The organism is Fictibacillus halophilus (assembly GCF_042680145.1).
GTDB classification, from domain to species: domain Bacteria; phylum Bacillota; class Bacilli; order Bacillales; family Fictibacillaceae; genus Fictibacillus; species Fictibacillus halophilus_A.
This window is the reverse complement of sequence record NZ_JBHTNQ010000001.1, coordinates 972378-1086151: the sequence shown is the minus strand read 5'-3', so window position 1 is coordinate 1086151 and position 113774 is coordinate 972378. Positions and strand designations below refer to the sequence as shown.

Genomic DNA, 113774 nt, shown 5'->3' with positions numbered 1-113774 from the left:
TTATGTGCGAACCATGCAAAGAGCGAATCACTAGAAAAACTGCCCAGCGGGAAGCTACAGGTAATTTTACTTTATACAGAAGTCCAGATACGAACAATGACTGGTAACCGTTTATCGGATTGGACTTTATATGGTACAATTGCCGGCGCCTTGCTGGCTTGTTTTTTTTATGCAATAGAACAAGGATTTGAGATTAACCTTTATACTTTTTTGGTTAATATTGACTTTTTGCCTTTACCTGATTACATCATTTATTCTTTCCTGATTCAGTTCGTATCGCATTTAGTGATATCGGTGATTTTGGTCGCAGTTATTGATATTTTGTCTGCAAGATTTAATCAACCAATCTTTATTTCTTTAATCATAAATACAATTATGTCCTTTACCTTTTTTCCTCTTTATCAAATCGCTGTTTCAAAGCCTTTCCATCCTCCTTATATCTTGCCATTTACACTTTGGTTTACCGGACACCTTTTATTTGCTGTCCTAATCGGATACTTTGTTTCAGTTCTGCATAAAAAAAGGAGCGCTGACTAATCAGCACTCCTCGTTAAACCTTGGTTCATTTTGAATTCCTTCGTATAAAGCATCCACTGCATCAACAAAAAATCGCTCTGTTTGTTCAACGCCGCCCGCTTCGAATAAGACGATGTAAAACGGTCCTTGAATGGAAACAGATTGTATTTTTACTTGGTGATCTTCTCTTAATATCTCACTAAAAAATTCAAAAGTATCCTCGGCAGCCAAATCATCGGGACGTTCTTCATGCACTTTTTTTATGCTTAGCCAATTGGAAAGAGCATCGACGAGTTTCATGCTGACCCCCCTGTTTTAGCCGTTTTCTTTTTTGCTTTGATATAATCTTACTTTGTAAATAATCAGGATAAGTGCTGCCACTATCAATCCTTCAGCTACGGGAAGTCCAATTCCAAAGAATGCTAAAGGCATACAGCCGATAATTAAAAACAGATAAATCAATGCTGATTTTAAAGGCGGCAGTTTTTTTGCGAATCCTAACTTAAAAACAATTATGCTAAGCACTGTAATGATTAAATACAACAGCAAGAAAGCTCTGACAGGGTCATTTTCAATACCCAACAGCAAAGCCATTGAGGACGAATCTTCACCTGTCGCTTTCATAATTTCTTGTTCTTTCACGATTCCCACTCCCGCTTCTTAAAAGTTAAGTTTAGCCTTGAGCAAGTTTCTTTTTCTTCTCTACTCTTTCACGTTCGTTCTTATCTAAAATCTTTTTACGAAGACGAATGCTCTCTGGAGTAACTTCGCAATACTCATCATCGTTCAAGTATTCTAATGCTTCTTCAAGCGACATAACACGAGGTTTTTTCATTGTTACAGTCTGGTCTTTGTTAGCTGAACGCATGTTTGTCATCTGCTTCACTTTTACAATGTTTACAGTAATATCGTTCTCGCGAGTATGTTCCCCAACGATCATTCCCATGTAAACTTCTGTACCTGGCTCAATAAAAATCGTACCGCGGTCTTCAACACCCATGATTCCGTATTGTGACGCTTTACCGTTTTCCATAGAAACCAGTACACCTTGACGACGTCCGCCAACGTTTCCAGCAACCATCGGCTGATAGCTGTCAAACGTATGGTTCAAGATTCCATATCCGCGAGTCTGTGTTAAGAACTCTGTTGTATAACCGATCAATCCGCGAGCTGGTACCATGAATTCAAGACGTACTTGGCCTGAACCATTGTTAACCATGTTTTTCATTTCACCTTTACGGTCACCTAATGATTCCATGATTGCACCTGTGTATTCTTCAGGAATATCAATTTGAACATGTTCTACAGGCTCACATTTCACACCATCAATTTCACGAACGATTACTTCAGGTTTTGAAACTTGAAGTTCAAATCCTTCACGACGTAAGTTTTCAATTAAGATTGAAAGGTGAAGCTCACCACGTCCAGAAACTGTCCAAACATCTGGAGAATCAGTATTTTCAACACGCAAGCTCACGTCTGTTTCTAATTCAGACATCAAACGCTCTTCAATTTTACGGCTCGTTACATATTTACCTTCACGACCAGCAAATGGTGAGTTATTTACTAGGAATGTCATTTTTAAAGTTGGTTCATCAATACGAAGAACAGGAAGTGCTTCTTCTTGGCCTTCTGGACATACTGTTTCACCAACGTTGATCTCTTCCATTCCGGATACTGCAATAAGATCTCCGGCTTTTGCTTCTTGAATTTCAATTCGCTTCAAACCAAGGAAACCAAACAATTTAGTAACACGGAACTTTTTCACTGATCCATCAAGCTTCATTAAAGATACTGCTTGTCCAACTTTAATTGTACCGCGGAACACACGACCAATACCAATACGGCCAAGATAGTCGTTGTAATCAAGCATTGTAACTTGGAACTGAAGCGCCTCAGCACTGTTATCTTCTGGTGCAGGAATTGTTTCAATGATCGTATCAAGCAATGCTGTCATGTTTTCATCTTGCTTGCTTGGATCCATACTTGCTGTCCCTTTAAGTGCAGATGCATAAACTACAGGGAATTCTAATTGATCTTCTTCAGCACCCAGTTCAATAAATAGATCGATTACTTCGTCTACTACTTCTTCTGGACGTGCAAAATCACGGTCAATTTTGTTAACAACTACGATTGGTGTTAATTTTTGCTCTAATGCTTTTTTCAGTACGAAACGAGTTTGAGGCATACATCCCTCATATGCATCGACAACAAGTAGTACACCATCAACCATTTTCATGATACGTTCAACTTCACCACCGAAGTCGGCATGTCCTGGTGTATCCATAATGTTAATGCGCTTCTCGTTATAGTTAATTGCTGTGTTCTTAGCTAAGATCGTAATCCCGCGCTCACGTTCCAAGTCGTTGGAATCCATTGCACGTTCATTAACCTGTTCATTATCACGGAATGTACCTGATTGATGAAGCAGTTTGTCAACTAGTGTTGTTTTTCCGTGGTCAACGTGGGCGATAATCGCTATATTGCGTAAATCATCTCTTCTATTCAAAATTATTCTCTCCTTATATCCTATCTCTTTTTCTGATCTTTTTTTGTTCAACTTGACTATTATATCACAAATTTATTTAAAGGCTTTTTCTTTTTATGTAAATTCGTTACACTTATTATGCAGCATCGACTGATTTATTTACATTTGGAGGTCATCATGAACGGAGTTTTCTTTATTATTGCCTTTCTAACAGCTCTTGCTATATGCGGAGTGGGTGTGGCTATCGGCGAAAAAAGTTTACTTATTTTTATCATATCCATCATTTCCGTTTTCATTTTGATGGGATTTGGATTTTCATTAAAGAAAAAACAAAGAGAGCGTTCATAAAGAAGGCTCTCTTTCTTTTTGGGTGTTTTGTAACCTTTGCTGATGTATGAAGTGGTTGATTTCCACTCCAGGAGCTCGCTTTCCGCGGGGCGTGCGGTGAGCCTCCTCGGCGCTACTTGCGCCTGCGGGGTCTCACCTGTCCCGCTGTTCCCGCAGGAGTCTCGCTCCTTCAGTTACAAGCAACAGGGCAAGGAAGGCTTTATCCATTAGCAACAATCTTTTGGAAAACAGCATTACTGTATTAAATGTTTTAATATCTCCTCATGCAAGCCAGGCTTAGCTGCTAAGATGCTGTTTTGTTCGAGCAGCTGAATCGGTTTACCATCAGTATTTGTTGCAATCCCTCCTACTTCATTCAGAAGAATTAGACCAGCTGCAAAATCCCATGGAGACAATCTCATTGTCATATAAGCATCCAGTTTGCCGGATACCACATAAGCTAGTTCAATTGCAGCAGAACCGTACGAACGTGTTCCTCTGGATTTTCTTACGATTTCCTGTACGTTCTCGTGATTAATTCTTTTGTTTGGACCAACCCAAGTAGCATTCACTCCAACAACCGCTTCAGAAAGTGTTACCTTATCTAACTTAGAAAGTTTTAAATCATTTAAATAAGCACCTTCTCCATCTTTAGCAAAATAGAGATTTTTGCTTCCAACATCATATATCAAACCCATTTTTCCCGATCCGTTTTCATAGATGCCGATAGAGATAGCAAAATTTGATTGCTGATGAATAAAATTTGTAGTTCCGTCGATAGGGTCAATGATCCAAATAATACCCGACTTATCTTGGATATCATCCCCATACCCTTCTTCACCTAGGACCCTGTGTTCTGGGAATGTTTTTTGTATTTTATCAATAAAAAACTTTTCGATATTCTTATCCATATTTGTGACGAGGTCAGCAATATGTGATTTATATGTAATCGTCAATGTATTTTCAAACGATTCTTGTAACAGCTCTGCGGCTTCAATCGTCCAAGCTTTAGCTAACTGTTCAATCTTTCTCCACTTTTCTTTTTCCATCGTCTCACCCCTTGCCTTTCCTATAGTATATGCCAATTCCGACTTGTTCACAAAAAAACGAACCATCCGTTCATGATGGATTCGTTTTTGCTACCCGCTATTTCTTTGAATCATGCCTCAAGTCTCACGAGCTCCAGCCTTAATCTTTCGAGCTTACGTTTAGAATCATTGATTTGTTTCTGATCTTTTGATTTTAAGGCATCAAACAAGGTAGCTAATTCATAGTCAATCTCAAGTTTTAAAACTGGAATTCTTCTTTCTGCATCCGTTCTTTTTAAGGTATTCATTACTTGTTTCATATCGCTGGCACATCCTTTCTTTTTTCGTTTTCATGTTTTATATATTTTATGAAGGACTGAGGTATAGTGAAACGGCACTTTGCGGAATCTAATGCAAACATTTTTTTATAAAACAGCTTCTGTGATAAACTTTTTTTGTATCGTTTTATAATCAGGAGGAAACATTCATGACATTCACTGGATTTAAAGAGCAGGATTTTAATGTTTTTAAGACAGATGGTCTTGAGCAGCGTATGGATCAAATCATTACCCATATACGACCTAAACTCGAGGTGCTTGGCGCTAAGTATGCTGATGAACTTACAGGTTTAACAGGGGAGGAAATGTTCTATCATGTAGCTAAACACGCAAGACGCACTGTAAATCCGCCAAAAGATACATGGGTAGCTTTTGCTCCAAATAAAAGAGGGTACAAAATGCTGCCACATTTTCAGATTGGATTATTTGAAACACATGTTTTTATCTGGTTTGCTCTTATATATGAGTCACCGATAAAGGATTCGTATGGCAAAACCTTTCTAAAGAAACTTAGTAAGGTAAAAAAGGAGATTCCCGATTCCTTTGTTTGGTCTGACGATCATACAAAGCCAGATAGCTATAAGCATAGCGAAGTAAAAAAGGAAAGATTAAAGGAAATGGCTGAACGTCTAATTTCTGTTAAAAAAGCCGAATTGCTTTGCGGTGTTCATATCTCAAAAGATGAAGCTGTTAATATGTCGGAAGACGAATGGTACACACGAATCTCCGAGACATTTCAAACCCTTTTACCTCTATACAACTTGAAGAAGTAACTGTAATAAAAAAAAGTGGCAGGAAGCAGAAGTTCAGCTGCTTCTTACCACTAGTATATTGCCTTACTGCATAAATGTATGGGTATGTATCTCTATTGTAAGAAAAGTGTTAGAAAAGGCTGTTCCATTTTTGATGGACAGCTTTTGCTTCTTCTTTTATTTGCTGGAACAATTCACTAACAGATATAACCTCATTGATCCTCCCAGCTCCTTGACCAGCCCATCCAAATCCTTCGTCACTCTTTCCTTCATAAATAAATTTCTGATTCGCTTCCCCGCTGATAAAATCTTTTAGATGCTCATAAGATCCGTTTTTATTTTCTTCTTCAACAATTTTTAATGCAAAAGGTGTATTGAGTGTCCTGCCTGGCATACCTAACTTTCTTTTGATTACAACCGTATCGTTTTCGGAACTTTCGAGTATCCATTTTTTATAGGCTGGATGAGCATGTACGCATTCTTTCACTGCAATAAACCTTGTCCCCATTTCTATCCCTTCTGCACCAAGAGCACATGCAGCCATCATTCCTTTTCCATCAACGATCCCGCCAGAACCGATAACTGGTATCGATAAGCTCTCTGCTATCTGGGGAATCAAAACAAAGGTACCCGTATCCTCTTTTCCGATATGTCCTCCGCCTTCCTGACCAACAGCCATTACGGCATCAGCTCCAAGCTGTTCAGCTTTTATCGCTTGGCGTTTACTAGAGACCAGCACAAGTGTTTTTATGCTTGTATTTTCTAATCTTTTTAAAACAGGTGCAGGATTTCCGCCTGTTATGCTGATAACTTTTACACCCTCTTCAATAGCTGTTTCCAGTTGTTCCTCATAAGTTCTTCCATGCTGTCCAATTGCAAAATTCACTCCAAACGGCCGTGATGTCATCTGCTTCGTTTTTTTGATTTCGGTTCTCAATGCATCACTATTTGGAAGCGACATAGCTGTAATCTGTCCCAGTCCTCCTGCATTAGAAACGGCTGCAGCAAGATCTGAATATGCTAAATATGCCAGACCCCCTTGAATGATCGGTAAATCAATATTTAACAAAGTTGTTACACGTGTTTTAAACATATGATCTCTCCTCCTGAAAATTAAATCATCTACTTACATCTTCATGCATTTTCTGTTATACTTCTTTTGTTTTATAAATAAAGGCTGTGTTAGCAAACTTTGATGCTTTTGGAGGTAGTTGATTTCCGTTCCAGGATGCTCGCTTTCCCCGGGTCGAGCGGTGAGCCTCCTCTGCGCTTTGCGCAGTTAGGAGTCTCACCTGTCCCGCTGATCCCGCAGGAGTCTCGCACCTTGCACTACAATCAACATATCAATGCAGAAAATAAAAATACCAACAGCAACATTCTTTGAAAAAGAGCCCTAAATAAATGAAAAATTTAAGTTAATTATAGATGAGGTGTAGTATAAATTGTCTCAACATGAAACTCCTTTATTTACAGGCTTGCGTGAACATGCAAACAAAAACCCATTGCAATTCCATATTCCCGGTCATAAAAAGGGCCAAGGTATGGATGAAGAGTTCAAGAATTTTATTGGACCTAATGCTCTTTCAATCGATCTAATAAATATCACACCACTCGATGACCTTCATCACCCAAAAGGCATGATTAAAAAAGCTCAAGATCTTGCAGCACAAGCGTTTGGTGCAGATCATACCTTTTTCTCTGTTCAAGGTACAAGCGGCGCTATAATGACGATGATCATGTCCGTCGTTTCTCCTGGGGATAAAATTCTTGTTCCGAGAAATGTGCATAAATCTATTATGACGGCAATCGTTTTTTCTGGTGCAACCCCTATTTTTATCCACCCGGAAATCGATCCTGAATTAGGGATCTCACATGGGATTACACCTGACAGCGTTGAGAAAGCGTTGAATCAGCACCCTGATACAAAAGCGGTTCTTGTAATTAACCCAACTTATTTTGGTTTTGCTGCAGATTTAAAAGGTATTGTTAATGTTGCTCATCGATTTAATGTACCTGTCCTTGTCGATGAAGCACATGGTGTCCTTATCCATTTTCATGACCATATGCCATTGTCAGCTATGCAGGCTGGTGCCGATATGGCTGCAACAAGTGTTCATAAACTTGGAGGGTCACTTACCGGCAGTTCTATTTTAAATGTTAAAGAAGGACTTGTCTCGCCTGAACGTGTTCAAACCATATTAAGTATGATGACAACAACATCTACTTCCTATATCCTTTTAGCTTCTTTGGATGCTGCACGCAGACGTTTAGCAACTGAAGGGTATACATTAATTGAAAAAACGATTCGCCTCGCAAACCAAACGAGGGAGAAAATAAACGAAATACCAAACCTGTATTGTGTAGGTGAAGAAAAGCTTGGTACTTCGGCGACATTCGATTACGATCCATCTAAACTGCTTATATCTGTAAAAGATCTTGGAATTACAGGTTATGAAGCTGAAACATGGCTTCGAGATAATTACAACATTGAGGTAGAATTATCGGATCTGTATAACATTTTGTGTCTGATTACTACTGCCGATCATGAAAAAGACACTATGATCCTGGTTGAAGCATTAACTAAGCTTTCAAATGAAAAAAGCTCCTCAAAAACGGAAGAGATTAAATCCTTGCCGGTACACGTCCCTGATATTCCGGTTCTTGCCCTCTCTCCGCGTGATGCTTTTTATGCAAATACAGAAAGTGTTCCATTTGAAGAATCAGCAGGAAGAATCATTGCAGAATTTGTTATGGTATATCCGCCAGGGATTCCAATCTTCATCCCTGGAGAAATCATTACAAAAGAAAACCTTGCATATATAAAAGAGAACCTAGAAGCAGGCTTGCCTGTTCAAGGTCCTGAAGATGCCAATTTAAATTATCTTAAAGTTATTCAAGAACAAGTAGCGATTAGATAGTACAAAAAAAAGAAGACCTCAGCAGGTCTTCTTTTATTTGTTTAATTTAGCTTGCTCTTGGCAATGCGGACATGTTTTAGAATACAATGTTGTTACCTTTTCCTCTTCAAAATGTTCAATTGTTGTCTCACACGTTTGGCAAATGATTACTCCCATCCGTTCCATCTCCCTTCGCATTTTGAAAGCGCTTACGTTTATATCTGTATAATATTATGTCACAATTCGTTTGTCAACCCTTTTAGTATAACACATTAAAAAATTGTGCTCATTAATCATATTGTTCGATGACGGGAAGATGAGGAACAGCTTCTTCAAAGAAAAGCGCTAAATCTTCAGCTTCTTTTAAGCTCTTTATATGAAATACCTGTTTAATATACTCAAGGTTTCGCATATCATTCGAGTCAAGCAGCGCTGATCTGCCTGTTTGCATACACACGACCAGCGGTTTTCCGAAAAACATATTTGTGTACACAATACCAAAATCATATCTCACCGTATCTGTTGTAAAACCTACAAACCTAACCTTAACGGACTCACTCTCGTCATACAATTTTTCAAACCATTCCATGCTATCCCTCCTCGTATGATAAAACATTGTTCATCGATCGGGTTGTTCAAACCTGGTATTTAATGACTGGATACTCTGTTAAGTTCAAAATTGATGTAAGAGTAATTCCCTTTTTAAATGGATTTTAAACTTATATTGTCAAAATCTTCTTGAAATATGATAAACTATTCTATGAACAAATATTGTTAAAAATGACTAACTGGAGTGAGTTGGAATGTCCCAAAATGCATACATAAAGCTTGTTCCTGCTTCTGAAAAACAAGTTGTTACGATAGATGAAATTAAAGATATGTTCAATTATTACAAATCAATCACTTCTAAAACAGGGGAACAGCTTTCATGGGGATACTCTGAAGCCGCTTTTCCTTATACGATTGAGGAGAAAGAAGAAGCTAACAACGAATGGTTCTATTTAAAAGGAATTGATCCAAGAAAAAACAGATATATTTTGATTGGAGTCGGTTTTGAAAAAAAAGATGTTGAAACAGACTCTTCAGAAAATCAGCAATGCTATATTCAAGTATCTCTTACAGATATTTCAACTCATGGAGATAAAGGAAAAGCGAATGAATTCTGTAAGTTTTTAGCGACGAAATTAAAAGGTGAACTTCATCTCTTTAACGGCAGGATAATGTATTATTACCCTAAAAAGTAAACTCTTTCTTCAACAAAAAGCTCTGTCAAAAGAAAAACCAAAATCATAAAAACATTATTCTGCCTGCAACATAGATTACAGTAAAAAAAATGGTTAAATTTACTCCAGCCGTTTTATTTGTAATAAACCTCATAGCAATAAGAAAATTAAAATAAGAAAACATAACTAAGAGCACCGTTTCATAAAAAGAATGATCATGATGCGACAGATAAAGAACGAGAGAATATCCGCACCATACCAAAATTTGAATGATAACACACAAAAATACGTTCATAACATCCTCCATGTACACCTTTATACTAAATGTTATGAAGAGATTCGTATTATATGAGGAAATCAAAAAACCCCTTGTAGGCCGCTTCCGCGGTATACAAGGGGTTTTAAATCTTTATTTTACGATGTGAACAGGAAGTCCGATAGCAACTTCTGCTGCTTCCATTGAAATTTCTCCGAAAGTTGGATGCGCATGAATTGTCATAGCAATATCTTCTGCAGTCATTCCTGCTTCAATAGCTAATCCAAGTTCTGCGATCATATCAGATGCGTTTCCGCCAGCAATTTGAGCTCCTAAAACAAGTCCATCTTCTTTACGAGTGATAAGCTTCATGAAGCCATCAGTTTCGTTCATAGATAAAGCTCGTCCATTAGCTGCAAATGGGAATTTAGAAGCTTTCACTTCATATCCTGCTTCTTTTGCTGACTTTTCATCATAGCCTACAGAAGCTAGTTCTGGGTCTGTGAATACTACAGCAGGAATCGCCAAGTAATCAATTTCTGCCGCATGTCCGCTGATTACTTCAGCTGCTACTTTACCTTCATAAGAAGCTTTATGAGCAAGAGCAGGACCTTCTACAACATCACCGATTGCGTAGATGCCGTTAACGCTTGTTTGAGCTTTTTTGTTGATTTTGATAAGACCGCGTTCAGTCATTTCAACACCAACTTGCTCAAGACCAAGTTCTTCAGTGTTTGGACGGCGTCCAACTGTTACAAGTACATAATCTGCTTCAAATGTTTTTGACTCACCTTTGATCTCAGCAGTCACTGTAACACCGTCTTTTGTTTCTTCTACGCCTTTAGCCATTGCTTCAGTAAATACTTCCACATTGCCTTTTTTCTTTAAGCGCTTAGAAACTACTTGACTCATTTGCTTTTCGAAACCTGGAAGGATTTGTTTTCCACCTTCGAGGATTGTTACTTCAGTACCAAAGTTTGCATAAGCCGTACCAAGCTCCATTCCGATATATCCGCCGCCGATAACAACAAGCTTCTTAGGAACCTCTTTAAGAGCCAGTGCACCAGAGGAAGAAATTACACGGTCGCTCCATTTGAATCCTGGAATTTCAATCGGACGGGAACCTGTTGCAATAATTGCGTTTTTAAACGTATATGTCTGAGAGTTCTTCTCGTCCATGATACGTACTGTGTTTTCATTTACGAAATAAGCTTCACCACGGATGATTTCAACTTTATTTCCTTTTAAAAGCCCTTCAACACCGCCAGTAAGCTTCTTAACGATGCCAGCTTTCCATTCTTGAACTTTGCTGAAATCAACTGTTACGTTTTCAGCTTTAATCCCCATGTCTTCAGAGTGCTTCGCATGTTCAACACGGTGACCTGCATTAATAAGAGCTTTAGATGGAATACAGCCAACGTTTAAGCAAACTCCTCCTATTTCCGCCTTTTCCGCAATAGCCACTTTTTGTCCTAATTGTGCAGCGCGAATTGCTGCTACATATCCCCCAGGACCTGAACCAATGACAAGTGTGTCTAACTCAATTGGAAAATCTCCTACTACCATCGAATTACGCCTCCATTACTAATAGTTGTGGATCGTTCAACAAACGCTTAATGTGATTCAATGCATTTTGTGCAGTTGCACCATCGATCAGACGGTGGTCAAAGCTTAGAGAAAGTGCTAATACTGGAGCTACTACAACCTCTCCATCTTTAACAACTGCTTTTTCAGCGATACGGCCGATACCAAGGATAGCTACTTCAGGGTGATTGATTACAGGAGTGAACCATTGTCCACCAGCAGATCCGATGTTTGTAATCGTGCAAGATCCGCCCTTCATTTCTTCACCAGAAAGTTTTCCATCACGCGCTTTTGTAGCCAATTCGTTGATTTCAGAAGAGATCTTGAAGATAGACTTGCGATCTGCTTCTTTTACAACTGGAACCATCAATCCGTTATCTGTATCTGCAGCGATTCCGATATTGTAATAGTGCTTGTACACGATTTCTTCGTTTGCATCATCGATTGATGCGTTAAGCACTGGGAACTCACGAAGTGCAGATGTTAATGCTTTCACCACATATGGAAGATAAGTAAGCTTTATACCTTTATCCATCGCTACCTGTTTAAACTTCTTACGGTGTGCAACAAGATCAGTAACGTCCACTTCATCCATTAGTGTAACATGCGGAGCTGTATGTTTGGAGTTAACCATCGCTTTAGAGATCGCTTTTCTGATACCTTTGATCTTTTCGCGAGTTTCCATTTCTCCAGATGGAATAGCTTTTGGAGCTTCTTTCTTAGCTGCATCAGCTTTTGGTGCTTCTTTGTCAGCAGCAGGTGCTTCAACTGCAGCTTCACCACCGCCGCTTACAAACTTATCGATATCTTCTTTAAGTACACGTCCATTATCTCCAGAGCCTTGTACTTTACGGATATCAACTTCCTTCTCACGAGCATATTTACGAACAGAAGGCATAGCGATTACACGTTTTGTATCATCAGCAGGCTCTTCTTTAGAAGTGTCTTCAGTCTTATCTGTTTTAGCTTCAGGTTTGTCATTTTCTTTTGCCTGATCAGCTGTAACTTCTTTTTCTTCTTCAGCTTTCGGCTGCTCTGGTGCTTCATCGCTTCCGCCATGTGCATCCGCAGGAATCTCACCTTCTGCCTCGATCGTTACAAGGACATCACCTACAACAGATACAGTACCTTCATCTACTTTTAGCTCTAGAACTTTACCGTCTACAGGAGAGGGAATTTCTACAACGGCTTTATCATTTTGGACTTCGAGCAGGATGTCGTCTTCTTTAATAGTGTCCCCTGCTTTAACAAACCACTTTACAATTTCACCTTCGTGAATTCCTTCACCAATATCGGGAAGCTTAAATTCATATGCCACGATTAACGCCTCCAATTTTCAATCTAGTTTACTCGTTTATGTGAAAAGGCTGAAAGAAGCAGTCATTAATGAACTACCCTTTCAGCTGACATTCAATTATATTTTAGAAATTGTAGACTTTCTTTGCTTTATCTACAATATCACGATGATCTGGAATCCAAACATCCTCTGCAGATGCATAAGGAAATACTGTATCCGGTGCAGTTACACGCAGTACTGGAGCTTCCAGGTTTAAAATAGCGCGATCATTAATTTCAGCTACAACAAACGCTCCGATACCTGCTTGTTTCTGAGCTTCTTGAACAACAATTGCACGCCCTGTTTTTTCAACTGATGCAATAATTGTGTCAATATCAAGCGGGCTGATCGTACGAAGGTCGATAACTTCAGCAGAAATGCCATCTTTCTCAAGCTCATCTGCAGCTTTTAATGAAGCGTGAACCATTGCACCATAAGTAATGATAGAAACGTCTTTACCTTCACGTTTCACATCCGCTTTACCTAGTTCAATCGTGTACTCTTCTTCAGGAACTTCGCCACGGAATGAACGATATAACTTCATATGCTCTAAGTAAACAACAGGATCGTTGTCACGGATTGCAGAAATTAATAATCCCTTTGCATCGTATGGTGTTGAAGGAATAACCACTTTAATCCCTGGAGTTTGATACATTAATCCTTCCAAGCTGTCTGCGTGAAGTTCTGGTGTTTTAACCCCTCCACCAAATGGAGAACGGATTGTTACAGGAGAGTTATATACTCCTCCAGAACGATAGCGCATACGAGCCATTTGAGCGGCAATTGAATCAAATACTTCAAATACGAAGCCAAAGAATTGAATCTCCATAACTGGACGGAAACCTGTAAGCCCAAGACCTATTGCAAGTCCCCCAATTCCAGACTCGGCAAGCGGAGTATCAAAAACACGATCTTCTCCAAATTCTTTTTGAAGACCTTCAGTCGCACGGAATACACCGCCGTTTTGACCTACGTCTTCACCGAAAACAAGTACGTTTTCATTGTTTTTTAATTCATTGCGCATTGCGTCTGTAATTGCTTGAATCATAGTCATTTGAGCCATATTATTTCGACTCCTTTGCTGTATATTGTTCTAATTGCTCGCGAAGGTTATACGGAAGCTCTTCGAACATAAAGTTGATAAGGTCAGTAACCTTTTGTTTAGGCGCACCATCAGCTTTTTTAATAGAAGCTTTAATATCTTCCTTCGCTTCTTCTACTACTTTATTTTCTTGCTCTTCAGACCAAAGGTTCTTCTTTTCTAAGAACTTACGGAAACGAACTAACGGATCTTTCTTTTCCCATTCGCTGTCTAAATCTTTTGTACGGTAGCGTGTAGGGTCGTCTCCCGCCATCGTATGAGGTCCGTAACGGTAAGTAAGAGTCTCGATTAGTGTAGGACCTTCACCTGCAATCGCACGCTCACGAGCTTGTTGTGTCGCTGCGTAAACAGCAAGTACATCCATTCCATCTACTTGGATGCCTTCAATTCCAGCTGCTACTGCTTTTTGTGCAATTGTTTTTGCGGCAGATTGCTTTTCTACTGGAACTGAAATAGCAAATCGGTTGTTTTGAACAACAAAGATTGCGTTAGCAGCATAGGCACCGGCAAAGTTTAATCCTTCATAAAAGTCACCTTGTGATGCTCCGCCATCACCTGTGTAAGTGATACAAACGTTTTTCTTGCCTTGTTTCTTTAAACCAAATCCAACACCGGCAGCTTGAATAATTTGAGCACCAATGATAATTTGCGGCATTAATACGTTTACACCTTCAGGAATTTGTCCGCCTTGGAAGTGTCCACGGGACCATAAAAATGCTTGATATAACGGAAAACCATGAAATACGATTTGAGGAATATCACGGTATCCTGGAAGAATCCAGTCTTCTTTATCTAATGCAAAGTGACTCCCTAGCATTGAAGCCTCTTGTCCAGCAACTGGAGCATAGAAACCAAGACGTCCTTGTCTGTTTAAAGAGATTGCACGCTGATCCCAAATTCGCGTATAAACCATACGGCGCATTAATTCTTGGAGCTGTTCATCAGACAACTTAGGCATTGCTGATTCGTTAACTACTTCTCCATCTTCAGAAAGAATCTGAAACGTTTCAAATTGATCTTGAACAGCATCAATTGTTTTCGTCATGAAAAGTCACCTCTTCCTTTCTTTTACCCTGTCAATTTACCCTTATCTTAAAAACACACACATACATAACAGGTTGCCCAAAGTGCCACATTTTTAAGACAGGATTATATTTTTAAAAGGCCATTAGGCGTACCTTTGTGTCCCCATTCAAGTTTTCCCTTGTATTAAGGAGCTAAACCATCATATGGCATCCTAACTGTATTACTTAAATATGTATTTATAGTAACACAACAACCCTTTTCACGTAAATTAGTTTACACCACCTGTTAAACGCCGTCAATCTATAGAATCATTATAGTTTCACGTATACTTGAAGCTCTGGCTGCCTATTCCTGTAATCGCTGTAAAACTTAACTGTTTCACCAATAATAACAATCTGTATCAGTCGTAAGTTGAAACGAACGATATACTGCAAAATAAACAATATATATACCGAAAAAAATAACCTTATAAATTAATTTCTGTTCTTTTTCTATAAAATTTCTCTATGTTATGATAAGAGGAAATTACTAATAAATGAATATAGGCACGGAGGTTTTGCTTGTGTTAACAATGAAAGATATTGTGAGGGAAGGAAATCCGGTTCTAAGACAGAAGGCTGCAGAGGTATCCTCACCCTTCTCAGAGGAAGATATTCAAACAGCTAATAAGCTCTTGGAGTTTGTAAAGAACAGCCAGGATCCCGAGGTTGCGGGAAAATATAATTTAAGACCTGGCATTGGTCTGGCTGCTCCTCAAATCGGAGTTTCAAAACGAATATTCGCTATGCATGTGACGGATGAACAGGGACAACTATACAGTTATGCACTATTAAACCCTAAAATAATAAGCCACTCGGTGCAAATGACATATTTAGATGGAGGCGAAGGTTGTCTGTCCGTTGACAGAGATGTGCCAGGTTTAGTACCTCGTTATGCAAAAGTAACTGTAAAAGGCTTTACACCCGATGGTTCTCTAGTTGAGTTGAAATTAAAAGGTCTCCCAGGTATTTGTTTTCAACATGAACTAGATCACCTTGATGGTATTATGTTTTATGATCGAATCAATGAAAAACAGCCATTTGAGCCTCCTTCAAATTCAGCAACTTTCAGGTAATATTTAAGCCTGTTTTCGTAAACAGTGTTGTATGTAAGTTGTTGATTTCCGCTCCAGGATGCTCGCTTTCCACGAGGCGGGTGGTGAGCCTCCTTGCGCTTTGCGCCTTTAGGAGACTCACCTGTCCCAATGATCCCGTAGGAGTCTCGCACCTGCGCTCCAATCAACATGTCAATGAAGATAAGTAACTAAATGATCTAAAAGAGAGCCAAATAAAAAAGCTGAGTTCTGCACCTTAAAAGGCAGAATTCAGCTTTTTCGTTTTTATTAAGCAACTTCATGATCGTCGTCGACTGTTAATGATTCTTTTTTATCAAACTTACTTGTAAAGAACAGCACTGTTACGATTACAGTTACTAGACCAGCTATAAGGTCGGAAACATTCATCGACAATCCTAACCCAATCGGTGCATTGCAAATATAAGTTGTTGTGACGACAGACATGAAGATCGCAGGAATTGTAGCAATCCAATGTTTTCTTCTAGGACGCTTCAGATACACCGCCCCTACCCATAATGCCAGCATTACTGTAAACTGGTTGACCCAGGAGAAGTAACGTCACAATAAAGTGAAATAAAGTGAAATCAATTTTTGTTAATAAAAATGAAATCATATTTTTGAATTCATTTTCATTATTTCACACAAAGAAAAAAACACTCCGTTTTAAACTGAGTGTTTACGCTATGCGATTCTGCTTGTTATTAATTGATGTATTACGCTTTTTTCTTCCTGTCAGGTAAACACCGAAAAAGATTAAAAATAATCCAAAATAGGCAATCGGTGGGATCTTCTCATTTAAGAGAACACTCCCCCATACTACTGCTGAAACAGGAACTAGATAAGTAACGAGAGTAGCAAATTCGGCTGATCCTGCTGATATCATAAAATAGTACAAGAGATATGCTAAACCTGAACCAAATACCCCGAGACCTATTAAAGATAAGATAACATTCCCTTCTAAAGCATTACCAGGCAGATGCCACCCTCCAGTAAAGCTCATGATTATCCCGCTTAAAATCGACCCTGTCAATAGTGTAGTTGAAGCTGTAATCCAGACTGTCGTTTCTTGAAGATGTTTTTTAGCATATTGTGAACTGTACCCATAACAGCAAGTAGCACTGAGCATGAGGACGATTCCTAAAAGGAGCTGTTCTTGAGTTAAGCCTGGTGCATCCGCATCCATTAAGAAAATAATTCCTATAAAGCCGACCATGACTCCAATCCATTGTTTCCACTGCATTTTAACAGAAAAAAACAAAACCCCCATCATCGCTGTCCATATTGGAGTTGTTGCGTTTAATATCGCAGTATAGCCGCTGTCTAAAAAAGTTTCACTCCAAGCGATCAGACCCCATGGAAGACCAGCATTTAACAATCCTACAATTATTAATGATTTATAAGGCAGTTCTCTCCATTTGACTTTTTGTTTACTAATAAGAAAAAGCGGGATAATCGTAATGATGCCAAGCACACATCTTATGAATACAATCTGCCATGGATCAAACACATCCAGGAGTACTTTAATAAATAGAAAAGACATTCCCCAGATCAAACTTAAAATAAAAAGTGCTGAATAAAGTTTCATGTAATCCTCCTGCGGATAAAAATAAATGCTGTATTCGTAAACATAGTTGCCATAAGAAGATGTTGATTTCCGCTCCAGGTGCTCGCTTTCCGCGGGGCGTGCGGTGAGCCCCCTAGGCTAATTAAGCCTGCCGTGGTCTCACCTGTCCCGCTGATCCCGCAGGAGTCTCGCACCTTCCTCTCCAATCAACTAGTCGAAGAAACATACAAAAGCAACAATCTTTTAGAAATGACCCGAAATAAATGACACAATTTCCCTCTCTGATTTTCTTCATTTTACACATACTAAGTAATAAAAAATGGAACGGAGGGCAATAAATGAAAAAGAGATTACGTTTATTAAAAAAATTTAAAAAATGGGTAAGACAGCAAAATAATAACGGAAAACTCATCCATAACTAATAAACAATTTTAATGTCATTATAAGGGTAAAAGTCTCATCCCGAACAGTAATTATTTTTCACTTTTCAGCGTTAAAAACGAAGAGTAATGAAAAACACATGAAAAACATGTCACTTTCCTTTATAATAGAACGAAGATACTCAAATACTATAGACCGGTAAGGAGACATGAAACATGATTTTCAAAGTATTTTTTCAAACAAGCTTAACTGAAGTACCGATCCGTGAACATACACAAACGGTTTACGTAGAAGCAAAAACTATAAATGATGTTCGTAAAAAACTAGCTGACCGCAAGTACAATATTGAATACATACAAGAAATTAACGGTAAATTTCTTGAGTATGAAAAAGATACGAACTCATTGGAATTGGAGAATGTGTAACATATGAAATTTGTAAAAAATCATCAAGCCGCCGTTTTCGCCCTCGGTGGTTTAGGGGAAATCGGCAAAAATACGTATGCCGTTCAATTTCAGGATGAAATTATCCTTATCGATGCAGGAATTAAATTTCCTGAAGATGAATTGCTGGGAATTGATTACGTAATCCCTGATTACACCTATCTTGTAAAAAATGAGGAAAAAATCAAAGGGCTCTTCATCACTCACGGACATGAAGATCATATTGGCGGTATTCCCTATTTATTAAGACAAGTCAATATACCCATCTATGGCGGTAAACTTGCACTTGCTCTTATTAAAAACAAATTAGAAGAACATGGTCTGCTCCGCAGTGCACAGCTGCATGAAATCACAGAAGATGATGTTATTAAGTTCAGAAAAACTTCTGTCAGCTTTTTCAGAACAACTCACAGTATACCTGACGCTTACGGAATCGTAGTCAAGACACCTCCAGGAAATATCGTGCATACGGGTGACTTCAAATTCGATTTTACACCAGTAGGCGAACCTGCGAACATTACGAAAATGGCTGAGATCGGTAAAGAAGGCGTCCTTTGCTTGCTTTCCGACAGCACCAATAGTGAAGTTCCTGGTTTTACATTATCTGAAAGACGTGTTGGTGAGAGCATCCAAGATATCTTCAGAAAAATGGAAGGACGAGTTATTTTCGCTACGTTCGCTTCCAATATTCATAGATTGCAGCAAGTTGTAGAAGCTTCAGTAGCCAACAACCGTAAAATCGCTGTATTTGGACGAAGCATGGACTCAGCGATTACAGTTGGACAAGAACTTGGGTTTATAAAAGCACCTAAGAACACATTCGTTGAAGCAAACCAGATCAACCGCCTTCCTGACAATCAGGTAACGATTCTTTGTACAGGAAGCCAGGGAGAACCAATGGCGGCACTTTCAAGAATCGCTAACGGAACTCATCGCCAGATTCAAATCATTCCTGGAGATACAGTTGTTTTCTCTTCTTCACCTATTCCTGGGAACGCTCTTAGTGTAAGTAAGACAATCAATCAATTATATCGCGCCGGTGCTGAAGTTATTCATGGCTCACTTAATGATATTCATACTTCAGGCCATGGCGGTCAGCAAGAACAAAAATTGATGCTTCGTTTAATGAAGCCTAAATATTTCCTCCCGATCCATGGTGAGTACAGAATGCTAAAAATGCATACTAAACTTGCTGCTGATTGTGACGTACCGCCGCAAAATTCATTTATTATGGATAACGGTGAAGTATTGGCTCTTTCTCAAAACGATGCTATGATTGCAGGAAAAATCCCATCTGGCTCCGTATATGTAGACGGAAGCGGTATCGGCGATATTGGAAACATCGTACTCCGCGACCGTAAGATTCTTTCGGAAGAAGGTCTTGTAGTTGTCGTTGTAAGTATGGATATGAAGGAATTCACGATAGAAGCAGGTCCAGACATCATATCTCGCGGATTTGTATATATGCGTGAATCCGGTGATCTTATCCATGATGCTCAAAGCTTGTTAAGCAAGCATCTACAGAACATTATGAGCGAAAAACGCACGACTCAATGGTCTGAAATCAAGAATGAAATTACAGACACATTATCCCCATTCTTATATGAAAAAACAAAAAGACGACCTATGATCTTGCCGATCATTATGGAAATCTAATAGACAAACAAAAACCGTTACCCCTTTTATAGGGAAACGGTTTTTTTATTCTTCATTTGCCATTTGTTTCTCTAACCGGTTGATATCCTTATCTCCGCCAATCACAATTAAAACATCGCCCTGCCTGATCGACTGGTCAGCTTGCGGGGAGACATAGATATCTTTACCCCTTTTCACAGCCACGACGTTACATCCAAACCTTGCACGTATATCAAGTTGGATTAAGGTTTTCCCATCCATCTTCTGTGTTGCTACTAGCTCCACGATACTATGTTCATCTGATAACTCCAAGTAATCCAATACATTGTTAGAAACAATCTGGTGAGCAATACGGACACCCATGTCTCTCTCTGGATGAATGATCTTATCTGCTCCAATTTTTCGCAGTACTTTTTCGTGGTAATCATTTTGGGCTTTTACAGTGATTTTTTCAACACCCATCTCTTTTAAAATCAGTGTGGTCAATATGCTAGATTGAAGATTATCACCTATCGCAACAACAACATGCTGAAAGTTGCGGATTCCAAGACTTTTTAATACACCTTCATCTGTCGAATCAGCTATTACAGCATGTGTTACGATATTTGAAAATTCGTTTACTCGGTCCTCATCAATATCAATTGCTAAGACTTCCATACCTTGATCTGACAAAGCCTTGCACATACTTCCCCCGAAACGTCCCAGTCCAATAACAGCAAATTGTTTTTTCAATGAATTCACTCCGTTTCCCGTTCTAGCCTTATTTTACCATATAATATTCATTTCAAAACACAGCTTAAAAGCATCATATGTATTTCATTTATAAAGGAAAATTCTATAAACAATTCCTATAACCCTGCTTGAAAAAATTTATCTATAGAAAAATAACCCAAGAGCCTAGTCCTGGGTTATTCTAATAACATTTAATTATTAAACTTCTAGAGTTTTCTGACCTGGCTTCCAGTTTGCCGGGCAAAGTCCGCCAGTTTGAAGTGCTTGAAGTACACGCAATGTTTCTTCAACGTCACGGCCAATGTTGTTGTGGTTAACAACAGAGTACATCAATTCACCTTCAGGAGAAATGATGAATAGACCACGAAGTGCGATTCCTTCTTCTTCAATAAGTACACCATAATCACGAGCTACTGTGTGGTTAGTATCAGCTGCCAATGCATATTTTAACTCTCCAAGACCGTTCATATCACGAGGAGTGTTGATCCATGCCTTGTGTGTGTGAATCGTATCAGTAGAAACACCGATAACTTCAGCATCAAGATCTTCAAACTCATCGAAACGATCGCTTAAAGATGTAATTTCTGTAGGGCATACAAATGTGAAGTCCATTGGATAGAAGTAAAGAACAGTCCACTTGTCGTTCTTCATGTTCTCTTCAAGACTTACTTTTCCAAATTCTTTATTTGGTAATACTGCATCCATTTCAAATCGAGGTGCTTGTTTTGCTACCATACGTTCTGCCATAGGTAAAAATCCCTCCAAAAACTAATTTTTTTACATGGTTCATTATAGTACAAGCCTTATTTTTAGTCAATATTAAATAATAATTAATTTAAACAAGGTTCTTGTCCCCACTTCTTAATTTCTCCTTAATCATAGCAAGTTAAACGTTAAATGTGAAATCATCCGCTCAAATTTATATGCTTACATTCTCAATAACAGCGTTTAAATTGAGGATTGCTTGGGAAACCATACATTAAGGAGGTGCATGTTTAATGCCTTATGATTCATTAAAAGATTTACCTGAAGGAGTCAGGGATAACCTCCCTCACCACGGTCAGGAACTCTACAAAGAAGCATTCAACTCTGCACTTGAAGAATATAAAGAAGAAGAAACAGCACATAAAGTTGCTTGGAGTGCTGTAAAGAACAAATATGAAAAAGACGATGATGGCAAATGGAAAAATAAAGACTCCTGATGTGCTCAGGAGTCTTTATTTTTGTGTTTCATCAATTTCTGAATCCGGTAATTTTTCAATGCCTATTTTCTTAATCTGTCTGCCTTCTAAATCTAAAATCGTGAACCGATAGCTTTCATAATTAAATGAGTGCTCTTTTTCTAAATCGATGGATGTGGTTAAAACCCATCCACCAATTGTATCGATTTCTCTGTTATCAATATCAAGTGCAAACATATCGTTTATTTGTGAAAGCAATACTTTCCCATCTACAACTGTTTTGGTTTTTGAAATTTGCTGTATTTCAGGCTCTTCATCAACATCAAACTCATCTCTGATTTCGCCGACAATTTCTTCTAAAATATCTTCTACCGTAACGATTCCAGCTGTACCGCCGTATTCATCAACTAAAACAGCCATATGCGTTTGATCTTTTTGCATTTTTACAAGTAATTTTTGAATAGGTATCGTTTCATGAACAGTGATGATAGGACGGATATAATCCTTAAGTTCAAACTCTTGATTACTGAAATGTTCATTAAAGAATTCTTTAATATTAACGAGACCGACAATGTGATCTTTGTCTTCTTTCCCTACAGGGTACCTTGTGAATTTTTCTTCGCGCATAATGGCTAAGTTTTCTTCACACGTATTTTCTATAAACAAACAGACCATTTCTGTTCTGGGTATCATAATTTCTTTTGCTATTCGATCATCAAACTCAAAGATCCGGTTCACATACCTATATTCAGACTGATTGATTTCTCCGCCTTGAAGACTCTCAGAAAGGATTAGCCTTAATTCTTCTTCCGTATGTACAACCTCATGCTCACTAGCTGGACTGATTCCAAATATACGAGTCAGCATGTTTGCAGATCCATTCAACAAAAAAATAAACGGATACATAACTTTGTAAAACATGATAATCGGCTTAGCTGTTGCAAGACTCATGGCTTCAGCCTTTTGAATCGCCACCGTCTTTGGTGCGAGCTCTCCTAAAACAACATGAAGAAATGTGATAAGAAAAAATGCAATTGAAAATGATAAAGTGTGAGTTAACCCTTCTGATAAGCCCGCATGCTCGAAAAGAGGTCTCAGAAATATTTCAACCGTTGGCTCCCCTAACCAGCCTAGACCTAATGCAGTAATCGTTATACCGAGCTGACAAGCTGAAAGATATCCATCCAGGTTTCCCAGCACTTTTTGAGCGGCTAATGCCTTACTGTTTCCTTCTGAAGCCAAATGGTCGATTCGCGTTTTGCGAACTTTTACGATTGCAAATTCAGTTACAACGAAAAACGCCGTTAGAATGATGAGTAAAATGATCATGAGTACATTGAAGATTGGCATAAGATCCTCCCCATCTTTATTTACACAAGATTTTATTAAGATTGCTCAACTAATTCCCTTTTCAAACATACGCTAAACAGAAATAAAGGGGCAGCATGGCTGTCCCCGGGAATGCTATGATTGTAATTTGCTTTCAACAGCCTGACATACTTCCTCTGCTGACATACCATGAGCGTTCAAGACAGAGCCTTGAATCACCGCGTTTTGCATGCCCATAACATTCTCATCCTGTCCGGAAATTACACAGCAATCACAGCCATTTGCATCTTGTTCCTGACGAAGTTCCACTACATCATGCCCTGCTGCTCTTAGAGCATCAGAAACATTTGTTAATGATTGTTCAACACCAATTCTAGCCATATTCCCACCTCCTTACTTTTGTTAATGTTTCCAACTCTGAGAGGGAATATGTAATCAACGTATCATGTGATTGCTCCGGGTGCTTGTGTCGACTCGTGGATAAATCACAAAAACTTTTGGATTGAGAGCTAAAACTTTTGGATTGAGGTCTAAAATATGTGGATTGGCAGTTAAAATTTTTGGATTGAGCTAGCTTTTCCGCTCTAATGTTTAACAAAAAAACGGCCGCAGTGGCCGTTTTCCTAATTTCTATTCCCTTTAAAAGTGAAATATTGGATTAAAAGGTCTACCGCATGCTGAATGGCTTCTTCTTGCGGCTTTAATTTTGAATGATGAAGACCAAATGGAGTATCAACCCCAAGCCAGAACATGAAACCAGGAATTTTTTCTAAAAAATATCCATAGTCTTCCCCTGTCATAGCCTCTTTGCATTCAATAACATTCACAGTTCCTTGCTGTTTTGCAAATTCCATGAATTCTCTAGTCAGATCTGGTTCATTATCTACTTGACGATAGTTCGAACCGTAATCGATCACCGTTTCACAGTCAAAACCGTGAGAAATTCCTTCAACGAGTGCTTCAATCCGCTTTTTAACCTTATCCATCGCTTCAGGCGATAAAGTACGAATTGTACCTTCGAGTCTTGCTTTTTCGGCAATGATATTTTGCTTGGTTCCACCGGTGATTTTGCCGATCGTAACAACAGCTGAATCCAGCGGATCAATATTACGCGAAACAATCGACTGCATCTGTGTTACAAGATGGCTAGCTGTGACTACCATGTCATTACTTAAATGCGGGTAAGCAGCATGACCGCCTTTTCCCACTAAATCTATAAAAAGTTCTGACGTATTCGCAAACAGCAATCCTTCTTTTACTGCAATGGTTCCAACCGGATATTCAGGGGCGATATGAAGTGCTGTTATTTGATCCGGCTTATGCTGTTGAAAAAGCTCACTCTCACGCATCGGCAACGCTCCGCCCGGTCCTTCTTCTGCTGGTTGAAAAATAAATAACAGATTATCATCAAGCGGATTTTCTGAAAAATGGGATAAAAGACCAAGGGCGATCGTCATGTGAAGATCGTGACCGCAAGCGTGCATCAGTCCATCGTGCATTGACGCAAATTCATAGCCTGTTTCTTCAGTGATCGGCAGTCCATCCATGTCTGTACGATAAGCAATCGTTTTTTTGGGATTTTCACCTTTTACTTTTACAAAAATACCCGTTTCCCACGTATGCACTTCCAGATTACCCTGTTGAAAAGTGGAGATGAGATCAAGCAGATACCTTTGAGTCTTAAATTCCTGAAAGCCAAGCTCCGGTATACGGTGCAGGTCTTTTCTGATCTCAATTAATGGTTTCATCTTCTCTCATCCCCTAAATTTATTAGTCGTTTAATTGACGTAGTTCTTGTCTGATTTCTGTTTTTGATTTTGTCTTTTCATCAATCTTCTTAAGAACACGTGCTGGTGTTCCACCAACAACTGTGTAAGGCTCTACATCTTCGATAACAATAGCACCTGCAGCAACAACTGCACCTTTTCCAACTGTAACGCCTTCAAGTACAACTGCGTTTGCTCCGATTACTACGTCGTCTTCAACAACAACCGGTTTAGCTGATGGTGGCTCAATTACTCCCGCTAGGACTGTACCTGCACCAATGTGGCAGTTCTTCCCTACAGTTGCACGTCCGCCCAGGACAACGTTCATATCGATCATTGTACCTTCTCCGATTACTGAACCGATGTTAATAGAAGCACCCATCATGATAACTGCGTTGTCTCCAATTTCAACTTGATCACGGATGATCGCACCTGGTTCAATACGCGCCTTAATGTTCTTCATGTCCAATAAAGGAATCGCAGAGTTGCGGCGGTCATTTTCTACTACATAGTCTTCGATGTTGCTTTCGTTTGCCTTAAGAGCAGCTTCGATTTCCTTCCACTCACCAAACAATACTGCTGTATTGCCTGAAGGGAATACTTTAGTTTCGTTACCGAAATCTATATTGTCAAGATTTCCTTTTACATAAACTTTTACAGGTGTAGATTTTGTGCTGTTTTGAATAAATGAAATAATCTCGTTTGCATCCATCATTTTCATAATTGTTATGTCCTCCTTAAAAGTCATTCTGTATTGTATTAAACCACTAAATATCGAAACATTCAAACGTTATTCTTTTGTTAATTTTTGAATCAATTCCATAAACACGTTTACCTGTTTCAGTTCAGAACCCATACCATGGTGTATCAGCCATGTATCTCTTTTAAGAACATTTCCCCTTTTATCTGTAAGGGGTATTTTGAATACCTCATCCTCTGGCCGCAAGCTGATCGATGGCAAAATGGCATAGCCGATTCCGTTCAATGCCATCTGTTTGCAAGTTTCAATTTGGTCCACTACGATCGTCTTTTGCGGAGTTGTCTTAAAATGACTGTGCCACCAATCCTGAATCTCTTGATAATAAGTGGAGTGGCTTTTAAATTGGATAAAGGGCTTTGATGTCTCTGACAACTCTTCAATGGAAGAAATCGCAGTATCAACCAAGTATAGATGATCAGATAAAATATGTTCTTTACTGCCGCGCCATTCGGGATTTCCGCGGACAATCCCTAAGTGAATGCGGTCCTCATATAAATGCTTGATGATCTCAGAACTCCAGCCGGTAATAAGAGAAATATTAACGTGCGGATAAAGATTCACATATTCCTTCAAAACATGAGGCAGCCAATACTGGCCGATGATTGAAGCTACTGCTAATTTAAGTGTGCCATGAACGTGCTCTGAGAGGGATTGCAGTTCTTCTTTAACTGCTTCCTCTTTTTGCAGCACTTCATTTACATATGAAATAATCTTTTCACCCGCTGGAGTAAGCGTCAAGCCTTTTTGCGATCTGATAAATATAATGGTGCCCCAATTGTTTTCAATGGATTGCAGCCGCTGACTTAAGGCAGGCTGAGATACATACAATCTTTCTGATGCTTTTCTCATATTTAGTTCTTCAGCCAGTACGTGTAAAATACGAAATTCGGATAATTGCATAGGGTGCCTTCTTTCAATCAATAAGTTTTACTTATAGACCATTGTACAATTTATGTAATTTATTTTAAGTATACCGTAACATAGGATATATATGTAAACAGAAATGAAAGGATGTGTCGCTATGTATATCCTAATAGTTGTCGGCTTTTTCGCCACTTTTATTGGTACACTTTCTGGCAGCGGCGGAATGATCAACTTTCCTATTATGCTTTTATTAGGAATACCTGTTCATTCTGCTATTGCTGCTAATAAGTTTGCCAATATGTTCAGCTCGTTTTCAAGCTTTTTTGTGCTATTAAGGAAAAATGACGCGAAACTTAAACCTTACTTTTTATCAGGTGCAGTAAGTTTAATAGGCGGAATCAGCGGTGGCTTAATCGCATCAGCGATCTCAAGGGAAAACTTAACGATAATCGCCTTAATATTATTAAGCGGAGCATTATTCTTAACCTTTATTAAAACCAAAAAAGATATTAGCCCTGAAAACGAAGCAAAAAAGCTTCCTGCACGAAAATACCCTTATCTCTTTGGAATCGGAGCGTATGACGGCATGTTTGGTCCTGGACAGGGCACCATGCAGATGCAGCTTTTCTTAAGAAATGGCTTTTCTTACATCCGCACCGTTTCATTTACAAGGTTCAATACTTTCTTAAGCTGTACTGGTGCAGTTGTTACTTACTTTTTGGCGGGTCATTATATGTGGGATGTTGCAATACCTCTTACAATCGGTAGTATTTGCGGTGCACAGGTTGCCGTTAAACTCGCACCTAAGCTAAAAACAAAACAAGTTACAATCCTGATGAGGACTGTAACCGTTATGCTTATTCTTCAATTAATTATTCAATGGGGGTAATTTCAATGAACATTTCGGGTATCCATCATGTGCAGCTATGTATTCCTGCAGACAAAGAATCAGAAGCAAAAAAATTCTATAAAGATGTCCTTGGATTAAAAGAAATTCCTAAACCGGAAGCTCTTAAGAAAAACGGAGGTATGTGGTTCCAAATCGGCAGCCAAGAACTACATATTGGTGTAGAAGATCAAGTGTTCAAAGGAAAACATCATCCGGCCTTTTTAGTGACAGGGCTTAATGAATTAAAAGATCACTTAACAGCTCAAGAAATTACGATTCATAAAGAGTTACCCATTCCGGGCTTTAACCGCTTTTCTATTCGTGATCCTTTTGGCAACCGAATTGAGTTTATTGAACCTGAATAAAACGGTTTATTTATTCTTTCCATCTTCGGGTTCAACATGAACTTGTATACTTTCAACATTATAAGCTTCTTTAATCGTATCCTCTATTTTCTCTGTAATCTCATGGCTTTCCACTACATTCAGAGAAGGATCGACTTTAATCGTTACATCAATGATTGCACGGTTGCCATGCTTTCTCGCCTTTAAATCACCTACGTTTTCAACACCATCGACATCTAAAATCTTGTGCTCCATCTCTTTGCCTTCTTCGTAATCAAATCCGTCTGAAAGGTTATGAGAAGTTTCGGTGAAAATTTCCCACCCTGTTTTAATAATGATTAAGCCTACTAAAACAGCTGCGGCAGGATCAAGCCAAGCCATTCCGATCTGCGCTCCTAAAATACCTACTGCAGCTCCTATACTTACAAATGCGTCAGAACGGTTATCGAGGGCTGCTGCCTTTAATCCCTGGCTATCAGTTTCTCTGGCAACTTTTATATTGTAAAAGTAAACTCCCAGCATAACAGCTGCACCAAATAACGCGATGATAGCTGCTGTTAAAGAGGGCTCTGTTTCAACACCTTTAAACATTTTTTTAATGGAAGAAATCAGTACTTCTATTCCGATAACAACCATAATAAATGATGCTACCATTGAGGCAATCGTTTCTGCACGAAGATGTCCATAGGGATGATCTTCGTCTGCCGGTTTTCTTGAAATTTTTAAACCGATTAAAACTGCGATTGATGCGATAATATCAGTGGCGTTGTTCAATCCGTCAGCAATAAGTGCATCAGAACTATAAACGAATCCTGAGACAAGCTTAACGATTGATAGAAAAATATATGCTCCTAAACTGTAGTAAACACCGCGTTCCACTCTTTTTTGCTGATCAGCTTGCATTCTCTCTTCTCCTTCATATGTAATACCTTTTTAATCATAAAGAATGGTTTCCGGGTGGGTCTAGAGCAATCTTTTTCCCTATAGGAAACAATTAGTGTTCGTAAATCATTTTCCGCGTCATCCCGCCATCGATTGTTATGTTTTCACCGTTGATAAAATTATTCTCAGACTCTGCAAGAAACAAGCAGGCTCGTGAAATATCAGATGCTTTCCCTACTCTTTTTGAAAGGTGCTGATCATGGTCGATTTTTCTTAGCTCAGAATAATCTCCCGTATGGATCCAGCCGGGACTAATTGAATTTACCGTAATATGGTCTTCTGAAAAAGAAGCTGCAAGGGCATGTGTCAGCGCAACTATCCCGCCTTTTGTTGCGGCATAAGCTTCAGAATGCGGCTCTGACATGAACGCACGCGTTGATGCCATGTTAATAATTGAACCTCCGCCTGCTTTTGCCATATATCTTGCGGCTTCTCTAGAAAATAGAAAAACGCTCCTTAAATTGGTCTGTATGATTTCATCCCATTCTTCTACAGATAATTCATATGGAGATTTCCATTTTGAAATACCTGCGTTATTAATGACACAATTGAGACCGCCTAATTTATCATTTGTTTCAGACACAGCTTTTATAATTTCTTCAGGTTTTTTGACATCGCAAGTAATGGAAATACTTTTCGGTTCGATATGCCGGACTTCGGTTAAAGTTTTCTCCAGCTCTTGCTGGTCGAAATCTATCAGAGAAGGAATCCATCCCGTTTTTGCAAAATCGACAGCAATTTGTTTTCCAATTCCTTGAGCTGCTCCAGTAATAAGTACAATCTTTTTAGTAGAATTCATGGCAAACCCTCCGTTCGTTTTTTTCACTACTATTCTTTCCCTATTTTCCTTCAACAGAATCAAAAAAAAAGAAAGCTGCCGACGGTGCCGGCAGCTTCTAAATTACTTCTTTCTCCAGCCGCATGGCGGACGCGGAGGACATGGCACACACGGGGGCGGACATGGGTTAGGCATAATAGGCGGAGTAGTTCCGATCAGGTTCTGCTGAGTTGCCTGGTTAACAACATTCGTGTTTTGAGGGAAATAATGAACATATTTATAGTTTGTCTGATTTACCTGTGTTGTTTGAGTAGGATGAACCATTGGTACATATACGTCCTGCTGGTTGTATTGCATTTGTTGGTTAGTTGGACTAAATTGTGCAGGCAAAACTTGCGGAGGATAATATTGAGATGGCGAAACTGCTGGATAACCGGCACCACCCATTTGAGGCATTTGTGCCATAGCTCCCATTACTGGTCCCATCCCCATGGCACCCATTGTTGGACCCATTGGCCCTATTGGCCCCATTGGTCCCATTCCCATTGCGCCAGCAGCTGCTGCAGGCATTCCCATTCCCTTTTTAGGGAAAATTCGAGGGCGTTTAAACAAAAAGACTTCTCCTTTCAAAAATCTTAAATCACATTTCTCTTTATTTTATGTAGGACGACTTAAAAAGTTCGTCCAATTTATTCATAAACAAAAAAGAGGAAATTGTAGAAATAAATCGAAATTACACAAATGAATTTTTATTCATATTTCATACATTAAAAAACAGAAGAGGAGAGATGAAATGAAGCTGCTGATTTCTTTTTCAAACAAATTGATGCAAAGGTATATGCCAGATCCATTTTTATTAGTCATTTTGCTCACGTTTTTTGTATCTGGACTTGCGCTGCTATTTACAAAGAGCACGCCAATACAGGTCCTTGAATATTGGGGTGGCGGTTTCTGGAGTTTATTAACTTTTTCAATGCAAATGGTCTTAATACTCGTAACCGGACATGTAATGGCAAGCAGCCCTCTTTTTAAAAAATTAATGGGAAGTTTGGCGAAGCTACCAAAATCACCTGGACAGGCAATTGTTCTTGTTACAGTAGTCGCCCTTGTTGCATGTTGGATCAATTGGGGGTTCGGTTTAATTATCGGTGCTTTATTTGCAAAAGAAATTGCTCAGAAAGTAAAGGGTGTTGATTACCGCCTATTAATCGCAAGTGCTTATAGCGGGTTTATTATTTGGAGCGGCGGACTTTCTGGATCGGTTGTATTAACTATCGCAACACCTGGACACTTTACCGAAAAACTGATTGGAGTTGTGCCAACAAGCGAAACTATTTTTTCTACTTTTAATTTTACCATTCTAGCCGGCCTATTTCTGTTAGTACCTATTATTAACCGGCTTATGGTACCATCAAAAGATGCGGCGTTCGTAATCGACCCTGAGCTGCTTAAAGAAGACCATGCACTAGAAGCAGTGAGTGGGGAAAAAGCAGAGTTAACTCCTGCTGACCGTTTAGAAAATAGTCAACTACTCTCTCTATTAATCGGTTTAATGGGCATCTCCTTTTTAATTTACTATTTTGTTAAAAATGGATTTGCATTAAACCTTGATATCGTTAACTTCTTATTCCTCTTTATTGGAATTCTATTACATAAAACACCAATGCAATTTTTGAAAGCGGTTACCGAATCTGTAAAAAATGCTAGCGGTATTATTATTCAATTTCCTTTTTATGCTGGTTTAATGGGTATCGTTACTTCTTCAGGACTGGTTGCCATTTTGGCAAATTCATTTATCTCTATTTCAAATGAACATACATTTCACTTATTCACATTATGGAGTGCAGGACTTGTTAACTTTTTTGTCCCATCCGGCGGTGGCCAATGGGCTGTTCAAGGACCTGTTATGCTTGAAGCAGCTCAAAATCTTGGCGTTTCCATGTCTAGAACAGCAATGGCAGTAGCCTGGGGGGATGCATGGACAAACATGATTCAGCCGTTCTATGCTCTCCCTGCCCTTGCAATAGCTGGCTTGAAAGCAAAAGACATAATGGGATACGGACTGGTCATCATGCTTATTACTGGAGTATTTATTTCAGGTGCTTTCCTGCTTCTATAACAAGTACGTTCATTTACGAGAAAACTCCTTGGTTCCAAGGAGTTTTTTTGATTAATAGTTTTGGAACAAAGAATAGATTTGAACCGATTCTATTCTTTTAAAATATAAAAACCCTCTTGAAAACAATCAAAAGGGTTGAAATGACTATGTATGGTGACCCGAGAGGGGTTCGAACCCACGACCTCCACCCTGTCAAGGTGGCGAAAGTCACAATATTCTTCAATAAGGGTAGCAACTACATTTATAATACATAACCACTTCACATAATATATTTTCATTATTAATTATAATGCGTGTTCCATTTTATGTAAAGTGTAATTGTGTTCAAGTGCTTCACCTAACCCCCATCAATTCATTCATCATTCACCATTCTAGAGAACTGCATTGCAACAAGTATTAAGAATCCTTACGGCTTTTTAAAACACACTGTATAGTCATGGTTACATTTAAGTTGATTCTAAACATGTGAAATAACCTACTAAATTATAAAACTCCATTCTACAAAATATTCCAATTTTCTTATTTTGATTGTAAAATGTAATATATAGGAAAACGAAAGGGGGAATCGTTGTGGATTTTGATAAGATAAAGGAAAATATTCATAAAACAGGTTTTGTCTTAGAATATAAAGTAACTAGATTATTAGAGGAAAACGGATGGAATGTTATAAACAATAGATATTACTTAGATGATGTTCAGCCAATAAATCGTGAAATTGATATGGTTGCATATAAAGTTGCACAAATAGAAGAAATTTATTACTTTACATGTCTGATCGTTAGTTGTAAAAAAAGCGAAAAAGATTTATGGGGCTTCTTAACAAAAGATACTAAGGAAAATGACCCTAACATAAATATTTGTCCAATTTGGAATTGGTCTAATGACACAATTCTAGATTTTATGATAGACCAGCCAGAATTAGAGAAAAAGGTATGGGACTTAACAAGTAGTAATCCTCATTTGAAATTCACTTATGGAATAAACGATCAAGTTTTCGCTTATCAGCAATTAAATAAAGAATCCTATAAACCTCAAAATGACAAAGATATTTATAATTCAATAGTTACCTCCATCAAAGCACTAGAATACGAAAAAAGTGCATTAGATAAGCGTATCAAGCATAAAGCATTGTATAACTTTAACATCCTTTCTATATTTGATGGAGACATGGTTAAAATGCATTTTGATGGCGACAAAGAAACAACTGAGGAAATAGATGAAATAAAGTATCTAAATCGATTAATTTTCAATGATAAAGAAGGATTTTATCGTATTCACTTTCTAAAGTACGATGAATTAAATAACTACATAAAACATTTTAATGAACTAGCAAAATGGAATCTAGATTTCTACAGTAAGTTGATTACTGAATACTATGATACTGTCTTCACGATGGAAAACAACAAGGGGATTGAACTATTAAAAAATGATTTTGAAAGCGAGGTTCTTTGGCATCTTAATTTGAGGTCTGACTATATACTCGAAGATGTAGCATTGAAATACGACACAAAAGAAAAAGTGTTAAAGGTAGGTATAGGTGTAAAAGATGCTGGCACTAATTTTGAACTCTATTCAGAGGTCGCAGATTACTTAAACAATAAACCAGAAGCAAAAGAAGATGTTAAAGGTTGTTTAAAAACCGTTTATAAATATACAGGAGAGTTTGTATTCGAGGATTTCATGATGGTAACTTTACCTTTTTAAAGGATGCAAACGCATCCTTTTTTACTTTTCTTTTCCCTCTCAACTCACTTAATTCCATTTCATTAATAAAAATACAACCCCGCTTTTTCATCTTAAGTGCTAATTACTTTATAGTGCATTTACCATCATTTTTTTTCTACTTCAAATTTTACACTGAAAAAAACACACTCCCCACTAAACGTCTAATCTTATCCCCCATTTATTGGTACAATAACTTTCCAATTATTTTCTTGTCAATCAACACTTTATTCCCCCTTATGCTTCAAACTTCGATAAAAAGGAAATAAATTCCTTGAGATATTAAAAAAGCACTCGGAATGAGCGCTTTTAGAAAAGATTAGAATCAATTCATTAAGAGTGAGGTAATGATTAAACCAATACTATGTCGTAATTTTACTTTCTTCCTTTACTTCATCATAACATGCTAAAATTAGGCTCTTCATCTCTAATAAATCCTCGACAGAGCTTATATATATCCTAGAGTTCCCCATACCTTTTGGGGATTCCTCTACTCTAAAACTTGGACACATTTGCTCCACTATTTGTGTATCCAATCTCGTAATAATGTTTTTATTATCAGTATCAGAGTAGAAGCGAATAAACCACTTTGTAATTACTCTATTCATGATATTAAAATAACTCGAGTTGTCTTTGTATTTTAAATTTTCAACATCTCTTCCACTAACCTGTAGTGTTTCTTTAATGATTGAAAACGCTCTAAGTTCCTCTTCAGTTGTTAAAACGTTAGGTTTTGCTTGTTCTTTATTTCCATCTAGTTCGTTACTTTCATCAACCATAGTTTGATCTGAAACTAAAATATCCTCTTTAGGTTGGTCTGCTTGAACATTTGTAAAGGACAAACCTTCTCCTATAATTTCCAATAAAGTATGATTAATGGCTTTTTTAATAATCGGTCTGAACTTCTCTAAAACTATAGAAGTGACCCTTTGATTATTTAAATCTTTAATAAGGAATCTAACGAAATCATCGGAAGGATTCTTAAAAAGTTCTTTTAATGTTGAATGAATGTTGTTTGTATAGACAAGTTCTTGAGAAAATTTAATATTTTCTTCTACATCAAATTCTTCTTTTGTGAAATGTTCTATCACTTCGATGTCAAGATTTGTCAATGACTCAATGTTAAATTGATAAAAAGGCTCGTCATCCATAATATTATCCCGTTTTAAATCAGTAAAAAGCTTATATTCTGTACCATTTGTCAATATTGAAAATCTAACTTCCGGTGTAGCATTGAAATACCTATAAATTTGCGAGCTGTGTCTATGTAATTTTTCATTAACAGATTTAGCTTCAACAAAAATTATGGGTTTTCTATCTTTCTTAATTGCATAATCCACCTTTTCACCTTTTTTAATCCCAAAATCAGAGACATATTCTGGTTCAACTTCAAGTGGATTAAAAACATCAAAACCTAATTTTTGAATAAACGGTATAATCAATGCTTGCTTTGTTGACTCTTCATTAATAATATGAGATTTTCTTTCAATCAGTTGCAAAGATAGTTTTTCAAGTTCTTGTTTAAACTCCATAACAAATTCCTCCTAATAAAGAATTCTTTTCTATATAAATAAAGTTTCTTCTACGTAGACGTATTTCCTGCTTTTTCCTAACGTCAAACCGCTTAACTCTCCAAAAATTCTAAAAAAAGACCTCTACATAGTGTATGTTGTGGTCATATTACTTTCAGAGGGGGATGGTTTACAGTCTGAAAGGTGGTTCACATCACGCAACCCTCATTAATACATCTACCCCGACAGTCTGGTATTATTTCCGAGCGAACCGATCCACACATGAACTAAATGAAATCAATATTTTATTTTGTTTTTATATTAGGTATTTTCCTGTGTGTTTTTTACCTAAAAGTGTATAGATATATAGGCGGTATTACGACCGCTACAAATAAACTACATCGATATCGAGAGACTTGTACATTGTGCAAGTCTTCTTTGTATTGGAGTAAAGGAGAATCTTTATGAAACAAATTATTAATGTAGTTGATGCGCCATGTGGTTATGGCAAGACATCGTGGGCAATTCAAGCAATGAATGAAGCAAGTACTACATCGCATCATTTTATCTATGTCACTCCATTCTTAAATGAGGTGGAGAGAGTTAAAGAAACAGTAAGTAACAGGATGTTTCACGAACCTCTTGCGACAGGAAGTGGTACAACTAAACTTGAAAGCTTACACCAATTGCTAAGAGAAAAGAAGGATATTTGCACTACACATGCTTTATTTCAATCTGCAAATGCAGAAACTAGAAGATTACTAAAAGATAGCGGATATACATTGATTTTAGATGAAGTATTGAATGTGATAGAACAAGTTGACCTTAAAAGAAATGATTTACAATTGCTTTTGAAAAGCGGGGCAATATCAATTGAAGCAAATAATCTTGGAATTAAGTATATACAGTGGAATGATGAGTTTAAGGATTCCCAGACTAAGTATGACAAAGAAAAAAACATGGCTCTCACAGGAAATTTATTATACTGCTCAGACAGTGTCTTAATCTGGAATCTTCCATGTGATATGTTTAAACTATTCGATCACGTTTATCTTCTGACTTACCTTTTCAGTGGGCAACTACAAAGGTATTACTACGACCTGCACAATATTCAATACAGATACTTATCAGTAACAAAAGAAGAACAAGGTTATCAACTCGTCCCATACGATCAAAGAACACCTCAAGATAAAGTACAACTAAGAGAATTAGTTGACGTATATCAGGGTAATCTCAATGACATTGGCAGCAAGATTAATGCTCTCTCTTCAACTTGGCTAAAAAAACCAGAAAATCAGACTCCTCTAAAGAAAAATGCTTATAATTTCCTAACAAACAAAGTAAAAGCCACTACCTCCAACTCTTTATGGACTACAATTCTTCATAGTAAAAAAAATGTTGCTCCAAGAAATTTCGCAAAGGCATTTATACCAGTAAATGCTCGAGCAACTAACGAGTATAAGGATCGATTTAATTTAGCATATCTAGCAAATAGGTACATGTTAGTAATGGAAAAGAAATTTTTTGAACAATATGGAGTTAATGTTGACCAAGATATATGGGCATTATCAGAACTCATACAATGGGTTTGGAGAAGTCGTATTAGAGATGGTAAGCCAATTAACTTATATTTACCGAGTTCAAGGATGAGAACGTTGTTAAAGTTATATCTGACTAGTGATGTTTTTGAAACACCACCAGTTGGAGCAATTACTAACCAGCATCCTAGTGATTGGAACTTCGCATGATTTTTAGGGGGAGTAGTACCTATTCACCCTGAAAGAACCCTTTATTTATAAGGGTTTTTATTTTTATTCCTTAAAGAAAAAGAAATAAAATTGAGTACATGAAGTGATAAAGAAATTAATTAGCTTTGCTTTGCTATACTGAACGGAGCTTAGCGAAGTGATGGTATAGCAAAGGAGTGAAAATTAGGGAGTGAAGCGAAGCGGAACGAGTCTATTTTCGCAACTAGCACCCGTAGGGTGCATTTCTTGTTCTAGGGCGATCAAAAAGTTACACATTGAGCAGTAACCTATGCTTCACATTTGCTCCGCAAATGCTCCTCATAGGTTACTGCTAATGAATAACTTTTTGACCCGCCATTAAAATAATAAAGATATATAGACTAAATAATGGGAAATTCACCCCCTATTTATTTTTGTATTAACAAAAAATTATTTTGGAGCTTTTCTTTGAATATAAAGTATTGAACACCAGATATGTAACTATTTATTTAAGTATTTAGTCAGAATATTCTGTATAAAATGTAGACAATTCTTACATCATCTATTACCATATGTATTTGTACAATATTTAAAGGTTGGTGCTGATAACTTGAACACTAAAAAATGTTGCAGTGACTGCAAAGAATATAAAGATTTACAAAATTTTTACCCTCACAATAGCAGTAAAGTTGGAAAACGTATTTACTGTAATATTTGCTATAAAAGACGTCATGAAAAATCCTACATCAGAAGAATAGAACGTTTGAAACAATTACCAAACACTTTGAAAAAAAACGAAGAAGAAGAAATAAGGACGTATTTTGATAATTGTTGTGCATTGACAGGCGGAAAAAACAAGGTTGTTTTAGATCACTTTATACCTATAGCTTGGGAGGGGCTTCCTTCGAAATATGGGTTAGGTGGTACAACGTCTTCTAACATGCTTCCACTCGAAAGTAAATTGAATAACAAAAAAAATTCCAATAATCCATTTCATTGGTTTGAAAAAGTGAAGGACAAATATATGTTAAGTGAGGATAATTGGCAAAAGGCAATTGAATATCTTGCGGGTAGAAATGGGTTAACAGTTCTCCAATTTAAAAATAGAGTTAACTGTTGTTACCAGGAACTAATTGTGAAGAGACTAGTTGAAAATCTTGAAAGAAAGTTTGGATGGGAAGAGAGACCAGAACCTATGTTAAATAGATTTTTGAGACACGGAGTAAACATTCAAATTGCTGTCAAAGTTTATGGTAGCAAAGAATTGAATAACATTATTCATTCTGCAAATATCCAGGGGAAAATTCGTGTAACCAAAGAACGTCTCAGGAATAAAGTTGAAAATATGTTAACTAAAGTATAAAAGAATGTTTATAGCATATACTGACGCATCAGTACAAGCCCAACACTCCTATCTTGCTTTTGTGATTGAATTTGAAGATAAGCGTATTATTCAACGTAGGATAGTAATAGGTGAATCATACAATAATGTAGCGGAAGCACTAGCGATAAATGAATTGTTATCTTTTTTGGAATATCACAATATTCATAAGGGTGTCATTTTAATGGATTGTGTTGGAGTAATCAAACATCTAGCTAAAAGAAAAAGTAAACTATCGAAAATCATTGGAAGGAACTTCAAACGTACATTAAGGAAGCTGGGCTTAAGAACTCAAACAATTCCAAGAAGGTATAATTTTGCTCATCGTGTCTGCAAAAGCAGAAGTTTTTTTAGATCACATAATGTATCAGAAATAAACCGTAATGTTTATCAAAATATAATTGATTTTCCGCAATATATGTTAGACTTTTCAGCTTATCTAAGTTATATCAAACTAATTGGAAAGAATCGACCATACCATACTGCTGTTCGAAAATTGAACACACAAATTTGGCTTGGAAGGATGGTTAGTGAGGTAGATGAATCAATAGTTTATGAATATTACAATAGAAGATTGGAAGTTAAGGGTAATATCATAAATAGAATCAATTTAGTATCAGATTATAATAAAAATTGTCATCGAACTATAAGTGAGAAGAAAAAGAAACTAATAATATTGGTTACTGCTCACCCCCTCTATATCATGCTTACTCAAACTTAGAATAGTCCTATTTAGGACTATTCTTTTCGTTTAAATCGAACGTATATTCTTATATATTTGTATTAAAGGAGCGTGGTTTCTTGTGAGATATTCTATAATGTTTACTCGAAAGAGTCCGACTGAAGGTCGTAAAGTGTCTGTGATGGATTTTGTGCTTGGACGCATCATTACCTTTGAGGTAAGCGAAATTTACGGAGATGAAATGGAACAAGACTTAAAGGATTACATTAACACTCAAACTAAAAAGATAAACACTGGATATTGGGATTACACAGGTAAACATAAAATGTAGTGAAATAAAAAAAACCCAACTCATATGAGTTGGGCTTTACCATTTCACTGTATCCATTTCATAGACTTGATTGTTATCCTTATCAAATAAAATTATCTTTTCGACATTGTGTTTTTTATTGGTCTTGTCACTAAAAAACATGTTAAGTGAACCAACAAACTTTTTGGCATTTTCAAATTGAGAATCATCTGTGTATTGAACAGCAAAAATTCGTTCCCTATCAGTAATTTTAGCACCACTAGATGTTACTGAATCATACCATGAGGTTTTTCCAAATTTAGCAAAATTAAAGTACATGAATTCGTCTGCTGCTTTTTTAATTTCATCTGCTTCTTTCATTTGTGCCTGAGTTGGTTGTATCGTAACTGCTTCATCATTTTGTTGAATCACTTCTATAGTGGTTGTCTTGTTTATGTTCAAACCAAAATATACACCAGCGATTATAACTATAAAAACAATTCCTTTGTTTAATCCTTTTTTCAAAATTACTTCATCCCATTCATATAGATAGTATTCGTATTGATCTCAGAAAGCTTCATAAAAAGGACTAGTAAATAGATTGTATTTGTTATTAATCTTCCCACAGTTCATTCATAAGCTTTGTTATTTTGTCTTTACGAGCTTTGGTTTCTTTCTCATCGATGGTTATAGAACTATCATGATGGAAGACAATTACATCACCAACTTTAACTTCTCTAGGCAATTTTGATAAAGGTATGGCAAGTATCTTATTACTACACTCTACTACTGCTAAATCACCTTCAATACGATCTACAATTCCCTTTTTAGGCATCTATCTCACCGTTGATAAAGATAATTGTGTTCCGTTACTCTTGACTGTTATCGTCCCTCTTTGGTCTGTACGATATACAGATGAACCAATTGCTTTTAGTCTGTTTAATGCCCCCGCTGTCGGGTGTCCATAGCTGTTGTTAGCTCCTACACTAATAATTGAATACTTCGGTTTAACTAAACTAAGAAACTCTGCACTAGAGCCGTTTTCAGCGCCGTGATGGCTTACCTTTAATACATCAGCCTTCAACAATTGATTTGAAGCAATCATATCTTTTTCTGAGCCTAACTCTGCATCACCTGTAAACAAGAATGAGTTCTGGTTGTATGTCCAGTGTAGGACGGCACTCCAGTTGTTAAGGTCAGTACCATATTCTTTGTATGGTGCTACAAATTTAGCACTGACACCTTTTACATTAAGTGCTACTCCCGTTTTAGCTGTCTTGATTGTTAACCCTTCGTTCTTTACGGCTAACAAGAAATCTTCATATGCTTGAGTTGTGTGAGAAACTTTCGGTGCGTATACACTTTCCACCTTATATGCTTCCAGAACCTCGTCTAAGCCACCTATATGGTCAGCGTCAGGGTGAGTTGAGATCATTATCTCAATATCATCTACATTTTGAGATTTGAGGTATGCGACAACCTCATCACCTTTACCTTTATTACCAGCATCAATAATAATGTCTTCTCCTTCAGGAGCTTTGATGTAAATTGCATCACCTTGACCAACATCAATAAAATGCACTTTCATTTCCTTTGTCGGGATTACTCCATCGTATGTAATATCAATTCTATTAGTCTTTGAATCCCAAGTAACTTTTGCTCCAAATACTTCACTTACAAATCTTAATGGTACTAGTGTGCGATTATTCTTTGTTTGTGCAGGTACATCAATTGTCTTGGATACATTGTTGATCTTTACAGTTTTAGAGCCGATCTTCAGCCAAACATTGATATCATCTTTAACAGCTGTGATTGTCTGAGTACTTTGATGCCATGTTACCTCAGCACCTAGTTTTTCAAAGATACCTCTTAGTGGAACTAAAGTTCTTCCGTCTTGAATAATTGGCGGCTGATCGTAAACTTGTTTTTCATTGTTGATGTAAACAGTAAGCGGGTTAGCTGATGTTACTGTGTTCACCTTGAAGAAAGATACAACTAAACAAATCATTAAAAGTATTGAAAAACCTTTAAATCTCCTCATATTTCTCCCCCTTTTCTAATTTTTCACTTCATTTTAAATTTACCACAAAAAGGTAATTTTGTTATATAATCTTTTATTTTTTTCATATATCAATATGATTTAACGGATTATATTTCTCGTTTTGTTCTTTCAGATCATTTCCCCACATTGCTGAATATTTTTCAGTGACTGCAATCGATGAATGTCTCATAAGTTTTTGAATTGCAAAAGTACTCATACCAGCATGTATACACTTCTGACAAAAGGTATGTCTAAAGGTGTGACTTGATAAACGTACATCTCTGAAATTCATTATCTTAGATAATCGTTTAAAGACATTCTGTACTGCATTTGGAGTTAGTGGTTTGTTCTCCCTATTCGTAAATACGTATTCATTAATGTTTTCTTTTCCAAAGAAATGTTCACAGTACATTCTATATGCAGACAATTCCTGTATACACTTCTCTGCTATAGGAATTGACTCTTTTCTTCTGTTCTTTCCAAAAACATACATTGTGTGCTGCACAAAATTAATATCTGTCCATTTCATTGAACACAATTCTGATAACCTTAACCCAGTGCCTAGTAGAGTGATAATAACAGTGTGATCTCTATAAGAATGAAATGCGTGTTCTCGATTTCTTAAACGTCTGTAGTAGTTCAACATCTGTTTAATATGATAGTCAGTAAAAACATCAATCCGAATGTCTTCTCTAGCTTTCTGCACCCTCTTGGCGGGGTTTTTTTCAATCACTTCACATTCAACCATGTAATTTAAAAAAGCACGTATTCGCTGTAATTTAGAGTTTGTTGTGGTAGCATTATTTCCCCTCTTTTGGCAATGCAAAAGATATTGTTTGACCGTGTTCACAGTTATGTCTTGAACGTTCAATACTTCTTGTTCAAGACAAAATCCAAAAAACTGACTAAGTATGTCTTTGTAAGCGGTAATAGTCTTAGGTGACAAATTTTTAAATTCTCGATCTTCGTAAAAGTCCTGTACAGCAAATTTGATTAACATATAAAAAAACCACCTCACATTTTTTTCTGTGAAGTGGTCTTAGATGGCAATAACAGGTTTTGCCACGACCATAACATTTTTATGTACTTATAAATGGCTACAAACCCTTGGATTATCTGCGTATGGTGACCCGAGAGGGGTTCGAACCCACGACCTCCACCCTGTCAAGGTGGCGCTCTCCCAGCTGAGCTATCGGATCTCTATTTTTACGGAACAATTAAAAATATACGACAGGGCAACTAGTCTGTCAATAAAAAATTGACTTTATCAGCCTGAAAAACATTTATGAGCCTTCATTCACTTTTATGATCCTTCAAAAAAGTTTATGGTCCTTCAACAGATTTTATGAGCCTTCAAATTTTTTTATGGTCCTTCAAATCCATTTATAGGCTTTTCGACAAACTCCCCGCTTAAAAGTAAACAAAAAAACCTCCGCCAACGCGGAGGCTCCAATATCAACCTATTTTTTCTTCATTTTCATGCTGTGCGATTTCTTCAGCTGTCAGTCGCTCCTGCTTATCGCGAAGTCTGTGTGCAAGCCGGCTTGAGGCGTTGGCTGCAATACTTGCAACCAGGTCATCCAGGAAAGTATGCACTTTTCCGTTTGCTATCTTCGTATCGAGCTTTTGAATGATGCCCATCTTAAATTTATCTAAGTGGCCAAACGTCGTAACAGCGATGCTTCCGTATCCAAATACAGCACCGAGGGCGATCGTTTCATCTACTCCGAACAATCCTTCATCCTGTTCAACGATACTCTGCAAGGGTTCTGATAGCTTTTTTTGCTCAGCCAATATATCAAGTTCTACACCTACTAAAATAGCGTGCTGAATTTCTCTTTTCATTAAGACTGCATCTACGCTCTCGATGCATTCTTCTTTAGTCAGTCCTGGTGAAAATGGAATTTGCATTTCATAAACGATTTCTGCGATCTCAGGAATGGTGACGCCTCTTTCATTCAGCAGCCTTCTTGCTGCCGCTTCGACTTCCCTACTGTGCACTCTATTTTTCAACAGACTTCACCTCATCTTTATGTTCACTGTTAATCGTCATTCGTATTGATTCTTTCATTATAGCATTATATGTTACAATTATACGAGTCGAATGAAAACGCTTTTACTTAATATGATGTCAGCAAAGGAGGTCCGTTTATGGCCATTCTTAAAGGTTCCATTACAGACGATAAAATTCAAAGCAAATATTTAGATGAAACAATAGATTTACTAATCTATCTTCCTTCACGGTATACCCCGCTAGTAAAATATCCAATATTAATAGCACAGGATGGCAGGGATTATTTTCAATTAGGAAAGCTGTCAAAAACAGCAGACCGCTTGATGGAAGAAGACCAAATAGAAGATTGTATTATTATTGGTGTGAACCATAAAGGAATTGAAGACAGAAAAGCAAAATATGATCCAACAGGTGCAAAACATGAGAATTATATTCGATTTATGGCATATGAATTGACAGCTTATCTAAATGAGAAATTTAACACATTACAGCTAGGCGCAGGTATGGGATTAATCGGGGATTCACTTGGCGGATATGTTGCTATGAAACTTAGTCTTTTATATCCGAATACCTTTGGAAAAGTGATTGTGCAATCCCCTTATATTCCAGAAGAACTGCTGCAAACCGTTGAATCTATTGAACAAATGCAAACATTAACGATTTATCATTCCATCGGCGATGAAGAACATAGCTTCACTAATCCTGAAGGAATAACAAGAGATTTCCTTGCACCAAACCGCAGAATGAACAAGCTGCTAGCTAATTTTGCACTGGATTATGAATACTCGGAGTTTCAGGGTAATCATCTTTGGGTAAACTGGCAAAAAGATTTAGTCCCCGCATTAACGTTTCTTTACAATAATCGCTAACTGTGGGAAATAAAAAGAATATTTGGTATACTATTTCAAAAGATGAGGGAGGAAGAATTATGAAATATGGTATTGCAATTTTTCCATCAAAAAATCTACAAGACAAAGTAAATTCCTACCGAAAAAGGTACGATCCACACTATGCCCTTATCGCACCTCACATCACGTTAAAGGAACCATTTGAGGCGACTGAAGAAGAGCTTCAGGATCAGATTTCCTATATTTCTTCTGTAGCTCAGAACATTAATCCATTTTCAATTAAGATTAACAAGGTGGGCTCCTTCCATCCTGTTAATAATGCAATCTACCTAAAAGTAAACGAAGCAGAAGAATTAAATTCACTGCATGATCAGCTGTACTCAGGTCCGCTTGAACACCAGCAGCCTTATAATTTCGTTCCCCATCTAACATTGGGGCAAAAGCTATCTGACGAAGAGCATTCAGATGTCTTGGAGCGTCTTCGTATGATTGACATTGAACACGAAGAACGAATTGATCGCTTCCAGCTTCTATACCAGCTGGAGAATGGATACTGGACAGTATATGAAACGTTTCGTCTTGGAAAGGGTGTCTAAAAGATTTGATTAAAAAGTATACATCTGACGATCAAGGCTACAAAGATGCTTTAGAAGTTAGAAGAGATGTATTTGTACGTGAACAGCAAATTGATGAAAGTGAAGAGATCGATGAGTTCGAAGATTCCGCTACTCATTATGTTCTGTACGATGAAAACAGCAAGCCGGTTGGAGCATCCAGACTCCGCGAAGTAAAGGGTGAAGGTAAAGTTGAACGGGTTTGTGTCCTTTCCTCACATCGAAAAAAAGGATTAGGTGAAGAATTGATGAGAGCTATGGAACAGACTGCAAAAGATCAATCTTTTCCAAGCCTTATATTATATGCACAAATTCAAGCAGAAGACTTTTATAAAAAACTGGGGTATGAAACCACTTCCCCAGAACCATTTTTAGATGCCAACATACCACATGTAGCAATGAAAAAAGTATTGAATTCGTCCCAGTGACGGAATCAATACTTTTTTAGTTTATAAACGTCCTATCTCGTCAAAACTGAACAGTAATACGTAGTTGCGAGGAGATATGGCTGAATGAACTTGCATATTGGGCAGTTAACCTTAGAGTTGACGGTAGGATTTGTTGCTCTTTTTGTTCTGACAAAAATACTTGGAAAAACACAGATATCACAAATCACACCATTTGACTTTATTTCATCAATTTTTTTAGGGGAACTAGTAGGAAACGCAATGTATGATGATGAAACTTCTATTTTCGTCATCCTGTATGCCATTTTAATATGGGGCTCACTAGTATATATCGTAGAGGTTATTTCTCAAAAATTCATGGGAACACGAAAGATACTAGAAGGTGCTCCGACTATCGTTATACGCAAAGGGTTATTAGATAGAGATCAGCTCAAGAAAAGTAAGCTTGATATAAATCAGCTGCAGAACTTAGTCCGGCAAAAAGGATACTTCAGTCTTCGCGAAGTCGAATATGCCATCTTAGAAACAAACGGAACATTAAGCATATTGCCGAAATATCAATACGGATCACCAAATAGACAAGACTTGAATATGCATACAGGGCAACAGCCTGAACTTCCTGTTACTCTAATTCTAGATGGAGAAATAAATACGGATAATCTTTCAACCGCTGGAATATCAAAAAAGAACCTATTAAATCAGATTCATGAGCATGGTTATAAGTCTGTTGAAGAGGTTCTTTATGCAGAATTGTCAGAAGGCAAGCTGTTAATCATGCCGATGACTGACCCGAAAAAATAATAGGTCGTCCTTCTTTTATGGTATAAACCGCTTTCCCTTCTTCAATTAGCTGAATTAAGTATGCTGTTATAGCCGTTCTAAATAAGGAATACATTCCAAAATTTGCAGGTTCAATCTCATGTTTAACAAGCATTTTTGCTACCAAATCTTCCATAGAAAGACCTCGGTCGCCGCTCACGATCAGGAAGTTATTCAGTTGGCTTAATAGTCTTTGGTGGACTTCGATATTCGCTCTAATCGTGTCCTCATATTTATCTGAAAAAGCACCATGTCCCGGGAGCATTCCGTCAACTTTTACATGAAGAAGATAATCTAGTGTTGAAAAATTTAAAGCGGAGTCAACGATAAAAGGAATCTTATGTTTTTCTATAACTTCCCTGCCGAGAAACGCATCAGCGGCATATAAAATACCATTGTATAAAATCCCGAATTGATTATGACTATGACCAGGCAAATGAATGAATTCAACTTCAAACGAACCATCGCTCCAAATTCCTGACTCACAAATTTCATCAATTTGTATGGAGGGAGCTTCTAAAAATTTGTTCCGCATCTCTTTTAATGGTGTATTGCCATGAAACAAGTACATCGGTTCTAGAATAGGATATCTCATAATGGCTTCTTCAAGTAAAGAAGCTATTGTATGAACTTCATAGTTTTTTTGTATATATTGCGCGCCTCCAAAATGGTCAGCATGTGCGTGAGTAATAAACAAATGCGTAATTGGAAGCTTTTTGTCCTGCAGCATTTTAATGGCTTTTTTTGCCGCAGACGCCTCAAGACCTGCGTCGATCAGCATACCTGCCCTTCTATCCTCGCTAACGATGTAACCTATATTGACAGCACTTTTAAAATAAAAGCAACCCTCTTTTATTTCAATAAATTCCAACGGGATCACCTCAGATGTTAAGAGTTTTTTTGTTCGTGTATCTCTTTTTAGTTAAACAAAAAGGCTATTTTCGTAAACTTTGTTGCTATTTGAAATGGTTGATTTCCGCTCCAGGATACTCGCTTTCCGCGGGGCGTGCGGTGAGCCTCCTCATGGCTTTGCGCTTGTGGAGTCTCACCTGTCCCGCTGCTCCTGCAGGAGTCTCGCACCTTGCGCTCCAATCAGCTTGTCAACGAAGGGTCTTCAAAAAACGATTCAAAAAAAAAGAAACCTATTAAATGGTTTCGTTAATTATCAATCCTTTTCCTTCTATTTCACTCAAGACTTGGTGAAATCTCTTTTTTTCTTCTACTGAATAGCTACTTTTTTGACTCGAAGATGTATGAATGGTGTCATTATGAATGGGAGGAACATTTGAAACTACTGGAAGTCCAAGTTCAGCTTTTTCCATCCTGCTGGCATATTGCATCCTTTGTATAGGTATATACGGTAAAATATAGCCCATATACAACATCTCCTTTATTATGTATTTCTTTTTTCTTTTCCCTTTTCCTTCTAAGTTAAGCCTATTAAATAAAGAAAGAGCACCTTTAAGGGGCACTCTTAAAAACATGTGAATTGCTTATTCCCAAGGATCATAATATTCGCCGGAGCTGGAGCTAGAAGAAGATTCATATTTTTTATGGTTAGATCCATGTTTAGATGAAGAAGATTCATGCTTTTTGTGGCTGGATTCATGCTTGTAAGAGCTTGAGCTAGAAGATTCCCAATGATGTTCATCTTCATGGATAATGATTTTACCTGCTTTAATAATTACTTTATCTGCATAAATCTTTTTATACTTCTTATTATTTTTACAGTAAAAACAATCTTCCATGTTTCAACCTCCTCGTATAGTACATCTTATGCATGTCTAACGAGTTGGTTATAGGCTGTCTAACTAAAAATTTATAGCTATATGATTTACTGCTTTAGCTCGATATTTTTGTTTATGGAAATATACAAAAGCTTCAACCGTGATATTTTCATCAATCTTGCTCTTGATTGGTATCTGAAAATCATCCAAAGATAGTCTGTCACCGCTTTTGAACTTGGTTTCACGCAACGGACAAATCCATATTTCCCCTCGTTCCTTTGCTTTTTCAGCCCAATCATTATCCATATACATCCAAATAGACTGCAGCATTTCATCTTGTGTTGGTGATGCAATTAAGGAAATTATTTTCCCTTTTATTGCCGAAGATTCAGCTGGCTGAAAACGAAAACAGACATAAGGATTTTCTAGTGTTTCGGTTCCTGTATTCTCAAGATAAAATGATCCACGCACAAAACCTTTTCTATCTTTTGTAAAAATAACAGAGTAATCAAAGTAACACATACAATTTAATTCGTTTTTATTTCTTGGTACAGTTGTTTCAGCTTCTCGTTCTGTTTCCTCAAACACTGGCTCTGCTGATCGATTAATGTTTATTCTTTTTTCCATGCTTTTTACTCTTTGCTGATACAGGTCTATTTGTTGATCTTTGTCATTTAATTCTTGCTGAATGCTGCTTAATAATTCCTCATAACCCTTCATTCTTTTTTCCAGCTCATGCTCTTCCATACGATTTAACTTTTTAGAGAGATCTTCCACTTGCTTTCGTAAATGATCAATTTCCCTTTCTTTTTCTTCGATCAGCCGAAGGGAATCATTTATATTTTTTTCATTTTCTAATTGCTCCATCGTTTCTTCTGCAAACACCAGCTTCTTCTCAAGTTCGAGTGCTTTTTCTTTGTAATATTCTACTCTTGATATGAGCCGCTCATAGCTTAATTTGTCTTTTGTTCCCATGCATCTTCCCCCTTGCAAAATAGGCTCTTTTCTTATTGTATGTAACCCCTATCCAATCGTTCACTTTTTTTTCTCTAACAAAAAGGACCAACTGGTTTCCAGCGGTCCTTTTTACTCTTCAGATCCTTTGTTTTAACTGTGTTGCAAGCAATTTTCAACAGAGATTTCACCATTATCAACTGTGACTGTTCCTGTTGTAAATACTTTTTTGCCATGTGAGTTAATCAATTCAACCTCGAACATACTGCCATTTGGAGTGTCAACAAGAGCTAAATTAAAATCAAGTTTTTCTCCTTTTTTATCATGGTTATTAACTTTTCCTTTTCCGGAGATTGTTAATTTCTTTCCACCCATGAATTTCTCGCAGCATAATGTGTCTTGATTAAAGTCTGTTGCTGTAAAGCTAAAGTCTCTTTCACCATCAGATGTGTCAGTATCATTAAAGTTCAGCAAGAACTTGCTGTTAACCAGCTGGAAATTCGGACAAATATCAACCAATACAGTTGCACGGCCAGTTTCTGTTGCTCCACCTGACTCGCTTGTTAATCCGCTTGCCTCTCCTTCTGCTTTGCACACACAATCGGGCCTGGGAAATATGTCAGGGCATTGTTCCGGGAACGTTACCGCTGGACACATTTCATTTATAGTTTCTTCTGCTTCTAAATCATTTTCACGAGGTGAGCAGAATTTAGCTAATACCTCTAGTTTTACTTCAGCTTCAACTTGGATGTCGACGCAGAAAGTAATATCTAATGGAAAAGATCTAGGTGCTGGACTGTTCAACAAAACAGTACCAGATGGCACGCGGGCTAAGATTTTTGTAATACGGCAGAATAGGTCTGTTCCGTCTGGAAAGCACAGTACAAAAGATTCAAATACAGAAGCGTTTACCAATAGATCTGTTACTTCTTCTCCGTTTCGGTCTACAACTTTCACCTTAATATCAGTTGTAAACAGGAGTTCAACTAGCTGTGCATCTGCAAACCCACCGTTAAGTGCAACGGTTACATCTCTCTTTTCTCCTACTTGTTCGCATAGAAAATGTTCAGCACATTCATCATGTGTTTCGTTTGAAAGCGGGAATGCTGGTGGTGTTTTAGGTACTTTTGTAATGATTCTTAACGGGCGACGTCTAGGATCATCTAAAGCATCTTCTATTTTTGCAATTTGTTCAGGAGTAAAAGAAACAGTTTTTCTTACGCTTAGTGCATCCGTCACCCAGTCGTAAACTTTCTGTACGCGGATACACTCATCCTGCAAGTGTTTATGATTGTTTCCCATTGTTTCCCTTCCTTTCCTCATCATGATCTGAAGATTCCATACATACTATGGGAATAGAGTGGGTTATGACACAAGTACGACTGCCTATTTTTATAGACAACAGTTCAGGGAGGAAACAATATGAAAACATTGTGGTATAGCAATCATAAAGTATGTGATGTGACACCATTAGAATATGAAGCTATCAGTCTGTTATTACCTTATTGGGGGTTGCGGATTTCTGAAGAAGGTAAAGAAATTTCAGGTGCTCTCTCCACATTTATGTTAGGAATCCATGGCCTATCACAACAAAAAGTAAAAGAGCTTAATCAACTTTTACATCATACCGGAATTACAATTACTACGGATGATCGTGAAAAATGCGATCAGAGGTTTTATGTGGATTTTCACGAAAACCATCCCATGCCTTTAGCATTAAAAACTCCTGATCAAAAACTTTATTATCTCAATCCAGCTACAAATCTACGGTTCAACGTTCAGACCGCCATTCATAAAGGAATAACATTAAAAAGAAAGGATGGCCCACTCTTTCTAGCTGTTCAACCATCATTTGATAAACAAGCCACAGAGTGGATTAGTTATTTAATCATTCAAACATTCTTGAGATCACATTTTGAAGCATTAACTTCTATTTCAGAGTCTACCTATTTAACATGTGTTGAAAAGGTATTGGATAAAATAAATGACCGCTTTGCATCTATTCAACTTTCAGACTATAAATCAAAGGCTGCAAACGCACCAGCAGCTACTCCTGATTTTGATACAGCTTCAACTTCACTCATTGGTAAAGAAACAAAAGAATATGAGGAAAAAATGGTGAATCAACCAAATGCCCAAAAAATGTCAGGACAAAAAATAGCTGTTCCACAAATCAGACCATTTTCTGCATCTGGTTCGTTAATAACAAATGATGTTCCTAAGCCTTATGATCCTAGCTTGTTGAACAACAGAAAATCGAACCCTTTTAATCCTTTTAATTCTGCCATACAAAATAAATCTCGATCGATACATCCATTCAGCCAAAGTCACTCCGACTCACATGAAACATCAGTCATCAGTCCATTTCAGTCAAAAGAGCACACTTCGTCTTTAAATCGAGAATATACTAGCGATGACACCAGGATATTCAAACAGAGGAGAGATGGAAAGTGAATAAGGAAGATGTCCAGCATCTTTTTAATGAAATAAAAGCTAATAAATCTAAAGCTTCTGCAAAAAACAAAACCCTTTTTAGCCAGCAAGTAAAAAAGGGCTGCAGCTCCTGTGGAAAAGTAAAGTGGAAACCAAATAAGAATAATTAAATAAAAAAAGCTGCGATAGCGGCTTTTTTTATTTGAAGTAAAAAAGAATTTAATATAAGTAGCCTTTTTATAAAAGAACAGGATTCCTGCCGTTACCTTTCCGTCAATCTATTCATCTAATGTAATATCGGTAGGACAACCTACCAGGTAAATTAAGGGGGTGTAAGATGTATGTTGAAAAGAAGAGATAAACATCATGATTGTCACTGTAATAAAAAACACGAATGGAATAAACATCATGATTGTCACTGTAATAAAAAACATGAATGGAATAAACATCATGATTGTCACTGTAATAAAAAACATGACTGTAAATCTGAATGGATGGACAAACATGTTGATTGCCACTGCTGTAAAAAGCATGACTCTTGCTGGAAGCCAAAAACACTGTTTAATAAATGTGGGGAAAAACATCACCATTGTGAAAAAGAATGTCATTGTGAATGTATAGAATGTGTTGAAATTTTCTGTATCATTCAAGAAAATCATTGTCCATGGTGCGGAAGGTAATGAAAAGACAAATTCAATAACACTTACAGTGAGAAATCACTTGGTCTAGCCACTAATCAATTTAAAAAGAGCCTTGAGCTCTTTTTATTATGTTTGATTTTATGCAGTCACAAGCTTTATAAAAAAGTAAAAGATTGTACTAAAAAAAGGCGAAAGACATGGATAATTAGCCGCCTCAATTCTCTTGAAATTGCATCTTCTATATAAGGGAGTAAGATTTTATCTGCTTCCCAAATACCTATATAATAGGAGGAAAAAAAATGTCTGTAAACCCATTTCCACGTACCACGTCAACGGAGACTTGTGAAGCTACAAATGTGACACCTACTCCCATTCCAGCAGGAACACCAATTATTAAAGTTCCTGTAGTCTTACAAGAAATTCAAGTTCAGATTCCGATGCATGCTGAGATTGACTTTCCAGCTGGTCAAACCGTACTTGAGGTGAAAACGATTGGTAAAAAGACCTTCGTGACACAATGCAAGTTGCTTAATCGCCCACCTGCTCCAGGAACTGACCCTGCAACTTTTGTTGGTAAGGTTTTTCTCAGTGGCTTTGTACGCAAAAATATTCAATATGCCGCTAATCCAGTAGTTGATGCTCAAGGAGAAATTCTATCCCCTATCAATTCATTGACGGTAGAAGTTCCTTGGAGCTGTGTAGCTAGAGTAGAAGGTTTCCTAAACCTTCCAGTTGGACCTTTTACTGATGAAAGAGCTGATTTCGGTTACTTGATTTCTCAACCACTTCCAAATAATATGAATTTCGCTGCAAAGGATCGCCTAGAAGGTACTGACCTCTCTCAATTCCATCAGCTCAGTACTCAATTTTTCAACGAGATGCCGTTCTGCGAGCTTATCCAGGCTGATATTATTGAAATCGATGAGTCCTTAGACCGTGTACCTTTAACTGGCGGAACTGGAAGCCAAACAATTGTTGGAGAAGGTACGTTTACTCGTCTTTCTGAAAAAATGGTATTAGATTTAACAGTTAAACTTTTGCAAAAGCAACAAGTTCGCGTTGCTTCTTTAGGACCAGTAGTAGATCTATAATCTGCTAATTAGATTTAAATAAAAAAGGGCCTTAGGGCTCTTTTTTTGTTTGTCAGAAAAGGCTTGCTTCTATTTGGCCAGGCAAGGGATATTCGTCCATACAGTTACAGGAAATCAGAATAATATAAAATGCGACTATAAATTAAGGAGGAGAAATATTGAGTGTAAATCCCTTTCCCAGAACAGCATCAATGAATGTTTGTAAAGCCATCATTGATACATTCCCATCTGCCACTCCAGCTGAAGGGACAATAATTATGGTACCTGTCTTGCTGCAAAAATTCACTGTACAAATACCGATGCATGCAAAAATAGAATTTCCAAAAGGGGAAAATGTTCTCGAAATTAAACAGATTAAAAAAAAGGTCTTCATTACCCAGTGTCGTCTCGTTCAACCTAAAGGCAGCACTACATCAGGCAATCTATTTCTGAGTGGGTTTGTACGCAAAAACATTCAATATGCAGCCAATCCAAAAGTTGACTGCGAAAAAGAAATATTGTCTACGATAAAATCATTAACGGTGGAAGTCCCTTTCGATTGTGTTGTACAAATTGAAAGTTTTCGAAGACCGCCGGTAGGGCCCTTTTTAGACACACGGGATGAATTTGGATACTTCACCTCTCAGCCACTTGGAAAAGGTTTCCCTGAAAAAGATCGTTTACTATCTAACGACCTGTCTCAATTCCACCAGCATAGTACAGAATTTTTTAACGAGCTCCCCTTTTGTGAGATCGTCCGTTCTGATATAACTGAGTTTGATGAATCCATCGACCGCAGATGTCATATCGAACACATTCCATTTGAAAAAGAGTGCAGAGTTATTAAATGTATAATATGTCAGAAAAAACCGTGCAGATGGTGTAACAATCACAGAAATGAAGGTAGTAGACCTACATCATTATTCAATACTAATTCCTTTTCTGCTGATATATTTACAAAACCCGCTAAGTGCCCACAATGCAGTCAGGGAAAGCCAAAAAAATGTGAAACTTGCACAAAATGCTTGTGTAAAAAATGCAATTCAACACCGTTAACAAGAGAATGTACATTCACAGAGCTGTCAGAGAAAATGGTGTTAGACTTAACTCTTAAATTGCTCCAAAAACAACAAGTTTTACTTGATTAATAGATGTTCTGTAATTAACCTTAAAAAGCTGCCATTGCAGCTTTTTTATTTATTGATGATGCTTTTTTTGAACTCAATAAAAATAACAAATGTAATATGAGGGATTTTCCTATAAAAAGCATCCTTGTAAAGACAGTAAGATATATTTTCCTTTTATATTTATGGAGTTAGTAAACAGCCCTTTTTTGTACAAGTAGGTATAAATCCATACAAAAGTCCGTCCAGTTAAATATAGTATATTACGCCTGAAATATCAGGAAGGATACAAAAAGGAGGAAACTAAATGAGTTTATTTCATAACAACGGCTGCAGTAGCCCTGACAACACATGTGAAGGTTGTGCATGTGATGTACTAAGAAGGTTATCGCCAGGATCTTTAGTTAACATCATTCTAAAAGGTGGAGATGAGTTTTTAGAAGGAGAACTTACTTTCGCATGCTTCGACTCTAAAACTTGCTGTGTTACATTTATCTTTGACGGTTATCCATTGATCGTTGACTGCCAAAATATCACAGCTATTCAAGTTCTAACTTAATAGACGACAAATCAGGCTTGAAAAGCCTGATTTGTCTATATTTAAATTTGGACGAGCTTACATCTGCCAATACCTGCACAATCACCCGACTTGTCCCATATAATATAGTACCTCTTATTTATCAGAGGTAGGATAGGGGTGATCATTTTGGGTTTTAATAATAAAAGATTTAGCGATTGTTCTTGCCATCAAAAATCTTTCGACCGCTGCGACAGCTGTTTGTGTAAGCAATTCAAACATCTGGCTCCTGGAACGAAAATAAATCCTGGTTTTAAAGGAAGCAATTTTTTTGATGCAAGATTTGCATGTTTTGATAAAAAAAGTTGCTGCACGACCTTTATCGTTGACGGCTTTCCTGTAATAGCCGATTGCCGTAAGATTAATAGTATCCATTTCCGATAGTAAAAAAAGAAATCAGGACAATATGCCTGATTTCTTTTTTTACTGCTATTCTTTTATGATCAATTGTTCAAATTGATCTGTGATCGCAATCTCTTTGCATAGCTTTAGCAGAGTATCATTTCTGACTTTCCAAGTATGGTCACTCGGCTCTCCGCTTCTTAAGTACACATAGTTTTCTTTGGCTGTAGAATAGATTTTAAATCCTTTATGGATGCATGCCTCACAGAATGCAGCATCTTCTGCAATATTTGTGTTTGAAAACTGCACATGGTTAAACACGCTTTTTTTAATAATTAATGTACCGCCCATTAATAAATTATTATTATATTTGCCTTCGTTATCCGCAAGTTTCCCGCCAAATCGATTAGGGTTAAACTCCGTTAGTAATTTTTGCTTTTTAAAGTACATATATATAGTCGTTTTCCCTACAACAGAAGCATTCGTTTCCTCGAATGCCTTCATACTATGTTTTAAGTAATAAGGAGAATAGTAATCATCATCATCAAACTTGGCGACATATGGATACTTTGTTTTCTGTACCCCAAAATTAAGGCATTCTCCAAGAGAAGTAGATTCAGGTAATTGAAATACCGAAATGTTTGGGTATGCTTCAGCTTCTTTTTTCCATTTTTCAATATCCATCTTATCTTTATTTAAGATAATGATTAATTCTTTATCCTCCCAAATTTGCCTGTTAAAGTTTTGCAAGATATTTTCTAAGCAATCCTGTCGTATCGTGCAAGAAATAATTGAAATCATGACTATCTCCTCCATTGTGCCAGCATTCTGCTTAATACAACAAATTCACTTGATCTATTAGGCTGTTATATATAGTCTTTAAAATTCTTAGTGTTCGCAATTACTTTGCTTACATTAACAATAATATCCACCGGGACTTTCCAAGTATGCTGACCTTCGTCATCATTTCGTATATATACAAAATCATCCTTTGTAGAAGAATACACTTTAAATCCGCTGTTAACACAATCCATAGTAAAAACACGGTCAAGGTCTTTTATTTGGTCTGCAAATTTCACTTTTTCATGAACTCTTTTTTTAAAAACTAAAGTTCCCCCCTGCAAATATTGCTTTGCAAAACTCTTTTGATCATTAACAAATTGGTTTTCATTATTCGGATTAAAAACAGCTAGAATTTGTCTGTTTTTTAAATAAATATATACTGAAGTTTTTCCTATAACATCTACATCTAGCTTTCTAAGATTCTCAACTGATTTTTCTAAATAAGATGAACTGTAATAATCATCATCTTCAAAATTTGCAACAAGATCAAACCTTGCCTTTTCAACAGCAAAGTTAATACAAGCTCCTAAACTAGTACCCTGAGACAATTGATAAACTGATATATTTTTATATTCTAATGCTTTTTCTTTCCATTTTTTAATGTCCATTCCATCATGATTTAAAATAATAATTAATTCCTTAGATTCAAAGGTTTGATTATGGTAATTTTGAAAAATATTATCCATACAATGATCTCTGAAGGTGCAGGTAATTACTGAAACCATAAATGGCTCCTTTCTTACTCGTTATTCACATTTCACTTTTTTTGTGTATCCATTCGGATGGGCTGAAAACCATTTCCATGCAGTTTCAATCATCTGTTCAAGTTCGTATTTCGCTTCCCAGTTTAATTCATTCTTAATTTGCAAAGAACTTGCGATTAATGTTGGAGGATCTCCCTCTCTCCTTTTTACGTATTCTACTTTTGCTTTTTTGTTTGTAACGTTCTCACACACTTGTATAATTTCTTTAACTGAATATCCTTTCTCATTTCCAACATTATAAATTTTTTGCGTACTATTATTTTTAATCATATACTGGAGTGCTCTGACATGAGCATTTGCCAGGTCTGTTACGTGTATATAATCCCTGATGCAAGTCCCGTCCCTTGTTTCATAATCGTTTCCGAACACTTGGATCTTTTCCTTTTTCCCGGCAAGATGCTCTAGAATACTTGGAATTAAATGTGTTTCTGGATCGTGATCTTCACCAAGTTCGCCAAAAATATCAGCACCTGCCACATTAAAATAACGCAATATTACGTAGTTCAATTTATATGCACTATGAAAGTCTCTAATCATTTGTTCGCACATTAACTTTGACCATCCATACGGATTTATAGGGCTTGTTTCTAGATTTTCATCAATTAAGGTATTAGTTTTTCCATATACTGCGCATGAAGATGAAAAGACAATGTTTTTTACTTGATGCTTGTTCATTACTTTTAATAAATTTAGTGTTCCTTGAACATTGTTTTCATAATATATGGCTGGATTTTTTACTGATTCACCTACATAACAATGTGCTGCAAAATGGATGACAGCAGATAAAGGGAATTGTGAAAAAACAGAATCTAAATCCCGTTCATTCCGAATATCACCTTTAAAAAATTTTGCCTTTACTTGAACCGCTTCTTTATGACCTTCAATCAAATTATCTAAAACGACAACTTCATAACCTCTGTTGATTAACTCTTTAACTACATGACTCCCGATATATCCAGCTCCACCAGTGACTAATATCATACATAAATCACACCCCACATTTTATGATCAACCCTATCAACTAAATTCTCTATACACCTATCTTTAGGTTTATTGATGACCTTCAGGAATTATGAATTAAAACAAAAAACCTTCCACATTAAAAATAGGGAAGGAATCAAACAGACCAAACTTATAAAATTCTTTAATGATAAAAATGTTATGGTTTACTAGGTTTAATTTCGGTTTCGAATAGATGTAAAGCTCTAGCTGCAACTTGGTCCATATTAAAGTATTTGTATTCTGCCAACCTGCCTGCAAAAATCACTTGATTTTTTAATTGCTGTGTTTCTTGTAGGTATAATGCATATTTTTCATTATTCTCTTTTCTGGGTATTGGATAATAAGGATCATTCCTCCCCGCTTTATACGCTTTTGGATATTCGATTGAAATAGTAGTGCCTTTTGCATATTGCCCTGTTAGCTTTTTATATTCAGTTATACGGGTATAATCGAATTCATTAGGATAGTTGACCTGTCCTGCTTCCTGAAAATCGTCTTTTTCATGATATTGAAAGTCAAATGTTAAGCTTCTGTAAGGCAAAGCACCATACTTGTAATCAAAAAAGGAATCAATTGGTCCCGTGTATACCATCCGATTATAATCAATTTCCTTCGACACTTCTTTATAATCAGTATTTAATAATACCTTAATTCCTTTATGTTTTAGGATCCTTTTAAACATGTTTGTGTAGCCGTGTTTAGGTAGTGCTTGATACTTATCCTTAAAATATCGATCATCTCTGCTAAAAGAAAAAGGAACACGGCCTGTAACCGAGGCATCAAGCTCTTCCGGCTTTAGATCCCATTGCTTAACCGTGTAGCCTAGAAACACATTTCGATAAATGTAGTTACCTAATGAACTAATTTCATGATTTTCATGTTCTACCATTTTCAGTACTGGAATTTTATCACCAAAGCTATATTTTTTATACAATAGTTCTTCTATTCTATCTGAGAAACTTATAGGAAATAAGGCTTGAATAGAGTTTAAGTTGAATGGGACCGGTACTTTTTTTCCTTCAATTACAGCAAGCACCTTATGATAATAAGGAGTCCATTCTGTAAATTTTGAAAGGTATTCCCATACTTTTTTAGAATTCGTATGAAATAGATGCGGGCCATATTTATGAACTAATATTCCATTCTCATCAAAGTAATCGTACGCATTTCCTCCAATATGATCCCGGCTTTCCACAATTAACACACTCTCTCCAAGCTGTGAAGCTATACGCTCCGCTATGATACATCCTGTAAATCCTGCACCTACTATTAACCAATCAAACTTCACTTATCCTCACCCGCTTTTTCTCAACGTTAATTCGATGGCAAAAAAGGATGTGACAACAAGTCACACCCTTTTTTCCTTCGGCTGCAGTTGTGCGATTTGTCTCCATCCACAATAGGTCTTGAAAATAGGTTCATACTTATCTCCCCATTTTTTTAATGTATAATGCACGAGCCATTCAAACACTTCATTATAAAGAGCAATTTTTTTTGTAGCATTATTCGGATGCTGCCGATAATTGTAAAGCATTTCATTCATCCAATGTATTTCAAAATGTTCGATCAGCAAATAATCTATTCTTCTATCCTCCATGTGCCTGCCTTCCCAAGGGTCATCAGTTGGCCATCCACCTACGCATTTTAATGCAGATGTACGATAAAATCTAGGAAAGGGAACGTCATTTGATAACATAAATTCATATGGATTTTTATAGGAACGGCCCCCTATACGCGGTACCTCAAGCAGTATGTTTCCATCTCTATCCTCATATACATCGGTCTTATTTCCCCAAATTAAGGCAACCCTTTCAGAAACCAAATCAATTTCTTTTCTCATTTTTTCTATTGTATTCGGAAATAGCCAGTCATCTGCATCTAATTTTAAAATATACGGTGTATTAATAATGGATAATCCTCTGTTTTGTGTTTTGGACTGGCCTAAATTGGTATGATTTTTTAAGAGAGTCACACGAGAATCTTTTAAAAATTCCTCAATGGTTAATAGACTATTATCAGTTGAATGATCATCTACCAAGACAATTTGCCATTCTTTATAAGTCTGATAAAAAACACTCTCTATTGCTTTTCTAAGAAACGGACCTGAATTATAGGAAGGAATTAATACAGTAACATCAGGTTTATTCACATTTTTCTCCTTTCCATTTCAGATTTCATTCTCCCCTTCGTTACTTGGTCATCAGACCTCCGTTGAAGGCTATAGTCATATAATCTATTAGTTCTATATGTTTATCCGCTCATTTTTGTTTTGTAAGTCACAATGCCAACATGAGTTCATACTATATATATATACTTTTAAAAAGTGATTAATTCGTATTATGGTGGTGGAAGTTTTTTGAAAGGAATAATCTTAGCAGCAGGAAGAGGAAGCAGGTTACAGCCATTTTCATTTACGCAGCCAAAAACAATGCTCCCTATCGCAAATAAGCCCGTTTTGGAATATTGTATTGAAAACTTAAAAATGGCTAATATAAATGAAATTGGAATCGTTATTAATTCATTACAGCACGAAATTATAAATTATATCAATTCTAGATTTGATCAATCGGTTAAGATTACGTTTATCTTTCAGCATGAAGCAAAAGGAATTGCTCATGCAGTAAAGCAGGCAGAAGAATATATAAATAATGAGCCGTTTTTACTTTTATTAGGTGATAACTTAATTAAAGAACCCCTTATTTCCCTTAGAAATCATTTAGAAAATCCAGAAATCAGCAGCTCTATCATGTTAGCAAATGTTGATTCCCCAAAGGATTTTGGAATTGCGGAAATCAGAAATCAAGAAATAATCAAATTAGAAGAAAAACCCTCATTTCCAAAGTCAAACCTGGCAGTGATTGGAGCATATGCTTTTCGTCCCTCTATCTTTAAAGCAATTAGCCAAATAACCCCTTCCGCACGGGGAGAACTTGAAATTACTGATGCTATACAATGGTTAATTGATAATGGACAAACAATCTCATATACCATTACCACCAAGCCTTATACTGATGTTGGAACAACTGAAAGATGGCTTCTTGCCAACCATTGGGTTTTAAGCGAGATAACTGCTACGCTAGAAATGGAAAATATAAATGAAGTAAAAATACAAGATTCCATTATTATACCACCGGTTCTTATTGGGCCAGGCTGTACTGTAACCAATTCAACAGTCGGTCCATTTGTAACCATTGGTACAGGTTCTTCTATAGAAAATTGTAAAATACAAAACAGTATTCTTCTCGAAGAGGCAGTCATTAAAGATTGTTCTTGCACCTTTACAGATGCCATATTCGGAAGAGAAACATATATTAAAGGATTAAAAGGCAATTTAGCAAATTGTATTTTTGGAGACAAGACAAAAATCATATTAACCTAAATACGATTTAAAACTATAATTCAGACCTTGGAAGAATTGTAACTTATTACACTCAAGTTTTTTTCAATGGAAAACTTCGTTTACTAAATGCAAGAAAGAAATACGCTAATACCTTTAACAGGTGGTTGGCGTATTTCTATGTTTTGTCCTTCTTGTTCTCACTCTAAAGATGACAACTGATTTTTAGGATGTACTCTTCGAAAAGATGCTGGATTAACATCTTTATATTGAGAATACAATTCAGGATAATTTGATATATATTCCCTTTTTACAAATATGAACATATTTTGTGCATACCACCATCCAACTGTTTCACTTTCCCAAACTTTATCGCGTATACAGTCTACAACCAAGTAATCATGTTCTTTAAACTTATGAATCCAATAATCTGGCCATTGCTCGTTCACATGGTGATCGCCTCCCTGATCCGGAATGGCTGCAGAAAACAATACAACAGGGCTGTGGTTTACGAGTGATTGCACAAAAGTATTTGCAGACTTCTCCGAAATGTGTTCTGCTACCTCAAGGGTTACAACAAGATCAAACTGCCTTCCGAGATCAAGAGGGTTCTCGAGATTGTATGGAAAGAACTTTCTTCTCGAAATTTCCAGCTGTCTTCTGTCCACATATTCTCCGTCAACACCAAAAATATCTCTTACTCTATGTTTTTTCCTAAATACCTTTAACCATGTTCCTGTACCGCATCCTACATCTAAAACCGATCTTGGCTGTATTATTTCCATTATGATCGGAATAACGTCTATTGCAGAAGATAATGAATCTGCATGCTTGCTTTCAAAGAACTCTTTTGAATAAATGTACATCTATTTGTCTCCACCTTAAAAAACTTTACTTTCTTATTAAACTATTCCTAGAGCTAAGAAGGTGTTTGGGTTATTGCTAGATTAATTGTTCATTCGCACTACCTTTACCTATTTATGTAACAATTTTCAGATTGAGTCATAACTTAAAATATATGTTCTTAAAAGAAATAAGGTGTGAAATATGATATTTTGTACATCCGTCTGTTTAAATCATTTAGCAAAAGCGAAAATTTTGGCAAGGTCACTAAAAAAACATATGCCTCAAAGTAAATTGGTTATTTGTTTGCTGGAAAGAAGTGTCCCTGTTCATCTGCTGGAAGATGAGGATTTTGACGAAGTTGTTCTGGCAAAAGATATGGGTTTTGCGAATTTTGAATCGATGATTTTTAAATACACGCAATATGAAGCGGCATGCGCTTGTAAAGGACAACTCATGAAGTATGTCTATAACAAATACAATAAAGAACAGTTTTTCAGTTACATCGATTCTGATACACAGGTATTCTCCAGATTTGATGAGGTATTTTCGGCATTAAAGACACATTCCATCGTTTTCACGCCACATTATAATGAACCTCCGAGGGATACACACACAATTTGGGGTGAAAATGCTGAGATTTTGATACTAAGAGTCGGAATTATTAACGGTGGATTTATTGGGATGAAGCGTTCAGTGCAATCAGAGAAATTTTTGGACTGGTGGACGGCAAGGCTTGAACGCTATGCTTATAATGATGCGGAACTTGGATTATTCACTGATCAGAGGTGGCTTACTGCAGCGATGATTTTGTTCGATAGCATTTATGTTTTAAAGCACGATGGATTTAATGTAGCTTTTTGGAACACTAACCAGCGATCGATTACGATGAAAAAGGAAGTGTACCTGTCTAACGGGGTGCCTTTCCGTTTCTTCCACTTTTCAAATATACATTATCTCCGAGAAAGACTCCCTGAGGATAGCCATGCGTTATCTAAGGTTGTTCATCAATACCTTGCTCAATTAGAAGAGTTCGAGACCATTTATCCTACCCATTTTGAATGGAGTTATAGTTGCTTTGAAGACGGCCGATTGATAGAAGATTATGTTCGAGAGTTTTACAAGTACAATCCCAACTTAGAAAACCTTACTCCAAATCCCTACTCCCTTTCCGCAAGAGCCATTAGACAGTTAAATAAGAAAAAGAAGAAAAAGGTGCGATACCATTGATATTTTGTACATCTGTCTGCACGAATCACCTTGCGTTGGCAAAGGTTCTGGCGCAGTCTATCAAAAAGCACATGCCGAAATCTAAAATCATAGTGTGTCTAATCGAAAAAGATTTTCCTGACTGGCAAGGTGATTATAGCATATTTGATGAAATCGTCTTAGCAAAGGACATGGGGTTTGCCAACTATGAGCAGATCATCTTTAAGTACAGCCAATATGAAACGGCAGGTGCATCCAAAGGGCAGCTGTTTCAATATGTTTTTAAAAATTATCCTATAGAGAACCATGTTGTGTACCTGGATGCCGATACGCAGGTTTTTGGTCCTTTCACAGAAGTGGAGGAAGCTCTTCGGTCGCACTCAATCGTTTTAACACCCCATCTTTTAGATCCCACTCACGATCACTCCTATTTATTTGGGGAGTTTGCGCTGCTGAATTCCGGTATATACAATACAGGTTTTATTGCTCTGAAACGCTCTAGAGAGTCTCAGGATTTGTTGGATTGGCTGTGCACCCGTCTTGAACATCATTGTTTCCACGACCCTGTCAGAGGATTATTCAATGAACAAAAATGGTTCGATCTTGTCCCTGTATTTTTTGATCATGTATTGACGTTGAAGCATCCGGGCTACAATGTTGCTTATTGGAATGTGTTTGAAAGAAACTTCACGAGATCAAGCAGCTGTTATATGGTAAACGGTACCTCTTTCCGGTTATTCCACTTTTCCGGATTGGATTATATAAAGGATACATTGTATTTACTTAACAACGAAACGACAGTTCATGGTATGCGCATTATTGATGAATATAAGAGGTTAATTAACGAGAATGGCCATCAGGAATTAGTAAACAAAAATTGGAGTTATCACTGCTTCGATAATGGACAATGGATAACAGATAAGATACGCACCATATATAGAAATAACCCATTAGCACAATCAGAACTTGTCAATCCATTCAGCGAAAACCGTCGTATCTTTAAAAACTATCAAAAATAGAAAAAAGGTTTTCTCATTTCATTTCGATTTGAGGAAGCCTTTTTTGTATTGGTTATTTCGGTGTAAGGGCAGTTAATTCCACCCAGCCCGTTTTATTCAATTTAAATTGGGGCTCAAACTTATCTCCCCATTTTCTTAACGCGTAATGGATGTTCCACTTAATCATTTCGTTTAACAGATCTTTTTTATTTACGGTGACATTATTGATATGTTTCCGGTAGTTATAGAGCATTTGGTCAATCCAATGAATTTTATAATGCTCGATTAAAAGGACGTCCATTCGGCGGTCTTCGAGATAACGCCCTTCATATGGGTCATCCGTCGGCCAGCCTCCAACCTTTTTAAGAGCGGCTGTCCTGTAAAATCGGGGATAGGGAATAAAGTTTGCGAGCAAAAATTCATAAGGGTCATCATAGGAACTTCCCTTTATATCGAGTAATTTATACAAAACCTCTCCAAGATCATCTTCCATTACGATCGTTTTCTTTCCGCAGATCAGTCCGATATCTTCTGAAACTTTGTTAGCTTCGTTTATGAGAATTTCAAGTGTATCCGGAAAAAACCAGTCGTCACTGTCTAGCATTATCGTAAACTCAGTTTTAATGTGAGCTAAGCCTGCGTTTTGAGTTTTGGACTGACCTAGATTTTGTTTATTTCTTATAAGGGTTAGCCGGGAGTCGGAAAGATAGTCTTGTATCGTTGATAAACTGTCGTCAGTCGAAGCGTCGTCTACGATTACCATCTTCCAGTCCTGATATGACTGGTTAAACACACTCTCTACAGCGTTTCGTAAATACTTGCCAGGGTTATATGAAGGCATTAACACCGTTACCTTTTCTTCCACTTTTTCTCTATCCCTCCCTTTCAATCCGATTTAACTTTTTAACAATTCTCCAGCCGCCTCTTATCGTCTTAAAAACGGGTTCGTATTCGTTTCCCCAACGCTTAAGAGCATCTCGAACAATCCACTCTACAGTCTCTTTGTATACATCTTTTTGATGTGTAGAATTGCTTCCATGTATTCTATAGTAAAGAATCGTCTCAGGTATATAATAAAAACGGAATTCTTCTATCAGTCTGAGAAACATACGAAGATCCTCTGCATGCCTGCCTTCATATGGGTCGTCGACTGCCCATCCGCCCATCTTTTTTACAGAAGATGTCCGGTAAAATTTCGGCCAGGGAATATAGTTTGCCAGCAAGAGTTCATATTTGTCCTGATGAATATTACTCCATTTATTTGAGACAAATCTGTATCGTTTTCTGCTTCTCATTTCTGTTACCTCAATAACGTTGCCGATAATCAATGCAACATCTTCCGGTACACTTTCTGCTGTATCCATTAATAATTCAACCGTATTTTCCGGAAGCCAGTCATCGCTGTCTAATTGCAGAAAAAATTCTGTCGTTATGTTTTGAAGTCCAATATTTTGAGCTATAGATTGGCCTCCATTTTTTTCATTCTTAATCAGTGTAATCCTCGGGTCTTCCAATAGGTCTGCAGCGTGAGACAAGCTGTCATCCATTGATGAATCATCAACTACAATAATTTTCCAATATGGATAGGTTTGTTTAAATACACTCTCAATTGCTTCTCTTAAATATTTTCCTGAATTATAAGAAGGTATTAAAATCGTCACTTCTTTCCTCAACTATTAAACACCTCCTGCATTTTTCAAAATAATCCTTACTAATTTATATGCTGAAAATCAAATTTAGATTGTACAAATGCTTATATCTGCACAAAAAAAGAGCAAGTCAAAATTTGCTCTTTTTCAGTATTACTTATTTACTTTTCCGGTTAAAATGATCTGGTAATGGTCATCTTTTATCCCTAAAATGGCTTCTGGAATCTCATGGACGGCCAAACCATCGAGAAATGCTTTCGCCACCCCAACATTCCCAAACACTTCTATTTCGATTTTTTCTTCATCAACCAGTTCGTTCAGCATCATCTTTAATGAAGTATCCGTAAATCTCCAATAGTCTCCATGAAAATCAGTTCGGCAGCTCTGGCTTAAACCGGTTGTGGTTAACAACAGTGTCCCGCCTGGCTTTAAAGCTTTTAATGTGTTTTTCAGCGCAGCTTTAATATCATAGATCACATGAATGACCTGTGTCAGAATAATGCAATCAAAAATATCTTCCGGGATATTCTCACCTGTTGCGAGGTTACCTACAATGGTTGCATCTGGAGAGGGAATCAAGTTCAACACATCACTGTTTGTGACAGCTGATCCATACGTCCTCGTATAGTAATTATCTCCTACTTCTAATACATGGCCTTTTATCTCTGAGCGGTTATTTTCTAAAAATTTTTCAATGTAATACCTGTCTATTGGTTTTCCCCGGTCAAAACCAAAATTTCTACTTTTGGGCCTTATCGAATGGTTATTCAATATAAGCTCCTCCTTTTGACATCCAGACTGTTAAAAAAGCTGCGCTCGCAAAATATAATATTTCTCCGCATACTGACAGCCGTTTTCCATCCCGCGTTTTTCAGCCCATCTCTTCACATTCTCTGGTGAGATCAGATGCTTTGGATCCCGAATTTGAGAAACATGCATCTTCATCGCTTCAACCTTCACATCTACTTTTTCACCAAGATCCAAGAAAAGTTCACCGACATTGTTAATCTGTGGATACTGCCAGACAATTAATGGATACTCAAACATGGCAATCAGCTTGTAATGATGACCCGGCTGCGGCCGTAAGCTAGCCATGCAGGCGTTAAAAAGCGCTTTATGATCTTGATGAAAACTTGGATATGGAATAAAAACCATCGAAGGCTTAAAACTCATTAATATCTCATCGATTTTAGATACTATTTCTTTTTGAGGAATGGTATCCATGATCGCTTCTTTATCTTCATACATGACTTCAAAATCACTGCAGCCCAAATATGCTAAGGCATTTGCCAATTCTTTTTTTCTAATATCGGATGTCACTTTTATGCCTGAATGCCGGAATATCGTCTCTCCCAACGCCGCAATGACCACTTTCACATTATTTCCTAAACTGCAGGCCCTCTCAATTAAACCTCCACAACCCAACACTTCATCATCGGAGTGCGGCGCGATGATTAATATTCGTTCATTTCCAGTGTTAAGCATCGTACACCCCCGGAACCTAATTACGTTACGTTAGTTTTAATCTATTCAGTAATTAAGGGAATGTATAGGCGCAAAACTAAGGTGTTAAACCATTATCCTGAACAGCTGTTCATTATAGGTCAATCCCTGCTGCTCTAACTGTTCATAAATTCCTGATAATTTATAGCTGTCTAGAAAAATAACAGCGTCTATCTTACCTGAAGAATATAGATTATCAATTTTAGAACACAAGGTTCTTTTATTTTTATAATAATAATCATAGATTGAGAGACCGCTTTCCTTGCATGCAATGTTTATAAAACCCTTACACGTCTTCCTGTCGCCGATCAGTGCAAAATTAGGCTTTCGATTTAATGTAAGAGCTAATTTTTTTTCGATACCTTTACTTGAAATCAACCACACTTCATCCACTGTGTCCTGCCGGTTTACTCGGCTAAGTGAATCGAAATAAATACGATATTGATACAGCACTTTAGGCAGTTTATGAATCGGTGAAATTTCCATCATACGCATCCAAAGGTCATAATCATATGCAATTTTATACTCAGGATTATAACCGCCCAATTTTTCAAAGACTGCTTTAGAAAACATAGAGGAACCGTGACATATATAATTGGCAAAAAAACGATTCTCAAATAAATAGTCACTGGCGGCACAATGTCCTTCAGCTTCCCATGCTAAAATGTCTTGTGAGATTTCCTCTTTTCCATGGATACATTTTATAAATGTCCCAACCGATCCTATTTCAGGTTGGTCTAATACATACTTTACCTGTTCTTCAATACGATTTGGCATACTTAGATCATCAGCATCATGAATTGCGATCCAGCTGCCGTTAGTATATTTTACTCCCAAATTTAAACAATAGGCGGCACCCTGGTTTTTTTCCTGATGTATAATTTTCACCCTTGTATCTTTAATGGACTCAAGAATTCCGTATGATCGGTCTGTAGAACCATCATTCACAATAATGAGCTCCAGATTTTTATACGTCTGGTTTAAGATACTTTTTATAGCTTCTTCTACATAGCATTCAGCATTGTAAACAGCCATTACAACAGAAACTAACATTCATACTCCCCTTTTTGATTATTATATTTTCAAAGACTGATAGCGCCACAAATTAAAAAATCGCTATTTACATATCGTAAACAGCGACTTGTTTAGTAAAAACCATTCATTTTATTCCTCTGCCACTTCCAGGCATCTCGGCACATTTCATCAAAATCTTTTTCCGCTTCCCATCCAAGCTCTCTCTTCGCTTTTGCCGGATCTGCATAGCTGACAGCAATGTCTCCTGGCCGGCGATTCACCATCTTATACGGGATCTTTTTTCCTGATGCTTTTTCAAAGGCTGCAATCACTTCCTGTACACTGTACCCTTTTCCTGTCCCAAGGTTATAGGCTTCTATCCCACTGCTGCCGATTACTTTATCGAGCGCCTTCAAGTGCCCTTTTGCCAGGTCTGTAATATGGATATAATCCCTGATGCCAGTACCGTCTTTTGTAGGATAATCATTGCCAAAGATGCTAACTTCCTTTAATTTCCCAATAGCAACCTGTGTGATATAAGGTATTAAGTTGGTCGGTATTCCATTCGGATCCTCACCAATCAGACCGCTTTCATGAGCTCCAGCCGGATTGAAATAACGCAGCAGGGCAATGCTCCACGCATTGTCTGAGACATAAAGATCCCGCAAAATCTCTTCAACCATCAGCTTTGTCCGGCCATACGGATTGGTTACGCCAAGTGGAGTGTCTTCTGAAATTGGCATTTGCTCTGCCGTACCATAGACTGTTGCAGATGAACTGGCAACCAATTTTTTTACACCGAAATTCTTCATCACTTCACAAAGCACGATCGCACCAATCACATTATTTCGATAATAAACGAGCGGCTTTTCCACCGACTCCCCTACTGCCTTTAATCCGGCAAAATGGACGACAGCATCAATCTTCTGCTCAGTAAAAATTTTTTCTAATTTCTTTTTTTCTAAAAGATCGACTTGCTCAAAAATAAAATCCTTGCCTGTGATTTCCTTTACCCGGTTTACGGAATCTATCTTACTATTAGACAGTTTATCTAACACTACAATGTCATAATCGTTATTTAAAAGCTCTACACAGGTATGGCTGCCAATATAACCGGCTCCTCCCGTAACCAAAATAGCCATTCTGATGCCTCCTGGTGTATATGTCCTTTCTTAATATAAAAAAATTATTTATAGTATCCAGCCCAAATTTTGAACAAGTTGTAATTCAACTCGAATCCTTTTTCCTCCAGTTTATTGAACAAATGTATTAATCTAATATTTTCTAAAAAAATTACTCCATCTGCATTTCGATCTTTATGGATTTGCATAATGTCTTTTTCATTAACATCTTCATAAAAATAGCTTGTTACTTCTATTTTATTTATTAAACTGATCTTTTTAAAATCTTCGCATGCCTCGGTTAAGCCAAAAACGATAAATCTTGGCTCTCTCCCGAACTTTTCTTGTAAGCTTTTTTTTATATATTTAGAAGCGACTAGCCAATCTTCATTAATCGTCTGATTATTGTTCCGGCTTATTGAATCAGCATGGATACGATATTGATAAAGCACATTTGGTATCTTAAAAATGAAAGTTCTTTCAAGCATCCTTAACCATAAATCATAGTCATAACAAATTTTATATTGAGGGTCATAGCCGCCTATTTGATGAAAGAGAGATTTAGAAAATATTACAGAGCCATGACAAAAAGGATTTAAATAATATCGGTAAGCGTAAATATGCTCTTTAGAAGAAAGGTAGTTTCTAGTTGATTCTATGTGAAGGCTTCTTTTAGGCACATCAGTATCACCTGAAATACATTCAATGAAAGAACCTACAGCATTGACATCCTGGTGTTCTTTGATAAACCGTACCTGCTCCTCTAGCTTATTCGGCAGACTGATGTCATCTGCATCCTGAATTGCAATCCACTCTCCCCGTGCTGCACCTATCCCAACATTTAATGCATGTGCAGCCCCACAGTTGTCTTCCAGATGAATAATATTTATTCTTCGGTCATCCAATGAACTCAAAATATTCTTTGTTCCATCTATCGATCCATCATTAACAATAATTAATTCAAAATGTTTATAAGTTTGAAGAAGCACACTGTTAATAGATTCCTTCAAATAACATTCACCATTAAATACAGGCATTACTACAGATACCAGCATACATTTCTCCTCTTCTTTTAAGGATCTGACATATTATTTCATATGCTGAAAACCTTGAAATGGTAACATCCTCTTAGGCAACTGCCGTTTCCTGTTTGCAAGCACTCCCATATATTGTTATGTACATCGTTAATTAAGGAGGTGCTTTATTGAAAATATTAATAATTGGAACAGGCTATGTCGGCACAACTACAGCTTTAACCTTGTGTGAACTTGGACACCAAGTTATAGGATACGATGTAGACCCAGTAAAGATCGCTTCCTTGCAAAATAAAAACTTACACTTTTATGAACCAGGATTGAAAGAGTTATTAGTTAAACATTTACATTCAGGAAATATTCAATTTACTGAAAACATAAAACACGCTGTTCAACAAAGTGAAATTATTTTCATTTGTGTAGGAACACCACAAAAAGATGATGGAAGTGCAAACCTAGAATATGTACAACAAGCAGCTTCCATGATTGGAAACTATTTAAATAACTATAAAATTATAGTTAATAAAAGTACTGTCCCTGTAGGAACAGCTGAAAAAGTAACAAAATGGATACATGACTCTTTAGTATCCCCTATTAATTATGACGTAATTTCAAATCCCGAATTCCTAAAAGAAGGAACAGCTTTAGTAGATTCTCTAAACCCTGAAAGAATTGTTATCGGAAGCCATAGCGAGAAAGCAACAGATATAATGAAAAATCTGTACTCTAAATTTAAAACTACTTTTGTTCACACTACACCTCAAACTGCGGAACTGATTAAATATGCCGCTAACTCATTTTTAGCTACAAAAATATCTTTTATAAATGAAATGGCAAGATTATGTGAAAATGTGAATGTTGATATAAAGGATGTTGCATACGGAATTGGCTTAGATTCAAGAATTGGTATGTCTTTCCTCCAAGCAGGAATAGGGTACGGGGGCTCGTGCTTTCCAAAGGATGTATTGGCATTACTATCAACTGCACAACAAAACAATACTAACCTATCACTCTTAGAAAAAGCATATGCCATTAACAACACTCAACCGCTTTATTTGATTGAAAAAATTAAGAATAAATTAATAGACATAAATGGGAAAAACATAGCAGTACTTGGTTTGTCGTTCAAGCCCCAGACAGATGATATCCGGGAATCTCCAGCCATAAAAATTATTGAGGAATTATCCAGACAATCAGCAAACATTGTTGTTCATGATCCAGTAGCTAAACTCCCTAAAACCCTCTCACAGAAAATAACCCAGATTACTTCCATACACTCAGTAATAGAAAATACAGATGCACTCATAATTTGTACCGATTGGGCGGAGTATGAAACTATTGATTGGTTACTGGTTAAGCAAAAAATGAGGAAACCTTACATCTTTGATGGTAGAAACATGTTAAATGCCAGCAAAATGACAGAGTTAGGTTTTTATTATGAAGGGATAGGCTACCGACAATTTTAACATTCACGGAGGGATTAGACCTTGAAAAAAATTGTGATTACCGGTGTTGCTGGTTTTTTAGGTTCTCACCTTGCAAAAGAGCTTTTGGCTAAAAAAAATAAGGTGATTGGTTTAGATAATTTCTCAACTGGAAAAAAACATAATTTAATATCATTTTTATCAAATCCTGATTTCACATTTATAGAGATAGATGTATCCATGGAAAAAGTAATAGGTTTAGAAGATTTAAAAGATATTGATGAGATTTATCATTTAGCTTCCCCTGCTTCCCCTACCTTTTATCAAAAATCTCCTTTCGATACTATAGCAGTTAATACAATTGGAACAAAAAACATGTTGGATATTGCAAAAAGAGATAATGCAAAGCTTGTTTACCTGAGCACAAGTGAGGTATACGGAGACCCTGAGATACATCCGCAGCATGAAGATTATAAAGGGTGTGTAAATACATGGGGTCCAAGAGCTTGCTATGATGAGGGAAAAAGACTCGGTGAAGTATTTTGCTATTTGTATTATCATTTATTTAATCTTAAGATCAAGGTAGCCCGTATTTTTAATACGTATTCTGCGGGTTTACGCAATGATGACGGGAGAGTCATTTCAAATTTTGTCACACAAGCTTTAAAAGGAGAAAATATTACAGTATATGGTGATGGCACTCAAACTCGCTCATTCTGTTATGTGGATGATACGATAGAAGCATTAATGTTAATGATGGAAAATGATAATGCAAATGGTGAAATAATTAATATTGGTAATTCAGAAGAGATATCTGTCTTAAATCTAGCAAATCTTATACAAAAGCTGACTAATTCTTCGAGTTTAATTACTTTTCATCCCCTACCTAAGGATGACCCAAAACAAAGATGTCCGAATACTAATAAAGCCAAGCAAATATTAGGCTGGGAGCCAAAAATAAACCTTAAGGAAGGTTTGCTCAAAACCATTAAGGCATACAGAATTAAACTTGGATTTGAATGCTGATTTTTTAAAAGGTAAAGCTGTGCTTTCTCTATTTACTTTCATCTTTTTATTAGACTAAAAAAGACCGTTGTTGGATTTAACCAATCAACGGTCTTTTCGCTTATCGAGCAATAATGTTATAGCCACTATCTACATGAAGAATTTCACCTGTTATTCCTCTTGCTAAGTCACTCATTAAGAATAATGCAGCATCTCCAACTTCTTCTTGTGTGTTTGCTTTTCGGAGCGGTGATCTTTCTTCGATCTCTTTTAATACTGAGTTAAAGTCACCAATTCCTTTTGCAGCTAATGTTCTGATTGGACCTGCTGAAATCGCGTTAACACGGATGCCGTCTTTTCCAACATCACTTGCAAGGTATTTAACACTTGCATCCAAGGAAGCTTTAGCAACACCCATTACATTATAGTTAGATACGACTCTTTCTCCGCCAAGGTAAGTCAGCGTTACTATGCTACCGCCCTCTGTCATCAATGGACGCGCTTCTTTTACGACAGCAGTCAATGAATAAGAAGAGATGTTATGAGCCAGAAGGAAGCCTTCACGTGTCGTATTTAGGTATTCACCTTTAAGTTCTTCTGTATTTGCAAATGCAATACAGTGTGCTAAACCGTGGATTACTCCAACTTCTTCTTTTAATTGAGCAAACGTCTTTTTGATCTCTTCATCATTTGTAATATCACAAGGCAAAACGATTGAATCGTTTCTTTCTAGTGATTCAGCAAGATCACGTACGTTCTTTTCAAGTCTTTCACCCGCATATGTAAAAACGAGACGTGCTCCTGCTTTTGATAGAGATTGAGCGATTCCCCAGGCAATGCTTCTTTTATTTGCAACACCCATAACAACAAACGTCTTATCTTGTAATGATAGTTGATACATAAAAAATCTCCTCCCCATGGTCTATGTTTCATTTAAATTAAGTATTAGTAATTGTTATTAGTACCAAGTCCTAATTAGTATAACAGATAAAAAGAGAGAATTCACTAGTTAACCTTTGCTTGTCTCAATATTTTTCACTTCAAAACCGCATGCATGACAGCGGTAAATGACATTTTGGTTCGATTGGGCGATAAGGATCTCATCGTTTAGGTTATGCTGCGCCTCACAATTTGGGCAATAAACAGTTGGAATCATGTTCATTTCACCTTTCTATTGTTTTATTACTAGCATGCTCTATTTTTCCAAAAATAAAGGCTGTTATCGTATTCATTGTTGTGATTAGAAGATGTTGATTTCCGCTCCAGGATGCTCGCTTTCCGCGGGGCGTGCGGTGAGCCCCCTCGCTCTTCAAGCATGCAGGGTCTCACCTGGCCCGCTGATCCCGCAGGAGTCTCGCACCTTGCACTCCAATCAACAAGTCAAAGAAGCGTATTCCACAAAAATGTTCATTGGCAACAATCTTTTAGAAATGAGGCAAAATAAAAAAGCGCCGGCATCAGCCAGCACTTTTATTATGAAAGAATCTCTCTCATCTGATGAACTTGTTGCTTGCTTCCTGTGACAACCATCTTATCTCCCAGCAAGATTTCTGTGTCACCGTGAGGATTAATGGACTCTTTTCCTCTATAGATCCGAACGATAATACTGTCACCCAGGAATGGGAAATTTCTTAACGCCGTACGGTGATACGAACTGTTTCTTACGATGATTTCATTCAGGCTGTTGTCTTGAGTAGTAAGAATATCAACAACAGCAGGATTTTCAATTAAGGCTTTTAATAAAACTTGAGAAGAGAAATAGACGGAGTAAACTTCTATCCCCTCATCTTTTAGTGCATCACGTTTTGAGGGATCTTCTATTCGAGCAATAATTCTTTTTACTCCTTCTTCTTTTGCTTGGAGAGCAAGTTTTTCGTTCGTTTCATCCTGACCAGTTGCACAAATGATAACGTCTGTGTTAAATACTTCAGCTTCCTTTAGTGTCGTTCCTTCATAATCTTCAAGTTCTTTTATATTGAAGCTTTCTAATTGCTTTTGGTCTTTTTCTTCTTGCTTTGTGTGGTATATTCTTTGTTCAAATCTTGTAGTATCCAGCTCAGTTGTTAAAGGCAAGGTAAATTGATTAGCCCCGACAATAACGAGCTGTTCTTTGGCTGTTTCTCCCTCTTCTTTCCGCGGGAAAAACTTTTTAAAGAAAATCGGTGTGATGATTGCACTGATCACTGCTGTTAAGATTAGTGCGGAAGATGTTCTCGCATCTATAATCTCAATTCTTTCTCCAATTTTTGCGGCTGCGATAACGAGTGACAGCGTGGAAGTTAATAGGAAACCAGCTGCAGTTACCGTTTTCCAGTCATACCATTTTCTCAGGTACAGAATTGGAAGGAACTTAGAAATTAACAATGCAACGAGCAGCAAAGGTATTAATGCCAGTGCTTTAGTATCTGAAAAAATGGATCGGATATCAAGCTCTACACCTACCATTACGAAAAAGATAGGAATTAAGAATCCATAACCAAATGAATCAAGCTTGTGTACAAGATGCTTATTGGGTGACAGCAGCGAAACAAGTACCCCGGCTAGAAAGGCGCCAAGGATATTTTCAGCCCCAACGGTTTCAGATAAGCCGACTAATACAATGATCAATGTAAATACAGCCCTTGTATCAAGCTGAATGGTACCTTTAGACATTGTCTCAAGAAAAGATCGATGCCTCATCTGTTTACCAACAAAGTATAAGATTATTCCTGCTGCAAATAAAATGAGCAGAAGCCACATTCTGCCCGGATCTCCTGATTGCATGGAAACAAAAAGAGCCAGAAGGATCATTGTAACAAGATCAGCAATTACAGCGACTAATAAGATGATCTGTCCGATTGTAGTTTTAGATAACTTTTCTTCTTTTAATGTTGGTACCACAACACCTAATGATATTGTAGATATAACAAGAGTCATAAAGAACGCACTTTCCGCAAACCCTCCCCAGACAAACAATAGGGATAATCCGTATGAAAGGATAAGAATAAACAAAAAGATTACCGATGAAACAAAAATACGGTTTGGTTCTTTTCTTTCTCCTTTATTTTTCTTTTGGTTATTGCCGCCAGCAAAGATACTAAAATCAATCTCAAGACCGCTTAAAAACATTAAAAAGATAAAGCCAAGGACTGATAGAATCTCTAGCCACGCGTCAGGATGGACAATATCAAAGCCGCTTTTACCAAGGATAATTCCCGCAATGATTTCTGCTACAACAACAGGAACTACGCGTAATCGGAATTTGGTTAACAATATCGGTATAAAAAATGCAGTAAGAATAACTAATACTAATGAAGTAAAAGAAGCATGTTCTTCCATAGGACCTCCGTAAATTCCATGATATTATTGGTTTACTATATTAAACCCCAAAAAGAAAAGTCAAACGATTGTGCTCAAAATGATTTGCAAAGCTTGTGTTTTTAGGTAAGATAATACATGTTATTGTTTTACTTTAAGGAGTCGATTCCACATGCATAATAACCATAAATCTCCATGGCAGCAGCTTGATTACAATCTTTTGTTCATTTTGTTCCTCATGGTCATTACAAGTTGTATTGCCATCTACAGTGCTCAAATGATGGATCAGTATGGAAGCAACTTTGTTATCAAACAGCTAGTTTGGTACTTCATTGGCGGTATAGCTGTTGTTGGAGTAATGGTATTAGATTTTGATCAGTTTAGAAAGCTTTCTTGGTATTTGTACGGACTTGGAATATTATTGCTTCTCGGCATACTTGCAGCTCCAGAAAGCATTGTTCCTAACATTAACGGTGCACAGAGCTGGTACAGGTTTGGTCCTTTTGCCTTGCAGCCTTCAGAACTTGTAAAAGTTTCACTTGTTATTGCTATTGCAAATACAATAGCTACACATAATGAAAAGTATATTATCCGTACCATGCATGAAGACCTCTTATTGCTTGGTAAAATAGCCCTAATTGCCGGCTTCCCTACACTTTTGGTTCTCATGCAGCCCGATCTTGGAACAAGTCTTGTCTTTATGGCAATTACGGGCAGTCTTTTACTTGTATCGGGTGTGAGATGGAGAATTATTCTATTTCTTATTCTTTCCTTTATTCTGTTCATATCAATCCTAGTTTGGATATATTTTACCTTTCCGCAGTTTTTCGTAGATCATATCCTTGATCAATATCAGCTGAATCGTTTCTATGCTTGGCTGGAGCCTTATGAACATAAAGATGCTGGGTATCACACTCGTAACGCCTTGCTGGCTATCGGCAGCGGAATGCTTTTCGGAAAAGGCTTTACGGAAGGTTCCGTTTATCTGCCAGAAGCCCAGACTGACTTTATTTTCTCGATTATTGGTGAGGAATTTGGATTTTTAGGAACGAGTATCGTTATTTCATTATTCTTCCTGATGGTATACAGAATGATAAACACTGCACTTGAGAGCAACGAAGCTTTCGGCAGCTATTTATGTGCTGGAGTAATCGGAATGCTTACATTCCAAGTGTTCCAAAACATCGGTATGAACATACAAGTAATGCCGATCACCGGTATTCCGCTTCCGTTTATCAGTTATGGAGGCAGTTCGATACTTGCTTACATGATCGCCTTTGGACTCGTGTTAAACGTAAGGTCGAGAACAACCAAATATATGTTTGAATAACACCTGATTTTTCAGGTGTTTTTCTTATGTCATTGAAGTATCCTAAGATAGAATGAGGTGAAAATATGAAGTATGACATCATTGGCGACATCCATGGCTGCTTTAATGAATACAGAGAGCTGACGGAAGTATTAGGCTATGATTGGGCTGACGGATTGCCTAAACACAAAGAAAGCAGAAAACTCGTCTTCTTAGGAGATCTTACTGACAGAGGTCCTGAATCCATAAAAGTAATGGAACATGTCTTTGAACTAGTTAATCAAAATTTAGCACTTTATACACCAGGCAATCATTGCAATAAACTATACCGATATTTATTAGGAAGAAATGTTCAGGTAAAGCATGGTTTAGAGACTACTGTCGCTGAACTTGAAGAGCTCGATACTGCTGAGCGAAAAGCTGTGAGTGAACATTTTTGCACCCTGTATGAAAATGCGCCTCTTTATTTAGAGCTTGATGAAGGTAATTTGGTAGTGGCTCACGCTGGTATCCGAGCCGATTATGTAGGACAGACAAGCAAAAAAGTAAAAACATTTGTTTTGTATGGGGACATAACGGGTGAAACCAATCCAGATGGTTCACCTGTAAGGCGAGATTGGGCGAAGGAACATTATGGAGATTTAACAATCGTTTATGGCCATACCCCTGTAGAAAACGTCCGCCATATAAAAAACACATGGAATATTGATACCGGATGTGTTTTTGGCGGCAAGTTAAGTGCACTAAGGTACCCTGAGATGGAACCGGTTAGTGTACCTTCCACGATGCCTTTTGTACCTGAGAAATTTCGTTCATTTGATGATTAATACAAAAGGAGTGTTAGTTTTTAATGAACTACACTCCTTTTGTTTATATTAACTGCTCTGGATTCAAAACCTAGCAAGATAAAATCTTGTTCATAAATTTCGAACACTAACCTTTTCGTTTCAGCAGCATAGAAATTTTGATAAGGTGGCAGCGTACAGTTTCGAATTAATGTATATAAATTTACATCAGCAGAAAGTTAATTTATTTTAATAACTTCTTCATATCATCTGGCAAATCCACTTTGATCATAACCTCTTTATCGCTGAATGGATGAATAAATCTTGCAGCCTCACTATGAAGTGCCTGGCGTTTAATTATGTCCCGACTTCCCCCATATAGGTCGTCTCCAATTAAAGGATGACCAATTGAGGCCATATGCACTCTGATTTGATGTGTTCTCCCTGTTTCAAGCTTAAGTCTGACGACTGAAATATGATAATCAGAAATATAATTTAATTTTTCAAAGTGAGTGATTGAAGGCTGCCCATCTTCTCTTACCATTCGTTCAATAATACTGTCCGGATTTCTCCCAATCGGACTAGTGATTGTCCCAATATCTTGCTCCAATTTTCCGTGAACGAGTGCAATGTATTCCCGTTTGATTGTCTTCTCTCTTTGCTGCTTGGACATCAGTGAATGAGCAAACCGGTGTTTTGCAACAAGCACGATGCCTGATGTATCTTTGTCCAGCCTGTTGACTGCATGAAAAGTTCCCGGAATATCATTTTGCTGATAATAAAACAAAACTCCTGCTGCTAGAGAACCTTTCGGCTGATAAAGGGAAGGAATAGTAGGCATTCCTGAAGGTTTATTTACTGCCAGAAAATGCTCATCTTCATATACGATGTCGAGTGTAATATTCTCAGCTTCCATAGATTCACTTTGTTTCTCAGGCGGAAAGTAAACTTTAACGACATTCCCTTTTGATAGAAAGGTCCTTACCGTTACTTCTTTTTCATTCACAAAAAGAGCGCCACCGTGAAACTTAATATCGGTCAGCGCTGCTTTAGATATTTGTTTGCTTTTCAAAAACTCTCTCAATAAGACAGGTGCTTCAGCTTCAGTCACAACCCATGAAATTTCAAAAAACTTATTCATGCTATTCACTGACAAACGATTCTTTTACCCTCTTCCAGAATGGAAACGGTCGGAATCGGGCAAATCTTATTTTTTCTTCAGCAACTCTATATTGAATCGACTTGACTTTTTTCTGCACTAAGAACAAATGGTCTATCGTGATATGAAAATCCACATCGTTTACTGGCTTTAAAATACATGTGTGGTGCTGCGGCAGTACAAGCGGCGAACCTATTGTACGGAATACACGGTTGTTGATAGATGCCATCTCTGATAGCTGGATCGATGCAAGAGACGGATGGATAATCGCACCGCCAAGAGCCTTATTGTAAGCAGTACTCCCTGAAGGTGTAGAGATACATAAACCGTCCCCGCGGAATGTTTCGAACTTTTCACCCTTGATCTCTACATCCATAACAAGTGAACCTTCTACACTTTTGACTGTACATTCGTTGACTGCCAAATATCTTTTTTCGTCAATTCCATCAATGTACCGAACGGTTACTTCCAATAGAGGATATTCCACAATTTGAAAAGGTGTCTTTGCGATATGTATTACGAGTTTCTCCACCTCTTCAGGCAGCCAATCTGCAAAAAATCCAAGATGACCGGTATGAACGCCAACAAAGGCTGTCTGATCAATGCGGTGTACATAATGATGGAAAGCATGAAGCAATGTTCCGTCACCGCCAACAGTAATCACGATTTCGGGTTCTTTTTCTTCATAAACTAATTCGAATTCTTCCAAATACGAACGGATTTTTTCCGTTAAGATATTTGATTTGCTATCGCCTTTTGAAATGATGGCAAATTTCATTCTCTCTCCATCCTTTATGATCCTAGATTGGTTTCACTGGATTTATCGTTGCGTTCCAAGAACACTAACTGTGCTTCTTGGATCTCACCTTTGATCTGAGACATCTCCTCGTCCAGCCGGTTTGCCGCTTCTGCCGCTCTTTGCAGGCGCTGACGGATGTCTTCCGGAATCTGTCCATGATACTTATAGTTCATCGAGTGTTCAATGGTCGCCCAAAAATTCATTGCGAGGGTTCTTACTTGAACTTCCACTAGTATCTTTTTCTCGCCGTCTAAAACTTGTACAGGATACTCAATAACTAGATGGTAAGACCTATAGCCGCTTGGCTTTTTATGTGTAATATAATCTCTTTCTTCAACAATCTTAAAATCGTTGCGCTGTCTGAGCAGATTTATTACGGTCGTAATATCATCAGTAAATTGACACATGATTCTTAAACCGGCTAAATCCTGTATTTCCTTCTCCAAACTGTTATCTGGAATATTTTTTTGATACGCTTTATTAACAATCGATTTAACTGGCTTCACTCTTCCTGTTACAAATTCTATAGGACAATGCTGGTTTGATCTTTCAAATTGTTCGCGGATCCCCCGAAACTTAATTTTAAGTTCATCAACAGCTTGCTTATACGGAATTAATAGAGCTTCCCAGTCCATACTCATTGAGCTTTTTCCTCTGTACCAAAAATCTTAATCACTTCTTCTTCCATTTGCTGACCATAGTTTGCGTTACCTTGAATATTCTCAGTCAAATAATCCATTTCACTAGAGAAAGCAGTTAGTTCAAGCTCTTCTCCTATTTCGTTTCGAATGACAACAGCAACTCTTTCTAACAATGCTTTTTTTGCATCAATCCAATGGTTGCTGCCTATTGAGATATGGATAAAGCCTTCATTGTTTTCGAGTACATAAATAAATGCTAATCCATCAGAGTCTACAAGCATTCTTTTGCTGTCTTTCCACTCGGAAAGCTGCTCGCTCACTTCATCTGATACATTTAAATATAGTTTGTTTTGTTCCCATGCAGTTGACTGCACATTCAATCGTAGTGGCATCATCATAAAAACCTCCTGTTTCTTCACTAATAGTGTAACACAAAATAGGAATTTATTAAGAAATTGAGAAGCGGGTTTTGCTATGAGATAATGTGTTTAACTTAATTTAACAACAGGGGGATCCGGCTGTGTCACAAGAAATTGAGATCGAGTTTAAAAACTTATTAACCTATGAAGAATTTTTACAGCTCATTAGTGCATTCGAGGTCCAAAAATCCGATTTTAATGAACAGACAAACTATTATTTTGATACAAAAGATTTTCAATTAAAGAATCATAAAAGCGCATTAAGAATTCGTTATAAAAAGAATACATACACTCTTACTTTAAAACAGCAGTTTGACAAACACATACTTGAAACCCATCAAACAATTGATAATGGTATTTTTCCCAAAGTGCTTAATGGAATGCCGCTGCCGGAAGGTGAAGTGACAGAAGAAATCCGCAAACTGAAAATTGAAACTTCTGAAATAAAATTTTTAGGAGAATTAACAACGAACAGAGTCGAACTTCCTTACCGAGAGGGTTTACTAGTCCTAGATGAAAATCATTATTTAGGTAAAATCGACTATGAATTAGAATACGAATCTGCCGATTATAAGAAAGGACAGCAAAATTTTCTGGAGTTGTTAGAATCAAAAAACATCCCAGTACGTGAAACAAAAAGCAAGATTCATCGTTTCTTTGCAGAAAAAGCATCAAAAATATAACCGTTTCAGGAATCATATACTTTCTATGAGTTCCTTATCAGTATTCCTATTAGGAGGAAACCTCTTGAATATCCAATCTTTTAAAGCACTTATGGAAATCCAAGCTCTACAGCAGCTCAATATAAATCCAGTTTCATCTGATAGTAATGGTTCAGGGTCCAGCCCCTTTGCCGCATTGCTGAATGAAGCTTACTCAAAAGCGGGAGTTAACTCAAATTCAACGTTGAATATGAATCAGTTTGAGCCAATGAGCAATCCCCTTTCAGTGCAATTACCTTTTGCTCCTGACCTATCAAATCGTATTACAGTGGATCCTGTTTTCCAAGTCTCGGGTAAGATGAACATACCTTCAAAAAGTCTTGATGATTTGATTGAACGTACTGCCGAGAAATATGGTGTGAACGCAAATTTAATCCGTTCTGTGATTAAGCATGAGTCTAATTTCAAAAGTACTGCGCAAAGCCATGCAGGTGCACAAGGACTTATGCAGTTAATGCCTGCCACTGCTAAAAGTCTTGGAGTCACCAACTCTTTTGATCCCGTACAAAATGTTGAAGCCGGTACTAAGTATTTGAAAACGATGCTCGAAAAGTATAATGACAACGAGCAGCTCGCTCTTGCTGCTTATAACGCAGGACCGGGAAACGTAGATAAATATAATGGCATCCCTCCATTTAAGGAAACCATTGCCTATGTTAAAAAGGTCATGAATACATATAAGACGATGACTTAACCCTCCTTTTGGGAGGGTTTTCTTTTTGTCTAAATTACATAAATACACGCGCTAAAGGAATGTTAATAGCGGATAGAATACTTTGCTAATGTTCATATTGTTTGCTTACAATTCATGAACCTTGCTACAATAAACTTACAAATTAACGCAAGGAGCTTTTGCACCATGTTTGATGAAACGAAATCACCATATTACCTATTAGGAGAAAAGCAGGGAATCGAAAAACTTGTAACTACTTTTTATAGTTTGGTAAGTAAAGATCATTTGCTGTCACCTCTGTTTCCAGATGATTTAACCGAGACTGCTTATAAACAGACCCGTTTTTTAAGTCAGTTCTTTGGCGGACCGCCTTTATATACAGAGGAATTCGGACATCCTATGCTTAGAGCCCGTCACATGCCGTTCCCTATAACTAATACTCATGCAAAAGCTTGGATAAACTGCATGGAAAGAGCAATGACTATTCAAAAATTGGAACCCGAACTACAAGAGTTTTTACTAAGCCGCCTAAAAATGACAGCTTATCATATGGTAAATACGAACGAAGATTCAGAAAGGGGCGAGAATGCTGACACTGTATAATTCCAATTCCTTTTATGACGATCAAGAGAACAATAAAAGTCAAGCATGTCAAAAGCCATTGGAAATCTATTCTGTCATCGATCCGCTTTGTCCAGAATGCTGGTCATTGGAACCTGTTCTAAAAAAACTGCAAGTTGAATATGGACACTATTTCAGACTTCGCCATTTTGTTAGTGGAAGTCTTGAGTCTTTAAATACCTATATCCCTAAAAGAAAAGGATTAAAATCCGCTGAACAAATTGCTGAAAAATGGGAAAAAACAGCATCACTATCAGGAATGAGCTGTGATGGCGATGTATGGCTGGAGAATCCGATTTCGTCACCGCATAAAGCTACTTTGGCTATTAAAGCAGCTGAACTTCAAGGCAAACAGCAAGGGATAAAATTTCTTAGAAAACTAAGAGAAAACCTTTTCTTAAACAAACAAAACATTGGCAATGAGGAAGTTCTTTTGGAGATTGCCCGCTCTGTTGGACTTGATGATGAAGAATTCTTAAATGATTTATCTTCAGAAGCTGCTATTAAAGCGCTGCGCTGCGATTTGAAGTTTTCACAAGAGATGGATGTAACTCAAATCCCAACTCTTATTGTCTTTAATGACAAAACAGATGATGACGGAATAAAAATTTCCGGCTGCTATTCTTATGATGTGTATGTTGAAATCCTAAGGGAAATGTCTGAAGTGAAGATTGAACCAGCACCACTTCCTGCCTTAGAGGAATTTCTTGCTAATTACGCTTTTGTCGCTACAAAAGAAGTCTCTGTTGTTTATCAAATCAGCTGTGAAGAAGCTGAAAAACAATTAAAAAGACTTGTATTACAGCAAAAAGTTGAACGAGTCCCCGTAAAATACGGAACGTTCTGGAGATATATTCAAACCCGCTGAGAAATCAGCGGGTTTTTTGTTTCGTTTTCTTTCAGGACGTGCTTGCATATCCTCCATAAAACAGAATAAACATGTACTAAGGAGGGAGATTAAATGTATTTCGTAATGATCATTGTTAGTCTAATTTCATTAGCAGGGAGTTTCTATTACTTTGTACTCTCTCTATTAAATATGGCCCCAAAAATTGTTGCGGTTCCAAGTCTGTTCATCGCAATATTAATTACGATGCTATGCTACAATTATCGTTCCAAACTAAAAAGAATTTTATAGCATTAGAAAATCCTGCCCGGCATTCCGGACAGGATTTTTTTAATTTGGCTGTTTCTTAAAAAATGTTGCTTCTGGAGCAATTTTTGCAACTGCCCCAATGACAGGTTGATAGGAGTGTAAGGTGCGAGAATCCTGCGGGATCAACGTGACAGGTGAGACACAGCCGGTGCATCACTCCTATGTGGCTCACCGCACGCCCCGCGGAAAGCGAGCATCCTGAAACGGAAATCAACTACTTTCAAAAACAACAATGAGTGTGAAAACAGCCCTTTATTTTATTTTTCAAATAGCAGTTCTTCCATCTCGTCTAAAATAGACTCAAATACTTTAAGAGCATCTTCAATTGGTTCTGGAGTTGTCATATCAACACCAGCTTTTTTCAATACTTCGATCGGATAATCTGAGCTTCCGGCTTTCAAGAATTCCAGATATCTATCTACTGCAGGTTTTCCTTCTTCAAGGATCTGTTTGGATAAGGAAGCGGCTGCAGAGAATCCTGTAGCATATTGATAAACATAGAAGTTGTAATAGAAATGAGGAATTCTTGCCCATTCTAATCCAATTTCTTTATCAATTGCAAGATCTTCACCAAAATACTTAACATTCAGATCGTAATAGATCTTTGTTAATAGTTCTGGAGTTAAAGGCTCACCTTTTGCAGCACGAACATGGATTTCCTGTTCGAACTCAGCAAACATCGTCTGACGGAAAACAGTACCTCTAAATCCTTCTAAGTGATGATTCAGAAGGTAAAGCTTTTCTTTCTTATCCGTAGTTTTTTGCAGCATGTAGTGGTTTAAAAGGGCTTCATTACATGTCGATGCAACTTCTGCGACAAAGATAGAATAGTCCGCATATGGATACGGCTGGCTTTCACGTGTATAGTAGCTATGCACCGAATGACCGATTTCATGAGTAAGGGTGAACAAATTATTTACATTGTCTTGCCAGTTCATCAAGATGTATGGCATAGTTCCATAAGCACCAGAAGAGTACGCTCCGCTGCGCTTTCCAGCATTCTCATGAACATCAATCCAGCGCTTTTCATAGCCATCTTTAACGATTGTTTTATACTCTTCACCCATTGGCTCCAAGCTGTCTAAAACAAGCTGCTGTGCTTCCTTAAAGCTAACTTCCATCTTTGCATCTTTTACAAGCGGTGTGTATAAGTCGTACATATGGAGCTCATCAAGACCTAGAGCTTTTTTACGCAGACGAACATAACGATGAAGCAAATGAAGGTTATCATTGACGGTTTTCACTAAGTTATCATATACCGCTTCAGGAATATTATTGTTATTTAGAGCTGCTTGGCGAGCTGAATCAAAATGCCGAGTTTTCGCAAAGAAATTATCGCGTTTTACAGTACCTGCAAGTGTGCTTGCAAATGTGTTTTTATACGAATCATACGTTCCATAAACCGCTTTAAACGCATCTTCCCTTACACGGCGATCAGAGCTTTCAAGAAAACGGATATAGCGGCCATGGGTAACTTCAATATCTTCCCCATTCTCGTCTTTAATAACAGGAAACTTCAAATCAGCGTTGTTAAGCATACCAAAAGTATTGCTTGAAGTATTAGCTACTTCTCTGACATCAGCTAAAAGTGCTTCTTCTTCCTTTGAAAGCACATGAGGACGCTGACGGTTGATCTCGTCTAGTGCATGTTTATAAAGCGCAAGAGGCTCATAGCTTTGAAGGAACTGACTAAGTGCTTCTTCAGAAAGAGATAAAATTTCGGGCACTGCAAAAGAAACAGTGCTGCTTACTTGTGTTGCAAGATTGGAAGCACGATCGTTCAATCCTTGATAGAAGGAGTTAGTAGTGTCCTGGTCATATCTCATATGAGCATATGTATAAAGCTTACCAAGTTTTTTAGTTACTTCATCTTGTTTTTGCAGATAAGTATAAAGTGTTTCGGCTGATTCACCTAATTTTCCTTGAAAGGATTTAAGTTCAGGAAGCATCTGCTTCGTTTCCTCAAATTCTTTTTCCCAAACGTCATCCGACGCGTAAATTGCTTCTAAATCCCACGTATCTTCAACAGCAACTTCATTACGCTTAGGCAATGATTTTGTTTTTGTTTGAGACATACAAACACCTCCATATAAATTAAAGAAAATGCATAACATTCTCCTTATGTATATCTACATATTACCAGAAAATGCTTATACAAAGTCAAAAATTACGGCTTTTTTACTGAAAATTTTGTCTTGTTCGAACGCCTCATCAAGCGTTTTCGGATACGGAACTGATCTCTTCTTTTTATAATGGATGCCATTTATCTGCTCAATAATATTTTCAGACTCCAGATAGTTTAAATATCCTTTTATAGCACATTGATAATTTCCATTTAGATAAGGAAGTTTTCTTTCCTGAAAGATCCGTTTTTCCATCAATCTCTTACACTCATTTTCAAGCTGCTGCAAAGTAAAGGTTGAAGATAATTTATCAATAATAAACAAAAGATATGATTGCCAAATATAAGGTGAAGTTTCAATGAAGTAATAGTTGTAAGAAGGCATTCCTGCTAAAGGGGAAAATAAAGTGATTGACCTGTGATTAAAATACATAACTTTCTTTACATACATAATAGAAGGAGAAACATTTTTATAAGCGGTCATTCTCCATGTCTTTTTCTGGTTATTCCACAATAGATTTGGATGCTTATAACTTTTACTATTGAATGAATCAAACATCATACTCAGTTCCAGATTTTTTGCAGAAAACGTATATCCCTCAGCTATTACTTTTCTTTGTGAGATTGGAAGAATATTTCTTAGGAGGAGAAACTGCTGCTGTAAAGGACAAAAATAATTCAAATAAAGCTTTCCTGTTTTGTCTTTTTTGACAGCGGTAAGATCAGTCATTTGTAGGGAATATAAATTCTCCCTCTTCTTCTTAATTCTTTTCATACCAAAAATCCAGTCAGATTCTACTCCAATTGATTGATAGCCATAAATTCTGCTAGTAAACATATCAACATTCAATGTTGCACATTGATATTCGATTGCATGATTTTTCTCACCAAGATAAATATCCGGCCTTTGAGCTATGTCGCGCAAATAATGTTCCAGGTATAGGTTTTCTTCTTTTTTCATAAGCCAGTGAAACAGACTCTTTTTTCCCATTAAGTGATAGTTTGTTTCTGCCTCATGTAAACCAGCACAAGCACTTTGCGACTGGTGTGCGAAATGCCATATTTTTTTTGCACCGCACTTAGGAATTACTTTATTCTTGCAAACGGGACATAAAAGCATTCCGGTTCTCATTTTTGAGTACCACTGTTCCTTTGAAGTTTCTCCAGTCATATCAACAAATTGATTTTCATATAGAGCAACAAGCATTTCTGTCACCTCTCCCCTCACTTCTAAATTAATAATGTGGGAAAGGAGCATAAAAAACATTTGGAGCTTTTCTAAAAAAATACTCTTTATTACAATGGATATCCAGAATTCCCTTTAAGCAAAAAAATAAAAACCGATTTCAAATGTTACTGAAATCGGTTATAACTTATAATTTAAAATATTTCTGTACATGATCCAAAGCAGCTTCAGAAACAATTGTTTTGCCATATTCCTGAATACGGTATACTGATAAATCTGAGTCATTGCCGTACTCCAGCAACTGAGCTAATAAATCATCTTGTTCTCTGTCAGGCGCTTCTGGGTTGAATGTCACATACAGATAATACTTGCCTTCGAAGTGAAACAGCGAATTCTCAAATGAGGAAGAATCAATTGTATGGCTGAGAAGAATAACATCTTCAAAATCTCCAAAAGAAATTAAGAATGACAAGTAATCTTCTTCAGTTTCTTCAAGTTCATCGAACTCTTCTTCTTCTGTTTGAAATTGCTGATCCAGCAGTTTTTCAATATTTTGATCAACAGGTAAGTCTAATTTATCATCACCTATTGGAAGTTCAATCTTTTTACCATCCTTAGACATTTGTGCACGTGTAACAATAATTTCAAGACCTTTATCCAGAGCCTGCACTTGAATCCAAAGAGGACCTTCTAATGGAAACTGTTCTTGCTGGTGTGCTTCGTCCATCATCTCCCAGAAGAGTTCTTCTCCTCTTTCGCGGTCAGCCCATATTTCTTCACGGTCGAATCCGCGATCTTCAATATCTCTGTACGTTATGAAAAATTTAATGGTGAACTCATTCACTCTTTCAATTTCCATTTCTGCTTCTCTCCCTTCTCTCCGGTTTGTTCGTGAAGGGATAAATACCCCTAGAAAAAAGCAATACTTATTACCTTTTATTCCCCAACTAAAAATACATCAATCACAATTAAACCTCTTGTACCTTATTCTATGACAAAACAGCTAATCTGGAAATAAAAAAGGCCCGTATTAACTGCCCTTTTTTGCGCCTAGATCAATGATAAAAAAACTGCTGCTGCTTGACGCAAGTGGTCAAGCTGGACTATAATTCAATGGTCTTAAAGGTTAACATATTGTACCATAACTCACTTGAAATTTCATTACATACGGGGGTTTTACTTTTGGAAACAGATTTTCTGATATCCCTTTTGCAAATTATCGCAATTGATATTCTACTTGGCGGCGATAACGCTATTGTTATAGCCCTTGCTAGCAGAAACTTACCTGAGAAACAGAGAAATAAAGCGATTTTCTTAGGAACAGGACTGGCTATCGTTGTACGTGTAGTATTAACCATAGTAGCTGTTTATTTATTAAATATTCCATTCTTATACCTTGCAGGAGGTATTTTACTTCTAATCATAGCGTACAAGCTTATACTTGAAGAAGATGAAGAGCTTGATGTAAAAGCAGGGAAAAATTTATCTGATGCGGTTAAAACCATTGTATTCGCAGATATTGCTATGGGTCTGGATAATGTTTTAGCGATAGCAGGAGCTGCACACGGAAATATTATTCTTGTCGTAATTGGATTATTAGTATCTGTACCAATCATTATATGGGGAAGTAAAATAATATTGCACTTCATGGAACGGTTTCCTGTATTAATTTATATTGGTTCAGGCGTACTCGCTTTTACCGCTGCAGGTATGATCATTGAAGAAAAAATGCTCCATACAGTTTTTGCTGATAACACTATCCTTGAATATGGTTTATATTTATTCTTAATCATCGGTGTCTTATTTGCAGGTATATTGACGAACTCCATTAAAAGAAAAGCAAAGTAAACATACGAATCCTGCCGGCACATGCTGGCAGGATTCTTTATTGAAGGTCATTACTTAGAGGTTGATGTTATTTTGAGTATACTTCTTTGACTAGTTGATTGGAGCGCAAGGTGCGAGACTCCTGCGGGATCGGCGGGACAGGTGAGACCACGGCAGGCTGGATTAGCCTAGGGGGCTCACCGCGCGCCACGCGGAAAGCGAGTATCCTGAAGCGGAAATCAACCACTTCAATTGCAATAATGTTTACGAAAACAGCCTATATTTAAAACATAAAAAAACTTCCGCAATTTGCAGCGGAAGTTTTTCTTTTATTCATTTACAAGACGCTGTGCTTCCATAAGCTGAAAAGTACGAACTCTTCTTGGCAAGAAACGGCGAATCTCATCTTCGTTATAGCCAACTTGCAGACGCTTTTCATCCAGGATGATAGGTCTTCTCAATAATCCAGGGTGATCTGCAATTAATTGATATAGATCTTGCAATGGCATGGATTCAAGATTAATGTTAAGTTCCTGGAACGTTTTTGAACGAGTAGAAATAATTTCGTCAGTACCGTCCTCTGTCATTCTCAAGATTTGCTTAACTTCTTCTATTGATAAAGGTTCCGAAAAAATATTTCTTTCTTGATAAGGAATCTCATTTTCTTTTAACCATGCTTTAGCTTTTCGGCATGATGTACAGCTCGGCGAAGTAAATAGTGTGACCATATTGGAACTCTCCTTCCCCTCTCTCTGATTTAGGTACTTTAAAAAAGTTATTAAATCATCATTCATAGTATACTACACATTTTACATTTTCGGTAGAGGTTATACAGACTTTTGTACATTTTTACGAATTTGTCATACAAATGTAATACATATACAGCTTGTCTTACACAACTTATCCGTCATTTTTTCATACATATATATAGACGTATTACCCGAAGATAAGTTTCATAAAACATAAAAAAAATAAGCTCTTTTCTAATGGTTTTTTGTTTTTAAATTGTTTTTTGAAGACCCTCGTTGATAAGTTGATTGGAGCGCAAGGTGCGAGACTCCTCGAAAATAAACTTCACATTTTCTTCGTGCGATGTAAAGCTGCGGAAGCCTTCCTTGTCCTGCGGGATAAGCGGGACTGGTGAGACCCCGCCAGCGCAAAGCGATAGGGAGGCTCACCGCACGCCCCGCGGAAAGCGAGCAGCCTGGAACGGATATCAACCCTTCAAATTGCAAAGTTTTTACGAAAAAAGCCAAAAATAAAAGAGTGGCTTAGCCACTCTTTTTAAGCTATTGTTTTATTTACTTGTGATGCAGGTCCTTTTCGCGGAATACTTGGTTTAAGGTTCTTGAGGTTTTTCTTCAGCATCTCTTTCCATAATTCGCGCTTTGTTTTTTTCTTCTTATCTTTTTGTTTCATAACGCCTGCTCCTCCTTCAACAAGGAAAATAGTAATAATTATTCGGAAGCGGATTCCCTTGGCGTATCGGAAGACTCATTTTTAACCATTTCGGGTTTTGGAGCCGCTGGTTCTGTGTCCAAGGTGAGCACTTCACTTGCTGGCTGATAAGACTTGCCGTACAATTCACTATCTTTGTACGTGTGTATTTCATTATACGTCTTTTTCATGTTTTCATAAATAGTTTCTTCAGATTCTTTTGTTGGTGACCAGTATAAGATCTCCATCTCATTTACTTCATTAGTTGCTAATGAACGTCTTCTATATCCGATACTTGATGCGTGTTCAAAGCCCTCTCGTGTATAGAAACGAAGACGTTTTTCGGTGTCGCTGTCTCCATAGTTAACCGGCTCAACTTCTAATATAATCGGTTTGCCTTTAGCTTTTAATTTATCGATAAGCTTATGGCCCAAGCCTTGTCCTCTGGCATCTTTTGAAACGAATAAATAATCGATAAAAACAAAGTCTGAAAGTTCAACGTACATTAGTACGTGATGTTTTCCTTCATCTTTATGATAAATATCACTCTTTTCATCCAGCAAAAGTTCCATATGTTCTTTTGATTTCATTTCTTCAATCGGAAAATATTGATTTAACTTCTCATACCAATTCATTGTTTCCCCATCAGCTCCTTAAGTTTTTATATTATATAGTTTTCCCTCTTTCTTCCTTTGTTATCATGGGATACAATAGAGAAAGAAGTACGTGGTGAACGAGTTGTAAAAAAAGGAGGCATCCTCTTTGCTATCATTCTTTACCGATTTAACGTTGTTAGCTTTATGTGTGGTTGGTATTACAGCATTGATGGGAACGATTTCCCAAGTCATCGCGGTAAAATTGTTCGGCGGCAAGAAAGTTTCACATTTCGTGGATAAATCGAAGTCCTTCCAACAAAATTGGAGTCCAGTTAAAAGAAGAAATTAAACGAAAACAACCCGTAACTTTTGGGTTGTTTTTTCACATTTTTCACCCGAACTGCTTTATAATACAAGGGTAACATACATAATAGAGGTGTACAAATGCATAGAAACCTTAGAACTTTTATTAGTCAATTAAGAGAAGAAAAAGAAATTATTGAGATACATGCCGAAGTCGATCCATATTTAGAAATCCCTGAAATTCACAGACGTGTAATTGCAGAAGAAGGTCCTGCCCTGCTTTTTACAAACGTTAAGGGTAAAAACATACCCGTAGTGACGAATTTATTTGGAACGATAAAACGTGTAGATATGGCTTTCGGACCAAAACCTGAACAATTAGTTAAAGATCTTGTCTCATCTATTGATGAACTTATGCCTCCTTCCCCTTCTGTTCTGTGGAAGAAAAAAGGTATGATCAAGGACGTTTTATCTCTAGGAACAAAAAAAGTCGGCAAGAATAAATCACCTATCCTCGAAACGTTTACGACGAACGTCAATATGAAGGATCTCCCGGCTCTTACTGGGTGGCACCTTGACAGCAATCCCTTTGTGACCCTTCCGCTCGTTTATACTGAGCATCCAGATAAACACGAACACAACCTTGGGATGTATCGGATTGAAATTAAAGAAGAAAATAAAACCGGTATACACTGGCAAATTCATAAAGGCGGAGGTTTCCACCATTATGAAGCAGAACAAAAAAACCAAGCACTGCCTGTAACATTATTCTTAGGAGGCCCTCCTTCCTTAATGATCAGTGCGATAGCTCCTCTTCCAGAAGCAGTTCCCGAACTGATGTTTTCATCTATGCTGATGGGAGAAAAATTAAGCCTTGCTCATGTTGATGGCCACCCTCATCCGTTAATTGCCGAAGCAGAATTTGCTTTTGGCGGTGTGGTTCCGCCTCATGTTCGTGAACCTGAAGGGCCATTTGGAGATCATTATGGATATTACTCATGGGCGCATGACTTCCCTGTTTTCAACGTTGATAAGATGTGGAAACGAAAAGATGCGATCTATCCTGCTACAGTAGTAGGAAAGCCAAAGCAAGAAGACTATTTTATCGGAGAATATCTGCAGCGTTTAATGAGCCCTTTATTCCCGGTAGTTATGAATGGTGTGCGAGATTTATGGACGTACGCCGAAACTGGATTCCATGCATTAGCAGGTGCAGTTGTTCGAGAATCGTATTATAAAGAAGGTCTTGCTCATGCATTCCGTATTATGGGAGAGGGCCAACTCACATTAACCAAGTTTTTGATGGTAACCAACAAACCTGTTAACCTGCAAAATTTCGCGGAATTAGCTGAAGGGGTTCTCGAAAGATTCCTTCCTGAGCGCGATTTGCTGATTATTCATGATACTTCCATGGATACTTTGGATTATACGGGACGTAAGTTTAATACAGGCTCAAAAGCAATTATGACTGGTCTTGGTGAACCTGTCCGTGAATTAAAGAGAACGTATGAAGGCGGAACTATATCAGGGATTAATGATGTTGGTGTTTTCTGCGGAGGCTGTTTAACTGTGAGCGGACCATCCTTTGATGAAGCTCCAGATTTTGCTGAACAACTTTTGTCTAATAGCCATGACTCCTTTAAAAATTGGCCACTCGTCTTTTTAGTAGATGATGCTTCCATCGCATCAACTCAAGCTGAGTTTTTATGGACAACTTTTACGCGCTTTGATCCGGCATATGATGTCTATGCCAATAGTACGATCGACCGGAACCGTATTAAATATGAAGGAACGATAATCATTGATGCAAGAATGAAGCCTTTCTATCCGGATGTTGTTGAAACTCGTCCCGATATTAATCAAAAAGTTACTGAAAGATGGAATGAATATTTCCCTAAGTAAAAGAAGCGTTTTCACGCTTCTTTTTGCATTTTACAAGTTGATATATTGTCCAAAGGGTGGTAAAGTATTTAACAATATACATTTTTAAGGAAAGGAGAAAAACTTATGAGAAAAATCACCTTATTAGATCTTTATAAACATCCTCATGTGCAAAAATACGTAAAACGTTCAGGTATGGTACATGCCATTTCTACAGCTTATCATGCTTATCGTTTAGCCCTGAAACATGGTGTAGATCCAGATTTGGCAACTAAGTCAGCTTTTCTTCACGATATCGGACATTATACATGGTACAAAAATGGTCACTGGGACTATGACATGTATAAAGAGAATGATATTCATGCAATTAAGGGTGCTGAACGTGCTCACCGTATTTTAGTTTCGTTGGGAGAAGATCGTAAAAAAGCGAAAGAGATCGCTTTGGCTATTTTACTTCATACAGATTCTTATCTGCCGGCAGGCTCATTGAATTTAAATCCGCTGCAGAAGGTTGTTGCTCTTGCTGATGAAGCAGACGAAGAACCAGGCGGATCACATCACTATCGCACAGTCAGTGATATAAAAGCATTAACCATGATCAAAAAATTAGATGAAATGGTAGATGAGTATAATGAAGAAGAAAAAGTAAAACACTCTGTTTCCTAAAATGGAAAAGAGTGTTTTTAACATTCTTACATATTAATAAGCTACAAAACCGATAGCTTTTTCACTGGAATACGTTCCTATTGTACTTCCGAATCGGGTATAGATTACTTTAGGGAAGCTATCTAGTGCAAACAATTCATCAAATTCTTTTTTAACTTCATCTGTAGAAGAAAAACTATGGATTAGATAAAGTGTTTTCTCCGGGTTTTCTGATTTCCACTCTAAAATGATTTCTTTCATTTTATTTAACCCTTTTTTGCTTCCACGGAATTTGCCGATTGTTTCAACTACTCCATCTATTATCGATATCATAGGTTTAATGTTAAGCATGCCCGCGATAGCGCCTTGAACTGCTGAAATTCTTCCGCCTTTTTTAAGGTTTTCCAGTGTTTCAAGTAGTACATATGCTTTAATTCCTGCTTTTGTTTTTTCAATCCGCGTTACAATCTCGCTTAAAGAAGCTTCTTTTTTAGACATCTCGATCGCTTCATTTAATAAAATCTGTACACCGCCAGAAGCAATTCCAGAATCGATAATCGTAACTCGTTTTTGTTCCTCTTCTGTAAGCATACTTTTGCCAATTGTTGCGCTTTGAACGGTACCGCTTAAGTTAGAAGAAATACCGATATATAAAACTTCATTTCCTTTGTTCAATTCTTTTTGAAATGCCTCAAAAAATGATTGTGGTGATGGCTGGCTTGTTTTAGGCAGATCCGGTTCATTTGACATTCTTTTATAGAATTCATCTTCTGTTATATTAACCCCATCTAAATAGTGATCTTCTCCAAACTGAACATTTAGAGGGACAATCGTTAATGGAATATCCGTTATTTCAGAATTTATTTTTAAATCACTCGCGCTATCAACGATAAAACTTAGTTTCATGAATTTACCCCTTTTCTGCTTCTCAATCAATAGTAGGGATGTGTAACGATAATTTTGTATACGCTTTACACACTCAATTTAGTTTAACATAAAAAACGACCTCCTGAAATGACGGAGACCGTTTTAAATGTGTTAATTATTTTGTTTAACAGCTTCCTCATCATAAAGATGACAAGCTACCCAGTGTCCTTCTCTTGCTTCCTGCCATTTTGGCTTAACAGCTGCACATACATCCATTGCATGTGGACAGCGAGTACGGAAACGGCATCCGCTTGGAGGATTGATCGGGCTCGGAACATCACCTTCAAGGATGATTCGTTCACGGCTTCTTTCTAATTCAGGATCCGGAACAGGAATCGCTGATAAAAGAGCTTGTGTATATGGATGCAGAGGCTCTTCATAAAGCTCATCACTTGTTGTAAGTTCCACGATATTTCCTAAATACATAACACCTACACGATCAGAAATATGTTTAACCATAGATAGATCATGGGCAATAAATAGATAAGTAAGACCGCGTTCCTTTTGAAGTTCCATCATTAGGTTTACAACCTGTGCCTGAATGGAAACGTCAAGTGCCGAGATTGGCTCATCGGCAATGATAAAGTCTGGATCTACAGCAAGTGCACGAGCGATACCAATACGCTGACGCTGACCGCCAGAAAACTCATGCGGATAACGGTTAGCATGCTCTTTGTTTAATCCAACTGTTTCAAGAAGTTCATAGACACGGTTGTCACGATCCTTCTTTGTTTTTGCCAAGCCGTGGATATCGATACCTTCAGCAATGATATCCTTAACTGTCATTCTAGGATTTAATGATGCGTATGGATCTTGGAAGATCATTTGCATCTTTCGGTTAAATTTCTTTAAATCAGAACGGGATTTTCTTCCGTGAACGTCTTCACCTTCATAGAATACTTCTCCATCTGTTGCATCATATAGTCTGATGATTGTACGTCCAGTTGTAGATTTTCCACACCCGGATTCTCCTACTAGTCCAAGTGTTTCACCTTTATAAATATCAAAAGATACATCATCAACTGCTTGTAAAACGCCCTTTTTTCCAGCTGGGAAATACTTTTTAAGATTTTTAACTTCAAGTAACTTTTCTCTCTCAACAACTGCCATTATCGAGCACCCCCAACTACTGCCGCTTCAGGCGGTTCAACTTTTGGCGCTCGCTCATCTAACAACCAGCAAGCAGCTTTGTGCGATGAAGAAACGTTAGTAGCCTCAGGCATATGTTCTAAACATACTTCCATCGCATATGGACAACGCGCTGCGAACGGACATCCTTTCGGAGGATTCATTAAGTCAGGCGGTGTTCCTGGAATTGCTAATAGTTCTTTTGAATCTGCATTTAATTTTGGCATGGAAGCTAACAGACCCCATGTATATGGATGTTTCGGCTTGTAAAAGATTTCATCAACTGTACCTGTCTCAACGATCATACCACCGTACATTACGGCTACACGCTGAGCGAGGTTTGCAACTACTCCTAAATCATGCGTGATAAGGATAATTGCAGTTCCTGTTTTGTCTTGAAGGTCACGCATCAAGTCCAAGATCTGAGCTTGAATCGTTACATCAAGCGCTGTTGTTGGCTCGTCGGCGATTAAGACTTTAGGATTACAAGCAAGTGCAATCGCAATAACAACACGCTGACGCATTCCGCCTGAAAATTGGTGAGGATATTCATCTACACGAAGTTCAGGATTTGGAATACCTACAAGCTTTAATAGGTTAATTGAACGCTCTTTTGCTTCACTCTTGCTCATGTTCTGGTGCTTACGCAGCCCTTCCATGATCTGCTTACCGATAGTCATCGTTGGATTTAATGATGTCATCGGATCTTGGAAGATCATTGAGATTTCAGCACCGCGAATTTTTTCCATCTCACGCTCAGTCGCTTTTGCAAGGTCTTTGCCTTGGAAGCGAATTGCGCCTTCTTTAATTGAACCTATTTTATTCGGCAAAAGTCTCATTACTGCTTTAGAAGTAACAGACTTACCAGAACCGGATTCACCTACAATTGCAAGTGATTCCCCTTTATCTAAAGATAAGCTTACACCTCGAACTGCTTTAACTTCTCCCCCATACGTCTGGAAGGAGACATGAAGGTTATCTAGCTCTAAAAGTTTTTCCATTTATAAAATCTCCTTCCTATACTATCTTCTCATTTTCGGATCAAGTGCATCACGCAATCCGTCCCCTAGCAAGTTAAAGCTGATCATCAAGATACACATGATGGATGCAGGATAGATCGCTAAGTGAGGATAGATACGCAATGATCTAAATCCGTCTGCAATCAAAGCACCTAGTGAAGCAGTCGGCGGCTGAATACCTAGACCGATAAAACTAAGAAATGCTTCGAAGAAAATAGCTCCTGGAATTGTAAATGTACTTGTTACAATGATTGCACCAAGTGTATTTGGCAATAAGTGTTTTGTAATTAATCGGCCGTTTGTTGAGCCAAGTGTTTTTGATGCTAATACAAATTCTCGGTTTTTTAATGATAGGATCTGCGCACGTACGATACGCGACATTCCTATCCAACCGGTTATAACGAGAGCTAGTGTGATTGAAAGTATCCCTGGATCAAGTATGATAATAAACAAGATAATGACAACCAGATTCGGTATACCTACTAATACTTCTACTACACGCTGCATCGCGTCATCCACTTTGCCGCCGTAAAAGGCAGAAATACCTCCGTAAGCAACACCTACAATTAAATCGATGGTTGCTGCTAAAAATGCGATATAAAGAGAAATTTGTGTACCTTTCCAAACACGCACCCATTGGTCACGACCAAGAGGATCGGTACCAAACCAGAATTCATCTTCAGCTGGCACATTCTTCATTTCATATTGATCTACGCCACGAATATCTACTCCGTCTACTCCAAGGAATCCAATCTTCTCTAATCCAGGAATTTTCGGTGGTAAGTTTGCACGCATTAGTTCCTGATCGTCCATGCCATACTTACTTAAAGATGGTGCAATAAGTGAAAATACAATAATGAATACGATTGCAAAGAATCCTAGCATCGCTGCTTTGTTCTTCTTTAATCGTCTAAAAGCATCTTGCCAAAAGCTTAAGCTCGGCTTTGTAATTTCTTCGCCTTTACCTGTACCCAGATCTGCAGGTCGAAATAAATCAGGTGTTAATTTTCTTTCTGACATACTCATTAAGATTTACCTCCCGCCACACGAATACGAGGATCAATGATTCCATAAAGGATATCTACAACTAAAATAATTACAACGATTAGAAAACTAAAGAACAATGTCGTTCCCATGATTACTGGATAATCGTTTAAGTTAATACTCTTTACGAACTGTTCACCAATTCCAGGAATCGCAAATATGTTTTCAATAACAAGTGACCCAGTAATAAGAGCTATTGACATCGGCCCAAGAATAGTAACAATCGGAATTAAACTGTTTCGCACACAGTGTTTAATAATTACTGCTTTGCTGCTAATCCCTTTTGATCGTGCCATAAGAATATAATCTGTTCCTAAAATTTCAAGCATTTCAGTACGCATAAACCGAGCCACGGTTGCAATTACTCCTACGGATAGAGAGAATGCTGGCATGATGTGATATTCGGGACCATCCCAAAAAGCTACTGGAAGCCATCCGAGTTTTACGCCCACGTAGTACTGCAAAAGTCCAGCAAATACGAAGGACGGGATTGCTATTCCAAATACAGCTATGACCATTGAACCATAATCGATAAAAGAGTTATGTTTTAATGCAGCTGCGATTCCTAAAATCAAGCCAACTAACGTTCCGAATACCAATGCTTCAAATCCTACTGTAGCTGAAGGACCCATACCGTTTGCGATCATGGAGTTAACGGTACGTCCATCGAATTGGAACGTATATCCTAAATCACCCTGTGCCAATTTCCCTAGATAATTAATGTATTGAACAGGCACCGGGTCATTTAACCCGTATTTTTCGTTTAAAGCATAGCGTTGGGACTCAGTTAACTTCTCTTGGTTGTTAAAAGGAGAACCCGGTAATAATTTCATTAAAAAGAATGTAATCGTTGCAATGACAAGCAGTGTTAAAAACATCGCAAAAACACGCTTAGATATATAACGCAACATTACAAACACCTCCCCCAAATGTTTCAAGCCTTAATATTTTGAAATGTTTCTGTAATATCTATCTTAAGGGACAAAATATTTTATATCAATAGAAAATAATCTTTTTTCGACATTTTCTGATATCTTTTTTTATTCAAGAATATTCCATCCGTTGTTTTCAAGGCAAAAAAGAGAGTACATGTCAGGAACACATGTACTCTCCTGAGAAAAACTATTTACTATTTTTCAATAGATTATTGTTTTCCTTCAATGTAAGCCCACTTGTAAGAAACATCAGCTCCGAATAAGTGATGAGCCAAGTCTTTTACGTATGGCTTTTGAAGGCCAGTAACACCACGTTGGTATAATGGAGAGATCGCTTGGTCTTCGAAAAGAACTTTCTCAGCTTCAAGCATCATTTCCCAACGCTTTTCTTGATCCATTTCTTTCTTAGCGTCGTTGATTAACTTGTCATAAGCAGGATTTGAATAACCCATTTGGTTATGAGCTCCGTCAGTTACGAACATATCTAGGAACGTCATTGGATCTTGGTAGTCAGGACCCCAACCAGCATAAGAGAAGTCATACTCACCTTTAGATTCTAGTTCTAGCTTTTGCTTAAATGGTTGTGCTTTAATGCTAACTTTGATTCCAGGAAGGTTCTTTTCAAGTTGGTTCTTGAAGAACTCACCCATTTTCTTAGCGCCATCAGAATCGTAGTTCAATAGTTCAAGTTCTACAGTTTCTTTGCCAAGTTCTTTTAGACCAGCAGCCCAAAGTTCTTTAGCTTTTTCTAAATCATAGCCACCGAAGTTGCCGTTAGTCTTACGGAAGTCTTCTCCGTCTGGACCTGGAGTGAACTCACCAGGAACTAGGTAGTATGCAGGTGTAGATCCGTTGTTAAGAAGTACATCTACCATTGATTGCTTGTCATAAGCCATGTCGATCGCTTTACGGATGTTAGCGTTCTTAAGAGCATCTGAGTTTTTAGAGTTTTGGTTTAAACGCAGGAAGAATACTGTAGCTTCTCCACGAGTGTAAAGATCTTCGTGATCTTTGTATTGGTCAACATATTCCATGCTAAGACCAGTGATATCTGTTTGACCAGTTTCATAAAGGTTTACGCTTGTAGCAACGTCTTTAACGATTTTAACGTTAATTTCGTCAAGCTTAACGTTGTCTTTATCCCAGTAGTTATCGTTCTTCTTGTACTGCCATCCTTCGTTGTGTTTCCACTCGTTAAGTACGAAAGGACCGTTGTATAATAGAGTGTTAGCTTCTAAAGCGTACTTGTCGCCTTGAGACTTAACATACTCTTCTTTTTGCGGATAGAAAGTTGCGAATCCAGTTAGTCCTAAGAAATAAGGAGCTGGAGCTTCAAGAGTTACTTCAAGAGTTGATTCATCAACAGCTTTAACACCTAGCTCTTCTACTTTACCGAATAATGGGTCACCATCAGTTTGGATCGCGTTAGCGTTCTTAATAGGTCCCATGATGTAAGCATACTCAGAAAGAGTATCTGGGTGTAGAGCTTTTCTCCAAGAGTAAACGAAATCGTTAGCAGTTACTTTAGATCCGTCACTCCATTTTGCTTCTGGATTTAGTGTGAAAGTGTACACTGTTCCATCTTCATTTGTCTTGTGCTCAAGAGCAACACCTGGAGTTGGTTTGTTGTCTTTATCAAGACGGTATAAACCTTCCATTACGTTGTTAAGTACTTCAAATGATACAGAGTCTGTTGCAAGAGACGAATCCATTGAAGGAATTTCTTCTCCATCAAGGATGTTAAGTACTTGCGGCTCAGCTGGCTTTTCAGTTTTATCGCCTTCGTTGCCGCCTTTCTTTTCGCCAGTCTCTTTCTTGTCTCCGCCACTACAAGCAGCTAAGAACATGCTAAGAACAAGAACTAGCGTAAGAAGCAATGACCATTTTGACTTCTTCATGAGTCGACCTCCCCTTTTTATCCTGTTAATTTGTTAGCAGACGAAAGTCTCAAGAATTATCAGACATTTCATCTACAAGTTCGATTATACAAGTTTTCAAACAATTGTGGAATTATTTTTTTTAAGAGTTTTACAAAAAGCCCATGATATTTACTTTTCCTTAACAAAAAATAGGTACAAAGACCCACATTGTGTGAGCTTGTATTTTCTGATAATTCTACAAATTTTACCAAAATTATATGTAAACTAGCATGAATATTACATTCTCGATTTCCTGTGCAGATAGACAACGCCTTGTTTTGAATTATAATTCGTCAATTTTATATTTCATTTGTTACAATGGGAGTATAGTCTGACGGCATATTTTGAATTTCGTGGTACATTTTTAGATGTTTATGGTGTATTTTTTACTATTTGGAGGCTTAATCAATGAACATACACATAAGAAGAATTCTCGTAATTTCCGCATTCCCTGTTCTCATTGCTTTGATCACTGCTCTCTTATCTTCTGGACCATTTACCCTTGAAAAATACGTAAATACTCTTTTTTACTTTGCACTTTCTATTGCATTGATCGGTATTGCTTTATATGTAGTGAAAGGCGGTTTTTTTGACTTTTTTTCATACAGTTTTAAAAAAGTAGCAAAAGCATTAACCAGAACGCCTGACATTCACGATGAAGTATCTTTTAAAACCAACTTTCATTTATCAGAACGAGTAAATGTTTCTTATATGAAATCTTTCTTGTATAGTGGTTTATTTTTAACATTTCTATCAATTGCCGTTGCATATGTATTGTAATTTGTGTATACTACTAAAAAATAAATGACTAATGTGATGATGAAGAAGAGTACATGATGAGAAGCTCTCAGAGAGCCTGTGGCAGGTGAAAACAGGCAGTAGATCATGATGGAATGGGCTTTGGAGCATTCTGACCGAACCTTTTTAGTAGGCTCAGACGTGTAAGTGTCCGCACGATATAAATGGACAGCGTATCGGTATTTCCTGTACGTTTTCGAGTGATTTTCATATTACGTGAGAATTATAAGGGTGGCACCGCGGTCCATTCGTCCCTTGCATAAGGCGACGAGTGGGCCTTTTTATATTGATTTTTAAAGAAAAAGGAGAGATGAATCATGTCTGTTATTTTCTCAGGCATCCAGCCGAGCGGTAACTTAACGATCGGCAACTATATTGGAGCAATGAAGCATTTTGTTGAGCTTCAGCATGAACATGATTGCTACTTTTGTGTAGTGAATCAACACGCGATTACGGTAGCACAAGATCCAGTAGAGTTAAAAAGAAACAGCCGAAATTTAGCTGCTCTATACCTGGCGGCAGGGATTGACCCTGAAAAGTCAACAATCTTCATTCAATCAGAAGTACCAGCACATACTAAAATGGGATGGATGATGCAATGTGTTTCTTACATTGGCGAATTGGAGAGAATGACACAGTTTAAAGATAAGTCGTCCGGTAAGGAGGCTGTTTCTGCAGGATTATTAACCTATCCCCCATTGATGGCGGCAGATATTCTTTTGTACAACACTAGTATCGTACCTGTTGGAGATGACCAAAAACAGCATATAGAACTTACGCGTGATATAGCTGAACGTTTCAATAAAAAATATCGTGAAGTGTTTGTTGTTCCTGAGCCTCGCATCGCTTCTGAGGGTGCAAGAATTATGTCTCTCGTCGATCCAGAAAAGAAGATGAGCAAGTCAGATCCTAACCAGAATTCTTTCATCTCATTGCTGGATGATGAGTCAGTTATTCTAAAAAAGATCAAACGAGCAACTACAGATTCTGATGGCGTTGTAGCTTTTGACAAAGAAAACAAACCAGGGATTTCAAACTTGCTGACGATTTATTCTCAACTAACTGGAGAAAGTATTAAGTCATTGGTTGAAAAATATGAAGGCAAAGGTTACGGAGATTTCAAGCAAGGTGTGGCTGAGGCTATCATTACAATGCTTAAACCGATTCAAGAACGCTATAAAGAGTTTGTTGAGTCAGATGAACTTGATGAGATTCTTGATAGAGGTGCTGAAAAAGCTAATCGTGTGGCGAATAAGACACTGAATAAAGCTGAACGAGCTATGGGATTAGCACGTAAACGGTTTTAACACCAAAATCACAATAACTTCTGATTATTTTAAAACGACCAGATAATTTCTGGTCGTTTTCTTATATCCTTCTTGAATTATGATTATAAATCCCCTATTACCTACCTTGTTGATCTCTGCTATTGGGAGGAGTTTGCATACATAGATACTTGATATCACTATGCTTTATTTGTGTTTGTCGCCCTTTCCTTTTATTTTTTCTATCAACCAAAACAGCCAAAACAATAATTAATAAAAGAGGAACTAAAATTAGAAACCACAACATAATATCTCCCCCTATATTCATTTCCATAAATTACATATTCATCTTTTATCAAGAAAAGTCCTTCTTTTATAACACAATTTTTCAACAAAAAAAGCCATCTAATTCCTGTTCGAATTGGATAGCTAGTTAAATTGCACCTTTTATTTAGTAACTGTAAGATCAGTTTCAATAGTTTTTAATTCACGTGAGTTCCGTTTTCAAGTTCCCAAATCTTTTCAAAGTATGGCTGTCCTTTTACAAGTCTTTCGCACATATCTAAATGCTGCTTCGACCAGCCGCTCTTTAATTCGCAATAAAGTGCGTCCCATGCTTCGTCAAAATCCATTCTTTGAATTTTCCCGTATTGTTCAGGCATCCACTCTGTGCACCAATATCTCATTTCAGCTACATTTTTTGTCGAATGCAATTGATCAAGAGCCATAAAGAGCAGTTGTTTTAACTGTCTTTCCTTTCTTGTCAGCCCTCTCATGCTGTCTGGATTCGGTGATAAAATGTGATATTCTTTGCTCATCTGCTTTGCGCTGAATGTGTAAACTTTTGTTTCTGTTTGCTCCGCCATTTCAAAAACGAGCTGTTCTTGTCGAGGAATGAGTCTGCTCTTTCGGATTGGAATTCTATAACCCATTGTATCTACAATCAACGATTTTTTCTCATCCGTTATGATAAAGCAATGTTCTAGCTGTACGCGCTGGTTGTTCTTTCTGACATACGCTTTTTGATGCACTTCTTCTAATAATGCATCTGGAAGATCGTTTAAATCATTTTCGATGTAATGAAAAAGTGTTGATTCAATCTTGATAATGGGTACTTGGTCCAGCAGCTCTATATAGTCGTCTTTTCTCCATTCATGGAACTCACAAACGTTATAGCCATTCTCTTCTCCTTCAAACCAGTTGACCCAAACATCACGTAAGTATAACATTTGTACCCCTCACTTTTTTACCGATTTGTATTTAAAATCAGTATAGTCAGAGGTTGTCCTTTTTATTCTAAAATAAGGCAATTAGCAAATTGAAAAATAGAACCCCGTTTCCTTAATGAAAACGGGGTTATTATTCATTATTCTTCTATTTTTTTAAATACAAGTGACGCATTATGCCCGCCAAAACCTAGTGAATTGCTTAGTACAGCTTTCACTTCTGCTTGTCTTGCTTTGTTTGGCACATAATCAAGATCACATTCTTCGTCAGGTGTTTCATAGTTGATTGTTGGAGGCAGAATGTTTTCCTGAATTGCTTTTACTGAGAAGATAGCTTCAATACCACCTGCAGCACCAAGCAGATGTCCTGTCATTGATTTAGTTGAACTTACAGGAATCTTGTATGCTTGCTCATTAAAGACAGCTTTAATCGCTGCTGTTTCGAATTTATCGTTAAAATCAGTACTTGTGCCATGTGCGTTAATATAAGAAATGTCTTCTAAAGCAAGACCGCTGTCCTCAACAGCCTGCTTCATTGCACGTGCACCGCCTTCTCCGCCAGGAGCTGGCTGAGTAATGTGATAGGCATCACCAGTCGCTCCATACCCAACGATTTCGGCATAGATTTTAGCTCCGCGCTTTTTAGCAAATTCATATTCTTCAAGAATAAGAATACCTGCTCCTTCTCCGATAATAAAACCACTGCGGTTCTTATCGAAAGGACGGCTTGCTGTGTTCGGATCCGGATTTGTTGATAGAGCACCTGCCTGGCAGAATCCTGCTAATGCCATATCTGTAATAGGTGCTTCAGTTCCGCCAGTAACCATAACATCAGCATCTCCGCGCTGAATAACTTTGAATGCATCTCCAATAGAATTTGCACCTGAAGCACATGCGGTTACCGTACAAGAGTTCATTCCTTGAGCACCAATTGCAATTGAAACCTGACCTGAAGCCATGTCAGGTATCATCATTGGTACAAAGAACGGACTAACACGTCTTACGCCTTTTTCTTCAAAAATCCTGAACTGCTCTTCATGTGTATCCATTCCGCCTATACCTGAACCAATCCATACGCCAACGCGAGGTGCGATGTCTTCTGTGATCTCCAGGTTAGCATCTTTTACTGCCATCAGTGATGCAGCTACTGCAAATTGTGTGAAACGATCCATTCTGCGTGCATCACGTTTATCCATAAATGCAGTTGGATCAAATTCAGTAGCTTCTGCTGCAACTTTTACCGGAAACTTTTCAGCGTTTCTTCTAGTTAGCGGTCCTACCCCGCTTTGTCCTTCTAAAATCTTTTTCCATGTTTCTTCTACACTATTTCCAAGAGGAGTTACGGCTCCCAAACCAGTTACGACAACTCTTTTTTTCATTGTAAAACCTACTCTCCTTTATAAGGTTTGTTAAATTCAGCTTATCTGCCCCATCGAAGTGCAAGTGCACCCCATGTTAAGCCTCCGCCGAATCCGACAAGTACGATTGTATGATCTTCTTTTATTTTACCATCTTTTAGTGCTTCTTTTAATGCCATTGGAATTGACGCTGATGATGTATTGCCAAATTTATCAATGGTTACGATCATTTTTTCTTTCGGTAGTTCCAGTCTCTCCCTGGACGCTTCCATTATTCTAATATTCGCCTGATGGGGAATCAAAAAGTCTACATCTTCTTTTGTAAGACCTGCTTTATGAACAACACTCAACGATGTTTCTCCCATTTGTCTTACAGCGAACTTAAAAACTTCCCGTCCGTTCATATGAATAAATTCATTCTGGTAAAGATGCTTAGCACCTGTCCCGTCAGAACCTAATTCAAAAGAAAGTATCCCTCTTCCTTCGCTTACTGGGGACAGTACGGCTGCTCCTGCACCGTCACCGAACAATACAGCTGTATTGCGGTCATTCCAATCTGTAATTTTGGATAGCTTTTCAGCCCCTACTACTAGTACGTTTTTATAAGTGCCTGTTTCAATAAATTGTTTTGCAACCACTATCCCATAAATAAACCCTGCACATGCTGCGCTGACATCCATTGCTACTGCATTCTTTGCTCCTAAATAATCTTGAAGCTGACACGCTACAGAAGGAAAAGGATTATCCGGTGTTACGGTTGCTACAACAATCATGTCAAGGTCTTCTGCTTTTATGCCTGCATCTTTCAAAGCTTCTTCAGCAGCATGTCTTGACATATGTGAAGTTGTCACAGATTCTTCTGCAATTCTGCGTTCTACGATTCCGGTACGAGTTCTAATCCACTCGTCATTCGTATCTACCATTTTTTCAAGGTCGGAGTTCGCCAGAATTTTTTCCGGGATATAACTGCCCATCCCAATGATTCCTGCATTCATACCATTACCCCTTTGCCTATAGTTTTAAATAAATTAATATCAAATATTATGACCTGGTACTAATTTTATGTCAATTCCGGTATTTTGTCTAGTTAAAGTTGATTTCTTTCACCAATACAGGGCTTAGGGCATATCCTGTAAAGAAGAAAAATGTAAGTTTGGTGAAATTGATATTAGGAGTGGTTCAAAATGCACAATCCTCTGCATCAACAACAGCCAATGTATCCTCCGCAGTTTCCTGGACGTTATCCGATGGGCCATGGGCAGCAACAGCCCCTTCATATGCGACAGGGAATGCCTCCTCAAGCCTTTGGCGGGCCTGGATTTAGAGGAATGCCTGCACCGTTTCAGCAGCCGTTTCCGCCGCGCCCATTTTTACATTCTTTCAGAACGCAGGAAGGCTCTCTGGACTACAATAAGATTTTTGCTGTGATTGATCAATCTGTCAAAGTTGCACAGCAGATATCCCCAATTTTCTCTGCGTTTAAAAAGAAGTAAAAAAAGCCAACCCGCACAGGTTGGCTTTTTGCTTACATATCTGATATGTTTTCTTCTTTTCCGAGTTCATATGCGTCATTCATGACATTCATTAAAAGCTGAAGCATTGGCTGAATGTCTTCCATTCCCAGCTCAATTCCTTTTCGCTCTAAAAATGCTTTGGCCTCTGGCATATGAGACATAGCAATCTGCATAAATTTCATGTTAAGTTCATTGTTCATCGTTAAAGTTGCCTCCTCTTTATGTAAAATGGACAATAGTTCAGTCCCTTTCTTATTATAAAGAAAAGAGACACTTCATGAAACTCATTAATATGACTATTATCGAGTACTTTTTTGCAGTTGAACTAAAAGATGGTCCCAGACTTATCAAACTGTCTGGAACCACCTTAATAATTTAGATTTCATTTGATTTTGGCTTTGACTTCTTGTTTTTAAAATGCATGATCTGTTTTTGTATGCCTTCTTTGATCTTTGTCTTTGCTCGAAAGCCGAGTTCAAGTTCAGCTTTCTCTCCCTTAATGCGCATTTTCCTTTTCTCCGTAAAAGTCAGCTTTTCAGCTTTTAATTCTGTAAGACCCTCGAGCCAATGGTTTGGTTTTCCGCTTGAAATATTATAGATTTCATTTTTGGCGGGTGCTTTACCAGCTAAAAATAATGCTTCTGCAGCGTCTTCTACAAACAAAACATCTTCAGTAACTGTATCTTTTGATATTTGTTCTTGTCTTTTATCATCCTTGGATATCACTTGCTGATAAGTGTGATGCTCCGGTTGTCCTGGTCCGTATACAGTGGGCAAACGCATAATGACAAATGGAAAATCATTCTGTTCAGCCAATTGTTTAATCATATTTTCTTCTGTCAATTTTACAAGACCAAAAAGTGTTTCAGGATTCTTTGGAGAATTTTCGAGTACTTCTCCTTGCCTCTTTCCATAGACATCATATGAAGAAACATATATGAGCTTGGTTTGCGGGTTAGCAAACGAAGCGACTTTTTTCAGAACGGAAACATGCCTTTGAACTTCATCTTCAATATTTGCCCATGGTGCTGCAGGTTTAATGGAACAAGCAAGATGGAATATAACATCACACCCTTTTGTGTATGGCTGCAGGTCTGTTTCGTTTATATCGTATGGGAGATATTGAAAACCAGCATGGCGTGCAATATAATCGATGCGGTCTGGTGACTCTGCCATATCAATTCCGACCACATCAACTTCTTCATCCAACAAACGGCTGCACAAATGAAAACCGATAAACCCTGCTGCCCCTGTAACAAATGCCTTTTTCATGTATGAGCCTCCAGTTTCATTTTTCTCTTCTTATTATCCTATGGGAGGAAAGCCAAGAATACGATACTTTTTTTGCATCTAAAAACCCCATTGCCCTTTTTAAAAAGAAACAATGGGGTTAAAGCACTTTTTCATTTTCTCTAAAAAATTCCCTGAAGGCTCTGGCGGGATTGAATGTATTTTCTGGTACATGGATTAAAAGTGATATTGGAGCATGGATTTCTAGTCTTCTTTTTTCATAAATTCTGCTATGATCACGAAAATTAAATGCAACTCCTCTTGCAGCATGCCATATTTTCACGGGTGTTTTTGCATGTAAATCTTTAATTTCTGGCAGTTGATCAATAAGCGGAGAGATTTGAAGTACTTCTACATTGTAAGCAGAACTGATTTCCCTCACTAGCCGCTTAAAGAAAAGACGATTCTGCATTTCGTGGTTAAAGTGATGCTTCAAGTCAAAACAAGGATTTATGAAAATGGCAGAGCGTATATGAGATTCCATTTCTTCCATTAACCGCAGTGCAACTAAAGTACCCATGCCTTCTGCAATTAGATGTATGTTTGGATTTAAAATTTCGTGTTTCATGACATAATGGTACAGCCTTTTCGCAAGGGTAACAGCTTTTGGACTTCCCCAATGGCGTCCATAAAGGTTCGAATAAAAGATCGTATATCCTTGTTCTTTGAGGGATTGAATTAGATGGGCGCGTTCAGTGCTTTGTTTCCAAAGACTGGTATGAGCGTCAACGTAATGGCTGCAATCGCCGATGATCATAACTGCAAATCCATTCGGGCGCTCTGGCAGATGGATAATATTCCATTGATTGTCTATTTGGAAAGTGCGTTTATCGATACTCACATTTCTCCCCTCGCATTAGCTTTTCTTAACTAATGTATGCAAGGGAAAAAAATTAGCCAAAGTTATCTGCCTAAGTTTTTATGAATTGAGTTCTTTTTTTAGCTGTTCTAGAGCCTCTTTCCCTTCCGGAGTAAGGTTCTTCTCGTCTTGTTCTTCCAACGCCTTAAGTTCTTCCCACTTTTGCTCCATATCGCAGCCCCCTCTTTAAAAATGTTCAAAGTGTCAGCATTGCTGATATATGTACTCCTTTCTTTATTTATGACACTCAATCCTGTTAAGCATGAACATTTTATGAAAATTTTTGATATTTCTTACACCCAGGCGTATAAATTCTTGTAAAGAATCTTTTCCTTTGTCTCAACTTTTGTTACTATACAGTAGGGTAAAGAATTCGTTTACATAAAGAGGTGAATGTAGCATGCGTTATATTTGGACGTTAATCTGGTCTTTATTGTTAAGTAATATGATTTTTTATGTACTAGTCTCTATGCAAGGCGGAACATTCGATTTTGTAAAAGCATCGATCTTTGGCGTTATCTTTACAGTCGTAATTTCAGTTATTGGTGAATTATTGCCAGCTAAAAGCGAAGAGATATAAAATGAAAACCCGGCGAAATGCCGGGTTTTTGTTTTTTATGTTATGGTTTCCTCTTATATGTCCATACACGGTTGTGATTTGTTGTTTCTGGAAAACGGTCACCTGCTGACAAATGAATTTGCCGAGGGTCATTGACCATGCTTCCAGTCTCGCCAATCTCAACATATATGCCGTTATTTGGTGCTTTTTGACCGTGAGTAAAATGCCTATGCTGCCCCATTTGATGAGCCTCCTTTCTTTTATAGGTTACCCGCGGTTTGCGTGATAACACTTGCTAAAAAAAAGAAAAGATTCACATCAAGGAGAAAGTTTAAAATGCCCCTGAAACTCCTGCAACAGCCTGAAGCGGAAACATACATCTGTATAATTGATAACCTGCAACGTTATATTGCGATTGGGTGTTCCGGGTTTCGTTCGGTTTGTTTTCTACATAAGGAATTGCAAAATAAACATTTTGCTGATCTACATATTCTATAAACCCTGAGTATGTCATTCCATCAATCAACATCAGCTGTACATGCTGGTTTCTGTTCTTCATACAGGTTTTATATATCTTTTTAAATGGATTCTTGTTTATGCCAAGTGCCTGCTGAATCGGATTCTGCCCTTCAAATTGATTTGGATACATAATACGCCCTCCTTTTAACTCATCCTATTCAAAGAAAAAGAAGTTGGTTCAGTGTCCTGTTTATACAATAAGGCTCATTTCCAAAAGATTGTGGTTTTTTGGCTTTGCCTCATTGCATCATTGCATGTTAATTGAAGCGGAAGGGCGAGACTCCTGCAGGATGAGTGGGACAGGTGAGACCATTCAATGTCGCAAGGCGACGAATGGGCTCACCGCACACCTGCGGAAAGCGAGCCCTGCAGCGGAAATTAACCTCATTCAAAAGCAACAAAGTTTGCCTAAACAGCCTACAATTAAGAAGGGTTTGATAATTTTATGGAGAAAGGTGTTTGTGAACTTTGCAAAAGGCAACCCGTTGATCTAACCATACATCATTTAATTCCTAAAGAAGAAGGCGGCCGTTTTTCGGATACCGCACAAATATGTATCCCTTGTTATAAACAGATTCACTTTTTATATACAAACGCAGAACTTGCCGCGCTTTATCCTACAGTAGATTCATTAATACATGCACCTGAAATGAAGAAGTTCATCAGCTGGCTAAGAAAACAACCCGCAACCTCATTGCCTCGTATGAAAAAATCAAATCGGCTTAAACGGAGGAGAAAATAAATATGAAGGAACATGTTGGACGATGTGAGATCTGTAAGAAGGATTTATTCTGTATGGATGGGTTCTTTCAAGGTGAAATAGACCCTTCAGGAAAGCTTTTTTGTTTTTCATGTTATATAGAAGAAAAAAAGGAACCCAACGAATAATCAATCGTTAAATTCCTTCGTTAATATTTTTCAGCCTCCGCTTACAGGAGGGATAAAAGCTATTGTATCGCCATTTTTTATTTCAACTGTTAAATCAGCATATTCCTCATTTACAGCAACGAGTGCATTTTCTATCCCTTTAAGTTCTCCAAGCTGGTTTTGAAGGTGGTCTCTAACCTGTTCAACAGTAACTGGTGTCGCTAAATCCAATGATATTTTTTGAGTACCCGCTTGTTGTGCGAGGCTTGCAAACAGCAAAATTTGCACCATCTATTTCTCAATCCTTTCCGGACGGCCTTCTGGATATTTTTCAGTTCCTTTTTGATTGCCTACCCATTCTTCCCCATCTGTGTAATGTTCCTTTTTCCAGATTGGCACGATTTCTTTAATTCGTTCGATCGCATATCGGCTAGCTTCAAAAGCGTCCTGTCTGTGAGGTGTTGAAACCGCAATCGCAACTGCAACATCAGAGATTTGAAGTGTTCCGATCCTGTGTGTGATTGCTGTTTTTGCGCTCGGCCACTTTTCTTGTATTTCGTCCCCAATTTTTTCGAGCTGCTTTTCTGCCATAGGTACATATGCTTCATATTCCAAATAGCGTGTCTGCTTTTCTCCTGTCATTTCTCTTACCGTACCAATAAAAACAGACACAGCACCTGCGTTATGATGAATCACTTTATCAATAACGTCCTGATTATTAATCGATTCATTCGTGATATTAAACAGTTTCATGATAAGCTCTCTCCTCATTCACCCGACTTGCTATATAATCCATTAAAAATTTTAACCACTTGTCTTCTTCCGTTCTTAAAAAATACGGGAAACTGCTGTCCGCAGCTAGCTTTTCTTTACTAATTAAAGCTACAGGCTCACTGGATTTTATTATAAGATCACTGTCACTTTGATTACGGCAGAGGAGGACACGAGGGTATTGAATTTTTTTATAGCCTTCAATTAATACGCACTCTATATCCAATACTTTATATATATCAATTGCTTTTTCAAGAGGCATTTCGTGATTCATTGAAAAAACAGTGCCTCCTGAAGAAGAGATTCCGGTAATGAAAGCTCCTGCATTTCTGTGACTTTCAGTATCCTTGCCAGAATCCTGTATATCGAGTGTATCTTCATGTCCGTGATGCTTTATGACAGCAGTTTTTATTCTTTGTTGCGACAGCTGCTTCAGCAGTTTTGTTATTACTGTTGTTTTACCGCTGTTTTGGTAGCCGACGACTTGAAGAATAACGGGGAATCCCATGGCCACTCACTCCCTTCACCGTTCCAGGCTAGTACGCCAACCTCACTTCCCTTTTCCCAGCCTCTTGTTCCTCCAGGCAACACAATAAGTGAGTTAGCTGCAAGAAGTGAAGAAACCGATCCTGATTTATCAAGACCTGCGGGTGTAACAACTTTTCCATCAAACCCTTCTGTCAAAACAGCTCTAACAAAACGGGTAAAAGGATTAGGTTTTGGAAAGTCAGCACCAAGAACAGCTTTAACCGCTTTACAATGCGGCTTCTTTACTTTCATACCTGATAATACAACAGGTCTTACAAAAAGCTCGCATCCAACGAAGCATGCAGAAGGATTCCCTGAAAGTCCAAAGAGCCATTTGCCTTCATAGACAGCAACTGTTGTAACACTTCCGGGTCTCATTGCGATCTTATTAAATAAGACTTCAGCCCCTAACTTTTCATAAATCGCTGGAAGATAGTCGTAATCGCCTACAGATACGCCGCCAGTTGTAATTAATATATCTGATTCTTTAAGGCACTCTGTTATATTCTCAAATAAAGAATCAAAGTCATCTTCCCTGTGTTGATACAAATTCACCGCTGCACCCATTGCTCTGGCTTGTGCGGCCACCATATATGCATTGCTGTTTCTGATTTTACCGGGCTGCAAAGGTTCATTAACATCCAGCAATTCAGTTCCAGTAGATAAAATACCTACGACAGGCTTTTTAAAAACAGAGACCGTATGATGACCAAACGTTGCAAGAACTGCGATTAAACCTGGTGTTATTCGAGTGCCTGCTTCAGCAAGCATTGTTCCTTTTTTTGTATCTTCACCTTGAAACGAAATATTATCATTTGATTTAACGGTACGCTTAATTTCAATGAAGGACTCTCCACTTTCATCCATTTCTTTTACAAGTTCAAGCATGATTACAGCATCAGCACCATCGGGTATCTGTGCTCCAGTCATAATTCTTATTGCAGTTCCGCTCTTCACCTTATTAGCTGCAACATGACCTGCACCAATCGTTTCTAAAACATGCAGTTTAACAGGGTGAGTTTCAGATGCATCTGCTGTGTCTTTCGAGTAAATAGCAAATCCATCATAAGGTGAACGGTTAAAAGGCGGTACATCATGCGAAGCAGAAAGGTCTAGTGCCAATATACGATTGTCGCATTCGGTTATTGGGACTTCTTCAGTTCCCCAGACACGGGTATGATTCATGATGCTTTTTATTGCTTCTGAAACAGGAATCGGATTTCTTTTTGCAACAGGCAAAATAGTACCTCCTTAAATTATCAGAAAATAAACACTTTTCAGTTTACT

Annotated in this window: 129 protein-coding genes, 1 tRNA gene, 1 pseudogene and 1 other annotated feature (1 of these 132 only partly in view); of the genes and pseudogenes, 48 read left to right on the top strand and 83 right to left on the bottom strand. The window is 37.5% G+C overall.

Annotated elements, in window-relative coordinates; all coding sequences use genetic code 11:
* Positions 1-107 carry the 3' portion of a YlaI family protein gene (locus tag ACFQ4X_RS05720; protein ID WP_130295805.1) on the top strand. 94 nt of this gene lie to the left of the window's left edge, so only the last 107 of its 201 coding nucleotides appear in the window; the start codon falls outside the window, past its left edge; it ends in the stop codon at positions 105-107.
* Between the two features lie 430 nt (positions 108-537).
* Here ACFQ4X_RS05720 and ACFQ4X_RS05715 read toward each other — a convergent pair whose 3' ends face one another.
* The 3 genes from ACFQ4X_RS05715 to typA all read right to left on the bottom strand — a co-directional run bounded on the left by ACFQ4X_RS05715 (position 538) and on the right by typA (position 3025).
* The gene (locus tag ACFQ4X_RS05715; protein WP_379833628.1) at positions 538-816 is read right to left on the bottom strand and encodes a hypothetical protein; all 279 of its coding nucleotides are present in this window, start codon (positions 814-816) and stop codon (positions 538-540) included.
* 15 nt (positions 817-831) lie between these two features.
* On the bottom strand, positions 832-1110 hold the full coding sequence (locus tag ACFQ4X_RS05710) for a YlaH-like family protein (RefSeq protein WP_245802029.1): 279 nt from the start codon (positions 1108-1110) through the stop codon (positions 832-834).
* Between the two features lie 79 nt (positions 1111-1189).
* Positions 1190-3025: a translational GTPase TypA gene (gene typA, locus ACFQ4X_RS05705; protein WP_379833626.1), complete on the bottom strand. Its 1836-nt coding sequence runs from the start codon at positions 3023-3025 to the stop codon at positions 1190-1192.
* Between the two features lie 156 nt (positions 3026-3181).
* Here typA and ACFQ4X_RS05700 point away from each other — a divergent pair, with 156 nt between their 5' ends.
* A complete protein-coding gene (locus ACFQ4X_RS05700) occupies positions 3182-3352 on the top strand; it encodes a DUF5325 family protein (protein ID WP_379833625.1) in 171 nt (56 codons plus the stop codon).
* 233 nt (positions 3353-3585) lie between these two features.
* On the opposite strand, the gene ACFQ4X_RS05695 is transcribed toward ACFQ4X_RS05700, so the two are convergent.
* Together ACFQ4X_RS05695 and ACFQ4X_RS05690 are read right to left on the bottom strand one after the other, a co-directional pair.
* Positions 3586-4380: an inositol monophosphatase family protein gene (locus tag ACFQ4X_RS05695; protein WP_379833623.1), complete on the bottom strand. Its 795-nt coding sequence runs from the start codon at positions 4378-4380 to the stop codon at positions 3586-3588.
* 110 nt (positions 4381-4490) lie between these two features.
* On the bottom strand, positions 4491-4679 hold the full coding sequence (locus ACFQ4X_RS05690; RefSeq protein ID WP_066289027.1) for a hypothetical protein: 189 nt from the start codon (positions 4677-4679) through the stop codon (positions 4491-4493).
* Positions 4680-4846: 167 nt separating this feature from the next.
* Between ACFQ4X_RS05690 and ACFQ4X_RS05685 the strand changes: the two genes are divergently transcribed.
* Positions 4847-5470: a YktB family protein gene (locus ACFQ4X_RS05685; RefSeq protein WP_379833622.1), complete on the top strand. Its 624-nt coding sequence runs from the start codon at positions 4847-4849 to the stop codon at positions 5468-5470.
* Positions 5471-5579: 109 nt separating this feature from the next.
* Here ACFQ4X_RS05685 and ACFQ4X_RS05680 read toward each other — a convergent pair whose 3' ends face one another.
* A complete protein-coding gene (locus ACFQ4X_RS05680; protein WP_379833620.1) occupies positions 5580-6542 on the bottom strand; it encodes an NAD(P)H-dependent flavin oxidoreductase in 963 nt (320 codons plus the stop codon).
* A gap of 349 nt (positions 6543-6891) precedes the next feature.
* On the opposite strand from ACFQ4X_RS05680, the gene ACFQ4X_RS05675 reads away from it, so the two are divergent.
* Positions 6892-8367: an aminotransferase class I/II-fold pyridoxal phosphate-dependent enzyme gene (locus ACFQ4X_RS05675; protein ID WP_379833619.1), complete on the top strand. Its 1476-nt coding sequence runs from the start codon at positions 6892-6894 to the stop codon at positions 8365-8367.
* A gap of 33 nt (positions 8368-8400) precedes the next feature.
* On the opposite strand, the gene ACFQ4X_RS05670 is transcribed toward ACFQ4X_RS05675, so the two are convergent.
* Both ACFQ4X_RS05670 and ACFQ4X_RS05665 read right to left on the bottom strand, forming a co-directional pair.
* A complete protein-coding gene (locus ACFQ4X_RS05670) occupies positions 8401-8523 on the bottom strand; it encodes a GapA-binding peptide SR1P (RefSeq protein WP_077361557.1) in 123 nt (40 codons plus the stop codon).
* 112 nt (positions 8524-8635) lie between these two features.
* Entirely contained in the window at positions 8636-8935 is a 300-nt protein-coding gene (locus ACFQ4X_RS05665; protein WP_066289017.1) for a DUF3055 domain-containing protein, read from the bottom strand.
* A 214-nt stretch (positions 8936-9149) separates the two neighbouring features.
* Here ACFQ4X_RS05665 and ACFQ4X_RS05660 point away from each other — a divergent pair, with 214 nt between their 5' ends.
* Positions 9150-9590, top strand: coding sequence for a DUF1885 family protein (locus tag ACFQ4X_RS05660; protein WP_379833617.1), 441 nt, complete (start codon positions 9150-9152; stop codon positions 9588-9590).
* Positions 9591-9633: 43 nt separating this feature from the next.
* On the opposite strand, the gene ACFQ4X_RS05655 is transcribed toward ACFQ4X_RS05660, so the two are convergent.
* The 5 genes from ACFQ4X_RS05655 to pdhA form a co-directional block, all read right to left on the bottom strand.
* Positions 9634-9864, bottom strand: a complete 231-nt coding sequence (locus ACFQ4X_RS05655) for a hypothetical protein (RefSeq protein WP_379833615.1) — start codon at positions 9862-9864, stop codon at positions 9634-9636.
* A 114-nt stretch (positions 9865-9978) separates the two neighbouring features.
* Positions 9979-11391, bottom strand: coding sequence for a dihydrolipoyl dehydrogenase (gene lpdA, locus ACFQ4X_RS05650; protein ID WP_379833614.1), 1413 nt, complete (start codon positions 11389-11391; stop codon positions 9979-9981).
* A gap of 4 nt (positions 11392-11395) precedes the next feature.
* On the bottom strand, positions 11396-12727 hold the full coding sequence (locus ACFQ4X_RS05645; RefSeq protein WP_379833612.1) for a dihydrolipoamide acetyltransferase family protein: 1332 nt from the start codon (positions 12725-12727) through the stop codon (positions 11396-11398).
* A 103-nt stretch (positions 12728-12830) separates the two neighbouring features.
* Positions 12831-13808: an alpha-ketoacid dehydrogenase subunit beta gene (locus ACFQ4X_RS05640; RefSeq protein ID WP_379833611.1), complete on the bottom strand. Its 978-nt coding sequence runs from the start codon at positions 13806-13808 to the stop codon at positions 12831-12833.
* A 1-nt stretch (position 13809) separates the two neighbouring features.
* Positions 13810-14892, bottom strand: coding sequence for a pyruvate dehydrogenase (acetyl-transferring) E1 component subunit alpha (pdhA, locus tag ACFQ4X_RS05635; protein ID WP_130295819.1), 1083 nt, complete (start codon positions 14890-14892; stop codon positions 13810-13812).
* Positions 14893-15435: 543 nt separating this feature from the next.
* On the opposite strand from pdhA, the gene def reads away from it, so the two are divergent.
* Positions 15436-15987: a peptide deformylase gene (gene def, locus ACFQ4X_RS05630; protein ID WP_379833609.1), complete on the top strand. Its 552-nt coding sequence runs from the start codon at positions 15436-15438 to the stop codon at positions 15985-15987.
* A 267-nt stretch (positions 15988-16254) separates the two neighbouring features.
* Here def and ACFQ4X_RS05625 read toward each other — a convergent pair whose 3' ends face one another.
* Positions 16255-16512 carry a hypothetical protein gene (locus ACFQ4X_RS05625; RefSeq protein WP_379833607.1) on the bottom strand — a complete coding sequence of 86 codons (258 nt, stop codon included), beginning with the start codon at positions 16510-16512 and terminating at the stop codon, positions 16255-16257.
* 151 nt (positions 16513-16663) lie between these two features.
* On the bottom strand, positions 16664-17572 hold the full coding sequence (locus ACFQ4X_RS05620) for a DMT family transporter (RefSeq protein WP_379833606.1): 909 nt from the start codon (positions 17570-17572) through the stop codon (positions 16664-16666).
* A 575-nt stretch (positions 17573-18147) separates the two neighbouring features.
* Here ACFQ4X_RS05620 and ACFQ4X_RS05615 point away from each other — a divergent pair.
* Complete coding sequence (locus ACFQ4X_RS05615) at positions 18148-18357, top strand: DNA-dependent RNA polymerase subunit epsilon (protein WP_379833604.1); 210 nt, start codon at positions 18148-18150, stop codon at positions 18355-18357.
* A gap of 3 nt (positions 18358-18360) precedes the next feature.
* Entirely contained in the window at positions 18361-20031 is a 1671-nt protein-coding gene (rnjA, locus tag ACFQ4X_RS05610) for a ribonuclease J1 (RefSeq protein WP_379833603.1), read from the top strand.
* A 45-nt stretch (positions 20032-20076) separates the two neighbouring features.
* Here the strand turns inward: rnjA and ACFQ4X_RS05605 are convergent, their stop codons facing one another.
* Entirely contained in the window at positions 20077-20742 is a 666-nt protein-coding gene (locus ACFQ4X_RS05605; RefSeq protein WP_379833602.1) for a potassium channel family protein, read from the bottom strand.
* A 198-nt stretch (positions 20743-20940) separates the two neighbouring features.
* Positions 20941-21489, bottom strand: coding sequence for a peroxiredoxin (locus tag ACFQ4X_RS05600; protein ID WP_130295826.1), 549 nt, complete (start codon positions 21487-21489; stop codon positions 20941-20943).
* 251 nt (positions 21490-21740) lie between these two features.
* Here ACFQ4X_RS05600 and ACFQ4X_RS05595 point away from each other — a divergent pair, with 251 nt between their 5' ends.
* Complete coding sequence (locus tag ACFQ4X_RS05595) at positions 21741-21944, top strand: ChaB family protein (RefSeq protein WP_379833601.1); 204 nt, start codon at positions 21741-21743, stop codon at positions 21942-21944.
* Between the two features lie 15 nt (positions 21945-21959).
* Here ACFQ4X_RS05595 and ACFQ4X_RS05590 read toward each other — a convergent pair whose 3' ends face one another.
* The 5 genes from ACFQ4X_RS05590 to ACFQ4X_RS05570 all read right to left on the bottom strand — a co-directional run bounded on the left by ACFQ4X_RS05590 (position 21960) and on the right by ACFQ4X_RS05570 (position 26678).
* Positions 21960-23273: a hemolysin family protein gene (locus ACFQ4X_RS05590; protein WP_379833599.1), complete on the bottom strand. Its 1314-nt coding sequence runs from the start codon at positions 23271-23273 to the stop codon at positions 21960-21962.
* A 114-nt stretch (positions 23274-23387) separates the two neighbouring features.
* Positions 23388-23633: a YkuS family protein gene (locus tag ACFQ4X_RS05585; protein ID WP_379833598.1), complete on the bottom strand. Its 246-nt coding sequence runs from the start codon at positions 23631-23633 to the stop codon at positions 23388-23390.
* A 242-nt stretch (positions 23634-23875) separates the two neighbouring features.
* Positions 23876-25000 (bottom strand): N-acetyldiaminopimelate deacetylase, encoded by a 1125-nt coding sequence (locus ACFQ4X_RS05580; RefSeq protein WP_379833596.1) that lies wholly within the window; start codon positions 24998-25000, stop codon positions 23876-23878.
* Between the two features lie 22 nt (positions 25001-25022).
* Entirely contained in the window at positions 25023-25739 is a 717-nt protein-coding gene (dapD, locus tag ACFQ4X_RS05575; protein WP_379833595.1) for a 2,3,4,5-tetrahydropyridine-2,6-dicarboxylate N-acetyltransferase, read from the bottom strand.
* Positions 25740-25808: 69 nt separating this feature from the next.
* Complete coding sequence (locus ACFQ4X_RS05570) at positions 25809-26678, bottom strand: LysR family transcriptional regulator (RefSeq protein WP_379833593.1); 870 nt, start codon at positions 26676-26678, stop codon at positions 25809-25811.
* Between the two features lie 121 nt (positions 26679-26799).
* Between ACFQ4X_RS05570 and ACFQ4X_RS05565 the strand changes: the two genes are divergently transcribed.
* The gene (locus tag ACFQ4X_RS05565) at positions 26800-27531 is read left to right on the top strand and encodes a sulfite exporter TauE/SafE family protein (protein ID WP_379833592.1); all 732 of its coding nucleotides are present in this window, start codon (positions 26800-26802) and stop codon (positions 27529-27531) included.
* Between the two features lie 5 nt (positions 27532-27536).
* On the top strand, positions 27537-27896 hold the full coding sequence (locus ACFQ4X_RS05560; RefSeq protein ID WP_379833590.1) for a VOC family protein: 360 nt from the start codon (positions 27537-27539) through the stop codon (positions 27894-27896).
* A gap of 6 nt (positions 27897-27902) precedes the next feature.
* Here ACFQ4X_RS05560 and ACFQ4X_RS05555 read toward each other — a convergent pair whose 3' ends face one another.
* From ACFQ4X_RS05555 to ACFQ4X_RS05545, 3 genes are all read right to left on the bottom strand, one after another.
* Positions 27903-28778, bottom strand: a complete 876-nt coding sequence (locus ACFQ4X_RS05555; RefSeq protein WP_379833589.1) for a cation diffusion facilitator family transporter — start codon at positions 28776-28778, stop codon at positions 27903-27905.
* Between the two features lie 91 nt (positions 28779-28869).
* Complete coding sequence (locus ACFQ4X_RS05550) at positions 28870-29616, bottom strand: SDR family NAD(P)-dependent oxidoreductase (RefSeq protein ID WP_379833587.1); 747 nt, start codon at positions 29614-29616, stop codon at positions 28870-28872.
* Positions 29617-29718: 102 nt separating this feature from the next.
* Entirely contained in the window at positions 29719-30207 is a 489-nt protein-coding gene (locus ACFQ4X_RS05545) for a CotD family spore coat protein (RefSeq protein WP_379833586.1), read from the bottom strand.
* A gap of 181 nt (positions 30208-30388) precedes the next feature.
* Between ACFQ4X_RS05545 and ACFQ4X_RS05540 the strand changes: the two genes are divergently transcribed.
* Positions 30389-31714: a short-chain fatty acid transporter gene (locus ACFQ4X_RS05540; RefSeq protein ID WP_379833584.1), complete on the top strand. Its 1326-nt coding sequence runs from the start codon at positions 30389-30391 to the stop codon at positions 31712-31714.
* 570 nt (positions 31715-32284) lie between these two features.
* Positions 32285-33418: a hypothetical protein gene (locus ACFQ4X_RS05535; RefSeq protein ID WP_379833583.1), complete on the top strand. Its 1134-nt coding sequence runs from the start codon at positions 32285-32287 to the stop codon at positions 33416-33418.
* A 380-nt stretch (positions 33419-33798) separates the two neighbouring features.
* Here ACFQ4X_RS05535 and ACFQ4X_RS05530 read toward each other — a convergent pair whose 3' ends face one another.
* The gene (locus ACFQ4X_RS05530; protein ID WP_379833582.1) at positions 33799-34968 is read right to left on the bottom strand and encodes a type I restriction endonuclease; all 1170 of its coding nucleotides are present in this window, start codon (positions 34966-34968) and stop codon (positions 33799-33801) included.
* A 443-nt stretch (positions 34969-35411) separates the two neighbouring features.
* Here ACFQ4X_RS05530 and ACFQ4X_RS05525 point away from each other — a divergent pair, with 443 nt between their 5' ends.
* From ACFQ4X_RS05525 to ACFQ4X_RS05510, 4 genes are all read left to right on the top strand, one after another.
* Complete coding sequence (locus ACFQ4X_RS05525; RefSeq protein ID WP_379833580.1) at positions 35412-36695, top strand: DEAD/DEAH box helicase family protein; 1284 nt, start codon at positions 35412-35414, stop codon at positions 36693-36695.
* Between the two features lie 589 nt (positions 36696-37284).
* Positions 37285-38037 (top strand): hypothetical protein, encoded by a 753-nt coding sequence (locus tag ACFQ4X_RS05520; protein WP_379833578.1) that lies wholly within the window; start codon positions 37285-37287, stop codon positions 38035-38037.
* Between the two features lie 4 nt (positions 38038-38041).
* Positions 38042-38776, top strand: a complete 735-nt coding sequence (locus ACFQ4X_RS05515) for a hypothetical protein (protein WP_379833577.1) — start codon at positions 38042-38044, stop codon at positions 38774-38776.
* Positions 38777-38858: 82 nt separating this feature from the next.
* Positions 38859-39068 (top strand): hypothetical protein, encoded by a 210-nt coding sequence (locus ACFQ4X_RS05510; RefSeq protein WP_379833575.1) that lies wholly within the window; start codon positions 38859-38861, stop codon positions 39066-39068.
* Positions 39069-39104: 36 nt separating this feature from the next.
* On the opposite strand, the gene ACFQ4X_RS05505 is transcribed toward ACFQ4X_RS05510, so the two are convergent.
* The 7 genes and pseudogenes from ACFQ4X_RS05505 to ACFQ4X_RS05480 form a co-directional block, all read right to left on the bottom strand.
* Positions 39105-39551, bottom strand: coding sequence for a hypothetical protein (locus ACFQ4X_RS05505; protein ID WP_379833574.1), 447 nt, complete (start codon positions 39549-39551; stop codon positions 39105-39107).
* A gap of 88 nt (positions 39552-39639) precedes the next feature.
* Positions 39640-39861, bottom strand: a complete 222-nt coding sequence (locus tag ACFQ4X_RS05500) for a DUF3006 domain-containing protein (protein WP_379833572.1) — start codon at positions 39859-39861, stop codon at positions 39640-39642.
* The gene (locus tag ACFQ4X_RS19395; protein WP_425589403.1) at positions 39862-40614 is read right to left on the bottom strand and encodes a ComEC/Rec2 family competence protein; all 753 of its coding nucleotides are present in this window, start codon (positions 40612-40614) and stop codon (positions 39862-39864) included.
* Positions 40615-40659: 45 nt separating this feature from the next.
* Positions 40660-41034, bottom strand: a pseudogene (locus ACFQ4X_RS19390) (copper amine oxidase N-terminal domain-containing protein); the annotation flags it as partial.
* 115 nt (positions 41035-41149) lie between these two features.
* Positions 41150-42067 (bottom strand): tyrosine-type recombinase/integrase, encoded by a 918-nt coding sequence (locus ACFQ4X_RS05490; RefSeq protein WP_379833569.1) that lies wholly within the window; start codon positions 42065-42067, stop codon positions 41150-41152.
* Between the two features lie 123 nt (positions 42068-42190).
* Positions 42191-42266, bottom strand: a tRNA-Val gene (locus ACFQ4X_RS05485).
* Positions 42267-42522: 256 nt separating this feature from the next.
* Positions 42523-43080, bottom strand: coding sequence for a phosphatidylglycerophosphatase A family protein (locus tag ACFQ4X_RS05480; protein ID WP_066288926.1), 558 nt, complete (start codon positions 43078-43080; stop codon positions 42523-42525).
* Between the two features lie 138 nt (positions 43081-43218).
* On the opposite strand from ACFQ4X_RS05480, the gene ACFQ4X_RS05475 reads away from it, so the two are divergent.
* The 4 genes from ACFQ4X_RS05475 (at position 43219) to ACFQ4X_RS05460 (ending at position 45751) form a co-directional block, all read left to right on the top strand.
* Complete coding sequence (locus ACFQ4X_RS05475; RefSeq protein ID WP_379833567.1) at positions 43219-43950, top strand: alpha/beta hydrolase; 732 nt, start codon at positions 43219-43221, stop codon at positions 43948-43950.
* Between the two features lie 59 nt (positions 43951-44009).
* The gene (locus tag ACFQ4X_RS05470; RefSeq protein WP_379833565.1) at positions 44010-44525 is read left to right on the top strand and encodes a YjcG family protein; all 516 of its coding nucleotides are present in this window, start codon (positions 44010-44012) and stop codon (positions 44523-44525) included.
* 5 nt (positions 44526-44530) lie between these two features.
* Entirely contained in the window at positions 44531-44971 is a 441-nt protein-coding gene (locus ACFQ4X_RS05465; RefSeq protein ID WP_379833564.1) for a GNAT family N-acetyltransferase, read from the top strand.
* Between the two features lie 84 nt (positions 44972-45055).
* Positions 45056-45751 carry a DUF421 domain-containing protein gene (locus ACFQ4X_RS05460; RefSeq protein ID WP_379833562.1) on the top strand — a complete coding sequence of 232 codons (696 nt, stop codon included), beginning with the start codon at positions 45056-45058 and terminating at the stop codon, positions 45749-45751.
* Here ACFQ4X_RS05460 and ACFQ4X_RS05455 read toward each other — a convergent pair.
* The 5 genes from ACFQ4X_RS05455 to ACFQ4X_RS05435 form a co-directional block, all read right to left on the bottom strand.
* Complete coding sequence (locus ACFQ4X_RS05455) at positions 45723-46649, bottom strand: MBL fold metallo-hydrolase (protein ID WP_379833561.1); 927 nt, start codon at positions 46647-46649, stop codon at positions 45723-45725. The genes ACFQ4X_RS05460 and ACFQ4X_RS05455 overlap by 29 nt on opposite strands.
* A 265-nt stretch (positions 46650-46914) precedes the next feature.
* Positions 46915-47145: a hypothetical protein gene (locus tag ACFQ4X_RS05450; RefSeq protein WP_379833559.1), complete on the bottom strand. Its 231-nt coding sequence runs from the start codon at positions 47143-47145 to the stop codon at positions 46915-46917.
* A 117-nt stretch (positions 47146-47262) separates the two neighbouring features.
* A complete protein-coding gene (locus tag ACFQ4X_RS05445) occupies positions 47263-47517 on the bottom strand; it encodes a hypothetical protein (protein ID WP_379833557.1) in 255 nt (84 codons plus the stop codon).
* Between the two features lie 63 nt (positions 47518-47580).
* Positions 47581-48471: a hypothetical protein gene (locus tag ACFQ4X_RS05440; protein WP_379833556.1), complete on the bottom strand. Its 891-nt coding sequence runs from the start codon at positions 48469-48471 to the stop codon at positions 47581-47583.
* A 132-nt stretch (positions 48472-48603) separates the two neighbouring features.
* On the bottom strand, positions 48604-49752 hold the full coding sequence (locus ACFQ4X_RS05435) for a hypothetical protein (protein ID WP_379833554.1): 1149 nt from the start codon (positions 49750-49752) through the stop codon (positions 48604-48606).
* A gap of 120 nt (positions 49753-49872) precedes the next feature.
* Between ACFQ4X_RS05435 and ACFQ4X_RS05430 the strand changes: the two genes are divergently transcribed.
* The 6 genes from ACFQ4X_RS05430 to ACFQ4X_RS05405 all read left to right on the top strand — a co-directional run bounded on the left by ACFQ4X_RS05430 (position 49873) and on the right by ACFQ4X_RS05405 (position 54277).
* The gene (locus tag ACFQ4X_RS05430; protein ID WP_379833553.1) at positions 49873-50904 is read left to right on the top strand and encodes a hypothetical protein; all 1032 of its coding nucleotides are present in this window, start codon (positions 49873-49875) and stop codon (positions 50902-50904) included.
* Entirely contained in the window at positions 50901-51053 is a 153-nt protein-coding gene (locus tag ACFQ4X_RS05425; protein ID WP_379833551.1) for a hypothetical protein, read from the top strand. The genes ACFQ4X_RS05430 and ACFQ4X_RS05425 overlap by 4 nt, the downstream gene beginning before the upstream one ends.
* A gap of 196 nt (positions 51054-51249) precedes the next feature.
* Positions 51250-51504, top strand: a complete 255-nt coding sequence (locus ACFQ4X_RS05420; protein WP_379833550.1) for a hypothetical protein — start codon at positions 51250-51252, stop codon at positions 51502-51504.
* Positions 51505-51823: 319 nt separating this feature from the next.
* Positions 51824-52615: a CsxC family protein gene (locus ACFQ4X_RS05415; RefSeq protein WP_379833548.1), complete on the top strand. Its 792-nt coding sequence runs from the start codon at positions 51824-51826 to the stop codon at positions 52613-52615.
* Between the two features lie 158 nt (positions 52616-52773).
* Entirely contained in the window at positions 52774-53742 is a 969-nt protein-coding gene (locus tag ACFQ4X_RS05410; protein WP_379833547.1) for a CsxC family protein, read from the top strand.
* A gap of 283 nt (positions 53743-54025) precedes the next feature.
* Positions 54026-54277, top strand: a complete 252-nt coding sequence (locus ACFQ4X_RS05405) for a hydrolase (RefSeq protein WP_379833545.1) — start codon at positions 54026-54028, stop codon at positions 54275-54277.
* A 447-nt stretch (positions 54278-54724) separates the two neighbouring features.
* On the opposite strand, the gene ACFQ4X_RS05400 is transcribed toward ACFQ4X_RS05405, so the two are convergent.
* The 5 genes from ACFQ4X_RS05400 to ACFQ4X_RS05380 form a co-directional block, all read right to left on the bottom strand.
* Entirely contained in the window at positions 54725-55438 is a 714-nt protein-coding gene (locus tag ACFQ4X_RS05400; protein WP_379833544.1) for a glycosyltransferase, read from the bottom strand.
* Between the two features lie 65 nt (positions 55439-55503).
* Positions 55504-56205: a glycosyltransferase gene (locus ACFQ4X_RS05395; protein ID WP_379833542.1), complete on the bottom strand. Its 702-nt coding sequence runs from the start codon at positions 56203-56205 to the stop codon at positions 55504-55506.
* A gap of 21 nt (positions 56206-56226) precedes the next feature.
* Entirely contained in the window at positions 56227-57225 is a 999-nt protein-coding gene (gene galE / locus ACFQ4X_RS05390; RefSeq protein ID WP_379833540.1) for a UDP-glucose 4-epimerase GalE, read from the bottom strand.
* A gap of 178 nt (positions 57226-57403) precedes the next feature.
* Positions 57404-58534, bottom strand: a complete 1131-nt coding sequence (glf, locus tag ACFQ4X_RS05385) for a UDP-galactopyranose mutase (protein WP_379833539.1) — start codon at positions 58532-58534, stop codon at positions 57404-57406.
* A 60-nt stretch (positions 58535-58594) separates the two neighbouring features.
* Entirely contained in the window at positions 58595-59395 is an 801-nt protein-coding gene (locus ACFQ4X_RS05380) for a glycosyltransferase family 2 protein (protein WP_379833537.1), read from the bottom strand.
* Between the two features lie 207 nt (positions 59396-59602).
* Here ACFQ4X_RS05380 and ACFQ4X_RS05375 point away from each other — a divergent pair, with 207 nt between their 5' ends.
* Entirely contained in the window at positions 59603-60625 is a 1023-nt protein-coding gene (locus ACFQ4X_RS05375) for a glucose-1-phosphate thymidylyltransferase (protein WP_379833536.1), read from the top strand.
* Between the two features lie 158 nt (positions 60626-60783).
* Here ACFQ4X_RS05375 and ACFQ4X_RS05370 read toward each other — a convergent pair whose 3' ends face one another.
* Positions 60784-61449 (bottom strand): methyltransferase domain-containing protein, encoded by a 666-nt coding sequence (locus ACFQ4X_RS05370; RefSeq protein ID WP_379833534.1) that lies wholly within the window; start codon positions 61447-61449, stop codon positions 60784-60786.
* A gap of 181 nt (positions 61450-61630) precedes the next feature.
* Here ACFQ4X_RS05370 and ACFQ4X_RS05365 point away from each other — a divergent pair, with 181 nt between their 5' ends.
* Both ACFQ4X_RS05365 and ACFQ4X_RS05360 read left to right on the top strand, forming a co-directional pair.
* Positions 61631-62656: a hypothetical protein gene (locus ACFQ4X_RS05365; protein WP_379833533.1), complete on the top strand. Its 1026-nt coding sequence runs from the start codon at positions 61631-61633 to the stop codon at positions 62654-62656.
* Complete coding sequence (locus tag ACFQ4X_RS05360) at positions 62653-63654, top strand: hypothetical protein (protein WP_379833531.1); 1002 nt, start codon at positions 62653-62655, stop codon at positions 63652-63654. Before ACFQ4X_RS05365 ends, ACFQ4X_RS05360 begins: the two co-directional genes overlap by 4 nt.
* A 52-nt stretch (positions 63655-63706) precedes the next feature.
* Here the strand turns inward: ACFQ4X_RS05360 and ACFQ4X_RS05355 are convergent, their stop codons facing one another.
* The 7 genes from ACFQ4X_RS05355 to ACFQ4X_RS05325 all read right to left on the bottom strand — a co-directional run bounded on the left by ACFQ4X_RS05355 (position 63707) and on the right by ACFQ4X_RS05325 (position 69975).
* On the bottom strand, positions 63707-64498 hold the full coding sequence (locus tag ACFQ4X_RS05355; protein WP_379833530.1) for a glycosyltransferase family 2 protein: 792 nt from the start codon (positions 64496-64498) through the stop codon (positions 63707-63709).
* Between the two features lie 7 nt (positions 64499-64505).
* Positions 64506-65306 (bottom strand): glycosyltransferase family 2 protein, encoded by an 801-nt coding sequence (locus ACFQ4X_RS05350; RefSeq protein ID WP_379833528.1) that lies wholly within the window; start codon positions 65304-65306, stop codon positions 64506-64508.
* A gap of 129 nt (positions 65307-65435) precedes the next feature.
* Positions 65436-66053 (bottom strand): methyltransferase domain-containing protein, encoded by a 618-nt coding sequence (locus tag ACFQ4X_RS05345; RefSeq protein WP_379833527.1) that lies wholly within the window; start codon positions 66051-66053, stop codon positions 65436-65438.
* A gap of 30 nt (positions 66054-66083) precedes the next feature.
* A complete protein-coding gene (locus ACFQ4X_RS05340; protein WP_379833525.1) occupies positions 66084-66767 on the bottom strand; it encodes a PIG-L deacetylase family protein in 684 nt (227 codons plus the stop codon).
* A gap of 84 nt (positions 66768-66851) precedes the next feature.
* Entirely contained in the window at positions 66852-67838 is a 987-nt protein-coding gene (locus tag ACFQ4X_RS05335) for a glycosyltransferase family 2 protein (RefSeq protein WP_379833524.1), read from the bottom strand.
* Between the two features lie 92 nt (positions 67839-67930).
* Entirely contained in the window at positions 67931-68941 is a 1011-nt protein-coding gene (gene galE, locus ACFQ4X_RS05330; RefSeq protein ID WP_379833522.1) for a UDP-glucose 4-epimerase GalE, read from the bottom strand.
* Positions 68942-68985: 44 nt separating this feature from the next.
* The gene (locus ACFQ4X_RS05325) at positions 68986-69975 is read right to left on the bottom strand and encodes a glycosyltransferase (protein ID WP_379833521.1); all 990 of its coding nucleotides are present in this window, start codon (positions 69973-69975) and stop codon (positions 68986-68988) included.
* 149 nt (positions 69976-70124) lie between these two features.
* Here ACFQ4X_RS05325 and ACFQ4X_RS05320 point away from each other — a divergent pair, with 149 nt between their 5' ends.
* Together ACFQ4X_RS05320 and ACFQ4X_RS05315 are read left to right on the top strand one after the other, a co-directional pair.
* Positions 70125-71420, top strand: coding sequence for a UDP-glucose dehydrogenase family protein (locus ACFQ4X_RS05320; protein ID WP_379833519.1), 1296 nt, complete (start codon positions 70125-70127; stop codon positions 71418-71420).
* A gap of 21 nt (positions 71421-71441) precedes the next feature.
* Positions 71442-72404, top strand: coding sequence for a UDP-glucuronic acid decarboxylase family protein (locus tag ACFQ4X_RS05315; RefSeq protein ID WP_379833517.1), 963 nt, complete (start codon positions 71442-71444; stop codon positions 72402-72404).
* 100 nt (positions 72405-72504) lie between these two features.
* Here the strand turns inward: ACFQ4X_RS05315 and fabI are convergent, their stop codons facing one another.
* From fabI to ACFQ4X_RS05300, 3 genes are all read right to left on the bottom strand, one after another.
* The gene (fabI, locus tag ACFQ4X_RS05310; RefSeq protein WP_379833516.1) at positions 72505-73284 is read right to left on the bottom strand and encodes an enoyl-ACP reductase FabI; all 780 of its coding nucleotides are present in this window, start codon (positions 73282-73284) and stop codon (positions 72505-72507) included.
* Positions 73285-73392: 108 nt separating this feature from the next.
* Complete coding sequence (locus ACFQ4X_RS05305; RefSeq protein WP_379837204.1) at positions 73393-73539, bottom strand: hypothetical protein; 147 nt, start codon at positions 73537-73539, stop codon at positions 73393-73395.
* A 317-nt stretch (positions 73540-73856) separates the two neighbouring features.
* On the bottom strand, positions 73857-75701 hold the full coding sequence (locus tag ACFQ4X_RS05300) for a monovalent cation:proton antiporter family protein (protein ID WP_379833514.1): 1845 nt from the start codon (positions 75699-75701) through the stop codon (positions 73857-73859).
* 151 nt (positions 75702-75852) lie between these two features.
* Between ACFQ4X_RS05300 and ACFQ4X_RS05295 the strand changes: the two genes are divergently transcribed.
* Positions 75853-77010: an FtsW/RodA/SpoVE family cell cycle protein gene (locus ACFQ4X_RS05295; protein ID WP_066288855.1), complete on the top strand. Its 1158-nt coding sequence runs from the start codon at positions 75853-75855 to the stop codon at positions 77008-77010.
* A 65-nt stretch (positions 77011-77075) separates the two neighbouring features.
* Positions 77076-77816, top strand: a complete 741-nt coding sequence (gene prpE, locus ACFQ4X_RS05290; protein ID WP_379833513.1) for a bis(5'-nucleosyl)-tetraphosphatase PrpE — start codon at positions 77076-77078, stop codon at positions 77814-77816.
* Positions 77817-78018: 202 nt separating this feature from the next.
* Here the strand turns inward: prpE and ACFQ4X_RS05285 are convergent, their stop codons facing one another.
* From ACFQ4X_RS05285 to ACFQ4X_RS05270, 4 genes are read right to left on the bottom strand one after another with little or no spacing between them, the layout of a single operon-like run.
* Positions 78019-78915: an RluA family pseudouridine synthase gene (locus ACFQ4X_RS05285; protein ID WP_379833511.1), complete on the bottom strand. Its 897-nt coding sequence runs from the start codon at positions 78913-78915 to the stop codon at positions 78019-78021.
* 1 nt (position 78916) lies between these two features.
* Positions 78917-79711: an NAD kinase gene (locus tag ACFQ4X_RS05280; RefSeq protein WP_066288848.1), complete on the bottom strand. Its 795-nt coding sequence runs from the start codon at positions 79709-79711 to the stop codon at positions 78917-78919.
* Positions 79712-79725: 14 nt separating this feature from the next.
* Complete coding sequence (locus ACFQ4X_RS05275) at positions 79726-80367, bottom strand: GTP pyrophosphokinase (protein ID WP_379837050.1); 642 nt, start codon at positions 80365-80367, stop codon at positions 79726-79728.
* A 2-nt stretch (positions 80368-80369) separates the two neighbouring features.
* Complete coding sequence (locus ACFQ4X_RS05270) at positions 80370-80771, bottom strand: hypothetical protein (RefSeq protein ID WP_379833509.1); 402 nt, start codon at positions 80769-80771, stop codon at positions 80370-80372.
* 122 nt (positions 80772-80893) lie between these two features.
* Between ACFQ4X_RS05270 and ACFQ4X_RS05265 the strand changes: the two genes are divergently transcribed.
* The 5 genes from ACFQ4X_RS05265 to ACFQ4X_RS05245 all read left to right on the top strand — a co-directional run bounded on the left by ACFQ4X_RS05265 (position 80894) and on the right by ACFQ4X_RS05245 (position 83946).
* Positions 80894-81475, top strand: coding sequence for a CYTH domain-containing protein (locus tag ACFQ4X_RS05265; RefSeq protein ID WP_379833508.1), 582 nt, complete (start codon positions 80894-80896; stop codon positions 81473-81475).
* Positions 81476-81539: 64 nt separating this feature from the next.
* A complete protein-coding gene (locus ACFQ4X_RS05260) occupies positions 81540-82208 on the top strand; it encodes a lytic transglycosylase domain-containing protein (protein WP_379833506.1) in 669 nt (222 codons plus the stop codon).
* Positions 82209-82373: 165 nt separating this feature from the next.
* The gene (locus ACFQ4X_RS05255; RefSeq protein ID WP_379833505.1) at positions 82374-82790 is read left to right on the top strand and encodes a globin; all 417 of its coding nucleotides are present in this window, start codon (positions 82374-82376) and stop codon (positions 82788-82790) included.
* Entirely contained in the window at positions 82774-83676 is a 903-nt protein-coding gene (locus ACFQ4X_RS05250; protein WP_379833503.1) for a ClpXP adapter SpxH family protein, read from the top strand. Before ACFQ4X_RS05255 ends, ACFQ4X_RS05250 begins: the two co-directional genes overlap by 17 nt.
* Positions 83677-83769: 93 nt before the next feature.
* On the top strand, positions 83770-83946 hold the full coding sequence (locus ACFQ4X_RS05245) for a hypothetical protein (RefSeq protein WP_156774254.1): 177 nt from the start codon (positions 83770-83772) through the stop codon (positions 83944-83946).
* A 275-nt stretch (positions 83947-84221) separates the two neighbouring features.
* Here the strand turns inward: ACFQ4X_RS05245 and pepF are convergent, their stop codons facing one another.
* The 3 genes from pepF to mecA form a co-directional block, all read right to left on the bottom strand.
* Positions 84222-86039, bottom strand: coding sequence for an oligoendopeptidase F (pepF, locus tag ACFQ4X_RS05240; protein WP_379833502.1), 1818 nt, complete (start codon positions 86037-86039; stop codon positions 84222-84224).
* 75 nt (positions 86040-86114) lie between these two features.
* Positions 86115-87293: a competence protein CoiA gene (locus ACFQ4X_RS05235; RefSeq protein ID WP_379837048.1), complete on the bottom strand. Its 1179-nt coding sequence runs from the start codon at positions 87291-87293 to the stop codon at positions 86115-86117.
* A gap of 166 nt (positions 87294-87459) precedes the next feature.
* Positions 87460-88131 (bottom strand): adaptor protein MecA, encoded by a 672-nt coding sequence (gene mecA / locus ACFQ4X_RS05230; RefSeq protein WP_379833500.1) that lies wholly within the window; start codon positions 88129-88131, stop codon positions 87460-87462.
* Between the two features lie 323 nt (positions 88132-88454).
* On the opposite strand from mecA, the gene ACFQ4X_RS05225 reads away from it, so the two are divergent.
* Positions 88455-89120, top strand: coding sequence for a TerC family protein (locus ACFQ4X_RS05225; RefSeq protein ID WP_379833499.1), 666 nt, complete (start codon positions 88455-88457; stop codon positions 89118-89120).
* Positions 89121-89428: 308 nt separating this feature from the next.
* Here ACFQ4X_RS05225 and spxA read toward each other — a convergent pair whose 3' ends face one another.
* The 3 genes from spxA to ACFQ4X_RS05210 form a co-directional block, all read right to left on the bottom strand.
* Positions 89429-89827 (bottom strand): transcriptional regulator SpxA, encoded by a 399-nt coding sequence (gene spxA, locus ACFQ4X_RS05220; protein WP_066288819.1) that lies wholly within the window; start codon positions 89825-89827, stop codon positions 89429-89431.
* A gap of 556 nt (positions 89828-90383) precedes the next feature.
* Positions 90384-90518: a hypothetical protein gene (locus ACFQ4X_RS05215; RefSeq protein ID WP_281249401.1), complete on the bottom strand. Its 135-nt coding sequence runs from the start codon at positions 90516-90518 to the stop codon at positions 90384-90386.
* 38 nt (positions 90519-90556) lie between these two features.
* On the bottom strand, positions 90557-91171 hold the full coding sequence (locus tag ACFQ4X_RS05210) for a GNAT family N-acetyltransferase (RefSeq protein ID WP_379833497.1): 615 nt from the start codon (positions 91169-91171) through the stop codon (positions 90557-90559).
* Positions 91172-91298: 127 nt separating this feature from the next.
* Between ACFQ4X_RS05210 and ACFQ4X_RS05205 the strand changes: the two genes are divergently transcribed.
* The 3 genes from ACFQ4X_RS05205 to ACFQ4X_RS05195 all read left to right on the top strand — a co-directional run bounded on the left by ACFQ4X_RS05205 (position 91299) and on the right by ACFQ4X_RS05195 (position 93982).
* Positions 91299-91481: a hypothetical protein gene (locus tag ACFQ4X_RS05205; RefSeq protein WP_251322561.1), complete on the top strand. Its 183-nt coding sequence runs from the start codon at positions 91299-91301 to the stop codon at positions 91479-91481.
* Between the two features lie 95 nt (positions 91482-91576).
* Positions 91577-93337: a UbiD family decarboxylase gene (locus tag ACFQ4X_RS05200; protein WP_379833495.1), complete on the top strand. Its 1761-nt coding sequence runs from the start codon at positions 91577-91579 to the stop codon at positions 93335-93337.
* 105 nt (positions 93338-93442) lie between these two features.
* Positions 93443-93982 (top strand): HD domain-containing protein, encoded by a 540-nt coding sequence (locus tag ACFQ4X_RS05195; protein WP_379833493.1) that lies wholly within the window; start codon positions 93443-93445, stop codon positions 93980-93982.
* Between the two features lie 33 nt (positions 93983-94015).
* On the opposite strand, the gene ACFQ4X_RS05190 is transcribed toward ACFQ4X_RS05195, so the two are convergent.
* From ACFQ4X_RS05190 to ACFQ4X_RS05165, 6 genes are all read right to left on the bottom strand, one after another.
* Positions 94016-94867: a DegV family protein gene (locus ACFQ4X_RS05190; RefSeq protein WP_379833492.1), complete on the bottom strand. Its 852-nt coding sequence runs from the start codon at positions 94865-94867 to the stop codon at positions 94016-94018.
* 132 nt (positions 94868-94999) lie between these two features.
* On the bottom strand, positions 95000-95998 hold the full coding sequence (locus ACFQ4X_RS05185; RefSeq protein WP_251323973.1) for an ABC transporter ATP-binding protein: 999 nt from the start codon (positions 95996-95998) through the stop codon (positions 95000-95002).
* Positions 95998-97017 (bottom strand): ABC transporter ATP-binding protein, encoded by a 1020-nt coding sequence (locus ACFQ4X_RS05180; protein WP_379833490.1) that lies wholly within the window; start codon positions 97015-97017, stop codon positions 95998-96000. The genes ACFQ4X_RS05185 and ACFQ4X_RS05180 overlap by 1 nt, the downstream gene beginning before the upstream one ends.
* 21 nt (positions 97018-97038) lie before the next feature.
* Positions 97039-98061, bottom strand: coding sequence for an oligopeptide ABC transporter permease (gene opp3C, locus ACFQ4X_RS05175; protein WP_379833488.1), 1023 nt, complete (start codon positions 98059-98061; stop codon positions 97039-97041).
* The gene (gene opp3b / locus ACFQ4X_RS05170) at positions 98061-98990 is read right to left on the bottom strand and encodes an oligopeptide ABC transporter permease (RefSeq protein ID WP_379833486.1); all 930 of its coding nucleotides are present in this window, start codon (positions 98988-98990) and stop codon (positions 98061-98063) included. Before opp3b ends, opp3C begins: the two co-directional genes overlap by 1 nt.
* 233 nt (positions 98991-99223) lie before the next feature.
* Positions 99224-100912 (bottom strand): peptide ABC transporter substrate-binding protein, encoded by a 1689-nt coding sequence (locus ACFQ4X_RS05165; protein ID WP_379833484.1) that lies wholly within the window; start codon positions 100910-100912, stop codon positions 99224-99226.
* Positions 100913-101398: 486 nt separating this feature from the next.
* Between ACFQ4X_RS05165 and ACFQ4X_RS05160 the strand changes: the two genes are divergently transcribed.
* On the top strand, positions 101399-101713 hold the full coding sequence (locus ACFQ4X_RS05160) for a DUF3899 domain-containing protein (protein ID WP_379837046.1): 315 nt from the start codon (positions 101399-101401) through the stop codon (positions 101711-101713).
* 27 nt (positions 101714-101740) lie between these two features.
* Positions 101741-101990, top strand: a binding site (T-box leader).
* A 58-nt stretch (positions 101991-102048) separates the two neighbouring features.
* Positions 102049-103038, top strand: a complete 990-nt coding sequence (gene trpS / locus ACFQ4X_RS05155; RefSeq protein WP_379833483.1) for a tryptophan--tRNA ligase — start codon at positions 102049-102051, stop codon at positions 103036-103038.
* A 97-nt stretch (positions 103039-103135) separates the two neighbouring features.
* Here the strand turns inward: trpS and ACFQ4X_RS05150 are convergent, their stop codons facing one another.
* From ACFQ4X_RS05150 to ACFQ4X_RS05135, 4 genes are all read right to left on the bottom strand, one after another.
* On the bottom strand, positions 103136-103303 hold the full coding sequence (locus tag ACFQ4X_RS05150; RefSeq protein ID WP_379833481.1) for a hypothetical protein: 168 nt from the start codon (positions 103301-103303) through the stop codon (positions 103136-103138).
* Between the two features lie 175 nt (positions 103304-103478).
* Positions 103479-104225, bottom strand: coding sequence for a YjbA family protein (locus tag ACFQ4X_RS05145; RefSeq protein ID WP_066288792.1), 747 nt, complete (start codon positions 104223-104225; stop codon positions 103479-103481).
* Between the two features lie 137 nt (positions 104226-104362).
* Positions 104363-105601, bottom strand: coding sequence for a beta-ketoacyl-ACP synthase II (fabF, locus tag ACFQ4X_RS05140; RefSeq protein ID WP_379833479.1), 1239 nt, complete (start codon positions 105599-105601; stop codon positions 104363-104365).
* Between the two features lie 41 nt (positions 105602-105642).
* A complete protein-coding gene (locus ACFQ4X_RS05135) occupies positions 105643-106575 on the bottom strand; it encodes a beta-ketoacyl-ACP synthase III (protein WP_379833478.1) in 933 nt (310 codons plus the stop codon).
* Positions 106576-106764: 189 nt separating this feature from the next.
* Here ACFQ4X_RS05135 and ACFQ4X_RS05130 point away from each other — a divergent pair, with 189 nt between their 5' ends.
* Entirely contained in the window at positions 106765-107073 is a 309-nt protein-coding gene (locus ACFQ4X_RS05130; RefSeq protein ID WP_379833476.1) for a YppG family protein, read from the top strand.
* A 32-nt stretch (positions 107074-107105) separates the two neighbouring features.
* Here ACFQ4X_RS05130 and ACFQ4X_RS05125 read toward each other — a convergent pair whose 3' ends face one another.
* The 3 genes from ACFQ4X_RS05125 to ACFQ4X_RS05115 form a co-directional block, all read right to left on the bottom strand.
* Entirely contained in the window at positions 107106-107294 is a 189-nt protein-coding gene (locus ACFQ4X_RS05125) for a ComZ family protein (protein ID WP_379833475.1), read from the bottom strand.
* Between the two features lie 175 nt (positions 107295-107469).
* Entirely contained in the window at positions 107470-108366 is an 897-nt protein-coding gene (locus ACFQ4X_RS05120) for an NAD-dependent epimerase/dehydratase family protein (RefSeq protein ID WP_379833473.1), read from the bottom strand.
* 118 nt (positions 108367-108484) lie between these two features.
* Positions 108485-109225 (bottom strand): alpha/beta hydrolase, encoded by a 741-nt coding sequence (locus tag ACFQ4X_RS05115; protein WP_379833472.1) that lies wholly within the window; start codon positions 109223-109225, stop codon positions 108485-108487.
* A 418-nt stretch (positions 109226-109643) separates the two neighbouring features.
* On the opposite strand from ACFQ4X_RS05115, the gene ACFQ4X_RS05110 reads away from it, so the two are divergent.
* Positions 109644-109823, top strand: coding sequence for a YjzD family protein (locus ACFQ4X_RS05110; protein ID WP_379833470.1), 180 nt, complete (start codon positions 109644-109646; stop codon positions 109821-109823).
* 40 nt (positions 109824-109863) lie between these two features.
* Here ACFQ4X_RS05110 and ACFQ4X_RS05105 read toward each other — a convergent pair whose 3' ends face one another.
* Together ACFQ4X_RS05105 and ACFQ4X_RS05100 are read right to left on the bottom strand one after the other, a co-directional pair.
* Positions 109864-110043: a YjzC family protein gene (locus ACFQ4X_RS05105; protein ID WP_066288770.1), complete on the bottom strand. Its 180-nt coding sequence runs from the start codon at positions 110041-110043 to the stop codon at positions 109864-109866.
* A gap of 90 nt (positions 110044-110133) precedes the next feature.
* The gene (locus ACFQ4X_RS05100; RefSeq protein WP_379833469.1) at positions 110134-110451 is read right to left on the bottom strand and encodes a hypothetical protein; all 318 of its coding nucleotides are present in this window, start codon (positions 110449-110451) and stop codon (positions 110134-110136) included.
* Between the two features lie 315 nt (positions 110452-110766).
* Between ACFQ4X_RS05100 and ACFQ4X_RS05095 the strand changes: the two genes are divergently transcribed.
* Positions 110767-111063, top strand: a complete 297-nt coding sequence (locus tag ACFQ4X_RS05095) for an HNH endonuclease (RefSeq protein WP_379833467.1) — start codon at positions 110767-110769, stop codon at positions 111061-111063.
* A 176-nt stretch (positions 111064-111239) separates the two neighbouring features.
* Here ACFQ4X_RS05095 and moaD read toward each other — a convergent pair whose 3' ends face one another.
* Genes moaD through ACFQ4X_RS05075 form a run of 4 tightly spaced genes read right to left on the bottom strand, consistent with a single transcriptional unit; the run spans position 111240 to position 113726 of the window.
* A complete protein-coding gene (moaD, locus tag ACFQ4X_RS05090) occupies positions 111240-111479 on the bottom strand; it encodes a molybdopterin converting factor subunit 1 (RefSeq protein WP_379833466.1) in 240 nt (79 codons plus the stop codon).
* Positions 111480-111941 (bottom strand): molybdenum cofactor biosynthesis protein MoaE, encoded by a 462-nt coding sequence (locus ACFQ4X_RS05085; protein WP_379833464.1) that lies wholly within the window; start codon positions 111939-111941, stop codon positions 111480-111482. It abuts the gene before it with no gap.
* Positions 111928-112467 carry a molybdopterin-guanine dinucleotide biosynthesis protein B gene (gene mobB, locus ACFQ4X_RS05080; RefSeq protein ID WP_379833463.1) on the bottom strand — a complete coding sequence of 180 codons (540 nt, stop codon included), beginning with the start codon at positions 112465-112467 and terminating at the stop codon, positions 111928-111930. Before mobB ends, ACFQ4X_RS05085 begins: the two co-directional genes overlap by 14 nt.
* Positions 112407-113726: a molybdopterin molybdotransferase MoeA gene (locus ACFQ4X_RS05075; protein ID WP_379833461.1), complete on the bottom strand. Its 1320-nt coding sequence runs from the start codon at positions 113724-113726 to the stop codon at positions 112407-112409. Before ACFQ4X_RS05075 ends, mobB begins: the two co-directional genes overlap by 61 nt.
* Positions 113727-113774: the final 48 nt, after the last annotated feature.

Excerpts from the sequence above, each read along its gene's own strand:
- ACFQ4X_RS05585 (WP_379833598.1), bottom strand. The coding sequence starts at position 23,633 with ATGGCTAGAATTGGTGTTGAACAATCATTAACAAATGTTTCTGATGCT.
- ACFQ4X_RS05400 (WP_379833544.1), bottom strand. The coding sequence starts at position 55,438 with ATGATTTCAATTATTTCTTGCACGATACGACAGGATTGCTTAGAAAAT.
- ACFQ4X_RS05440 (WP_379833556.1), bottom strand. The coding sequence starts at position 48,471 with ATGGGAACAAAAGACAAATTAAGCTATGAGCGGCTCATATCAAGAGTA.
- ACFQ4X_RS05125 (WP_379833475.1), bottom strand. The coding sequence starts at position 107,294 with ATGAACAATGAACTTAACATGAAATTTATGCAGATTGCTATGTCTCAT.
- ACFQ4X_RS05415 (WP_379833548.1), top strand. The coding sequence starts at position 51,824 with ATGTCTGTAAACCCATTTCCACGTACCACGTCAACGGAGACTTGTGAA.
- ACFQ4X_RS05085 (WP_379833464.1), bottom strand. The coding sequence starts at position 111,941 with ATGAAACTGTTTAATATCACGAATGAATCGATTAATAATCAGGACGTT.
- ACFQ4X_RS05600 (WP_130295826.1), bottom strand. The coding sequence starts at position 21,489 with ATGGCAGAACGTATGGTAGCAAAACAAGCACCTCGATTTGAAATGGAT.
- ACFQ4X_RS05280 (WP_066288848.1), bottom strand. The coding sequence starts at position 79,711 with ATGAAATTTGCCATCATTTCAAAAGGCGATAGCAAATCAAATATCTTA.
- ACFQ4X_RS05190 (WP_379833492.1), bottom strand. The coding sequence starts at position 94,867 with ATGAAACTAAGTTTTATCGTTGATAGCGCGAGTGATTTAAAAATAAAT.
- ACFQ4X_RS05695 (WP_379833623.1), bottom strand. The coding sequence starts at position 4,380 with ATGGAAAAAGAAAAGTGGAGAAAGATTGAACAGTTAGCTAAAGCTTGG.
- trpS (WP_379833483.1), top strand. The coding sequence starts at position 102,049 with ATGTCTGTTATTTTCTCAGGCATCCAGCCGAGCGGTAACTTAACGATC.
- pdhA (WP_130295819.1), bottom strand. The coding sequence starts at position 14,892 with ATGACGAAAACAATTGATGCTGTTCAAGATCAATTTGAAACGTTTCAG.
- ACFQ4X_RS05525 (WP_379833580.1), top strand. The coding sequence starts at position 35,412 with ATGAAACAAATTATTAATGTAGTTGATGCGCCATGTGGTTATGGCAAG.
- ACFQ4X_RS05245 (WP_156774254.1), top strand. The coding sequence starts at position 83,770 with ATGTATTTCGTAATGATCATTGTTAGTCTAATTTCATTAGCAGGGAGT.
- ACFQ4X_RS05365 (WP_379833533.1), top strand. The coding sequence starts at position 61,631 with ATGATATTTTGTACATCCGTCTGTTTAAATCATTTAGCAAAAGCGAAA.
- ACFQ4X_RS05670 (WP_077361557.1), bottom strand. The coding sequence starts at position 8,523 with ATGGGAGTAATCATTTGCCAAACGTGTGAGACAACAATTGAACATTTT.
- ACFQ4X_RS05565 (WP_379833592.1), top strand. The coding sequence starts at position 26,800 with ATGTATATCCTAATAGTTGTCGGCTTTTTCGCCACTTTTATTGGTACA.
- ACFQ4X_RS05435 (WP_379833554.1), bottom strand. The coding sequence starts at position 49,752 with ATGGGAAACAATCATAAACACTTGCAGGATGAGTGTATCCGCGTACAG.
- ACFQ4X_RS05590 (WP_379833599.1), bottom strand. The coding sequence starts at position 23,273 with ATGCCAATCTTCAATGTACTCATGATCATTTTACTCATCATTCTAACG.
- ACFQ4X_RS05655 (WP_379833615.1), bottom strand. The coding sequence starts at position 9,864 with ATGAACGTATTTTTGTGTGTTATCATTCAAATTTTGGTATGGTGCGGA.
- ACFQ4X_RS05685 (WP_379833622.1), top strand. The coding sequence starts at position 4,847 with ATGACATTCACTGGATTTAAAGAGCAGGATTTTAATGTTTTTAAGACA.
- ACFQ4X_RS05550 (WP_379833587.1), bottom strand. The coding sequence starts at position 29,616 with ATGAATTCTACTAAAAAGATTGTACTTATTACTGGAGCAGCTCAAGGA.
- opp3b (WP_379833486.1), bottom strand. The coding sequence starts at position 98,990 with ATGTTGCGTTATATATCTAAGCGTGTTTTTGCGATGTTTTTAACACTG.
- ACFQ4X_RS05095 (WP_379833467.1), top strand. The coding sequence starts at position 110,767 with ATGGAGAAAGGTGTTTGTGAACTTTGCAAAAGGCAACCCGTTGATCTA.
- ACFQ4X_RS05200 (WP_379833495.1), top strand. The coding sequence starts at position 91,577 with ATGCATAGAAACCTTAGAACTTTTATTAGTCAATTAAGAGAAGAAAAA.
- ACFQ4X_RS05370 (WP_379833534.1), bottom strand. The coding sequence starts at position 61,449 with ATGTACATTTATTCAAAAGAGTTCTTTGAAAGCAAGCATGCAGATTCA.
- ACFQ4X_RS05710 (WP_245802029.1), bottom strand. The coding sequence starts at position 1,110 with ATGGCTTTGCTGTTGGGTATTGAAAATGACCCTGTCAGAGCTTTCTTG.
- ACFQ4X_RS05150 (WP_379833481.1), bottom strand. The coding sequence starts at position 103,303 with ATGTTGTGGTTTCTAATTTTAGTTCCTCTTTTATTAATTATTGTTTTG.
- ACFQ4X_RS05110 (WP_379833470.1), top strand. The coding sequence starts at position 109,644 with ATGCGTTATATTTGGACGTTAATCTGGTCTTTATTGTTAAGTAATATG.
- ACFQ4X_RS19395 (WP_425589403.1), bottom strand. The coding sequence starts at position 40,614 with ATGAAAGTGCATTTTATTGATGTTGGTCAAGGTGATGCAATTTACATC.
- ACFQ4X_RS05445 (WP_379833557.1), bottom strand. The coding sequence starts at position 47,517 with ATGGAAGATTGTTTTTACTGTAAAAATAATAAGAAGTATAAAAAGATT.
- ACFQ4X_RS05615 (WP_379833604.1), top strand. The coding sequence starts at position 18,148 with ATGATTTTCAAAGTATTTTTTCAAACAAGCTTAACTGAAGTACCGATC.
- ACFQ4X_RS05105 (WP_066288770.1), bottom strand. The coding sequence starts at position 110,043 with ATGGGGCAGCATAGGCATTTTACTCACGGTCAAAAAGCACCAAATAAC.
- ACFQ4X_RS05475 (WP_379833567.1), top strand. The coding sequence starts at position 43,219 with ATGGCCATTCTTAAAGGTTCCATTACAGACGATAAAATTCAAAGCAAA.
- ACFQ4X_RS05665 (WP_066289017.1), bottom strand. The coding sequence starts at position 8,935 with ATGGAATGGTTTGAAAAATTGTATGACGAGAGTGAGTCCGTTAAGGTT.
- ACFQ4X_RS05255 (WP_379833505.1), top strand. The coding sequence starts at position 82,374 with ATGTTTGATGAAACGAAATCACCATATTACCTATTAGGAGAAAAGCAG.
- ACFQ4X_RS05285 (WP_379833511.1), bottom strand. The coding sequence starts at position 78,915 with ATGAATAAGTTTTTTGAAATTTCATGGGTTGTGACTGAAGCTGAAGCA.
- ACFQ4X_RS05680 (WP_379833620.1), bottom strand. The coding sequence starts at position 6,542 with ATGTTTAAAACACGTGTAACAACTTTGTTAAATATTGATTTACCGATC.
- ACFQ4X_RS05100 (WP_379833469.1), bottom strand. The coding sequence starts at position 110,451 with ATGTATCCAAATCAATTTGAAGGGCAGAATCCGATTCAGCAGGCACTT.
- ACFQ4X_RS05180 (WP_379833490.1), bottom strand. The coding sequence starts at position 97,017 with ATGGAAAAACTTTTAGAGCTAGATAACCTTCATGTCTCCTTCCAGACG.
- ACFQ4X_RS05500 (WP_379833572.1), bottom strand. The coding sequence starts at position 39,861 with ATGCCTAAAAAGGGAATTGTAGATCGTATTGAAGGTGATTTAGCAGTA.
- ACFQ4X_RS05250 (WP_379833503.1), top strand. The coding sequence starts at position 82,774 with ATGCTGACACTGTATAATTCCAATTCCTTTTATGACGATCAAGAGAAC.
- ACFQ4X_RS05335 (WP_379833524.1), bottom strand. The coding sequence starts at position 67,838 with ATGTTAGTTTCTGTTGTAATGGCTGTTTACAATGCTGAATGCTATGTA.
- ACFQ4X_RS05145 (WP_066288792.1), bottom strand. The coding sequence starts at position 104,225 with ATGTTATACTTACGTGATGTTTGGGTCAACTGGTTTGAAGGAGAAGAG.
- ACFQ4X_RS05690 (WP_066289027.1), bottom strand. The coding sequence starts at position 4,679 with ATGAAACAAGTAATGAATACCTTAAAAAGAACGGATGCAGAAAGAAGA.
- ACFQ4X_RS05470 (WP_379833565.1), top strand. The coding sequence starts at position 44,010 with ATGAAATATGGTATTGCAATTTTTCCATCAAAAAATCTACAAGACAAA.
- ACFQ4X_RS05270 (WP_379833509.1), bottom strand. The coding sequence starts at position 80,771 with ATGATGATGCCACTACGATTGAATGTGCAGTCAACTGCATGGGAACAA.
- ACFQ4X_RS05295 (WP_066288855.1), top strand. The coding sequence starts at position 75,853 with ATGCATAATAACCATAAATCTCCATGGCAGCAGCTTGATTACAATCTT.
- ACFQ4X_RS05570 (WP_379833593.1), bottom strand. The coding sequence starts at position 26,678 with ATGCAATTATCCGAATTTCGTATTTTACACGTACTGGCTGAAGAACTA.
- lpdA (WP_379833614.1), bottom strand. The coding sequence starts at position 11,391 with ATGGTAGTAGGAGATTTTCCAATTGAGTTAGACACACTTGTCATTGGT.
- ACFQ4X_RS05490 (WP_379833569.1), bottom strand. The coding sequence starts at position 42,067 with ATGTTAATCAAATTTGCTGTACAGGACTTTTACGAAGATCGAGAATTT.
- ACFQ4X_RS05325 (WP_379833521.1), bottom strand. The coding sequence starts at position 69,975 with ATGCTGGTATCTGTAGTAATGCCTGTATTTAATGGTGAATGTTATTTG.
- ACFQ4X_RS05515 (WP_379833577.1), top strand. The coding sequence starts at position 38,042 with ATGTTTATAGCATATACTGACGCATCAGTACAAGCCCAACACTCCTAT.
- ACFQ4X_RS05195 (WP_379833493.1), top strand. The coding sequence starts at position 93,443 with ATGAGAAAAATCACCTTATTAGATCTTTATAAACATCCTCATGTGCAA.
- galE (WP_379833522.1), bottom strand. The coding sequence starts at position 68,941 with ATGGCTATTTTGGTTACGGGAGGAGCCGGTTATATTGGCAGCCATACC.
- fabI (WP_379833516.1), bottom strand. The coding sequence starts at position 73,284 with ATGTATCAACTATCATTACAAGATAAGACGTTTGTTGTTATGGGTGTT.
- opp3C (WP_379833488.1), bottom strand. The coding sequence starts at position 98,061 with ATGAGTATGTCAGAAAGAAAATTAACACCTGATTTATTTCGACCTGCA.
- ACFQ4X_RS05395 (WP_379833542.1), bottom strand. The coding sequence starts at position 56,205 with ATGGTTTCAGTAATTACCTGCACCTTCAGAGATCATTGTATGGATAAT.
- ACFQ4X_RS05185 (WP_251323973.1), bottom strand. The coding sequence starts at position 95,998 with ATGGCAGTTGTTGAGAGAGAAAAGTTACTTGAAGTTAAAAATCTTAAA.
- ACFQ4X_RS05450 (WP_379833559.1), bottom strand. The coding sequence starts at position 47,145 with ATGGGCTATATTTTACCGTATATACCTATACAAAGGATGCAATATGCC.
- ACFQ4X_RS05165 (WP_379833484.1), bottom strand. The coding sequence starts at position 100,912 with ATGAAGAAGTCAAAATGGTCATTGCTTCTTACGCTAGTTCTTGTTCTT.
- ACFQ4X_RS05215 (WP_281249401.1), bottom strand. The coding sequence starts at position 90,518 with ATGAAACAAAAAGATAAGAAGAAAAAAACAAAGCGCGAATTATGGAAA.
- ACFQ4X_RS05560 (WP_379833590.1), top strand. The coding sequence starts at position 27,537 with ATGAACATTTCGGGTATCCATCATGTGCAGCTATGTATTCCTGCAGAC.
- ACFQ4X_RS05555 (WP_379833589.1), bottom strand. The coding sequence starts at position 28,778 with ATGCAAGCTGATCAGCAAAAAAGAGTGGAACGCGGTGTTTACTACAGT.
- ACFQ4X_RS05340 (WP_379833525.1), bottom strand. The coding sequence starts at position 66,767 with ATGCTTAACACTGGAAATGAACGAATATTAATCATCGCGCCGCACTCC.
- ACFQ4X_RS05660 (WP_379833617.1), top strand. The coding sequence starts at position 9,150 with ATGTCCCAAAATGCATACATAAAGCTTGTTCCTGCTTCTGAAAAACAA.
- fabF (WP_379833479.1), bottom strand. The coding sequence starts at position 105,601 with ATGAAAAAAAGAGTTGTCGTAACTGGTTTGGGAGCCGTAACTCCTCTT.
- dapD (WP_379833595.1), bottom strand. The coding sequence starts at position 25,739 with ATGAAAATGATGGATGCAAACGAGATTATTTCATTTATTCAAAACAGC.
- mobB (WP_379833463.1), bottom strand. The coding sequence starts at position 112,467 with ATGGGATTCCCCGTTATTCTTCAAGTCGTCGGCTACCAAAACAGCGGT.
- pepF (WP_379833502.1), bottom strand. The coding sequence starts at position 86,039 with ATGTCTCAAACAAAAACAAAATCATTGCCTAAGCGTAATGAAGTTGCT.
- ACFQ4X_RS05620 (WP_379833606.1), bottom strand. The coding sequence starts at position 17,572 with ATGAAACTTTATTCAGCACTTTTTATTTTAAGTTTGATCTGGGGAATG.
- ACFQ4X_RS05540 (WP_379833584.1), top strand. The coding sequence starts at position 30,389 with ATGAAGCTGCTGATTTCTTTTTCAAACAAATTGATGCAAAGGTATATG.
- mecA (WP_379833500.1), bottom strand. The coding sequence starts at position 88,131 with ATGGAAATTGAAAGAGTGAATGAGTTCACCATTAAATTTTTCATAACG.
- ACFQ4X_RS05210 (WP_379833497.1), bottom strand. The coding sequence starts at position 91,171 with ATGAATTGGTATGAGAAGTTAAATCAATATTTTCCGATTGAAGAAATG.
- ACFQ4X_RS05275 (WP_379837050.1), bottom strand. The coding sequence starts at position 80,367 with ATGGACTGGGAAGCTCTATTAATTCCGTATAAGCAAGCTGTTGATGAA.
- ACFQ4X_RS05135 (WP_379833478.1), bottom strand. The coding sequence starts at position 106,575 with ATGAATGCAGGAATCATTGGGATGGGCAGTTATATCCCGGAAAAAATT.
- ACFQ4X_RS05640 (WP_379833611.1), bottom strand. The coding sequence starts at position 13,808 with ATGGCTCAAATGACTATGATTCAAGCAATTACAGACGCAATGCGCAAT.
- ACFQ4X_RS05700 (WP_379833625.1), top strand. The coding sequence starts at position 3,182 with ATGAACGGAGTTTTCTTTATTATTGCCTTTCTAACAGCTCTTGCTATA.
- ACFQ4X_RS05715 (WP_379833628.1), bottom strand. The coding sequence starts at position 816 with ATGAAACTCGTCGATGCTCTTTCCAATTGGCTAAGCATAAAAAAAGTG.
- ACFQ4X_RS05595 (WP_379833601.1), top strand. The coding sequence starts at position 21,741 with ATGCCTTATGATTCATTAAAAGATTTACCTGAAGGAGTCAGGGATAAC.
- prpE (WP_379833513.1), top strand. The coding sequence starts at position 77,076 with ATGAAGTATGACATCATTGGCGACATCCATGGCTGCTTTAATGAATAC.
- ACFQ4X_RS05625 (WP_379833607.1), bottom strand. The coding sequence starts at position 16,512 with ATGCTGGCATTATGGGTAGGGGCGGTGTATCTGAAGCGTCCTAGAAGA.
- ACFQ4X_RS05130 (WP_379833476.1), top strand. The coding sequence starts at position 106,765 with ATGCACAATCCTCTGCATCAACAACAGCCAATGTATCCTCCGCAGTTT.
- rnjA (WP_379833603.1), top strand. The coding sequence starts at position 18,361 with ATGAAATTTGTAAAAAATCATCAAGCCGCCGTTTTCGCCCTCGGTGGT.
- ACFQ4X_RS05420 (WP_379833550.1), top strand. The coding sequence starts at position 51,250 with ATGATTGTCACTGTAATAAAAAACACGAATGGAATAAACATCATGATT.
- ACFQ4X_RS05120 (WP_379833473.1), bottom strand. The coding sequence starts at position 108,366 with ATGAAAAAGGCATTTGTTACAGGGGCAGCAGGGTTTATCGGTTTTCAT.
- ACFQ4X_RS05430 (WP_379833553.1), top strand. The coding sequence starts at position 49,873 with ATGAAAACATTGTGGTATAGCAATCATAAAGTATGTGATGTGACACCA.
- ACFQ4X_RS05235 (WP_379837048.1), bottom strand. The coding sequence starts at position 87,293 with ATGCTTGTTGCTCTATATGAAAATCAATTTGTTGATATGACTGGAGAA.
- ACFQ4X_RS05460 (WP_379833562.1), top strand. The coding sequence starts at position 45,056 with ATGAACTTGCATATTGGGCAGTTAACCTTAGAGTTGACGGTAGGATTT.
- ACFQ4X_RS05580 (WP_379833596.1), bottom strand. The coding sequence starts at position 25,000 with ATGAAACCATTAATTGAGATCAGAAAAGACCTGCACCGTATACCGGAG.
- spxA (WP_066288819.1), bottom strand. The coding sequence starts at position 89,827 with ATGGTCACACTATTTACTTCGCCGAGCTGTACATCATGCCGAAAAGCT.
- ACFQ4X_RS05530 (WP_379833582.1), bottom strand. The coding sequence starts at position 34,968 with ATGGAGTTTAAACAAGAACTTGAAAAACTATCTTTGCAACTGATTGAA.
- ACFQ4X_RS05405 (WP_379833545.1), top strand. The coding sequence starts at position 54,026 with ATGAGTTTATTTCATAACAACGGCTGCAGTAGCCCTGACAACACATGT.
- ACFQ4X_RS05305 (WP_379837204.1), bottom strand. The coding sequence starts at position 73,539 with ATGATTCCAACTGTTTATTGCCCAAATTGTGAGGCGCAGCATAACCTA.
- ACFQ4X_RS05300 (WP_379833514.1), bottom strand. The coding sequence starts at position 75,701 with ATGGAAGAACATGCTTCTTTTACTTCATTAGTATTAGTTATTCTTACT.
- galE (WP_379833540.1), bottom strand. The coding sequence starts at position 57,225 with ATGATATTAGTCACTGGTGGAGCTGGATATATCGGGAGTCATGTAGTT.
- moaD (WP_379833466.1), bottom strand. The coding sequence starts at position 111,479 with ATGGTGCAAATTTTGCTGTTTGCAAGCCTCGCACAACAAGCGGGTACT.